Here is a 115,343-nt window from a genome sequence, read left to right on the forward strand (position 1 = left end):
GCAGAAAGGAAGGATGATTTTGAAAAGAAACCCTCAGGCAGGCGAGGCCAAAGCCGCCAAAATGACGATTAGCGCGCTGACCGCTCTCTTGCTGCTGACCCCAGCGGCTATGGCCGGGGCAGAGGAGGCCGGATCGGTGGACACTGCGATCAGCAGCACAGCATCGCCCGCTGGAAATCGCGGGCTGCAGCAAGCGGCAGGAGAATTGACGGCAAATGCCTCTTCTCAGCCCTCCAAGGCCGACCCCTCCAAAGTCAAATTTACCAAAGACCAGGCGGTAGCCAAGCTGAGAGAGCTGTTCCCCATTTTAAGTGAAGCGACCGTTTCCAGTTATGAATTGGGAGTAACCAATCAATATCCGCCTCCCGTTGATCAAATGGTTTGGAATATTCAGTGGAACTATCAGATCAACAATTCTTATTACGGGTTCAACAGCCGGGTAGATGCGGTAACCGGGGATCTTATTGATACAGCCCTATACATTCCAAATATGAACAGCAATGAGGCTTATTATCCCCCTAAATTAACGGAAGAGCAGGCCTTGGATAAAGCGCGCGTTTTCCTGCAGAAAGCGGTGACTGTCCCGTCCGGTGTGGAGTGGGAAGTAGACGATAATGACGCTTACAGTTTGGCGAATCCCAGTTTGTTTGGACCTGTTGAATATACGTTCAGCTTTCGGCAGAAGAAAGGCGGCATCAAGTCCAATTTCGCCAACTACTACATAACCGTTACCGGGGATGGCACCGTCATTCGTTTCTCCCGCCCTCTTGATCCCATCGATTTGCCGAATACAAAGGTGACCATCACTCAAGCCGAAGCCGATCAGCAGTTTGCCGATCAGCTCGATCTGGAACTGGCTTACGTCCCTCAATACAAGGAGGGGCTGCCTGAGCGTTATCTCCTGGCCTGGCAGCCAGTTGAAGCTGCTCTCTACGACATAGATGCCGCAACCGGGGCGCGAATTTCGAAATTAGGGAAAGAAGCCGGGGAAGACGCCAATGTCTTGACTGATGTCCCGGCCGGACAGAAGCTTTATACACCACGCTCAGAAGGGGAACGGCTGACGGATGAAGAAGCGGCGAAGCTGGTTGAACAGCGTATCGGAGTTCCGGCCAACCGCAGCTTAGCTTCTCGGCGTTTGAGCCAGTTTTATCCGGATCAGGACCGCCAGGTGTGGAACCTGAGCTGGAGAGGGAATGATTCGGGAACCCGAGGGCTCCCGCCCGAAACCAATGTAATGGTGGATGCCGACAGCGGTCAAATTCTTTCTTATACCCAGGAGGCTTATCGTTACAATGACGACCGGACATCAGCCGAAGCTGTCAAACCGGTTCCATATGAAACAGCCAAGCAGAAAGCCTTCTATTGGGTGAACCTGCTCTATCCGGATGCCAGCCAGCAATTAAAGCTTGCAGAAGCTGCCAAGGAGCCCCGGCAAGCCGGCGAATCCGGCTATGACTTTACTTTTGCAAGATACTACAAAGGAATCAAAGTGGTGGACGATAACGTTACGATGCATCTTGGCCCGGATGGAGACCTGGAGTCCTATTATGGCAGATCAAATCCGAAGGTATCCGGGCTGCCTACGGAGCCATCCGTTGATAAAAAGGCAGCGCTGAAAGTTTATTTGAATGAATATCAAACAGAACTCCATTATGCCTATTACGGCGGATACTATTCGATCCTCAACCAATATGAGGAGCCGGTGATCAGACTGGTCTATGGTGCCGTACCTAAGAGCGAGAATGAGCTTACCGTAGCTCTGGACGCACAGACGGGAAAATGGCTGACCAATAATCAGCTTGCAGGTCAGCTTGCACCGGGGCAGGAGCCTGCCGATATCAAAGGGCGGCCTGAGGAACAGGATTTGCAAACCTTAATCCGTTATCAGGTGCTTAAACCGGATGAAGAAGGTCTCATCCATCCTGAAGCTGAAATCACTGTCGGAGACTGGCTGGATATGATGGCGCGGGCAGCGACAACTTATATCAGCAGTTCCAATAACGGAGACGACGGCAAACCGAAGAGTACCGCCGGCGTATCACCGGAAGATGTTTATTATACTTCCGTTCAGTATGCCTCAAGCGCAGGCTGGATTGATGCCAAGTCGCAGATTGCGGTTCACGACAAGCTGACGCGCGATAAGCTGGCTGCTCTGCTTGCTGGAATTTTGCAATACAGCAAATTGACTGTCTATCTGAAGGAGAACGGCGAAGCCAACCAATTCACGGATGCAGCTGCTATCCAGAACAAAGGGGCGGTTACGCTGGCCGTGAAGCTGGGGCTGCTGAAGGGCACAGATGGACGGTTTGAACCCCAACACCTCGTAACCAAAGCCGAGGCAGCCCAGGTTATGATGAAGCTGGTTAAATTGCAGGGACACACCGACCAGAAGATTGTTCAATCTTATTAGAAGGCAGCAGCGGCAAACAGCCGTCCCGGATTATGGAGAGCAATGTCCATAACCGGGACGGCTTCTTTTATTCGCGTGAGGTACGGAAAGCCAGCTGCCACATAATCACGGCCAGCCAAAGAACAAGCAGCACGTTAATCAAGGATACGAACATCAACGAATAAGTGTAGGAGGGAGTTCCGGTCCGGCCTGTTGCTCCGTAGAGCACCGAGAACGTGTTGGCAAAGACTGTAAAGCTGAATCCCGCAGCCACTCCCAGCAGCCGTTTGTCTTTGAAATATAAATAGGCGCAGATCGCCAAAGCAACGGCAGGGAACAAATACCGTTCATGCATGCTGGTCGAGAACGTAAACACGCCGGCAATCTGGAACAATGCCGCTAGGAAGGCGGCCTCCCGGCTGCGAATCCGCGAGTAGATCAGCCACGAATAGGCCGTGGTCAGCACGATAAAGATCCATCCCCAGGTTTGGTAGCTGAAAAGGATGAATACCGAGCTGCTGTCCTTGTGATTGGCGCCGATCAGGCTAAAGAAATTGTCCGCATTGACAGAGGCGTAAGGATATTCGCCGATCGTACGTTGAAACAGCTTCACGATCCAAAGCGGGTCCTGGCCTGAAGAGAAAGGCAGAATGAGCAGAACGACCACCGCGGCTGCCGTTAGCATGCCGGCAGCTGCTTTCTTGACGCTGCGCAGGCGTACCCACTCAAAGAACAGCACCGGCGCAAAAATAATCCCCTGCGGCTTCATCATCACCGCCGCGGCAAACAAGGCGGCGGACCAGGTCAGCCGTCCTTCCGTAATCAGCAGCACAGCGAGGACGATCAGCAAGGTGAAGAAAGAGTCCACCTGCCCCCAAAAGGCCGAATCGACCAGTACAGCCGGGCAGGCTGCGTAAAAAGCCGCCAGAATGAAGCCCAGCCTTGTCGAAACATGCCGGGATGCCAGCCTGTAGATCAGATAACCGGTGATTACGTCGGCAAGCAGAGACGGCAGCTTGATCATCGTGTTAAAGAAGATCTCCATTCCCGGCAGCGAGGCCGCTCTCCCGATCAGATACAGAAAATAGATCAGCAGCGGCGGATAATCCGCCGATCCATGGACATAGAAACCGGAGAAATCCTGCGCGGCCGAAGTGGCCCAGCTCCGGAAATAATTCATGTCTCCGTTATGCCCCGTTGTCCAGGGCACAAGGGCAATCCGCAGCAGCAGCGCCGAGCCGAGCATCAGCCACAGCGTGCTGCGGCCTGAATGCCGGCGGTTGGCGGCTTCACCTTCACCGCTGTCCCAAGCAAGCAGGGCAGGCTGGGCGCTGCGCAGCCGCCGCCAGCCTATGCCAATCAGCACAGCGGCCAGCGCTGTGTAAGCAGCAAGGGCAATCGGCTCAGCCAGAGGGATCTGGGACATACGCCCGCCGCCCATGCTGCCCAATCCTCCTCCTTCGAATCCACGGCCGTCACCAGGCCGGAGCCTTCCTCCTGAACTTCCGCGGCTCTCCTGCCCGCCGTTTGTCTCGCCAAACCCGCTTGCTCCAAGGAAAGCCCGGCTGAATTCATCCGGGTTCCACCTGCTCGGTTCCGATCGGAAGCCTTCCGTACCGCCCGTCCCGTTCTGCTGCCAGCCGGAACGATGGAAACCGCCGTTTCCGTCCGCATGATGCGTAAAGGCGAATCCCGCCAAAGAGAATATACACAGCACCAACGACAGGATAAAGGTCCACTTCAGCGTGCTGGATAATTTTGATGTTTGAAGTGCTTCAGGCACATGCAACGCCTCATTTCAAGTAATAGGATGTGAAGGTTTGTTTGTGTCCATGCCGGTTACAAGCCTTTTGCATTATAGCGAATCTTCCTTAAAGGCACCTGAAAGGAACTTGAAATAAGTTAATCATCTTTTCTGAAAAATGATAAGAAACTGGGTATTAAACCAGCAGCACATCAAGTATAATCAGAATAATAAATGACATGATTCGACATTAGCTGGAATGTTCTATTTAACGAGAAAGGGTGAACACGGCTGAAAAAGTTAGCTTTTGCGGCAGTGCTGATCGTTCTGGTGGCTTTGCTGGACTCCTGCCGGCGTTCTGAATCCGTCCAGCCTGTTCCATCAACGTCTTCCCCGGCAAATCCCATAGATGTCTCTGTCCTCTCTGTGCTTCCTGAGCATGCCTATGGGAAGGACAGCGGCAAGGACAAGGAGCAGTCGGCTCTAACTGCCTTCATCCGCGGCAAGCTGCAAGGATCACACGGTATTTTCACCAATTTGATCGAGACCCAACAGGAAAGCGAATCCGCAACCGGGCACGAGGTGCTCAGTGAATCGGCGTCTTTGCTCCTGCGTTACGATGTATTGTCCGGAGACCCGCAGCGCTTTGAGCAGGACTGGCAGACGGCCAGGCAAACGTTCGATCTGGATACAGGCTTCAGCTACCGATACAGCCCGAAGCAGGATAAACGTTATCCTGTAAATGCGGCAGTAGACGATTTGCGGATGATCCGCAGCTTCTATGAAGCGGGCAAAAGGTTTGACCGCGAAGACTACACCCGTTTGGCAGACGATTACAGCCGGCGGTTTCTGAAGTATAACGTCCAGGACGGTTATATGGTTGATTTTTACAATGAACAGGCCGGTGAACGAAACAGCTTTATTACGTTATGCTACATTGACCTCAAGACGCTGGCATTGATGCCGGACGGCCCGGACAAGCAGAAACTGCTCAGCCAAATGACCGGGATCGTAACCGGGGGGTATATTTCCGACGATTTTCCATTTTATCACACCCGCTATGATTATAAAAAACAAGCCTATCTCACCGAATCCGTGAACACGGTCGAATCGCTGCTGACCATCCTTGCCCTCTCCGAAGTACATTTGGAGCGGCCGGCCAGCATTGCCTATATCAAAGAGAAGGTCAAAGCAGGCGAGCTGTACGGGAAATACAGCTTTAAGGGCCAGCCGTCCACGGATCTCCAGTCCACGGCTATTTATGCCTTGGCGGCCATGATCGGCTCTACGATCGGCGACCGCGAGCTTTATGAGGACAGCATAAACCGGATGCAGGCGTATCAGATTCCAGCCGGTCAAGGCGAGCTGGCAGGAGCCTTTGCGGATGCGGCCACCGGTCAAGCTTATTCCTTCGATAATCTGACAGCGCTGCTGGCCTACCAATATTAAATCTGCAAGGGGGAAATTCATCATGCTTAGCGGGCGCTCTATTTCAGGCGGGGTTCGTCAGGGCTATTTATGGATGCTTCGTACGATATCGCCTGCCGCATTTGGAGCAGCGGGAGTTTTGATGATCACGGTATTTGCCCTGTTTGTACCGCCTTATATCGGGATGGCCGATAACGGTGACTTTTTTCGGGTAGCGTACAGCAACGGCATTTATTTCAACCACCCTGACTATGACAGCCAGTATTTCGACTATTTCGTCAAGCAATACGGGATCTTTCAGTACTTCAATGAAAACGGGGCTACGATTAATTCCTCGCAATCTCTGTTTATTAAACTGGCTTTAATGTTAAACAAACTGGTATTCAGCAGCACGGTGTTTGATCTGCGGTTTCAGGCCGTCATTTATGCCGTATTGTATACGGCTGCCGTTTATCTGCTGATCGAGGGTTTAACCTGGGGGATTTCGCGCCGCAAAGGTTATCTGATCGCGCTGATTGCGCTGTTTATATTCGGGGATACGGGGTACACCGCGTATTTCAGTTCTTTTTACAGTGAAGCGATCGTGCTGATTATGGCGGTATTTCTGTTTGCTTCGTGGCTGCTGATGTACCGGAAAAGGTACAACGACTATGTTCTGCTTGCCATTTTTGTTATTAGCGCTGTTCTACTGACTACCTCGAAGCAGCAAAATGCCCCGGTGGGCATGATTGCCGCCGTCATGGGCGTCTCGCTACTGTTCCTGAGAAGCGGCCGGACTTTCCGGATTCTGACGGGCTGTTCGCTGGTGGTGTTTATGGGGGCGGGCGTTCTGACCTATACGATGATCTCCAAGGAGTTCGTCAATATCAACGCTTATCATGCGATGACGCGAGGGGTGCTGATGCAGTCGGTTGATCCGGAGAAGACGCTGCAGTCCTTCGGCATTGACGAACAGTATGCGCTGCTTAAGGACAGCATCTATTACGAGCCTTATTCGACCATTGATGTGAACTCGCCGATGCTGGAACGCGAATTTTACAGCAAATACGGCTTTGCATCCATATTGAAGTATTACGTTCTGCACCCGGGACGTTTGTGGGCGATTCTGGACGTTGCGGCCAAAGGGGCGTTTACGATCCGTCCGGAGGCGATGGGCAACTTCGAGCAGTCGACGGGGGCGGCCCCGGGAACACATACCCATTTCTTTTCGCTGTACAGCCTCCTCAAGGAACGGGTGCTGCCGAAGACGTTCGGTTTTATCGTCCTCTGGGGCATCGTGGTAATGGGCTTGTACCTGCCTGCTTTCGTTAAAGCGATGAAGGAGCGGAATTTCCGGCATATCCAGAAGCTGATTTTGGTTGTTTCTACGCTGATCATCGGGTTATCCGGCATTTTTGTTTCTATTATAGGTGCCGGTGATGCCGACCTGGCCAAACACGAATTTCTGTTTACGTTGTCCTTTGATCTGATTCTGCTGCTGCTTGTTGCCGATCTCATCGGCCGCAGCCTGTTTATCCACCCGGATCCAGCAGTTCGGAAGCCGAACTCTGAATCGGAAGTTCCTTCAGCGGCTCGCCCTGCTGCTTCCGCTTCCGCTGCAGCAGGACAGGAGGTGGCGCCATGAATAGAAATGGGAACTCCATCAAAGTTGTTCAGCTGCTGCTGCTAACGCTGCTTCTGCTGCCAAACGTTTGGCCGGAGTTCTCCGCTAAGGCGGAATCCGCGCCTGCAGCTGCGGCCTCATCTGCGGAGGCCGCAGCATCCGAAGTTCCCGCCGAGTCGCCTGTGCTGCTGGTTTACGACAGCCTTGGGGCAGGGACTCCTCAGCAGGGCGGCATCGCAGCTCTTGATCGGCTGATTGCGGCCTTTGGCGCGGCAGCCGAGCAGGTCAGCCTGGATGATTATAAAGCCGGTATGCTGCAGGGCTTTGGCAAAGTCATCCGGGTCGTCAACCTGGAGCCGGGGACTGCGGGGCTGGAGCAAGAAGGACAATCCGCTTTCCTTCAAGATCTGCAGAGCTATACGGGCGATGTCCTCCAAATAGGAGGCCAGCCCCCGGAGCCTGAGCGGAGCAGGCTGGGAATCAAGACGAACATAGCCCGCCAGCAGCCGGTTCATTTAACGGCGGCCGGCGGTTTGGATACAACATTTAATGTGAAGCAAATGATCTACATGACAGCAGGAACAGGAGAGACCTACGGTAGTCTGACGCTGGAAAGCGTCCAGGGGCATTTCCCTTACAGCCTTCAGTCCGGCCACTACACCTACGTGCCCTACTTTGAAGCCGGCAGCGGCAACATGCAGGTTATGGCGGGCGTGCTCAAACACTGGTTCCGTCAGGACAGGCCGGGCCGGGCTTATCTGCTTATTAAGGAAATTTACCCGTTCTCCGATCTAAGCCTTCTGGAGACTATGGCTGACAAGCTCTATCAAGCCGGGATTCCCTTTATCGCAAGCGTACGTCCGGTGTTCAGCCATACGGAGTATCCGGCGATGCAGCGCTATCTTGAGACCATCAAATACCTTCAGGCCCGGGGAGGAAGCATTCTTGTCCATGTACCTGAAGTGCTGGCGGGAGTTCAGTCCCGCAAGGATGAGCTCTATGCCGATATGGAGGGGTTCATTGATCTGTTGATCAACGCAGAAGTAGCCCCGCTCGGGGTCGGGGCTGAGCAGTACTGGGCCCATGACGGTGAATATACCGGGAAAGGGCTGTCCTTTTTCGATTCGTCGGTGCTGTTCCCGGACGTGAAAGCAGTGCCCAAAGAGCCGCTTCCCGTGCAGCGCTCCTTCCGATCGGCTTTGTTCAGCGTTACCATGGAGGACCTGCGGCAGAGCTACGGCGATAGCCCTGTTCAGGAGCTGCCGGTCAATACGGCGGTTACCTATGATTTTCCTGATCGTGCCGATGGTCTGACTGCCCTGCTGGAGGAGCTTAAGGCATCATGGGTCACTTTGGCCGATTATAAGGATTTGGACCATGAGGTCAAGACACAAAGCCATGTAGCGCAATCACGCAAAGGTGCGGTGATTCTGAACGGGGAAACACTGAATCCAAACTACAGCGGCAGCAAGGTCAGCCGGGACTACGAATATGTGCAGCATGCAAAGACAAGCTTCCGGAAGCTGTTTCAGGTGCAAAACACCTTTTTTATGGTCATCATCGCGTTCTCGCTGATCGTCTTCGGAGGTTTGCTGCTGGTTGGCCGTCGTTTGTACAGACGGAAGTTTTTGAAACGGGACTCTGAATCCAGTAGTGGATAGATAGGAGAAGATGCCATGGAATTATCCAATTATCTGATGCTCATTGCCGTCATTTGCATCTGGTCTCTGCTGCTTGTCAACGTCCTGCTTATTATTGCCGGGTATTTCTATTACATGAGGACTGAAAGAGAGGAGATTCCGCCGCTTCAAGGCAGGTTTCCGTTCGTCTCCATCATGGTTCCGGCTCATAATGAAGGCCGGGTAATCGGCAAGACGGTAGAATCGCTGCTCGCGCTTGATTATCCCCATGACTGCTATGAAATTATCGTCATCAATGACAATTCGTCCGACAACAGCGCGGAGCTGCTGGCCAGTATCCAGCAGAAGCATGCGGGACGCAACCTGATCGTGATCAACACCGATAAGATAACGGGCGGCAAAGGGAAGTCCAATGCCCTCAACATTGGATTCGGCCACAGCAAAGGCGAGCTGATCGCTATTTATGACGCTGACAATACGCCGGAGAAGACGGCGCTGCGGTACCTGGTAACGGAAATCGTCAACGATGCCTCGCTCGGCGCGGTTATCGGCAAATTCCGGACCCGCAACCGGGACGTCAACCTGCTGACCCGTTTCATCAATGTGGAGACTTTGTCTTTCCAATGGATGGCGCAGGCCGGACGATGGCAGCTGTTCAAGCTGTGCACGATTCCGGGCACCAATTTCATTATGCGACGCCATATTGTTGAAAGCATTGGGGGCTGGGACGTTAAAGCGATCGCCGAAGATACGGAGATCAGCTTCCGCATCTACATGATGGGCTACCGGATCAAATTTCAGCCGAAGGCGGTCACCTGGGAGCAGGAACCGCAGTCGCTTAAGGTCTGGTTTAAGCAGAGGACCCGGTGGGCCAAAGGCAATGTTTACGTCATCGTAAAGAATCTGCCGCTGCTCTTTAACCGCTCTGCCCGAACCGTACGGTTCGATATTTTATATTTCCTTTCGATTTATTTCCTGCTTGTCACTTCGCTGCTGACTTCGGATATTCTGCTTGTTCTGAATACGATTGGTTATGTGCATACGACGCTGGCCGGGCTCAGCACGTTTCTGTGGCTGCTGGCGATTGTGTTGTTTGTAGTAGGTACCTTTGTTACCTTAACGACGGAGAAAGGAGAAATGTCTCTCTCCAATGTCGGCATTATCATGTTGATGTACGTGACGTATTGCCAGCTGTGGATGCTGGTTGCGGCCAACGGGCTGTACAACTACTTCAAGGATCTGGTCTTCAAAAGAGAGGTCAAATGGTATAAGACGGAACGGTTCTAGCCGGCTTGCCTGGCAGGCGTCACTTGCGGATCGCAGCCGCTGCGGTTTGTAAGTTTGGTTTAGTCGGTAGGTCCAAATGAAGTTACGAAATTTCAACGAAGATTAGGAGCGTTTTCCATGAATAAAAAATGGCCCGCCCTGCTGCTTCTCCTAATGGTGATCAGTCTGGGTTATCCGTTTGGCAGCACCGGTTCTGCGGCTGCAGCCGAGAGCGAGCTGACCTATGTGACCAGCTTTGGTGCCGATGTTTCGCTTTCCGGGGAGAAGGTAACGAAGTCGATTTATTTTCAGATTCCGGATTACTGGAACGTAAGCAAAGCAACAATCAAACTGGACTACCGGGTATCGCAGATTCTGGAGAACCAGCGGTCCAGTATGACGTTGTCGGCTAACGGCACTGCGTTCTATTCCTTTCGCCCGGCAGCGGGAGAAGGGGAGCAGCAGCTCAGTGTACAGATTCCGGCCAGTTTGCTGAAAAAGGATTCCAATGAGCTTGAAATCACGGGTTATCTGCGCGAGGAAACTCGGAATGATGTTTGTACTGCGGAGGTTTCGCCCGACCAGTGGCTGAATATCTATGGAACCTCAAGCATCGCTGTCGCTCATGCCAACAAGGAAATGACGGCAGAGATCCGTGAATTTAACAAGCGGTTCACTGCTGTCGATAATGCAGGCGGGGGCCGAAGCGCCGTTGCCGTTCCTGAGGGAGCTGGAACCGCTGAGCTGACGGCAGCCTCTTATGCGCTTTCCGGGTATGCCGGCGGCAGCGAGCTTGGCCGTGCAGCGCTTCCGTTGATCCCTTATACGGCAGATCGTCTGCAGGGGAAATTCCTGGTGCTGCTGGTGTCGAGCTATGAGCATTTGCCTGCCGAGCTGAAAGCAGCGATCGGCGGCAGCGACTTGTCCGATTCAGCTGTCATCCAGCTGATCCACCCGGAGCATCAGCCGACGCTGGTGGTTACGTCCGCTAATGAGGAGCTGCTTATCAAAGCTGGCCGTATGGCGGCTAATCTGCCTTTGATGAGCCAGCTGGATACAGACAGAATCGTCGTTAATGCCGATACGGACGTAGACACACCCGTGGTTGACCTCAACCGGGCAGTGTCTCTGACCGAATCGGGAGATCAGCTGACAGGTCCGCGTCATCAGGAACAGACCTACTATATTCCCCTGCCGGCCAACCGGTCGGCTGCCGGTGCCGGCAAGGTCAGTATCAGCTTCCGGTATGCACAGAACCTGGATTTCGACCGTTCGCTGATGACCGTCTTGATCAATGGCAAGCCGATCGGCAGCAAAAAGCTGTCACGCGAGCTGGCTAACGGAGACAAGGCAGTGTTCCCGATTCCGGCCAATTTGGAAGTGGCGGGTAATTTCTCGCTCACGGTCGCTTTTGATCTGGAACTAGACGGCGCTTATTGTTCCGGCTTCCAGGACCAGACGCCATGGGCGTTTATTGCCCCGGATTCTGTCCTGCAGTTGAACAGCAAAGACCGCACGGACATGTTGTTTAACAACTATCCTTATCCGTTCCTGCGGGACGGAAGATTTAATCGGGTAGCCGTCGTATTGCCAAACAAGCCGGATACGGCAACGTACAGCACGATCGGCAACCTGTTCAGCCTGCTTGGCCAATATGCCGAGGGGAATCAGGGAGAGATCGCTTTTTATAAAGACGATGTAGACAAGAATCAGCTTAAAAACAGCAACCTGATCGTGATCGGCACCTATCAGGATAACCCAATGATTCAGCGTTACAATAAAGATTTGTATTTCCGCTACAACGGCAAAGGGACAGCCATCACCTCCAATGAAAAAATCCAGATTGCTGAAAGCTATGGCAAACGGATCGGTGTGATTCAGCTTGTTCCGTCTCCGTGGAACGACGCTAACGGAATGATGGTCTTAACAGGAGTCAGCTCTGTTTATTATGAAATGGCCTCGCGGCTGGCATCCAATGAAGCCGATAAATATAAGCTGTATGGCGATGGGGTGCTGACGGATATGGACGGCAACGTTCAGGCTTACCGTTTCAAGAAAGAGGCTGGAGGCTCTGAAGATTCGCTGGTACAGGATGTTCTGCAGCGCAAGGATGTTGTTGGCTTTATGGCTGCGGTCGTCATCGTGGCTTGTCTGGTTCTTGCCTCGCTGATTCTACTGCTCCGCAAGCACAGCCGTAGGAAGAGGAGCCGTCAGCATGCCCGCCAGCAAACCCGGTCGAGAAGAGGTGGCAAATAATGCGGCGCACCCGTAATCATAGTTTGGTCTCTGATCTGGCTTTTCTGTCCTTTATCGTGCTGTGCAATGTCTGCCTGATCTTTACGGCGGGAGACCCCAGCCAATATTTGAGCGATCTGATCTTGATGAATCTCTGCTTCTTCCTGGCGATCGTAACGTATTTTACTAACGTAACTGCCGGGCTGGTGCTGAACGTGGTATTTATTTTCGCTTACGGCATTTATATCACGATTCAAACGGTATCTCTATCGCAGACGATCGGTCTCAGCACGTATTTCTGGATCATTATGGCTCCGTTGCTTACGATTGTGGTCTGGCTGTTTGCTTCCTCCGTGCGCGAGCTCCAGGAGGAGAACGAGCTGCTGAAACGGCAGCAGGAATGGCTGGTAACCGTGGATGAAACCACCGATCTGAAGAATTCGCTTTCCTTCAATAAGGATGCTGCGGTGTTTGCCGGCTTGTCCACCCGCTATCAGATTCCGTTGTCTCTGCTGGTGATCAAAGTGAAATACTGGAATGAAATCCGCCGTTTTATTCCGGAAGAGCAGCTCACGGAGGCGATTTATGACGTATCCCAAATCAGCCAGTCCAGCATCCGTACCAATGATACCTTGTATCTCTTGGATAAAGAGGATGTGACCTGGGGGCTTCTGCTGTTCACCGATCTGGAGGGCACCCAAATTGTAGTCGAGCGGATCAAACAGCGGCTGCGGGAGTTCAACGAGCGGCAGTTTGCCGGCAAATACAAAGTGGAATTGAATCTGCGGATCGGGGCCGCCGAATATCATCCTGATACGGTTCGTACCCCGCTTGAATTTATTGCAAGAGCGAAGAAGCAGCTGGAATACGATGTTTAATCGAACATCAAATTAGAACATCAAGTAGTAGAACCTGCAGCAAACGCCGACATGCCCGTCGGCGTTTGCTTTTTTTGTTCGGTTTATCCCGCTGCGGTTTGGCAAAGACAAGGGACTTAGGAATATGCTTAAGGATAAGGAACTGGTACTGATGGAGCTCAAGATCGTCTTCTAAAGGCGCAGAGAATCTCTTTAAGGGTTATTCCTTTTCGCTTGCGGGGTAGACCTTAAATTGGAACTGTGAGGTTCCATAAGAAGTAAACCGAAGGGGAAGTGCCGCCCGGGTTCCGCGGGCTATACTGAGTTCACAAGCAAGGCATCACTGCAATGGACAAGTTGGACCCGAGAGGAGTCAGGCAAATTGATGTTGAGGAAGCTGCAGACCCTGGGAGCGGCGGGATTGCTTACAGTTGTTATGACAGCCGGAATCGCTTACGCAGCCCCACAAGCCGGCGATTCGCTGCAAAGCTGGTATCAGACGAGCTATAAGCAGGCCGTTCAGCGTATTGAGCTGAAACTGGTCAAGTCGTTCCCGGACAAGCTCGGCCAAGCGGCTATTCAAACCGTTAAGGCGGAGAAGGAAGCGGGAATCTCGCAAATTCGCGACTGGCAGCGCCAATGGCTGAGCGCGTTTAACAGCGAGTTTGACCAGCGGAGAGAGTCTTATAACCGTGAAATTGACGAAGCGCAAAGCGAGCTGCTTGGAAGCCAAGGTCAAGACGGCATCGTCAGACAACAATTTGCCGATTATACGGCTCAAGCCAAACAGCAGGCTGACGAGCAGCTGGAGCTTGAAGCCGGAGATCTATTAGATGGTCTGTTTAACCCGCAGGGGACGGCTGAAATTCTGCCAGATGAACATTAATCCAACCCAATTAGCCAAAATGAGAAGGTCACGTAAAACGGTCCTATCAACGCGTAAGCAAACTCAGCAGCGGTTGTTGATCGGAATTGTTTCTCTAAGCGCTTTGATTGCCGTAACTACGAGTTTGTCTTTTGCCGATATAGACCTGAAAGGCAAGGTCAAGGCTTGGGCCGATCAGACGGCAGGCAGCGCGATTTCGGATCTGGACCTGGCGATTCATTCCGAAACCGAGCAGCAGAAAGCACGTTTGGAGGAAGAATTGCGAGCAAAATTGGATGCCCAGGCGGCAGAGCTGCAAAGCTATACGGAGGCGCAGAAGCAGCAGCGCAGGGCCCAAATTAAAGCCTATGTGGACCAGCTCATCAGCAGTGCAGACTATTCCAGCGCTGACGATAAAGCGCAAATGGAAGCCAAACTGCAAACGATCGTGGACAGCGCTATTGAAGCTATAGATAACTTGAACGCAAGTTATGTGCCGCCGCAGCTGAGTTATGAACCGCCTGCAACACCTGCGCCTACAGCATCTCCTAAGCCGTCTGAAGTCCCTGTACCGTCGGAGGATTCTCAAGGGGGGGATTCCCAGCCGGCGCCGTCCGACCAGACGAACGCTCCATCTTCTCCTGAACCGTCAGCCACCCCAGAGCCAGTACCGTCGGAACAAGGAGAACCCTCTACTTCCCCTGAGCCGACACCAGCACCGTCTCCAGATCCATCCGGCCCAGCGGATCCAGCGGCATCTTCTGAACCTGCGCCGACACAGGCACCAGTCTCTACTCCAGTGCCTATCGCTGCGCCTGAGCCTACTCCGGAGCCATCCGGACAGGTGAATAATCCGGCAGGTTCTTCCGGTGAGCAGCCGGAACCAACGCCAGCACCGGCCAACCCGGTATCCGGACAATCCGCACCGGCCAGCCTTTAAGAGGCTGCTCGGCCGGAGTTGTTTTTACTAATCAACGAGAAGGGTGATCGACATGGAAAAAGCAGCAGCCGGCGTTCCCGGTACCGTAACCAGTCCAGAACAAATCAAGGCCCGCAGGAAATCGGAGGTTTGGGGATGGATCAGATTTGTTATCTATCTGGGCGTGGCTTACTTGCTCATCATGCATATGATCGGGTTGAGCCGGGTATCGGGGCACTCCATGCAGCCCACCTTGAATAACAGGGATATCCTGCTGATTAACAAACTGTCCATTTATACCGGTAGACCCCATTATGGGGATGTTGTGGTCATCCAGAGCCATAAATTATCTTATGAATTAATCAAAAGAGTCATCGGCGTTGAAGGAGATCGGATCGCCATTCAGGACGGGATAGTTTACAGGAACGGCCAGTCGCTTCCCGAGCTGTATACCGCAGGTGTGCCTGATGATATGCCGGAAGTGCTGGTTGGCAAGGATGAGGTATTCGTCATGGGGGATAACCGGACACCGGGGGAAAGCTTGGACAGCAGAAGCAGTGAGCTGGGGCTTGTAGAGAAGAAAGAAATCAAAGGCTACGCGCTGATGAAGCTGATTCCCTGGTCTGCCATCGCCAAACCGCTTAAGGGTCCGTTAGAATAAACCCGGGCAATTCAAAAAGGTCAGTCGGTTAGACAATCTGACCTTTTTTTGGAAATTATTTGAAATGCATAACGGGATCAAGATTAGAGCAGGATATTCCCCCGTTCTACTCACCGAGTTTAAACGCTGATGTCCTCCCGAAGTCCTTTATTATGGTAATATAAAGCCGCCTTGGTCCGATCGGGCAAGTCCAACTTGGATAAAATCTGACTGACGTGTTTCTTTACCGTGTAATCGGTAATGAACAGGCGCGAAGCGATCTCTTTGTTGGACAATCCTTCACTCAGCATCTGCAGCACCTCGGTTTCCTTAGGGGTCAGATGGCTGTCGTTCTTCTGGAATCCTTCCAACAGTTTGGCCTCAAGCAGCTCATAATCATAATATTTGCGCCCGCGGGCAACCATGCCAACGGCAAAGAGCAGTTCTTCCGGCTGGGCTTCCTTCGGGATTATGCCTTCTACGCCAAGCGTAATAGCCTGCTGGATCTCGGAGGGCTTCATGCTTGACGTCAAATAAATAAAATGGCAGTTTGCACCCTCGTCTTTCAGCTTCTCGATGACATCCAGTCCGTTTTGCTGATTAATCCGGTTATTCATGATGCAGATTTGAGGGTTCAACTTCTTGATCAGTTCAAGAGCTTCTGAACAGTCTGCAGCTTCACCACATACTTCAATATCCGGTTCTCCTTCCAGAATCGAGGTGATGCCTCTTCTTACCAGCTGATAAGGATCAACGACAATAACCTGTATGGGCATGATCAGGCCGAAACTCCTTTCCTCTTACAAATCTGTTGGAATCGTCAAGTAGCGAAATAGGTCCTATGTAAAAAGAACTACTAAAAGTATACCTCGATCTTCCAATTTTCTTCAATAATAGAAGTTGTCGTCTTATGTAGAATACGAAATAAATTAGGTTAAAATGAATGCAAAGCTTTTTGCGGAGCGTAAAAAGAGCAAGGAAAGAGAGTGGGAAAGCAATCAGTTTCTGTTCTTCCATCTGTTGGTAAAAGGGATGGGCTTCGACCTGATTTACCGCCGGAATAACCCCTTCGCCATTGCAGATTAAATCCATAAGCCGATCGTTATGGAAATTAGACACGCCAATCGCACGAACTTTCCCAACTGCAGCAATTCATTCATGGCTTTCCAGGAACCGTAAGCGGCTTCTTTTATGTAAATAGTTGTGCTTTCTCCACTAGCGGAATTGTTTTTAGCAGACTCCATAAAGATTTCCTTCCACCAATTGGCTGTTTCCGTTTATTATCTCCTATTCCAAAGGAGCGGGGCAAACAGAAGATCCAGAGGGGTGGTTTAGAGTTTCGTGCTGCCCAAAATCAAAAACAACCGATGCGGGAGGCATCGGCTGTTAGATTGCTGGTTTCATTCATACGGCGTAGAACCGCTTGTTGTAAAAATTTTAAGAAGGCGATTCCAAAATTATTCCAAATTGGCATGGTTGCCGTACATCCCCGTGCCGTTCAATCCTTTGAGCTGCATGATCCGCAGGATAACGGCATCGTAGAAGAGCAGCAGGGTTTGCTCAAACAAGGAGCCCATTGGCTGGAGTGTCAGGGTTCCTGCGCCTTGATCCTGCTCGCTCCGGTCCTTAACAGCCCCGGGAAGTTTAACGACCAGGTCGCTGATTGAACCGAGGGAAGAATCCGGATTAATCGTAACAGCAGCCACAGAAGCTTTAGCCGCTTTGGCTTTGCTTGCCATCAGGACCAGACTGGCGGTCTCGCCGGAGCCGGAGCCGATGATCAGCAGATCCCGCTCCGTAATTCCAGGCGTAACCGTCTCGCCTACCACATAAGCCGGAATGCCGGCATGCATAAGGCGCATGGCAAAGGCCCGGCCCATCAAGCCCGAGCGGCCAGCCCCGGCCAGAAACACCTGCTCTGAACGCATGACCGTCTCAGCCAGCTCCGTTATGGAGCTGTCAGCGATCAGCTGTGCCGACTGCTCCAGTTCGCTGGCGATCAGCCGGGCCAAATGAGAAGAGGCGTTCATGGTTACGCCTGCCTCACGAGCTTTTGAATTTCCGCTGCCGCTGCTTTCCGGTCGTCTGCGCCGGTGATTCCGCCGCCTACGATGACCAGATCCGGTCCGGCGCTGACTACCTCGGCAATCGTATCCAGCTTGATGCCGCCGGCGATAGCTGTTTTGGCTTGCTTCACTACGCCCTTGATCGTACGCAAGTCTTCAAACGAGTTCATTCCCGCAGCCTGGTGGTCATAACCGGAGTGTACGCAGATAAAATCAACACCAAGCGCGTCTACTTCTTTGGCACGTTCGGCCAGATTTTTGACATTGATCATGTCCACCAGAATCCGAGCGCCTTGCTTCTTCGCTTCCGCTACCGCACCGCTGATCGTCAAGTCGTCGGCTACGCCAAGGATCGTAACGATCCCGGCACCGGCTTCAGCCGCTTTCATGACCTCGTATCCGCCCGCATCCATCACCTTAAGGTCGGCAAGGACCGTCAGGTTGGGGAAAGCTTCTTTAACCGCCTTAACAGCGTGCAAACCTTCGTTGATAATAACGGGAGTTCCGATTTCAACGATATCAATATATTCAGCAACCTCGGCGACAACTTCCTTTGCGCCTGTAATATCCACCAGATCGAGTGCCAATTGAAGTTCCATGTATACATTCGCTCCTTTAATGCTAAGATTCTCCTGACCGATAGGGTCCCTGAGTCGAGACGCCTGCATACGGCTGGATAGGCTCTATTATTATCGATCCGCTTCTTTCGCGAAAGTAGGCACTTTGCCGTCAGGTAGTCACCTGCAGGTGACTAATGGCGGTTTATCAGGCCCTTGTGGGGAAATGAAATTGGGTCCCAAACCTAGTTCTGGCACATTAGTTTCCTTTTGATGCTAAGTGCTAGATGGAAAGTAAGTGTAAATGATATACTGATAGAAGGGAGGTGTCGAATTTGGCTAACGAGCTGAAGGAACGGATTAATCTCAAGGAGATTAACTGTGAGAAGGAATTAACCCTTGCCGTGATCGGCGGGAAATGGAAATTGATCATTTTGTGGCATCTCGGTCTGGAAGGCACCAAACGGTTTGGGGAGCTGAAGAAGCTGATTCCGAACATTACACAAAAAATGCTGACCAACCAGCTTCGTGAGCTGGAGGATGACAAGCTGATCAGCCGCAAGGTGTATCCGGAGGTCCCTCCGCGCGTCGAGTATTCCATGACGGAATACGGCACGAGCCTGATGCCGGTGCTGAGATCGATGTATGAGTGGGGCAAACACTACGGGGAAGCCGTAGTCTGGAACGGATCTGCAGAGGCGCCATCAGCCGGGGACTCGGCCCAGGAATCCATCTCGTCACCAGAGCCTGTGGCCGCTGCGGTTAGTGAATAAATGGAAATGCTCCAAAGACATACAAAGCCGCACGCCAATTGGCGTGCGGCTGTTTTTGATTTCATGTGGATCAGATCAGACCAGATCAGATCCGGCGAAACGTGTTAGCCGGCATCCCCGCTGTCTCCGCCGGCTTCCTCGCCGTACCACAGCTGGCGGAAGCTGTCGCTGGTCTCCAGCAGCTGCTCGGCCGTACCGGAGGCTTCAATCGTGCCGTTCTTCAGCACGATAATGCGGTCGGCATGAGCCAGCGCGGCTTTGCGGTGCGAGACGACGAGGCAGGTGGCCTCGCCGCGTTCGCGGAACAGCCGCTCCCAAAGCTTGCGCTCCGTCTCGACATCCAGCGCGCTGGATAGGTCGTCGAAGACGTACAGCTCAGCGTCGCGGACAAGCATGCGCGCGGCCGCGGTTCGCTGGGCCTGCCCGCCGGACAGCTTGACGCCGCGCGGTCCGACCAGGGTGTCGAGTCCGTGCTCCAGCCGGGCGACGTCTTCCTCAAGCACGGCGGCATGCAGCGCGCCGGCCAGGCTGCTCTGCTCGGGCGGAAGGCCGAGCAGGATGTTGTTGCGCAGCTTATCACTGTACAGCCGCGGAATTTGCGCCGTGTAGGCACTCTGCGGCGGCACAAAGAAGTCGGCCGGCTTCTCGACCCGCCGGCCGTTCCAGCGGATCTCCCCGCTGCTTGCCGGCAGCAGGCCGAGCAGGGCGCGGAGCAGCGTTGTTTTGCCGGAACCGATCATCCCTGTGATGACGGTGAAAGAACCGCGCTCCAGCTCCAGGTCAATGTCTTGAATGCCCCGGCCGGTCTCCGGATACCTATAACTCAGGCCCCTGGCCTCCAGCTTGTGGAGCGGCCCCAACTGAAGGCCGTTTGGCACCGAGGCTTCAGCCTTGCCCGGGACAAGCCCGTGTTTGGGCTCTACAGCCGCCGTTTGTGCAGTTTCGTTCTGCCGGCTGCTGCGTCCGCCCCAGTTGCGGCCCGGCTTGCCGATTCCGATATAAGCTGCGGCGCTGAGCAGGGAAGCGGGCGCCCCTTGAAGCATGTTTTTCAGTCGGCCAAAGCTGACTGTCATTTGTTTATAGTAGGTCATAAAGTTGCCCAGATTGGAGATCAGCTGGGTCACGAACGTCAAATAATAGACGAACAAAGACAAATCGCCGACACTGAAAGTCCCGCTGCGCATTTTGTAGCCGGCCAGCACCAGAATGACGCCGGTACCCAGGTTAACGGAGTTGGTGAAGACCGACGACAAGGCTTCGGTGATCAGCTTATCCTTCACCATCGTTTGGCGGCGGCGGTCGCTAAGCTCCACGAAACGGCGCACCACCCGGGATTCCGCTCCTGCAACCTGGATGGCCTGCACATTGGAGAACATCTCGCTGATCGAGCTGGTGACTCTTGCAGTGGCTTCGCGGCTGGCCGCACGGTATTTCTGAATGCGTGCTGTCGCGATTTGCGCGGCAGCTACGACAATCACCAGCGGCACGAAGACAAATAACGTCATCTGTGCGTCGATGGAAATCAGAATGTATCCGGCCACGATGGCGAAGCCGACAAGTCCAAGCGAGTCCACCGACCAGCTGATCGCTTCCTCCGTCTGGTCGATGTCATCACGGAAGTTGCTGATCGCTTCGCCTGGCGAGCAGGGGATCGCTCTTGCGCCAGGTTCGTTCAGCACATGGGCCAGCATGTTGCGCCGGACCAGCATGCTGGTCCGGAACCGGAAATGAACATCGGTCAGGAAGCCGCAGGCAATGACGCCCATCCGCCCCAATGCTGCGCCGATTAACAGGGCCGCCAGGGCCCAAACACCGTAGCCGAGATTCGTGTGGGCTTCCAGCTGGTCGAAATATTGCTTGGTAATGAGACCCGGAATCAGCAAAGACATATGGACCAGCGTCCAGGCCAGCAGATTGGCTAAATAGATAACCGGGTGCAGCGAAAGCAAACGGATGAAGAAATGCCTGGTTTTCATGCGAGCACCTCCTCAAGGCCGACAGCCAGCATTCGGCTGAAACGGGAATCCGCATCTTCAGCCAGTGCCTGGGGCGGGCCTTCCTCCAGAATCCGTCCATCTTCCAGAATCAGTATCTGATCCGCCCGCTGCACGGTGGACAGTCTGTGGGCGATAATGATGCAGGTTCTCTGATCGAGCAGCTTGGTAATGGCTGCCTCTATCCGGCTCTCCGTAAGCGGGTCAAGCCGGGAGGAGGCTTCGTCCAGAATGACAAGTCCCGGATCGGTCAGAAATACCCGGGCGAAGGCCAGCAGCTGCGCTTCCCCGGCGGACAGGCTGCCGCCCCCGGAAGCCAGCCGCGAATCCAGTCCTTCCGGCATGCCTCTGTACCAGTCGCGAAGGCCGACCTCTTCCAGGACGGCAATGATCCGGTCATCCGGGATTCGCTCATCGAATAGAGTCAGGTTATCGCGTACTGTTCCTTCCAGAATTTCGATGTTCTGCGTCACCATCGCCACGCTGCTGCGCAGCTCATGCAGCTTGCACTGGCGAATGTCCAGACCGCCTAGCTCAATCGCTCCCTTCTGAGGGTCATAGAAGCGAAGAAGCAGCCGGGCGAGCGTTGTTTTGCCGCTGCCGGTACGCCCGAGCAGCCCCAGCGTTTGACCAGGCTCCAGCCGAACATTCAGCTGCCGGAGGGTCGGAGCGTCCTCCGGATCATAAGCAAAACTGAGATCGCGGATATTCAGGGAGAGGGGGCCTTTCGGCAGAGGAGCACCGGGCCCGTCTTGGATGGCCGATTCGGTTGCCAGCAGGTCTTGTACCCGGACAAGGCTGGCATCTGCCTTCTGCAAGTCCTCCAGCTGCGTCCGGATCTGTTCGATGGGTTTGGCAAGCAGCTCGGTATAGTAGAAGACCAGATAGATGCCGCCGATCGAAAGCTCGCCCCGCTTCCAGAGCAGCGCGCAGACGATAAAGGCGGCCGCATTGCCGAAGGCAAACACAAAGATGGTAGTGCCCCACATAAGGAAGAAACCAAAGAAGGCGCGGACACGGACCGGCAGCATCCGGCGGGCCAGTTCATAATAGCGGCCCATGACATAACCGGCTGCGCCGTTGGCGCGTGTATCCTCTGTGCCTTCCAGATGTTCGCCGATAAAGCCGTAGAACTCGGCGTTCAGCGCCCGCCACTTGGTCCAGACCGGCACGGCAAATTTGCGGATCCACTGGATCAGGAAGATCGCGCCGATAACAAAGGCGGTCATGACAACGCCGACCCAAAGATTTTCCCGGAACAACAGCACCAGGATGCCGAGCATCAGCATGGCGTTGCCCGCCATATGTATAATGAAACTCGAGAAGAAGTTAGCCAGCGAGTTGACATCTCCGTCTACCCTTTCAATCAGGGAACCGGAGGTTTGTCTTTTATGAAAAGACATATCGAGAGACAAGCAATGCTCCGCCAGATCGGCGCGCAGCTTGTTGGTCGTTTTCCACCCCAGATTTTCACTGAAATAGGCGGCGCAGACCGAAACGATCTGCTGGATGATCGAGAAGCCGATGAATAAGAAAGCTGCAACATACAGCGGCCTAAGGCTGCCCGTGCCTTGCGCGTTGTCAATGAAATACCGGATGATCTGCGGATTCACGAGCTGCAGCCCGATGGATGCAAATAATAAGACCGTGAGACTGATCATTAATTTGCGCTGCGGCAGGACATATCTGCCCAGAATCGTGCGGTATTTGCCCAGTTTGGGCCTTCGTGCCGTTTCTCCTGCTGTCAATTCCCCGGACATACTAAGAACACTCCTTTCCTTTCGCAATGGTAAATGTATCCTGTTCCTGGCGGAGAGTCAATGCCGAGATTGACTATAAATTCAGTCTGCAAGCCGTCTCCAAGCCCTTCCTATATCCTATATGGAAACGTATGTTCCTTCAAGGCGTAATGGGGATATTTTCTCCCGATCAGTTGAAAGGTTATGATAGATTTAGGGTGTAGTTCACCAAATAACTTCACACAGGATAGGAATACTGACGGAATGAACATAGCTTTGGATATGAAAACGGTCTTTACGCTTGTCGCCCTTGGTCATTTATGTACCCTGATTCTGATTTCCGCCTATCGAAGTAAATTCACGCAGGTTTCGGCTATTTACTGGTTCAGCCTCTCCAAGGGGCTTCAAGGGGCCGTATGGGGCTTGTCCGTCTTTCGGTTTGTCCTGCCGGACATGTTTGGGGTTGTGCTGCCCAATCTGATCTTGTTTGTCGCGGCTTGGCTGGAGATGGGGGCGGTGCTGAAAGCGATAGGCGGCATGAATCCGTTTATACGCCGGTTTATGCTCCTTCTTACAGCGGTCGGCCTGTCTGGCTATCTCCTTATCTTCTTCTGTTTCGATGCTGGGTGGCCGAGAATCAGTTTCTCCTCGCTCATGATTTTTTTGTTTGTCGCTTATCCGGTGTACAGGCTGGCAGGGGACAAGCAGGCCTCAGCGTTGAAAAAGACCTTGAGCGCCATGTACGCCACCCTTGGCGTCTTCCTGCTGATGCGGGCTGTGCTAGCGGTCAGCATGGCCGATCAGATGAGTTTGTTCTCCGGAGCCAACTGGTATCAGTTTGTTTCTTATTTCTTCATTTTCTTTATGATGCTGGTCGGAAATATTGGCTTTATTCTGCTTTCAAAGGAACAGGCCGACGAGAAGCTTCTGCAGCTGGCCAGTTATGATGATCTGACCGGGGCATTGAACTGCAGAACCTTCATAGAGAAGTCGCAGCGCTCCATCGAACAGCTTGCAAGGCGCGGGGAGCCGGTCTCTTTTATTTTGTTTGATATCGACCATTACAAGAGGATTAACGATACGCATGGCCATGACGTGGGGGATCGCGTCCTTCAGGAGATGGCAGGCGATGTTCAGCAGCTATTGGAAGGGCGCGGCTGGCTGGGCAGATATGGCGGGGACGAATTTGCCCTCCTGCTCCCTGGCCTTGGTGAACAGGAATCGGAAGCATTTGCCGAATGGTTAAGATCCCGGCTTGCCGAAAAGAGAGCTTCCGGAGCATTGATCCCTTATACGGTCAGCATGGGTATCGTTACGCTTACCGCTGCCAGGGATCTTGCCGTTTCGCAGCTCTATAAGCTCAGCGACCAGGCGCTTTATGCGGCTAAACGCCAGGGGCGCAACCGGCTGGAGCGAAACAGCTCGCCTTCTGATGAGCAGAGACAAAATTAAAGCCTGCCTCAAGGGTCGTCGAGGCAGGCTTCTTTAACCTGTTTGGATAAGCTATTTTGTTTGATCTTGCGATCTATACGATCTGTAAGCTGGCGCTGTGACCAAGGGCTTAACCGGCAGCCGGTGCAGCCTGTACGGCCGGTTCCGCTGCCGGATCATGATCGACCAGCGAATAACGCTCCCACGCCCGGCTGCGCCAGCGGAAATACATGATGACGGCCCGGGTCCATTCGTCGGCGGCAATGGCGAGCCAAATGCCCGCCAGTCCCAGATGCAGCTGGAAGACCAGCAGATAACCGAGCGGCAGCGACATGCAGACCATGGAGAGGAGACCCATGTAGACCGGGAATCTGGCGTCGCCTGCAGCCCGCAGGGAGTTGATGATGACGATGTTCACCGTTCGTCCGGTCTCCAGAATCAGACTCAGCAGCAGTACCTGGGAGCCGAGTCTGACAATTGCCAGATCATCCGTGAACAGATGGAATAAAGGAACGCGGAACGCAATAATGATCAAATCGACGATCACAGTCGCGGCAAGCGCCCATTTGACGCTCTTGAAGACCCGGGTGTACGCATCCTGCTGACGTTTTGATCCGACATAATGGCCTACCACAATCGCTGTTCCCATTCCGATGGCCATGCTGAACAGATAGATATAAGAAGAGATATTAACGGCATATTGACGGGTAGCCATCGCTTCTGCGCCGAGATAAGTGACGTATAGGGTGAAGATCAGCTGACAAATCTGATAAACAATGCTTTCGAAAGCCGACGGAATGCCGATTTTCAGAATTTTGGCAATGTACTGCTTCGACAGCTGCACATAATAGTTGAACCGAACCCGGACCTCCATAACCCGGTACATCAGCCAGAAGAAGACCAGCAGACAGACCAGGCGGCTGAATACGGTGGAAATCGCCGCACCCTGAACCCCCATGGCTGAGAATCCAAAATGCCCGTAGATCAGGACATAATTGCCTGCCACGTGAATGACGTTCATCAGCAGCGAAACGATCATAGTCTGTTTCGTGAAGCCGTGCGTCCGGATCGTAGCGGCCAGCGCATTGATCAGCGCCTGCAGGAAAATCCCTCCGCCTACAATCTGCATGTAGGATACGGCATAATCCAGAATAGGGCCATGAACGTTCAGCAGCTTCAGCATCATTTTGCCGGACAGCAGGAAGATCACGCTGAGCACAAGGCCGACGGCCAGGTTGATCGTAATGGCATTGCCTGTGACCCTGGCGGCTTCGCTTAATTTTTTGGAACCGAGATATTGCGCAACCACGATGGCCGCACCGTTGCCGATAACCTCCAGCACGAGAATCGCAATCGAAATGATCTGATTGGCAGCTCCAACGCCTGCGACCGCATGATCGGACACCGAGCTGATCATAAACGTGTCGACGCTGCCCATCAGCATAAACAGAAACAATTCCAGAAAGATGGGCCACGTTAAATGGAACATATGGAATTGTTTTTTACCGCCGGTTGACGAATTTTCCAAGGCCGTGCTTTCCAAGTTGTCACCTTCCAGACAAACCAAATTTAGATGAATCTATTCCCTCAAGTCATGAACGACAGCACTTCCCGACATATAAACAAACGTATATTAGCATAGTTCTCATGGAATTACAGCAACTAAAATGAAAAATAATGAAATTCTCTAAAATTTTCAGGAACTTGTCCAGTGCCAGGATTTCTCTTCAGAACAAAGAACCCGCAGATCAGCCAGATCCAAGCCCCTTTCTAAGCGGAATCGCTGAAAAAGGGTTCTCGACCTGTTGACGCGGGTTTCGTATTATTGTAGGGATGAACCGCCGGAAGACGGTTATTTGCTAAACAGCTGCTCGGCGTCATCCAGCGCCATATCCTGCCCAATGGCTGAATAGTCCAGCCATTTCTGGCCGTCGAGGATATAAACGTGGTTGTTCTTGACGGCTTTCAGATTCTTCCACAGCGGGTTGGATTCCAGCGCATCGAAATTGGCTTTAGCCGTGCTGCCGACACTAACGATCACGAAGATCGCATCAGCGTCAAAGTCCGGAAGCACTTCCTGCGAGATGGTCTCGTAGGCTTTGTCGATTTTCTCTACGCCGTTTGCCGGATTGAGCTTTAATTCTTCGAACATGATCGGACCCATAGGGTGGCCGACCCCCATGACGCGGAGTTCCTTCGCAGTGGAACGAATGGCCATGACTTTGGCGTCCGGGCCAAGTTTGGCATGAATCAGCCCGCTGACCTTCTCGGCTTTATCCGCATATTGCTGGATGAAGTTGGCAGCTTGCTGCTCGCGGCCGGCATGTTTGGCGATTTCGGTCAGCTGCTCCTGCCAGGTGCCTTCGGCTGTGTTGACGGTGAGGGTCGGGGCGATCTTTTCAAATTTGGAAATGTCCTGGCCGGAATAATTCTCATCAAGGAAAATCACGTCAGGCTTGGAAGCGAGAATCGCTTCCATGTCCGGGTCGCTGACCGTGCCGTATTTGGCGGCTCCCTGCAGCAGGTCCTTCACATGCGGGAGAAAATCCTTCACATCGCCCCCGATAACAGAGCCGACAGGCGTCAAGCCGATCGCCAGCAGATCGTTGGTGATGTGGATCGAAATCGAAGCGATTCTTGCATCCGGATTGCTCTGCAGAATTTCGTCTGCTTTGGAAGACTCCTGCGAGCTTCCGGAAACGTTCGAAGCAGAGGATGAAGCGGTATCCGCCGAGTTGGACGCGGAAGCCGGCTCCGAGGAAGCGGCATTGCCGCTGCCAGTGTTTGAAGCGTTTTGTCCGTTGGTAGCGTTGCTGCCGCATGCGGACAGCACCAGGACCAGCGTAAGTATCAACAATGGGGTTAATCCTTTTAATTTATGCACACAAATTCCCTCCAGCATTCAATTCCTCATTCAGGATTTATTATTTGCTTCTCATCAGCAGCGTAAAAAACAAAGGTGCCCCTATGACGGCCACCACGACGCCTGCCGGAACGGCATTGGGGGCAAAGATCGACCTGCCGACCGTATCGGCGGCCAGCAGAATCAGCATGCCGGTCAAGGCCGACAAGGGCAGGGAATGCCGGTGCATCGGCCCGGCCAGTTTTCGGGCGATATGCGGCGCCAGCAGCCCGATGAAGCCTATGCCGCCGGCCATGGATACGCTGGCGCAGGACAGGGCAACGGCAGCGGCCAGCAGAATCAGCCGGCTCTGCGTCACCTTGCCGCCAATGCTGACGGCGGTATCGTCGCCTAAAGTGAACAAGTCCAGCATTTTGGACCTTGAGTAGACGTAAGGGAGGAGCAGGGCAATCCATGGCAGCAGGGCCAGCACATGGATCCAGTCCCGGCCCCAGACGCTGCCGGCCAGCCAGGCTGCGGCGAAAGCGTAGGTATCGGGGTCAAGCCGGAGCGCCAGAAATAGGGTTACGGCGCTGAAGCCGGCTTCTATGGCGATGCCGACCAGAATCAGCCGGATCGGGACAAGCCCTTTGTGCCGGTCATAAGCCAGCCCGACAACCATCAGCGCAATCAGCAGTCCCCCGCAGAAGGTGAAGAGCGGAATGATCAGGGCGGAAGGCCCTTCAAGTGTCCGGAAGAAGGACACAAAGATCATCAGCCCGAAGCCTGCTCCCGCGTGCAGTCCGAGAATGCCCGGATCGGCCAGCGCGTTGCGGGACACGCCCTGAAGGACGGCACCTGCCACGCCCAGCCCTGCGCCGGCCAGCAGGGTAACGAGGATTCGGGGAAGCCGGTAGGTGAAGAGAACCAGTTGATCCTGCGGAGAACCATAGCCTAGCAGGGTCAAACCCAGCTGCCGGGGCGACAGCCGGATGGTTCCTGTGTTTACGCTGATAACGAATACCACGATGACGGCCAGCAGCAGGAGCAGACCAAACCGCTTGGCCCTTGTTCCCCGGTTCCCGGTTGAAGGAAGCAGCATCACAGCGACCTCCCTTCCTTGCGGGCTAAATATAGAAAAAACGGAACGCCAACGAGCGCAACCATGGCTCCAATGGCGAATTCACGCGGCGGGCTCACCATTCTGGAGGCGATGTCCGCCAGTTCCAGCAGCGTACCGCCGAGCAGTGCGGACATAGGGATGATCAGCCGATAGTCGACGCTGACCAGCCTTCTGGCCACATGCGGCGCTACCAGCCCGACAAATCCCACCGCCCCGGCAACAGAGACGGAGCTTCCTGCCAGCAGGACGGCAGCCGTCATGGCCAGAACGCGGATACGTCCGGCGCGCACTCCCAGGTTAACCGCCGATTCATCGCCAAGCGAAAGGAAGGTAATAGACCTGCCCATCGAGACGGACCAGGCCAGCGTAACGATGACAATGGGAGCCAGCAGCTTGAGATGGGACCATCTGACGCCTGCTACCCCGCCGGCGTACCAGAAAGCAAGATCCTGACTCAGTCCGTAATAGATAGCCACCCCGGTGCTGAAGGAATGAAGCAGAGCGGCCGCAACAGCACCGGCAATGGTCAGCTTCAGGGAAGACAATCCTCCCGGGGTAGCCGAACCCAGCATAACGATGAACAGGGTGGCTAGAGCGGCCCCGGTGAAGGACAGCAGGATCAGGTTGAAATAGGACAAGCCGGGCAGAAAAGCAAACGCCAGCGCTACCACAAAAGCGGCCCCGGCGTTTACGCCGAGAATGCCGGTATCCGCAAGCGGATTCCGTGTGACTCCCTGCATCAAGGCTCCGGCAGCGCCAAAGGCCATGCCGGTCACAGCCGCACCAAGGGCCCTTGGCAGGCGGAGGTTCCGGATAATCTGATGCGCTTCATCATCGGCATCAAAGCGGAAGATGGCGGCCCAGACCTCTGGAAGGGGAATGCTTTTGGCTCCATATGACACGGCAAGCAGAATAGCAAGCAGCAGCCCGGCGGCAGCCGCGGGCAGCCATAATGCGCGCCTTAAGTTTTTACTGGAACGGCTAAAGGGTCGGGACATCGCATGTTCTCCAATTAATATTGATAATCATTATCAATGAATAATTATAAGGGTCCCAGAACTCCCGTACATGACATTATCCAAGGTAGAAAGCATGGACAAATCCAAGATGGGAGAGGAGCCCATAGCGATTTATAGCCGGATCGACCTAAATGTCCATCCTATGGCTCAAGACCTCCGGGCATTTGATTATCGTTTTGAGGATTCTTATATCACGACTAGATTTGCCGAGGTTGCTTTTGAGAGTCAGTTCACGACTCCATCTGGAACAAGCAGCCGATAAGCCTGCTCCAGCTGCCAAGTAACGGCGTAAGGCGCATAGGGCTTCCATTTCGGCCAGGAAATAAAATGGACCCGGCCTGCCCGTACAGCGGGATGGGCCATCCATGCGGCATGTTCGCGGCACAGCCGCTCCATGCGGGTTTGTTCTTCGGCGTTGGAGACGGCGATCAGCAGGTAATCCGCTTCATAAAAGCCGATTTCGTGCTCGGACAGGGCAGTCCAGTTGAAATGGGTCCCGGGCAGGTAAGGTTCCGTCTGCCGGGCAATTCGCTCCGGCGGGGCAAGCTGCAGCGAGCGGTAGAAGACATGGCCGATATTCCGCATGCCGTACATACGGAGTCCGGTTGTCCGTACGACGCAGATGGCAACCGAAGCTTGACCGATGCGGCGTTTCAGCGCCTTTCGAAGCTCCTCGGACCTCTGCTCATGACGTTCGATCCACTGCCTGGCTTCGTCTTCGCGTCCGGTAAGGCCGGCAATGACAGACAAATGAGTATATAGATCCTGGGTGGCCCAGGGAATTGAAATGACGGGCGCAAGATCATTGACATGCTCCATCGCTTGAGCTCGTACATTGTCTTTGCATAGAATCAGGTCCGGTTTAAGTTCTGTAAAAATCCTCCGCCGCACCTCCCACGGATCGGTAGCATGCTCCGGCAAGTCGAGTTCCATCGTCTCCAGCGGGAGCCCGGGATAAGTTTGCGCTGCGAGCGGACGCAGTCCCAGCGTATGCAAATGATCCGTGTAAGGCGCGGAGAGGGACACGATGCGGAAATCCTTCTTTTTCAAATAAAGGGTTGGTGCCAGTCCGGTTGTCCTTTTGAATCTGCGGCTGAAATAGAACTCGTCCTCATATCCGATTTCGTAAGCGACTTCACGTACGGATTTATCCTTCTGCAGCAGCAGCTCTTTGGCTTTGTTCATCCGCAGGCGGGTCAGGTATTCGACCGGGGTTAAATCCATCGTCTGTTTGAACAGCCGGGCGTAATAAGACGGGTGCAGCTGCACCAGCTCGGCCAGCTTGTCGACTCGGATATCCTGAGCGTAATGCTGCTGCATGAAGAGAATCGAAGACTTCAGTTTGTCCAGCGTGTCCTCCATGTCTGATTCGGCTTCATTCTCTATGGACAGCAGAAAGTCAAGCAGGCTGTACAGCTGCTGCTGAGCCAGAAAGCGGCTCCGTCCAGCCGGACCGGCAGCGGGCATATCCTTGCCCGGCCTCATGGCGTCAAACAGCCGTTTAAAGCGTTTCTTGCTGACAGGATGCTGACGGACACCGGGAAAATCCAGCACCCGCTCGTAGGAACGGTAGGACCGTGAGCTTTCGGCCAGCCGGTAAAGATCGAAGGTTATCCAATAATACTCCGCTTTCTGCCCGATTGCCGAAGGGGAATTCAGAGCAACCCGGCTGCCGGGAACAAATACATATAAAGTTTCCTCCGCAAGCGGAAGCTGCTCGCCGTCCTCGGCCAGGCAGGTCTGCCCCGGTGAGGAGGCATATAGAATCGTATGATGAGCCAGCGGCTCGGACGAAGCCAACCAGGGCGGTATATCGTTACTGGAGCGGACCTCCGCGATTTCGATCAAGGTATGCTGCAGGAAATCGTGTTCGGGTAGGGAAGTGTTCATGGTCTATTCGCTCCTTTAATTCCTGAAGAAACCCATTTTGCTCATCTTCCTCCTTATGGGGATTGGAGCGTAATCACCCCTATCTTACAACAGAAGAATAGTTAAGGGAATTCAGCGTCCTTCGGGATCGGAATGCGATCGGCGAAAGTGGGTAATTCCGCACATATTTTTCATAGAATCACCCCTATTTATGGAATTGTTTCCGAATTATGATCTCCATGCAGCACTAATTCATCCAAAAAGGGGGGAGCATACGCGATTTTGTGATACCGCTTACACAAAAGTCAGAAAGGAACAAAACGTCCAGGAAACCGAGGTAATCACAACAGGGATGTCAAGTATTCATTCTAATCTTTCTTAATGAAGGGAGAATGTCATTCGTGAAAAGCCAGAGACGTTTCTTCGCTTGGATATGCCTTGTAACGATGATCGCAGGAACGTTCTTCACCTCTTTTGGAGGGACTCAGCCCGTACAAGCAGCGGGTGGACCCAATTTAGCGGCGGGCAAACCGGCTTCGGAATCCGGGCATGCCGATGTGTATGCGGCGTCCAACATCACGGACGGGAACGCAGGGACTTATTGGGAAAGCTCTAATAATGCCTTCCCGCAATGGGCCCAGGTAGACCTCGGAAGTGCGGCCGCGGTGGATCAGGTTGTGCTGAAGCTGCCTTCCGGATGGGAAAGCCGCACGCAAACCCTGTCCGTACAAGGAAGCACAAACGGAACCAGCTTCTCGAATCTGAAGGCATCGGCGGGTTATACGTTTAATCCGAATGCCGGCAATACCGTAACCATTGATTTCCCTGCAGCCAGCGTCCGTTACGTGCGGATTCTCGTGACCGCCAACACAGGCTGGCCGGCCGGACAGCTCTCTGAGCTGGAGGTTTACGGGACTACTTCTACTCCGTCCGAGCCTTTGGCCATTCCGGGCAAGATTGAAGCGGAGAACTACAGCGCGATGAGCGGCATCCAAACCGAACCGACATCTGACACCGGCGGCGGCCTTAATGTAGGCTGGATCCATGTAGGCGACTGGATGGACTACAGCGTGAACGTGCAAAGCGCGGGTGCTTATACCGTAGAATACCGGGTAGCCAGCAATTCGGGCAGCGGTGAAATTCAGCTCCAGTCCGGCGGGACGACCTTGGCCACTACCGCTGTGCCCAACACCGGCGGCTGGCAGAGCTGGCAGACTGTTACCGCTAACGTAACGCTTAATGCGGGACCGCAGACACTTCGCGTTTATGCCAGCGGATTCGATTTTAATATCAACTGGATCAACCTTAAGCAGGGCAGCACAGCGGATAACCAGGCTCCTTCGGCTCCGTCCAACCTGGCTTTCACGCAGCCTTTGCCAGGCACAATCAGCCTCACCTGGAACGCATCCACCGATAATGTAGGCGTCACCGGATACGATATCTACGTGAACAATCAGCTTCGCGGCAGCGTAAACGGATCGACCGTCACTTTTTCCGATACGCAGCCGGCCAGCTTGACGGTAACCTATTACGTAATCGCCAAGGATGCCGCAGGCAACGCATCCGCCCCAAGCAACTCCGTGACACGGAGCGGTTCGAGCGGGGACGGCGGAACGAACCTTGCGATCGGCAAAGCGATTTCGGCTTCATCTTCCACCTTTACTTTTGTAGCAGCCAATGCCAACGATAACGATGTGAATACCTATTGGGAAGGCAGCGGGCATCCAAGCACGCTTACTGTAGATCTTGGCGCCAACGCCAACGTCACGTCGGTTGTGCTCAAGCTGAATCCGGCCAGCGAATGGGCTTCCCGTACGCAGACGATTCAGGTGCTGGGACACGATCAAAACTCGGCGACCTTCACCAATTTGGTCTCCGCTGCTTCCTATACGTTTAATCCCGCTTCGCAAAATACGGTAACGATTCCCGTAAATGCAACTGCGAGCAGCCTGCAGCTCCGGTTTACGGCCAACTCGGGAGCACCGGGCGGGCAAGTTGCCGAATTCCAGATCTTTGGCACACCGGCCCCTAACCCGGACTTGACGGTAACCGCTGCCTCCTGGTCTCCGGCTGCACCGATTGAGACGAACGCCATTACGCTTAACGCAACGGTCCGCAATATCGGCAGCGCCTCCTCTGCCGCAACGAATGTCAATTTCTATCTCGGGACTACTCTTGCCGGGACGGCTTCCGTCGGTGCGCTGGCACCAGGCGCCTCGGCTAATGTCTCCGCGAACATCGGCGCAAAAGATGCCGGCTCCTATATGGTGACCGCCAAGGTCGATGAAAGCAACAGTATCATTGAAACGAACGATTCGAACAACAGCTATACGAATCCTTCGCAGCTTGTCGTAGGCCAGGTGCAAAGCGCCGATCTGATCGGGACGACGTCCTGGACGCCCGGCAATCCAAGCGCGGGCAATACAGTCACCTTCACCGTGAATCTCAAGAATCAGGGGAATATCGCCTCGGCAAGCGGCGCCCATGCTATCACGGTAGTGCTGAAGAACGCTGCCGGAGCCACCCTGCAAACGTTTAACGGAACTTATAATGGAAGCTTGGCTGCAGGAGCGTCGGCGAACGTAACGGTTGGAACCTGGACGGCGGTTAACGGCAGCTACACCGTTACGACAACGATCGCGCCGGATGCCAACGAAGCAGCGGTCAAACAGGCGAATAACACCAGCACCTCCAGCCTGTATTCCGGCCGGGGCGCAAATATGCCGTTCACCATCCTGGAAGCGGAGTCCTCCTCGAACAACACCAATGGAACGAAGCTGGCTCCAAACTTTACACCGGGCGACTTTGCCGGTGAAGCCTCCGGCCGTTCGGCCGTCTATCTCGATGCCACCGGTGAATACGTGGAATTTACGCTGACTTCGCCGGCCAATGCGTTTGTGCTGCGGAACGCCGTTGCCGAAAATACCACCGGTACGGTAAGCATATATGCTAACGGGGTGGATAAAGGCAACTTTAAGGTGACCTCCAAGTTCTCTTACCTGTACGCCACGCCTTCAACGCTTGGGCGCCTGGGCTATGACAACTCCGGCTCCAAGGCTTACTGGCTGTACGAGGATTCGCAGCTGATGCTGGATCAGGTATATCCGGCCGGTACAAAAATCAAGATTCAAAAAGACGCAGGGGACGTTCCGTGGATTTATGTGGACATGATCGAGACGGAAAACGTTGCTCCTCCTGCTTCCAACCCGGACCCAAGCAAATATGTTCAGGTTTCGGCTTCCAAATCCATCGAGCAGGCGCTGAACGAGTTCCGTCAGGACACATCAAAGAAAGGTATCTTTATTCCTGCCGGGGAATGGACGATTTCGTCCAAAATTTTCCTGTACGGCCGCGCTACTGAAATTATCGGCGCAGGCCCATGGTACACCAAGCTGATGGCCCCGCAGGATCAGACGAATACGGACGTCGGGTTTAACATCAGCTCCGCCGCAAACGGTTCTACGATCAGGGATCTGTCCGCCTGGGGCAACTACATCTACCGGCAGGATGGACCGGGCAAGTTCATTGACGGCAACGGCATGCAGAACGTGACGATCGAGAATATCTGGGCCGAGCATTTCGTCTGTCTGTATTGGGGTGTGAACTCTTCCCACAATACATTCAAGAACAACCGGATCAAAAACATGTTTGCGGACGGCATCAACATGACCAACGGCTCGTCCTACAACGTCATCGACAACAACTATGCCCGCGCCACCGGCGACGACTCGTTTGCCCTGTTCAGCGCTATCGATGCGGGCGGCTCCTACAACGTAGGCAACAAGTATACCAACCTGACTGCCACCAACGTGAGACGTGCCGCGGCTTTTGCCGTTTACGGCGGCCAGGATAACCTGTTCCAGAACCTGTACGGCGCGGATACGCTGACTTATCCGGGCCTCACCGTCAGCAGCCTCAGCTTCGGATATAACACGCTGGGATTTGGCGCCATCGACACCGTCATCGACGGGGTTACTCTGGACCGGACCGGCGGCGACTTCTGGACCAGCGTTGGGGCCGACGACAAGATCAACGATTATCAGAACTTCGGGGCCATCTGGTTTTATGGCGGCGACAGGGACTTCAAGAATATCCTGGTGAAAAACGTCGACATTAACAACCCGGTATACTTCGGCCTGATGTTCCAGTCCAAAGCGCCGGAGAATCTGCCGATGCAGAATATCCGTCTGGAGAACATCACGATCAATAACCCGACCCGGTATGGCATCAAGCTGGTTGCCAAAGCCGAAGACGGGCAGGGGCCGGTGGTCGGCGGAGCCAGCTTCGCCAATGTCAAAGTCAATAACCCGGGCATTGCAGCTATTTATGGTGAAAGCAAATCCCCGAATTTCACCGTCAACCGGGTATCCGGGAATAACTGGTAAGCGAAGTCGCGGGAAGGCGCATTCTCAAGCACAACAAGGAAAACGAAGCTCATTCAAGCATAGAAAAACAAAGGACACCCTCGCGGGTGTCCTTTGTTCGTATCTTTTTGAGCAGCTTCTATACCTCAGGGTTCTGTTCAAAACGCCGGATGATTTCCAGCATCACCTGAACGGCTTTTTCCATATTGTCTACCGAGATGTATTCGAATTTACCGTGGTAGTTTTCGCCGCCGGTGAACACATTCGGGGTAGGCAGTCCCATATAGGACAGCTGGGAGCCGTCGGTGCCGCCGCGGATCGGCTTGACGATCGGCTTGATGCCCAGCGACTCCATTGCCTGGTAAGCGATGTCGACAATGCCTTTTACAGGCTCGATTTTATCCTTCATGTTGTAATACTGGTCATGCAGGTCAAGGATGATGCGCTCGGAGCCGTATTTGGCTTTAAGCTCGTCTACGACCTTCGTCAAATAAGCCTTTTTGTTCTCGAATTCCTGGCGGTCGAAATCGCGGATGATGTATTGGACCTTTGTCTGCTCCGTGTCGCCCGTGATGCTCAGCAGGTGATAGAAACCTTCGTAGCCTTCGGTGAACTCGGGAGCCTGCTTTGCCGGGAGCTTCTGCTGGAGCTCCATGGCGATTTTGATGGAGTTGACCATTTTATTTTTTGCCGTACCGGGATGCACATTGGTGCCCTTAATTGTAATTTTGGCGCCGGCAGCGTTAAAGCTTTCATATTCCAGCTCGCCGAGCGGACCACCGTCCATCGTATAGGCGTATTTCGCACCAAAGGCGGCTACGTCGAATTTGTGCGGCCCGCGGCCGATTTCTTCGTCCGGCGTAAAGGCTACGCGGATTTTGCCGCGTTTGATCTCCGGATGCTGGATCAGGTAATCCATCGCCGTCATGATTTCGGCCACGCCGGCTTTATTGTCCGCGCCGAGCAGGGTCGTGCCGTCCGTGGTGATCAGCGTGTGGCCTTTATAGCTTGGCAGCTCCGGGAAATCCTTGGCAGACAAAACGACGTTCAGCTCTTTGTTCAGAACGATGTCGCTGCCGTCAAAGTTCTCAACAATTTGCGGATTGACGCCGGCGCCCGTAAAATCAGTCGCCGTATCCACATGCGCCAGGAATCCGATGACCGGGACCTCCTTGTCCGTGTTGGCCGGCAGGGTGGCCATGACGTAGCCGTTGTCGTCCATTGTCACTTCCGTCATCCCGATCGCTTTCAGCTCGTCCACCAGCTGGCGGGCCAGCGTCAGCTGCCCGGGCGTGGAGGGGCAGGTTTCGCTTTCATCATTGGATTGCGTATCGACTTTCACATAGGAAATAAATCGTTTCACCATTTCTTCTCTCAAAATCAGACAGCTCCCTTCGAAACTTCGAATATCTCTTATTATTGCGCTTATCGGGACAATTGGCAAAATTCAAAGCATATCTTTCAAAAGGAAATCAAAAATGGATTAGTTATTTCGTTTCATCCATATAATTCACTAAAAAATTGACACAAAGAACGAGAGTGAATATGATGAAAGACGAATAAGCTTTGGAGGTAACACAAAAATGCGCAAACTCCTGGTCAAGATTTCGTTAGCCTTGATAGTCGCCGTCATGGGGGTGGGAGGCTATTATCTTTATTCCATTTATCATTTTACGCAGCAGATTCAGCAGCCCTTCAAACAGGCTTCGGCAGACAGCAGCCAGAACGACGGCAGCAGCGGAGCTGCCGGTGAAGACAATGTGGCCAGCAGCTACAAACCTCCCGAATGGGAGGGGAAAGAGCGGGTTAATATTTTGGTTATGGGCGCCGATGGAAGGAACGATGAGTCCGGAAGATCGGATTCCATGATGGTGCTTTCCGTCGATCCCGTGAAGAAGCAGGGATATTTGATGTCCGTGCTCAGGGACACTTATACTGAGATTCCCGGTTACCGGTCCAGCCGGATTAATACGGCATTCAGCGTCGGCGGTCCCGAACTGCAGATGGAGACTACAAGCAAGCTGCTGGGCATTCCTATTCAATTTTACCTGTATACGAATTTCGACGGTTTTATGGAGCTGGTCGATCAACTCGGCGGGATTGATATCGACGTGGAGAAAGACATGAAATACGAAGATGGCGGAGACCACCATGTATATGACATTGATTTGAAGAAAGGTTATCAGCATTTAGATGGAAAATCTGCTCTGCAATACGTCCGGTTCCGTCATGACGCCACATCGGATTTCACGCGTACGGAACGTCAAAGAAAGTTCTTGAAGGCCGTTATGAATGAAGTACAATCAACTTCATCCTTGTTTAAAATGCCTTCGCTTCTTAATTCTATTGCGCCTTATATAAGAACTAATATGTCTACGGAGGATATGCTGAAGCTGGGAACGTTGGCTTTCAAGATTCCGTCCTCCAGGATTCAGGGCGAGCAGATTCCGCCGAACTCTTTGGTGAAAGCAGAAACGATTCAAGGAGCTTCCGTGCTTACGGTAGATAAAAAGAAGCTGCAGGCTTATGTCCAGGAGCTGTTTGAGGCCGATCTTTCGCAGACCTCAGAAAAAAACGCGGACAAGGCAGACAAAGCAGATAATTCGGGCAGCCAAGATGGCCGTTAGGGAAGCGGAAGGGATGACGCGGAAAAAGATTCGGAAGCATCCGAACACGCGTCCCGGTTTCGCTTGCCGGCGGGAGTTCGCTGCTTACTGGGGATAAACGGGTTTTCGGACCCGTTTTTTGATTTGTCTTTTTTTGGCTGATCAAGACGATTAACCGGGCCCGAAGATTGTATAATCCAGTATCATTCCTGGCGAATGTTGGGTAAAATATAGAAATGATTAAAGAGACAAGGGAGGCTGTTATGGGAGAGAACGCCATTATCCGCTTCGACCAGGTGACCAAGCAGTACGATCAGGACGAGCCCGTGCTGAAGGCTGTCAGCTTCGAGATAGAACGCGGCAAATTTTATACGCTGCTGGGCCCGTCCGGCTGCGGCAAAACGACGATCCTGCGTCTGATCGCAGGTTTTATTGAACCCTCGCAGGGCTCGATTTATTTGAACGATGTTAAAATCAACAAAGTTCCGCCGAACGAGCGGCAGGTCAACACGGTTTTTCAGGACTATGCTTTGTTTCCCCATTTGAATGTTTATGAGAACGTGGCTTTCGGGCTGCGCATCAAGAAGATGAAGAACGACGTCATTTCAGAGAAGGTCAGCGAAGCGCTGCGCCTGGTGAATCTGGAGGGCTACGAGAAACGCCAGATTACGGAAATGTCCGGCGGCCAGAGGCAGCGCGTCGCCATTGCCCGGGCGATCGTGAATGAACCCGAGGTTCTGCTGCTGGACGAGCCTTTGTCGGCACTTGACCTGAAGCTTAGAACCGAGATGCAGTACGTGCTGCGCGAACTGCAGCAGCGGCTGGGCATCACGTTTATTTTCGTTACGCACGACCAGGAGGAAGCGCTGGCCATGTCGGACGAAATTTTTGTCATGAACCAGGGCGTGATCCAGCAGAGCGGGACACCAAACGACATTTACGATGAGCCGATCAACCGGTTTGTCGCGGATTTCGTGGGCGAGTCCAATATCGTGCCTGCGGTGATGATCGAAGATAACCTGGTGGAATTCAACGGCCGGCGTTTCGAGTGCGTGGACCAAGGGCTGCGCCCGAATGAAAATGTAGAGATCGTGATTCGTCCGGAGGATTTGGAGATTACGTCGCTGGAACAAGGCAAGCTGCGCGTCAAGGTGGACACCCAGCTGTTCCGCGGAGTGCACTATGAGATCAGCTGTTATGACGAATCCGGCCAGGAGTGGCTGGTGCATTCCACCAAACGGGCGGAGCCGGGCAGTATGATCGGCCTCCAGTTCGAACCGGAAGCGATCCATGTCATGAGATTCGGAGAAACCGAAGAAGAGTTCGACAAACGCCTGGAATCCTATGAGGTATCCGGCCATGTCACGTAGCTCCCGCGGATTGTACCTCATCCCTTATTATTTGTGGATGGTGCTGTTTGTCGCCCTGCCCGTGGTTCTGGTTGCGTATTATTCGCTGTTTGACATTGAAGGGCATTTTACCTTGTCCAACTATGCGAGCTTTTTTACGCCCGTGTATATGCGAATGACGCTGAGTTCGTTCTGGTATGCGCTGCTCATTACGTTATTCTCGCTGCTGGTTGCTTACCCGGCGGCTTATGCGCTGACGCGGACCAAACACAAGCAGCTTTGGCTGCTGCTGATTATTTTGCCGACCTGGATCAATCTGCTGCTGAAGGCTTATGCCTTCATCGGCATTTTTGGCACGTATGGGCCGGTCAATTCGTTGTTTAAAGCCATAGGCCTTGGCGAACATCAGATTTTATTTAATGATTTCAGCTTTGTGTTTGTGTCGGTTTATATTTTTATCCCGTTTATGATCATGCCTATCTTTAACGCCCTGGAGGACATTAATCCGACGCTGATTGCGGCTTCCCGCGACCTGGGGGCGTCGAGCTTTGTCACGCTGCGGCGGGTGATTTTTCCGCTGACGTTGTCCGGTGTCCGTTCCGGCTGTATGGCCGTCTTTATTCCGGCTTTGTCCCTCTTTATGCTGACCCGGCTCATTGCGGGCAACAAGGTGATCACGCTGGGTACGGCCATTGAGCAGCACTTCCTAGTGACGCAGGATTGGGGGATGGGCTCGACGGTAGCCGTCTTCCTGATCCTGATCATGGCGGTGCTGATGCCGGTGCTCGGCGGGGGAAGAGAGGTGCGGAAATGACTGACAAGAACAGGCTCGGCAAGGTGTATCTGTTTATCGTGTTTGTGGTGCTGTACGCGCCGATCTTCTATCTGATGTATTACTCCTTCAACAGCGGCGGCAATATGCACGGCTTTGAGGGGTTTACGCTCGAATGGTACAGCGAGGTCTTTCATGATACCCGGCTGATCATCATCGTGATCAATACGCTGGTTATTGCGCTGTTGTCCTCTGCGATCGCAACGATCATCGGGATTGTGGGTGCTTTGGCTATTGACCGGATTCGCCGGAAACGGGTGAAAAATACGATCCTGTCGCTCAACAACGTGCTGATCGTCAGTCCAGACGTCATCATCGGCGCTTCGTTCCTGATTCTGTTTACGATCGCCGGGATCAGGCTGGGATTCGCCTCGGTGCTGCTGTCGCATATCGCCTTCAGCGTGCCGATTGCCGTGCTGATGATCCTGCCGCGTCTGCAGGAGATGAGCCCGACGCTGGTGGATGCCGCGCGTGATTTGGGCGCAAGCCGCCGCGACGTGCTGATGAAGGTCATTTTGCCGTTTATCAGCCCGGCGATTTTGTCCGGCTTTTTTATGGCGCTAACGTATTCCCTGGATGATTTTGCGGTGACGTTCTTCGTGACCGGCAGCGGGTACTCGACGTTATCCGTCGAAATTTATTCGCGGGCCCGGGCGGGCGTGTCTTTGTCGATCAACGCGCTCTCCACGCTGATCTTCCTGCTGACCGTGATCCTTGTTGTCGGCTACTATTTGGTGTCCAGGAGCAGCATGCGCAACCGCAAAAAAGAGCGTGCAGCTGAATTGGGGGTGCCTGAATGAAGCACTTGGTTCGTATATTTGCAGTCGTGCTGATTGTGGCATTCGGCTTGATGGCGCTTGCCGCCAAGCTTAATTCCAGTCAAGGGTACTCCGGCTCCAATACGCTTACGATTTATAACTGGGGCGATTATATCGACCCTGACCTGATTACGAGGTTTGAACAAGAAACCGGAATCACCGTCATATACCAAACGTTCGATTCCAACGAAGCTATGCTCACCAAAATTGAGCAGGGCGGAACTACGTTTGATATCGCGGTGCCCTCCGACTATGCGATCGACAAAATGAAGGAGGAGAATCTCCTTCTCCCGATCGACCACAGCAAAGTTCCGAATCTGTCCAAAATCGATCCGAGGTTCCTAAACCTTGACTTTGATCCGGACAATCAATATTCGGTGCCTTATTTCTGGGGGACGGTCGGCATTGTTTACAATCCCGAGCTGACCAAGGGCATCGCGTTCAACAGCTGGAACGACCTTTGGAATCCGGAGCTCAGGAACAACGTGCTGCTGACTGACGGGGCGCGTGAAATCATGGGCGTGTCCCTGAACAGTCTGGGTTATTCTCTGAACGATACCAACGAGGATCATCTTCAGGAAGCGCTGCGCAAACTGGAAAAGCTGTCTCCTAACGTCAAGGCGATCGTAGGCGACGAAATCAAAATGCTGCTTGCGAACGGCGAAGCCGCAGCGGGTGTCGTCTTCTCCGGCGATGCAGCGGAAATTATGGACGAGAACGACACGCTGGATTACGTGGTTCCGGAGGAAGGCTCCAACCTTTGGTTCGATAACATGGTTATTCCGAAGACAGCTAAGAACCTGGATGGCGCGCACAAGTTCATCAACTTCATGCTGGAGCCGGACGTAGCGGCGCAGAACGCCGAATATGTCGGCTATGCCACGCCGAATCAGGAAGCGCTGAAGCTGCTGCCCGAAGACATTTCCGGCGATACCCGGTTTTACCCTCCTTCCGAGGTGACAAGCCACCTGGAGGTTTACAAGAACCTGGGCAAACGGATGCTCGGCCATTATAACGAGCTGTTCCTGGAGTTTAAGATGCATAAAGGATAAAAGGGATTTGAAAAATGAATCGTATGGAAAACGGAACTTTTAAGCAGACTTTGCTGGCCGATTCATTTTTTCCCAGAAAGGAAGGATAGGGTGAAAGACAAGCTGGCCCGTCTCCGCATCGTCCGGTTCCTGATGGCTGCCTTTCAGACCAAAACCGTTCGGATACTGATCCCTGTCTTGATCTTTGGTTTGGTGGTCTGGGCCGGACAGCATGAATTAAAGAAAGTCCGGCTTGGGGTCATGGTGGCCGAGTTGAGGCGGATTCCGCCTGGAGCGCTGGCTGAAATTCTCATCCTGGCGCTTGTTTCGGTGGCGGTGATGTCGTGTTACGACTTTGTGATCCGGCGTCAGTTCCGCTTCCAGGTAAGCGCCGGAAGAACGTTTCGGTACTCCTGGATCTCCAACACTTTTAACAATCTGCTTGGCTTCGCCGGCTTGACCGGGGCGGGCGTAAGAACGCTGCTGTATAAGAAAAGCGGTGTGCCGATGGGGGCAATCACGGCCGGGGTTGTCTTTTTGTCACCGGTTGTGCTAAACGGACTTTCCGTCATGGCCTGGCTCGAAATCTTCGGCCTGTTTGAAGCCAAAGCGCTGCTGCACGAGCATAAATGGATCAACCTGGCTGTATGGGCTATCGCGCTTTACCTGCCCTTGTTTGTCGCCCTGCAGCGGACAAAGCTGTTTGCCAAGTGGTTCCATAAACAAGGCAAAGATTTATTCCCCTGGCGGACGATTCTGGAAGCTATCGGGGCTTCTTTTGTGGAATGGCTGTTTGCCGGGTTGACGTTCACCCTGATTGCCCATTACGTGCTGGGGGGCGTAACGTGGCGGGAAATGCTTGGTTTGTATACGGTCGCCGCGGTCGGCGGCATTTTGAGCATGGCGCCGGGAGGCGTTGGGGCTTTCGACCTGACCGTGCTGCTTGGCACGAAGCTGATGGGATTTCCGGCTGAACGGGCACTAGCGGTCATCGTGCTGTTCCGGTTCTTCTATTACATCATCCCTTTCTGCATCGGCCTGATTCTTTCGATCCTTGAGCTGGGCTTCCGGGGGCGGAGGTCCAGCCCAGAGGAGGAGGAACGGCAGCTGCTCGAGGTTCCGCTTACGTATTGGCAGAAGCTGTGGGGCTGGCCGGGACAGTTTCGGTTCCTGAGCGATCTCGGCGTATGGGCGCTGGGCAAACTGGTGCTGCTCAGCGGCCTGATCCTGCTGTTGTCTGCAGCAACGCCGGGGCTGCTGTATCGCATCCGAATGTCGCAGGAGATTTTGTCCATGCCGGTTATGCATCTGTCGCATCAGCTTTCCGTTATTGTCGGATTTGTGCTTGTGGTGCTCTCCCGCGGCATTTCGCTCCGGGTGCGGCAGGCTTACGTCTGGACCAGCATCATGCTGCTGGCCGGTGCGGTGTTTACGTTCACGAAAGCTTTTGATTATGAGGAAGCCGTCTTCCTGCTGCTGGTTGCGCTCATGCTCTGGATCTCCAGAGGGCGTTTCTACCGCAGCGGAGCTCCGATCATCCGCAGATCGGTTGTGCTGTGGCTGGTGATCTCCGTGGTCATTGCCTTTATTTATTACTGGCTTGGCAGCCATATTCATTACAGCTTCTTCAAGCATCTGCATTTGAAGGAGCCATTGATCGGCCGGATGCCGTCCCGGGCTTATGCGGTGAATACGCTGGTCGGACTCGTCGGCGCCTGGATTTTGCTGATTCTCATATTCTCGCTGCGGCCCAACAGCCTGCGGGTTAAAGGGGCGGCTCCTGAGGATTTGGACCGTCTGCGTAAATTTCTGCGGGATAACAAAGGGAATGCCTTGACCCATATGCTGTTCCTTGGTGACAAAAGCTTTTATTGGGCCCAGGAAGGCCGAGTGCTGCTTCCCTATTCCAAAGTGCGGGATAAACTGGTGGTGCTGGGGGATCCGCTTGGCAAAATAGAGCTGGTATCCGCCGCCATTGCGGAATTCCAGCATTATGCCGATCTTTACGGCTTGTCGGTCGTATTCTACCAGGTTACGCCGGCTTATCTGCCCCTTTATCATGATAACGGCTATCGGTTCTTTAAGCTCGGCGAGGAGGCGCTGATTCATGTGGATGATTTCTCGCTAGCCGGCCGAAGGAATGCGGATCTGCGCAGCGTCCGAAATCGCTTTGAACGGGAAGGCTATACTTTTGAGATCGCAGCTCCTCCATACGGGGACAAACTTCTGGACGAACTGAAAGGAGTTTCCGATGCCTGGCTGAAAGGCCGCCAGGAGAAAGGTTTCTCGCTTGGCTGGTTTGAGCCGGCTTATCTCCAGGAAGCGCCGCTGGCACTGCTGAAGAACCCGGAAGGCGCCATAGTTGCTTTCGCTTCGATCGCCCCTTCCTATGATGGGGGAGAGACGGTATCAATCGACTTGATGCGGCACCGCCCTGATCTACCGAACGGGACGATGGACAACCTGTTCATCCGGCTGCTGGAATGGTCTAAAGAGAACGGCTTCAAGGTCTTCAACCTGGGGAACGCGCCGCTATCCAGCGTTGGCCAGAAGGACCGGGCGCTGCGCGAGGAGCGGCTGGCCGGCCTGGTATTTCAGCATGGCGGCCACTGGTATGGCTTTAAGGGCCTTCGGAAATACAAGGAGAAATTTAATCCGCAATGGGAACCGCGGTATCTCGCTTACCCTGCTTCCACTTATTTGTCGGTGCTGACGCTGGATTTGGTGCGGCTGGTTTCGCGTAAAGTAAAACGAATATAATTGACTAGGAGTTTGATTGGCCTGATGGATTCAGGCAGAACCTCAACTAAGGAGAGAATGGATTTTGCAGGAAAAAGCGGGATATAAAACAATTGCACTTGATATTGCTGGGAGAATTGTCAGAGGGGAATTCCCTTTGAATAGCAAGATTTCAGGTCGCTCCTTATTAGCCAGCCACTATCATGTATCTCCTGAAACCATCCGTAAGGCCGTCGCTTTACTTAAAGATGAGAACATTGTATCCGTCTCTCAAGGCAAGGAGATTATTGTTCTTTCCGACCAGAAAGCTCTTGAATACACGATTCGCAATAACCACTTAAAGACTGCTCAATCGTTAAAGCGGGATTTGCAGCAGCTGCTTGAAGAGAAGAAACAAATGGACCGGAAATTTGAGGAGCTGGTGCATCAAATTATGGAGGCGTCAGACAGGCTCCAGAATTTGAAGCCTTACCAACCCGTTGAAATCAAAATTCAAGAGCATTCTCATGTCGTAGGGAAAACAATTGGCAACCTGCAGTTTTGGCAAAACACAGGGGCAACGATCATTGCCTTGCGCAGAGGCACCGAAATTACGATATCGCCAGGACCGCATGTGGTGCTCAGAGAAAATGACATCATTATAGCTGTCGGGGATGATAAAATGAACGAAAGAACGGAGGCTTTTATTAATAAAAAAGAGCCTACCCATTAAAGCAAGAAAAGCCAGATCCGAAGGGTCTGGTTTTTTTATAGGCAAGTATACCATTTATTTACATACAATTTATATATGTTATTGAGGTTGTCAGTTTAGTAGAGGTCTGTTATATTAATTGACATACACTTAGGGCTCACGCCAACTCTGAATGCAAGTGTAGGAGGGAGAGTGCCATGCTTAAATTCGAACATGTTACCAAACGGTATCCAAACGGACATATGGCTGTTAAAGACTTGAATTTTGAAATCGCTGCGGGTGAAATTCTGGTGCTGATTGGCCCAAGCGGATGTGGCAAAACAACAACGATGAAAATGATTAATCGGCTGATTGAACATACGTCCGGGAACATACTCATCCAGGGTAAAGACGTTAATCTCCAGAATCCTGATAAGCTCCGCAGAAATGTCGGGTATGTCATTCAGCAAGTGGGACTGTTTCCCCATTACACCATCGAAGATAATATTGGACTTATTCCTCAGCTGAAGGGCTGGGATAAGAAGCGGAAACATCAGAAAGTCCAGGATATGCTCCGCCTCGTAGGACTTGACCCCGAAATTTATGCCTCTAGATACCCCAAACAGTTGTCCGGCGGCCAGCAGCAGCGTGTAGGCGTTGCAAGAGCGTTAGCCGGTGAACCTGACATTATTTTAATGGATGAACCTTTCGGAGCCCTTGATCCGATCACTCGGGAACAACTGCAGGATGAGCTGCTTAGACTTCAGAAAGAAGTAAAGAAAACCATTGTTTTCGTTACCCATGATATGGATGAAGCTCTGAAGCTTGGCGATAAGATTGCAATCATGAAAGACGGGGAGCTGGTGCAATTAGATTCTCCTGAACGAATTTTAAGTCAGCCGGCGAATGTGTTTGTTGAAGATTTTATTGGGAAGAACAGAATTTTTCAAAACCCCGAATATATCCCTGTTCATTCCGTCATGCGGGATAATCCATCCCTTACCCTGCCGGACCGAAATCTGGGCAAAGCACTGACTTACATGAGGCAGAAAAAGATAGATACACTTCTTGTCTGCGATTCTAGCAATAAACTGATGGGCATAGCTTCAGCTTACGATGTAGTGGCCGGACTGGATCATCATGAAACCATCGGCGAAGTTACACATCCGCCGGCGATTGTCTTGGAAGAAACGGCAACCGCCAAAGAAGCGCTGCTGTTAATCGGCGAAGCTCCTTACGGCATCATTCCCGTTGTCGATCATGAAGGCATCATCAAGGGAGTTGTTACCCGAAGCAGCCTGCTTACCGCCTTTACTGCACAATGGTCTGACGGGCAGAAGGAGGCTGGGGCATGAATCAGAAGTCGCTCATGCAGCAAATCGCTCAGCAGCTTGACAGCAGATGGCAGGATTTATTATCTGCGCTGTTGATCCATATTGAACTCGTCTTTCTTTCTATGATTCTTGCGATTCTTGTCGGCATCTCCTTAGGCATCTGTATTACGCGCGTTCCCCGTCTGAGGGGCGTTACGCTGGGGACAGCCGGCATACTGCAGACGATTCCCAGTCTTGCGCTGTTAGGTTTTATGATTCCCCTCTTCGGGATTGGCATGAACACCGCAGTTGCCGCTCTGTTCCTCTACTCCTTGCTTCCGATCATCCGAAATACTTATACCGGAATCACCGATGTGGATAAGGCCGTTGTTGAGGCAGCACGGGGGATGGGCATGACGAGCCGGCAGATCCTGTTCCGCGTTCAATTGCCGCTTGCTATGAGTGTCATTATGGCAGGGGTGCGAACGGCTACGGTCATTAATATCGGCACAGCCACACTCGCCGCATTTATTGGGGCCGGAGGGCTTGGGGAATTTATTTTCCTCGGCATACAGAGAAATATCGAAGCGCTGACGCTGCTCGGTGCGGTCCCGGCTGCCTTGCTGGCTATCCTCATTGATTATTTATTGGGCTTGCTTGAGAAATTAACCACACCAAAAGGACTGAAAGTCTAATCATCCTTGATAGTCTTATCAATTCGAAATCGTTTGGAGGAATAACGATGAACCCTTTTTATAAAAAGTTATTTAGCTCCTCGGCCATTCTTATGTCTTTAATTCTGATTCTGGCTGCTTGTGGCAGCTCTAAAGATACGGCCGGTGCGAACAGCGGCAAAGAAATTACGATGGGTTCCAAGAATTTCACCGAAAACATACTGGTGGCCGAAATGATGGCTCAGCTGATCGAAGCCAAAACGGACATCAAGGTGAACCGGAAGCTGAACCTGGGAGGTTCCAACGTCGTCTGGACGGCTTTGAAGAATAACGAAATTCAGCTCTATCCCGATTACACGGGGACAGTAGTGGCCAACTACTACCAAGAGAAAACGGGGACGGCCGAGGAAACGCTGGACCGTGCAAAAGAACTGGTTAAACAGGATCATTTAGTGTTCCTTGACCCGCTTGGCTTTAACAACACGTATACTCTGGCTGTAACCAAGAGTACGGCCGAGAAATATAATCTGAAGACCTACTCCGATCTTGCCAAAGTATCCCCTGATTTGGTTCTGGGCGTAGAGTTTGAATTCCTGGATCGGGACGACGGTTATCCGGGTGTACAAAAGCTGTATAATATGAATTTCAAAACAGCAAAAGGGATGGACCACGGCATCATGTATCAAGCGATCAAAGGCGGAGAAACCGACGTAACGAATGCTTATTCTACGGATGCTCAAATTAAAGCCAATGACCTGGTCATTTTGGAGGATGATAAACAATTTTTCCCGCCTTATTATGCGGCCCCCATCATACGCCAGGACACGCTGGATCAATATCCGGAGATTGCCGATGTGCTGAAAACAATGAATGATTCCATTACGGAAGAAGATATGCAGGATTTGAACGGGAAAGTGGACATCGAGGGATTAAAGGAAGATCAAGTGGCCCATGATTTCCTTGTCGAGAAAGGCTTAATCGAATCCTGATTTGAAATACCGGCTTGAACTGAACTAGAATGATAGTTATGAAAAATTAAGGAGCTAAGCGATCTGTTCTCGCTTGGCTCTTTGGTTTTGCCGTCCAGGCAGTCGCCTTGCGTTACAGGCTCCGGGTTTGAGAATCGCTGATGGCGGTGCCAGGTAGTTTTCCAAACTGTGATTTAAATAGGACAGACGGTTGTCAAAGACTGTATATTGAAGTAGGCCGTTTAGATCCGAACCTTTAGAGTAAGCGACCTTCAATTGCGGACAACCCCCTTTGTATGCTATAAAAGAGATAGTTTGTGCCCGGACGGCTCGTCCGTCAAGGGCCCTAAAATGGCCGTAAAGGAGCTGCTGCAATCCCATGTCTACTGAAATGAACACGCAGGAAGTTATTAATCTGATCAAAACCAGCAAGAAAAAAACGCCGGTTAAAGTATATCTTAAAGGAAATCTGGATGCCGTATCGTTCGGGGAGAACGTAAAGACGTTTATCACCGGCGGCAGCGGCGTTGTATTTGGTGATTGGGCTGATATTCAAGGCGTGCTTGAAGCTAACAGCGCTAATATCGAAGATTATGTTGTGGAAAATGACCGCCGCAACTCCGCTATCCCGCTGCTTGATCTGAAAAACATCAACGCTCGCATCGAGCCGGGCGCTTACATCCGTGAAATGGTCAGCATTGGCGACAACGCCGTCATCATGATGGGCGCCGTAATCAACATCGGCGTATCTATCGGCGAAGGCACCATGATCGACATGGGTGCTGTCCTTGGCGGACGTGTACAAGTCGGCAAAATGTGCCATATCGGCGCCGGTACGGTGCTGGCAGGCGTTATCGAGCCGCCTTCCGCTCAACCAGTAGTTGTCGAAGACGACGTATTGATCGGCGCTAACGCCGTTGTGCTTGAAGGCGTACGCATCGGCGAAGGGGCTGTCGTTGCGGCCGGCGCTGTCGTGACTGAAAATGTGCCTCCGTTCACCGTAGTTGCGGGTACGCCAGCACGTGTGATCAAACAAGTGGATGACAAAACCAAATCCAAAACGGAAATTTTGGCCGAGCTCCGTACGCTGTAAGTGAACGGTGGAAGTTGAACCAGTTAAGTCTACAAACCGGCTAAATCTGAACTTGAAGATGCTTTATAATTAAACAAGCTTAGAAAGCTCGGCGTACACCGCCGGGCTTTCTGTCTACCTAAGACAAGGGGAGAATGTTATGAACCAATGGGTGAAGGACCGAGAGAAAATTTGGATCGGCATCCGCCGCGATCTGCACCAAATTCCGGAGCCGGGGTTTGAAGAATTTAAAACCCAGCGATATCTGCTGAATGTTCTGGCAGGGCTGCCGCAGGAACGGATGGAGATCCGGACGTGGAGAACCGGCATTCTGGTGAAAATCACTGGCACCGGTGCCGAACCGCGCCGCAAATTCGGCTACCGCGCTGATATGGACGGGCTGCCGATCGAAGAGGAGACGGGCTATGAATTCCGTTCGACGCACAAGGGTTATATGCACGCCTGCGGGCATGATCTGCACATGACGATCGGCCTGGGCATCGTCACTTATTTTGCGCAAAGCGAGCATTCGATCAGCGATGACCTTATCGTTATCTTCCAGCCTGCGGAAGAAGGGCCGGGCGGGGCGCTGCCGATGCTGGAGAGCGCGGAGCTGGCGGACTGGATGCCGGACCAGATCGTGGCGCTGCATGTCGCGCCGGAGTATCCGGTCGGCACAATTGCGACACGTCCGGGCATTTTGTTCGCCAATACCTCGGAGCTGTTCATCGACCTTGTCGGCACTGGCGGGCATGCAGCTTATCCGCATAAAGCCAATGACATGGTGGTAGCGGCCTGCCAGCTGGTCGGCCAGCTGCAGACAGTCGTTGCCCGCAACATCGATCCGCTGGATTCGGCCGTCATCACGGTCGGGAAGATTGACGGAGGCACAAAGCAGAACATCATCGCCGAGCGGGCGCGGCTGGAAGGCACGATCCGCACGTTGTCAGCGGAGTCGATGACGAAGATCAAATCGCGGATTGAGAACCTGGTCTCCGGCATCGAAACCGGCTTTGAATGCCGGGCTGAAATCGACTATGGCGCGAATTACCGCCAGGTCTACAATGAAGCGGAGCTGACCCGGGAGTTCATGGGATGGCTTGAGCAGCGGGAAGACGTTACGCTGTTTGAATGCACGGAAGCGATGACGGGCGAGGATTTTGGTTATTTCCTGGCGGAGATTCCGGGATTCATGTTCTGGCTGGGCGTAGATACGCCTTACGGGCTGCATCATGCGAAGCTGGAGCCGAAGGAAGAGGCCATCAGCCTGGCGGTTTCCACGGTAGCCGATTATCTGACCTGGAAGTCGGGCCAGCCTGTCTAAAAGGTGTGACTATAATCACCTTTTTATAGGGTGTCCTTTTTTACAATGGATTTGTTATTACAAATTTTAAATATTTAACGAATCCCATGGAAAGAAGGAACCCTCATGTTAAGTCAGCAGACGATAGAAATTATAAAATCGACCGTTCCGGTCTTGGAAGTTCACGGTCAAACCATTACCTCCGTTTTCTATAAAAGAATGTTCGAAGCTCATCCGGAGCTGCTCCATATATTCAACCAAGCCAATCAGCGGCAGGGCAAACAATCGACCGCGCTGGCCGGTGCCGTTTACGCGGCTGCCGCCAACATTGACCAGCTGGAGAACATTTTGCCGGTTGTGAAGCAGATCGCTCAGAAGCACCGCGCACTGCAGATCAAACCGGAGCATTACCCGATTGTCGGGGAAAATCTGCTGGCCGCAATCAAAGAAGTGCTCGGAGAGGCAGCGACGCCGGAGATTATGGAGGCATGGCGTCAGGCTTACGGCGTGATTGCCGATGTTTTTATCAGCATTGAAGCCGAGATGTACAAAGAAGCTGAAGAAGCCAAAGGGGGCTGGTCCGGCTACCGTGCTTTTGTGGTGGAGCGGAAAGTGAAGGAGAGCGAAGTCATTACTTCCTTTTATCTAAAACCGCAGGACGGCGGCGAAATCACTTCTTATCTCCCAGGCCAATACATCACCTTGCGCGTGCAGCCGGAAGGCTCGGCGTATACGCATATCCGTCACTACAGCTTGTCTGCCGCACCAGGCGGCAAGGTCTACCGGATCTCCGTCCGGCGCGAGGAGGCCGGGGAAGGGAAACCGGCGGGTGTTGTATCCAATTACCTTCATGATCAGGTGCTGGAAGGAAGCGTCGTTGACGTGAGTGCGCCAGCGGGTGTTTTTACGTTGGATCAGCAGCGGAATACTCCTGTCGTGCTGATCAGCGGAGGCGTAGGTTTGACGCCGATGGTGAGCATGCTGGAAACGCTGCTGAAAGAGCAGCCGCACCGCAAGGTGACATACATTCATGCTGCGGAAAACGGCAGTTACCATGCGATGAAGCTGTATATCGAAGAGCTTGAGGCGGAACACGAGCAAATGAGCTCCTATACCTGTTATAAAAATCCGCTGGAAGGGGACAGCTGTCATCAAACCGGGTACATCGACGAAACCTGGCTTCGGCAGATTGCCGATCCGGGCGCCGATTTTTATTTCTGTGGACCAGTTCCGTTCATGCGGACAGTTTACGCTGCCTTGAATCAAATGGGGGTTCCGGAAGACCGGATCCATTATGAGTTTTTTGGACCGGCGGCCCAGCTTCAGGAGGCCTGATGAATAGGATTTACAGATCGAAATAGAGCTTTCATCACGAATCCCCCTGGACAGAACGTTTTTCAAAAACGTTTGTTCAGGGAAATTTTTTTGCTTAGGAGAGAAATTAGCGACTTAAGAAACCACGGCTTAGAAAATCAACGAGTTAAGAAATATCTGTAGACCTTCTCCAGCTTCTCTGCCTGCCGGCCTTTCGGGCTCTCCATGCTGCCGAACTCAAACATTTTCACTTTTTTGATGCCTACAAAATTTAATAGAGCCCTTTTCATCAGGATTTTGGGGGCATTATTGAGGTAAATCAGCGGATAACCAGCCGGACCTTTCATGGTGGAGATGCAGACGGCGCTTTTGCCCTTCAGCAGTCCCTCCGGAAATGGGCCTTTCTTATCCCGGTAGGCGAAATTGGACGCAAACATTTGATCAATATAGCCGAGCAGCATGGCCGGAGGGCGGCCCCACCAGATCGGATAAATAAACACGAGCCGGTCCGCCCACGTAATCTGCTGCCTGTATATTTCAAGGGCCGGGTTCTGGTGCATATCCCTTCTGCGCTGCTTCTCGTTAAAAACTAGCACCGGATTAAACTCTTCGGCATACAAATCCAGCACCTGGACCTCGGCTGAATTTGGGTTCTCCTCGCAGCCTTGAAGCACCTTTTGCAGGAATGCGTAACAGAGACTATCGTGATTGGGATGCGCATAAATAATTAACGTTTTCATAGGTAAAGCGGCCACCTCCATTGTAATAGTTCCTTTGAACAAGAATTTCACTAGAAAAAGCCCACTCCCTAAGGAATGAGCTTCTACAGTACGCTACCCTTGCTCCAGCTTGCCTACGAAACCTTCCAAGCGGTCCAGCGCCCGCTCCAGCGCTTCTTGGGCATACGCATAAGAAATCCGGATATAACCTTCCCCATATTCGGAGAATGCACTGCCCGGCACCACGGCCACACCGGCTTCATCCAGCAGCCTGAGAGCGAAGTCCATGGACTTCAAACCAAACCTTTCTATCGACACAAAAAGATAAAAGGCCCCTTCCGGTTTCACAAGCGGAAGTCCCATCTGGGTCAAACGGTCGTAGACGTAATCGCGCCGTTCCCGGTAAGCCTCCCGCATCGGCAGCGCGTCGTCATAGCCGTTCGTCAGCGCCTCCAGCGCCGCGTATTGGCTGACCGAGCTGGCGCAGGTGACGTTGTACTGGTGCACCTTAATCATATGTTTCGTAATTTCCGCAGGCGCAAAAGTAAAGCCGATCCTCCAGCCCGTCATGGAGTGAGATTTGGATAACCCGTTAATGACGACGGTTTTCCCGCGCATGCCGTTTATGGCAGCGATGGAATGATGGCCGCCTTCATAGATCAACTCGCTATAAATCTCGTCGGAGATGACGAACATCTCTTTATCTCCCAGCAGAGCGGCGATGCCTTCCAGCTCTTCCCGGGTCAGCACCCGTCCAGTAGGGTTGGAGGGATAGCCGAGCACAACGATTTTGGTCCGTGGCGTGAGTTTGGCAGCGATCAAGTCGGCCGTCATTTTAAAGCCGGTGCTGCGTGTATCGACGTATACGGGAACTCCGCCCGACAAGCGGATGAGCGGTTCGTATCCCGGATAAATCGGTCCCTGAAGAATAACCTCGTCCCCCGGGTTCAGCAGCGTGCGCAGCGCGATATCCAGCGCTTCGCTGGCCCCGTTCGTTACGATCACCTCATCCGCGCCGTTGTAGGATAAGCCGTATTTGCGGCGGAGAAAATCGGCCGCCGCTTCGCGCAGCGCCGGAAGTCCGGCGTTTGGCGTATAGACGGTGCGCCCCTCGTCCAAAGCCTGTTTGGCCGCCTCAATAATGTGGGCGGGAGTCGGGAAATCCGGCTGCCCGATGGTCAGCGACAAGGCATCCGGATATTCCGCAACCTTGTTGGCGATCTGGCGGATGCCGCTGATTTGAATGTCTTGCACGTTAGCGTTGATTAAATGTTCCATAAGTCCCCCAGGCACCTGCCTTTGTCCGTAGTCAAAAAAATATCTATGACTAGTGTACAACAGGAGGGAGGAGATGGGTATAGGGAGGGGCATTAGGCCAAAAAAGAAAGCCCTTTAAGGGCTTTCTACGCGATCAACTCGTCAAGGTACTGCTCTCTCTTGAACCGCAAGACCGCTTGAACTTCGTATTGATTAAACGCGCTGAGAATATCCTCAGGGATTTTTTTATCCATATCGTTAATGAAAGTGAACAATTTGGAGTCGGGTTTTCTGCTCGGGTGTTATCTCAATGGCATGATCCAGATCCTTAAAAGAGATATTCTCCTTTACCCAACCCAGGTAAGAATCTTTCAATTGATCTTTAAGCTGCAACAGAATCCCCTCCAATCAAATCAAGTTTTAAATCAAAGTTTGAATTTGCGCTATAGATGGGTAAGGCTCTTCTACATGATTATAAACAAGAAAGTCTTTTAATGCCTGCGCTAAATTCTCTAAGTTTGAAAATGTTTTTCCGTCGATCGGATATGCCCAGCTTGTGCCATAGCCCTCACGATAACTATGCAGGTGCGGGCATTCAATCACTTCATCATCGGGATTTCTGTGCGGACTGCCTGAAATATCTAATCTTAACAATACTATTGATTTCTGATATCGGGTTTGGAAAGTACGCTTTTTCACATTGATCGTACCTTTTCGATTAACATCAATAAACAGACCTGGTCTATTCCCCGTCTGCCAAAGCCCACACCGATAAGCTGCCGCCATTTACCTTAAACTCGGCAAAGCCGTCTTCGCCGATTTCGATCTGCTCTTTGCGGTTGCCGGTCAGATCGGTCCAGATTTCTCCCGCCCGGCGATCGCCGACGGACATGCGTTTGCTGCCTTCCGCACCGTTCGCTATCAGCACGGCGCAGCCGGAGCCGGGCAGCTCAGGATCGCCCAAGCGGACCCAGCCGATGGTGTTCGGATGGTCGAAATAATCCTGCTGCTCGCCGTAGGCTTTGTTAGCCCGGGCATAGAGCAGGGGATCAAGAGCCTTTTTTTTGCCGGGAAGAGGATTCTCTCCTCCAATGCCGAAATAGTCGCCGTAGAAGACGACCGGATACCCGTCCTTGCGAAGCAAAATAAGCGCATAAGCACTCGGCTTAAACCAGTCCTGTACCCACGACTCCAGCGATTCGCTTGGCTGCGAATCGTGATTGTCCACGAAGGTCACGGCATTCATGGGATGGGAGGCTACCAGCGTATCCTCGAAGATCGTCCGCAGGTCGAAGTTTTTTCCTGAGGCGGAGGCTGCCTGCAGCTTGTAGTGCAGGGAGACGTCAAACAGGTCGATCTGATAATCGACATTGTCCAGGAATTGCCGGCAGTTGTTCAGATCCGGGTTCCAGAACTCTCCGACCATGTAGAAGGAGTCTCCCCGTTTCTCCTTCATGGCGACGGCAAATTCCCGGATGAAATTGTGGTTGATATGTTTAATGGCGTCCAGGCGCAGGCCGCCGCAGCCGGTTGTATCCAGCAGCCATTCGCCCCACTGGATCATCTCTTCGCGGACAACCGGGTGGTTATAGTCAATATTGGCGAACATCAGGTAATCGTAATTGCCGAATTCGTGTACGACGTTCTGATTCCAGTCTTTGTTCTCGCCAAGAATACGGAAGATGCCCTGGCGTTTTCGGCTCTGATCGAAATCCGTTCCGTTAAAATGCTCGAAATTCCAGGTAAAAGGGGAATACTTCCCTTTACGGCCCGGGAACGTGAATTTCGTCCAGCCCTCGATTTCAAAAGGCTCTGAGATCACTTCCGTCCGGTTGTCGGGGTTGACCTCGACGACCTTGAATTTTTCCGTCTCATCGGCTCCGGCCTTATGGTTCATGACCACATCGATATAAATCTCGATTCCGTGCTCTCGGCAGGTCTGAATGGCTGCGATCAGCTCGTCTTTGGTGCCGTATTTGGTGCTGACTCTTCCTTTCTGATCAAATTCACCCAGATCGTATAGGTCATAAACGGCATAACCGGTATCCTCCGGCGTTTGCGCTTTTGTCACCGGGGGAATCCAGACGGCATCAATGCCGGATTCCTTCAGCTGCGGAGCAAGCTGGGCCAGTTTGGCCCAATGCTTCCCGTCTGCGGGTAAATGCCACTCGAAAAATTGCATTATCGTATGATTTCGTTTCATGATTGAATGGCCTCCTTATCTGCATATATCAAAGTTACCCGGCTAGCCGGTCCTTCTAATCATGATGCTAAAGAACGGATTTTGGTCCGGACAGTTGAACATTTCCGTACGAACGATATAGTTATAATATGGACATACATGCCTTTATTTAACAGGACACGAGGTGACAGAAGGAACGGACTTGCTACTTAGAATCCGTTTAGACGACCAGATGACAGATACCGACAAGCCTCAGATGAAAATGTGTATGTGTTGCAAGCAGCTCAAGCCCGTTCAGGATTTCCGCAGACGGACAGGCCGGCGAGCGGGTGCCGGCTCACGCCGGGGACCCTGCAGGGACTGCCGGGAGCTCCAGCGGAGGCAACTTGCCGAGCCAAAGCGAGCCGGTCTGGACAACGCTATACTTCAAGAGACTGCCTCTCGGCTTATTCCGGGCGGGGGGAAGCAGCGAAACCAGACCCCTGACCGGACACAAGCTCAAGCCGAGGGAACACACACTTTAGACCGGACGAAACAACCTGAGGGAGCTAAATCAAGCGATAAACCAAAACCAAAACCAAAACAAAAGACAAAAACAAACCCAAAAACAAACCCAAATGCGGATGCGGCGCCAAAACCAAATCCGGAAGCGCCTTCCCAACCGCCCTCCAAACAGCGGCTTCTATCGGCAGACAAACCGGGAGCGGAAGCGGGGAAGGCAAGCCTTCACTCAGCCGGCGGACTGCAGGTGAAGGCAGGGCCGCCTCGCGCAGAACCGCCTCGCGGGCCGCGCTCCAAAACGCCGGGGCAGCTGACGGCTCCCGGGTTTCCTCAGGGGATGGCAGCGCCGGAGGACGCTCAGCAGCTCAAACCGATGCGGTCCGGTCTGGTCCGCATGCGCGGCAAAAGCGATAAAGGGCGGCGCTGGCAGCAGGAGATCGACCTGGAGCTGGCCAGGCTGCTGGTGCGGGAGAAAGCGGCGGTGATCGTGAACCGACATACCATCCGCCGGCTGTTTACGAACCGGGAATTCAAGACCTTTATCCTCGAACGTGACCGTTATACCTGTCATTTCTGCGGCGGCTATGGAGATACGATTGACCACCTGCTTCCCCGTGCCAAGGGAGGACATACCACGCCGCTGAACTGCGTATGCGCCTGCAACGCCTGCAATCAGAGCAAAGCCGACCGGGACGTGGATGATTTCCTGTCCTCGGTGGTTAAACAGCCGGAAGCGGCTTCCTCGATAGAACAGAAGAAGGAGTAGGCAATGAAGACTCATGCCTGCTCCTTCTTCTGTCTTCAAAGGGGTATGCTGATGTTCGAATTTGGCTATTTCCGCAGCTGTTTCGACAATAAATGTCAAGACTGGATTCCACGTGGAACATTTTGTCGAACCAAGTCGTTTGTCTGGCTGAATCCGCCTGCTTTAACCTTGGTTCTCAGGCAAATGCAGGCTCCAAATCCGCGTCAAAGGACCGTGTTTGCCGTATACGGGATCCATATCGGGAACAGGCACACGGCTGATCTCCTCCAAGGCATCCGGGCGGTCGCTTGGCTTGCCTGTTCGTGTATTGTATTCCACGCCGTTTGGGTAGGCGCCTGCAATCCGGAAATCGGGGCTGGCGCTGATTTTCTTGTGTCCGGTTCCTGCGGGCAGAACGATGACGTCCCCGGCTTGAAGCTCAAGCCGCTCGCCTTGTTCTCCGCCGATCTGCAGCTGGGCCGATCCGCTGATCACGCCAAGCACCTCATGAGCATTGCTGTGATAGTGGTGATAGTCAAATACGCCGTTCGTCCAACTGTTGCGCCAGTTATGTTTGTTAAACAGAGCTTCGGCTCCCTGCGGATTGCTTTCCAGCGCACCGGTGTAAATAAGAACCGGCAGATGCGGATGGTTCGGAATTACGCCGTCATCTTTGAAAATTAGTTTCTTCAGTTCAGCTTCAGGCATATCGGCCGCCTCCTGGGGATTAGGAATGAAATTAAAGGGAAACCTGCCAAACAACTCTGATTTTTTATAGATGCAATATAAGAACAAATAAACAGTTTGTAAACATTTTTAACGTTTTTGAGACCCGTTTCTTCTGGAATCGGACTATGATCAAGTTAAGAAAAAAGAGTCAAATAACGGTTTGAAATTTTGTCAGATGGTTATTGAATGATAAATAAAGTGCCCGGGTCAAAGGAAGAGAAGGGCGCGTAAGAGGGGTGCAGGAAATGTTAAAAAAATGGGGATCGTCGCTCATGCTGCTTGTGCTGATTGCTGCCGGATTGTCGTTTTTAATGCCTAAGGATGCTGTCGGCGAGGGAAACGCCACCGGCTCAATCGCTGCTGCAGCTGCACAAACGGAGCTGGCTTCCCGATCGACCACTTTTACCGCCTATATTCATACGCTTAACCAAGCAGATGGAACGGTAAGCTTGTCCGTAGACCCGATCGGCTGGTATCAGGGGGAAGCTGCCGACACGGTTTTCAAGCAGGAGGATCCGGAAGGTTATGCCGAGTTAGGGGGAGCGCCGGATGGCTATTACATAGTGAACCGTTCGGAGGATAACGTGGTTTATCCGGTAAGTCCCGATGCGGCGGTGCTGATGCAGCTTTATGACCGGGACGGTCATCCCGAGAATGCGGATATTCAGCCAAACGAAGCGATTACGCTGAGCAAATTTATCCAGGTATTCAACCAAGGCGGGCTGCTGGATCCAGCCATGTTCCCTTATCACATCACCGTTAAAGACGGTAAAGTCGTCAAAATTGTTCAGCAGTACACTCCTTAAGTTTTGAAATCAATAAGTTGAAGATGAACACGCGCAACAAGCGCAGAAAAAAAGCCGTTCCATTAAAGGAGCGGCTTTTATGCTGCGTTTATTTTTTGGAAGTGGTGTCGGATTCGGTATAACCAACCGGTTTGGCTACCCATTCGTCTGCTTCGGGTTCGATATCTACACCGTTCTCCATTTTCTTCTGTTCGGCCAGAGAATCGCCTTCTTTATTTGGTTTGTTGCGGATTTCCTCTTCATTAGGTTGACCCATGGTGAAACGCCTCCTTAAGACTTGATGTGGTCTACTTTGTTTATAGTTACCCGTTAGAGGAAATTACAAACATGTTTTTTTGGAAAAATCAGCCCTTCACCGCTCCGGCGGTCATGCCGTCGATGAAGTATTTCTGAAAGGCGATAAAGAGAAGGAAGATCGGCAGAATGGAGAAAAACGAACCGACAATCAACAGGTCGTAATTGTTGCCATACGGCGTCAGCAGGGTCTTGAGACCGATCGGCAGCGTGTATTTTCCTTCATTGCTGAGCACCATAAACGGCCACAGAAAGTTGTTCCAGCTGTTCATCCCGTTCAGAATCGCCATGGCTGCAAAAGACGGCTTCATGATCGGCAGGATCAGCCGGACGTAAATCCCGTATTCGGTTGCTCCGTCCACCCGGCCAGCGGCAATCAGCTCCTTTGGAAGCCCGCTTAAATACTGCCGGAAGAAAAAGATCGTCGCCGCGTTGGCAATGCTTGGCAAGACGATAGCGGAATAGCTGTTCATCAAGCCGATGTTGAAGATGAGCTTGTATAAGGGCAGCAGCAAGATTTCAAACGGAACCATCATGATCAGCAGCACGCAGATGAAGAGGAAGTTTTTGCCGCGGAAATCGTAAGCCGAGAAGCCGTAGGCAACCGTGGCGCTGATCAGCAGCGTCAGCACGACCTGAACCACGGTCAGCAGCAGCGAGTTGAAGAACCAGGTGAAATAAGCATGGTCTCCGGTGAATAGATAAACGAAGTTGTCCAAGCTCATAACATTCAAATCGAATCGCAGATTCAGCCCATACCGGATCAGCTCTTCACCCGGCTTGAAAGCGGAGATGGTGACGGCATAGAAAGGCACCAGGATAAAAAAGCAGAGGACGGTAAACAGGACAACCAGGCAGATACGGACGACCCTTTCTTTGCGTGTGACGCTCATAGGCTAATCCTCCTTCTTGAACAGGCCGGTGAACGCGAGCTGCGTCAGATTGATGATCATGGTGATCAGCAGCAGCACGATGCCGACCGCGGCGGCGTAACCGAGGTTGTTCTTCTCTATGCCTTGGCGGTACAGGTAACCGACGATAGTCAGGCCGATATTTTTCGGCGAGTTGTTGCCGTTCCAGAGCATCATGCTTTCAATAAACATGGCAAGTCCGGCATAAATGCTGATTGTCAGCACGTAGATGGTGACCGGCTTCAGCAGCGGCATCGTAATCCGGGTGAACTTCTGGAAGCTGGAGGCTCCGTCGATGGAGGCGGCTTCGTAATAGTCGTCTGGAATGCTTTTGAGGCCGGACAGAAAATAAAGCATGTTCACACCGGTCCACCTCCAGGTGGCAAGGGATAGCAAAGCTACAAAGCCAGTCGTTTGGCCTTTCAGAAATTTGACCGGCTCCACGCCGAACAGTCCAAGCACGCTGTTGATCAGCGAGCCCTCCATTTCCCCGAACATCAGCCGGAAGATCGTGCCCGCCACAACAACGGATGTTAAAGCCGGGAAAAAGAACGAGGATTTGAAGAATTCGCGTCCCCACATCAGCCGGTTGTTGATCAGCACCGCAAACAGCATCGGAAAAGGAATCAGGATGACCAGCGTAAGCACCATGTAGATGGCGCTGTTCACAACAGCCTTCAGGAACACGGTATCGGTCAGCAGCTTGCTGTAGTTGTCAAAGCGAGCGAAGCTCGAATCCTGCCCCAGCGTGATTTGCTGAAAGCTCATTTGAAAGGAGCTGAGCAGCGGGTAAACCCAGAAGATGGCGAACACCAGCACAAAAGGGAGGACGAATACGTAAGGGGCGACCTTTTGGGAATATAAAAATCGTTTAATCATCGCCAAGCAACTCCTTTTTAAATAAAGCCGCCCCGCAGAGGGGCAGCTCTCTCAGATTTCCAGGCGAAAGGCGAATGGGGCCTGATGGATTATTTTAATTCCTGCTCGATCTGCTTCTGGGCGTCGTCCAGCGCCTGCTGAATGTCTTTGCCGTCCTCGAAAATTTCGTTCAGCGTCACCGTATTCAGCACGTTGTTGATGGTAGGGGAGGCCGGAACCGATTTGATCAGCTTGATTTCGTCTTTGATTTCATTCAGCACATCAAACGGATTGTTGATGAAATATTTGACGAATTCATTATCGGGGTTGTGGGTTACGTCCTGCATGTTCCATACGTCCATGTTGACCGGATCGAAACCTAGCGTATTCCAGATTTCGATATTGGCATCCTCCGACAGCTTGGCGAAAGCCAGGAAGTCTTTGGCCAGCTGAATATCCTTGGCCGTTTTGGTTACGACTGTACCGGTTCCGCCGCCGCCAACCGATCTGGGCATGCCGGGTTCAATGACCGGAATCGGCGCGATGGCAATTTTGCCGGAGAGATCGGGCATGTAGTTCGTATAACGTGACATCATCCAGAGCGGCATGAAGGCGGTCGCATATTTACCGGAATTAAACTCGCCGTAGGCTTCCTCGGTATCCGGCTGGCCGCCGGCGATTGTGGAGATCACGTTATTGTCCTGGAGATCTTTAAGAATCGTTAAGGCTTTGGCCATTTCCGGTGAATTTACCTTCGGATTGCCTTGTTCATCCGTGAAGTCGGCGCCCTGCTGGGCCAGCAGCATTGATTCCTGCCAGGTGGCGCTTGTGTCGGCCGTTCCCATGGATTTGCCGGTCTTCTCATAGACCTGGATACCGGCTTTCTTGAAATCGTCCCAGGTTACGATTTGGGTGTAGTCGACACCGGCTTCCTGCAGGATTTCCGTATTGTAGAAAGCGACAGATGCGCCGACATGGGTCGGAATGCCGTAATTAACGCCGTCTTTGCTGTATAAGTCGACGCGGGATTTAACAAGCGTATCCCTGTATGGATCAATCACGTCGTTCAGAGGCTCAAGCTGAGGTGTGCCTTTCAGGAAGTCCGGGAATTTGCCCAGCTCGATATCTGCGATATCCGGAGCTCCGGTACCGGTCTGCAGGGCGATGGACAGCTTGTTGTGCATATCGTCATAAGGCATCACCGTGACGTTCAGCTTGATCTGGCGATCAGGGTTCGCCGCGTTCCATTTCTCCAGCATTTTCTCGAAATGTTTGCCGTGCAGCTCCACGAACGTCCAATAGGACAGTTCGGTTGCATTGTCTCCGGCGCCGCCGTCCAGGACGGATTGTTCGCCGCCGGCGCTGCCGGAGGATTTGCCGCAGCCGCTCATAAACAGCACAAGCGAAAGTGCAGCGAGCAGGATAAACCACTTGTTAACCTTCATGGTTGGACCTCCTTCCGATTGTGAACCACAGCATTCATACGGGCAGTCGGAATATTCCGAAATTCGGAAAATTTGAAGCAAACCGTAGCAGCAAGTTGCACGGGCGATTTGCACGGACAATTTAAAAAGGTTTAAAGGCGTTTATATATAGAGAGAGCTGAGATGGGCTGAAATGAATGGTGGCTGGAAAGCTCCGGGACGAACCCAGGACAATGGGGATGTCCTGGGCGGAACCGGAATGCGGATATACAGGCTGGGAAACAATCCGCTGTTCATGGATGAAACGGAGATATGAAGGTGGTTGGCATTCAGTGATAATAAACATTAGCTCTGTGTACGTTGTTGCCCGGTAGCCGCATGCAGCCGCGAGGTCAAGCTTTGGTTTTGGCCAGGCGAATCACGTTCCAGGAAGCTTTGGGAATCAGGGCTTGCACGTAGCCGTCCTGGAGAGAGGCGTCACCGCCGGAATGCGGTTTAACCCGTTCCTGATCAGCGGAGTTGACGGCTTTCAGGTCATCGGACTGAAGCACGATATGCTCGGCAACGCCGTAGCCCTCGAATCCTCGCACGTCACAGGTTAAGGCGAGACTATCCTCCAGATGCCGGTTCACGGCAAAGAGGGTTAACGTTTCGTTCTCTTCGTCATATACGACGGCACTGTCCAGGTAAGGCACATCGGTATAGTCTTTGGCATCATAGACTGGTGATTCGATGATCGGATTCAGGGACACGCCGCGGCCGAACCGGGAAGCGTGGAGATAAGGATAGTAGATGGTCTGCCGCCATACCCGTCCGCCTTCTTCGGTCATAATGGGAGCAATAACGTTGACGAGCTGGGCCAGGCAAGCCATTTTAACCCGGTCGGCGTGTTTCAGGAACGTAATCAGCATACTGCCGACGAGCAGCGCATCTTCGAAGTTGTAGATGTCCTCGAGCTGCGGAGGCGCAATGCCCCATGGGTCAATCCTGCTGTCGGCATCATTCGAGTGATACCAGACATTCCATTCATCGAAGCTGAGATACATCGTCTTCTTGCTGCGTTTCTTGGCTTTGATGTAATCGCAGGTGGCGATGACCGTGCGGATGAAATGATCCATATCCATAGTGCGGGCGAGATAGTTAGGCGTGTCGTTATCCCGGTTTCCGTAATATTGATGGAGGGATACGAAATCGGCCACTTCATACGTATAGTCCAGGGTAATGGCTTCCCATTCAGGGAAGGTCGGCATGGACGAACCGGAGCTTCCGCAGGATACCAGCTCGATATCCGGATCGACAAGGCGCATGGCCTTCGCTGTCTCGTAAGCGAGACGTCCATATTCTGCCGGTGTCTTCTGGCCGATCTGCCAAGGACCATCCATTTCGTTGCCGAGACACCAGGTTTTGATGCGGTGGGGCTGCTCGAAGCCGTGCTGTCTGCGCAGATCGCTCCACTGGCTGCCGCCCGGATGGTTGCAGTATTCGATCAGGTTGCGGGCTTCGTCTACTCCACGGGTTCCCAGGTTGACGGCCATCATGACCTCCGAACCGATTTCCTTGGCCCAAGCAGCAAATTCATTGGTGCCTACCCAATTGGGCTCGGTCGTTCTCCAGGCCAGCTCCAGCTTCCGCGGCCTTTGCTCTACAGGACCAACCCCATCTTCCCAATTATAGCCCGACACGAAGTTGCCTCCCGGATATCGAATGATCGGCACTCCGAGCTCCTGGATAAGCTGCTTGACGTCGTTTCGGAATCCGCGGCTGTCTGCTGTAGGATGCTCTTTCTCGTAAATGCCGCCGTATACAGCTCTGCCCAGGTGCTCGATAAAAGAACCGTAAATCCTTTTGTCGACTTCGGCAATTCGGAATGTTTTGTCTACAATGATCCTTGCTTGTTGAACACTATCGGCCATGCTGAAACCTTCCCCCTTTGATTTAGTTAAGTGCGAATTAATTAGAATAATTTAGTTTGAATCCGCTTACAGATATAAAATACCACAGGAGGTTCTGGAAGTAAACTATATAATATAAATCTTTTTAGGTTTATTTGAATTAAAATGGAGGAGGAAAGGACTCTGAGGGGCTGAACGCCGGTGAGCGGCGTTTTTTCTAGTATTTTCGGCTTATGTAGAGAAGTTATAGGTTTGTTATTTAAAGGAGTTTGGGATTGAAGGGCTGATTTGATTGCTTTATTTGCTGTTTGCTTTATAATTATATAAAACAAAAGCCGCGTTAATGCTGCAGAACGTTTAGGCTTGAGTATAAAATGGGCAACCAGCGGAAGAAGGTTAGCGATGATTTATATTAAAGACTTGATGAGTGGCCTTGATATTTTTAAAGCGCTCAGCTCGGAGATCCGGATTCAGATTCTGGAGCTTCTGGCTTCCAACCAGGCGCTGAATTTGAATGAAATCGCAAGCAGGCTCAACTTAAGCAACGGGGCAATCACGATGCACATCAAAAAGCTGGAGGACAGTGGACTGATTGAAATTAATACGTCCGTCGGCAAACATGGCATTCAGAAGATGTGTTATCTGAACAAAGATAAGCTGATGGTGGATCTGCGCAGCAAAGATACGGAGAACTTGTATGAAGTGGACATTCAGATCGGGCACTACAGCAATTATCAAGTGACGCCGACCTGCGGTCTGGCAACCAAAGACAGCATTATCGGCGATTTTGACGATCCGCGTTATTTTGCCGATCCGCAGCGGATTGATGCGGAGATTTTATGGCTCACCGAAGGTTTTGTAGAATATCGGATTCCTAATTATTTGAAATCCAATCAGACCTTTCGCGAGATCCAGTTCTGCCTGGAACTGGGCTCTGAAGCACCCGGATACGATAACAATTATCCTTCGGACATTTATTTTTATTTGAACGGAGTACAGCTTGGGTATTGGACCAGTCCCGGTGATTTCGGAGATACCCGCGGCACCTTCAATCCGGATTGGTGGCCGCCGCATTTGAATCAGTACGGGATGCTGAAGCTGATTCGCATCAACCGGGAGGGCAGCTTTATCGACGGCTGCCGGATTTCGGATGTGACGCTGGAGCAGATTGGCTTGGATTACAAAAGCGAGCTGACCTTCCGGCTGGGCGTCGCCGAAGAGGCAGTCAACAAACGCGGCATGACGATCTACGGCAAACATTTCGGCAACTACGGCCAGGATTTGATGGCCCGGGTTTTGTATGAGATGAAGACTGAGGCAAGAGAGGGATAAGCTGCAGTTAAATAAATCTAAGCCACATTAGCCTAAGCTGAATAATCAGGGTCCCACCAAAGCGAGTGTGGAATATATGCGCTTAATAGGCAGCATCAGAAAGAGGTCCCGCCGGGGAAGGCGGGACCTCTTAAGTTTGGCTTTCTAATGTTCCATATTGAGAAATTCCTTTGAAACCTAAGTTCGGGAATGACCGGTGTTTCGGTTAAAGGATCGTAAGGTACTAAGCTTCGTTTAATGCCCGCAGCAGGGTATGGCGGCTGCGGAGCTTGTGGGCTTCGCGGAGGCTTTCCGCAAACAGCTCGTCTTCGATGCCGAGCTCGTCAAGGCTGGACGGGCCGCCGGCCAGCTCCAGCAGCCGGCGGATCTCCGGCGCCGACGGCACAGCCGCGAGCCATTCGCGGACCTGGGCGCCGTGACAAAGCAGCTGCTCCGGCTCATCGCCGGGATACTGCGCCCGGTCCACGGCGTCATGGTAGAGCCGCGAAATTTCGGCGGAGGCTACGCCAACCTTGGCGCCGTGCAGCAGCGCTTTGCGTCCGCGCTTCAGGTAGCTCATCTCCCAATAATGGGAGAGATGGTGCTCGGCGCCCGAGGCGGGATGGGACTGGCCAAACAGCAGCATGGCCACTCCGGATTCGATCAGGGCGTTCATCAGCACGCGGATGCCTTCCTCCGTGCGGCGGCCAATCGCATCAGCGTGCATGACGCAGTCCTGCAGCGCAGCTTCCGTAATTTGCGCCGCCCGCTGGTTGTAAGGTTCATCAGCCGTCAGACTGGAGAATTTCCAGTCGAACAGGGAGGTGAACTTGCCCAGCATGTCGCCGAACCCGGCAGCAACCAGCTCCTGCGGAGCCCGGGTCAGGATATCCAGGTCGGCGAAAATGGCCTTTGGCGCGGCGGCCAAGACGGTTTGTTTGACGCCGCGGATCATGAGCGGCGCGCATTTGGAGGTAAAGCCGTCCACGGAAGGCGCCGTCGGCACGGACAGAAATGGGATGCCGGTTTTGCTGGCGGCAAACCGGACGATATCATGGATCGTGCCGGAGCCGACGGCAAGAAGGCAGTCGGTGGTTCCGGGCGTGACAGCCAGCAGCAGCTCAACGAGCGATTTTTCGTCAGCAATACAGTCTCCGGTTGCATCCGGTTGAATCAGACAGAGGGTGACCGCGCAGCCCAGACCTCCGAGTTCGGCTTCCACGGCGCGGCCTGCCGCTTCATAGGTGTTCCGGTCAGCTACGATAAGCGGGTGCCTGTAGCCGGCTTTCATCACGTACGGGGCCAGTTTGTTCAGTGAGCCTTTTTCCAGGGAAATGTAGTCTAAGGGGATATCATCGAGCAAATGAATCATCATACAAATTCCTCCTTGATAGGGAATCAGATTCGGGTCATCCAGCTTCGCTTCCATCCAACTTCGTTTCCATCCAACGGCGAGTAGGGCCGTTCTTTCTGCTGCTCTCTGAGTGCTAACTCACAGCTGTCAACCGACTCGAACTCATCTTGAACTTAACTTGAACTCAATTCTAACTCATCTTCAATTCACGAATGAATCCGCTTACAAAACAAATTGGAACAAGTTAAGGTGGTTTCATTGTAATCCCGGAAAGCGTTTAAAACAACACCTTGTTTGTTAAAAATATACATTTTACCTGTCCCCGACTAAATGAACCCGGAATTTGGAAGCATACAAAAAAGCCGGTTCCTACGCGGAACCAGCTTATTTCTTCTTTTATTTACACTTGGGAAACCAGGGTTTTTAGATAATCGCGGATTTGATCCGGCGTTTTGGCAAATTTGCTGTGCAGGTGGGCGATTTTCTCCCCGTTCTTGTAGACCAGCAGGCTGGGAATGCCGCGCACCTCATTCTCCTGGGCGATGTTCTCAAGCTGTTCGACATCCAGCGCATAAAACTGTTTATCCGGATTCTCTTCTATAATAGGGCCGATGAAACGGTCCAGGTTTTTGCAATCAGGACACCAGGTGGCATCGTATTTAATAACGGTATATCCGTCGTTGTTGATCAAATCACGGTATTGTTCTTCTGTGGCAACTCTATTCATTTCTCAGCAGCCTCCTTGAATTTTATTATTGAAGTTAGAGTGTGTATGCAAAATAGTTGTGCGAAATGTTTTTATCATTATAGCACTGCAAAATTAAATTTTGCAATAGATAAAAGTGCGGAAATTTAATTTATGGATATTTGGCGTGAAAAAGACAGGAATCTGCTTTTTTATTTAAAGCTAGTATATCCAATTCCGGCGCTTCAAGTCGAAACTTATCGAATAAAGCAATTGCAAATAACACAAAATGAAAGCAAATTTTAGAAAAATTCAAAAATTTATTTCATCTTGATATTTAAAAGGTGTAATATAGGGGTAGAGAGTTCGTTTCGGCTGTGTGGTTATTCATCTTTTCGTCAAAGTTTTGTGAAGGCAATCCCGGATAGGTGGATTGGTTTTCCAGGGAAGGCCCGTGGAGTAGGGGCTCTTTTTTATGGGTAAATTATGACGAGTGGGTGATCGGGAACATGCACTGGCTGATGGGATTCGAAACGGGGGTTATGCGGGGATTCTACTCTGCACGGGCCGTTCCTATCCGTTTCGAAGGCATCAGTATGCCCGAATTATGACGGACTGCAATTAAGCGTAAAGGAGGACGTTCCAAATGTCACAAACTTTGAATCAATCGGAAACACAAGGAACGCAAGAAACGGCGGCTGCAAGCACAAAGGATCTTGTGGATCAATTGCTCAAGCCTGAGGTACAGCAATCCCTAACTTCTCTTGTGGACAATTTGCCAAAGCTGACTGAAATGGTGAATACGCTGACTCAAGCTTATGATGTGATGCAAAGCCTGGCTACAGACAAAGTGTTTGTAGAGGATATCAAAGCCGGCTTCACCGGTGTGGTTGGTCCGGTTGTAGGCATGGCTAAGAATGCCGCTGCAACGGCGATTGAAGCGAATGACCGCGCGAAGAAAGACAATTCCACGGTTAGCGTATTTGGTCTTCTGAAGATGCTCAAGGACCCTAATATCCAAAAAGCCTTGAAATTTGCACAGGCTTACCTGGATGTTACGAACGAAAAGAAGAAATAAAAAGACCTAATCGGAAATAGCATAACGAACGGAGGATGGAAATGTCGAAGCAAATTTTGATTTTGGGCGGCGGATATGGTGGACTTCTGAGCGCGCTGACTGCGCGTGAATATCTGAGCGCCGAAGAAGCTACCATCACAGTCGTAAACAAATACCCTACGCACCAAATTATTACGGAGCTGCACCGTCTGGCTGCCGGCAACCTTGATGAGAAAGCTGTAGCTCTTCCGCTTGAGAAGCTGCTCGGCGGCAAACAGGTGAAGCTGGTTGTGGACACGGTTGAGAAAATTTCTCCGGATGAGAAGCAAGTGAAATTGACAAGCGGTGCTACCTATAAATATGACGCTCTTGTAATCGCTCTAGGCAGCGAAACAGCTTACTTCGGAATTCCAGGACTCAAAGAGAACAGCTTGACGCTGAAATCGGTGGACGAAGCTCACCGCATCTTTGAAACCGTCAAATCCCGTCTGGATGCTTACAAACAGTCTAAAAACAAAGCGGACGCTACATTTGTTGTCGGCGGCGGCGGTCTGACCGGCGTAGAGCTTGTCGGCGAATTTGCGGATGAGCTGCCGGAGCTTTGCCGTCAAAGAGGAATTGATTTCAATGAAATCAACCTTTATTGCGTCGAAGCTGGCCCTACGATCCTGGCCGGTTTCCCTGCAGACCTCGTTGAACGGGCTACTAAGAGCCTGGAAGCCCGCGGCGTGAAATTCGTTACCGGCGTTCCAATTACGGAGCTGAAGGACAACAAGGTATTCCTGAAAGACGGCAACTCTATCGATTCCAGCACGGTCATTTGGACCGGCGGCGTACAAGGCAACTCCCTTGTAGCGGACAGCGGCATTGAAGTCAATCGCGGACGGGCAACGGTAACGGAAACCCTGCAATCTACGTCCCACAAAGACATTTTCCTTGCCGGCGACAGCGCGGTAGTCTTTGCTCCAGGAGCAGAACGTCCTTACCCGCCAACTGCACAAATTGCTTGGCATATGGGTGAGACGGTTGGTTACAACCTGTCCGTATTCGTTAAAGGCGGCACGATGGAATCCTTCCATTATGTAAGCTCCGGTACACTCGGCAGCTTGGGCCGCAAAGACGGCATCGCAATGGTGGGCGGAAGCTCAACCAAGCTGAAAGGGATGCCGGCTTCCCTGATGAAAGAGGCAAGTAACATCCGTTACCTGGCCCGCATCAAAGGTTTGTCCGCTTTGGCGTACTAATCTCTAACGACAATATAGGTTTTATACGCAGAGCCGCCCTTCGGGGCGGCTTTTTTGTCGTGGTTTCAAGGTTCTGCGCTTGACGAAATGCCCATCTGCTATAATAAACTAACTTCATATAACGAGATCATCACGGTACAGGAGAACACAGCCATGGATCAAACCTTGAAAGGGAACGAAAGAAACGGCAGCAATCCGGACAGCGGACCATCCGGTTCGGGTTTGGAGCGCCGGAATGTAGGGATTTTTGCACATGTGGATGCCGGAAAAACAACGACCACCGAACATATCCTGTTTGAAAGCGGGCGTACGCGGTCGCTGGGCAGCGTAGATTCGGGCACAGCTGTTACTGATTGGCTCGACATTGAGAAGGAGCGCGGCATTTCGGTTCGGGCGGCAACCACCTCTTTCGTCTGGAAAGGGGTTCATATCAACCTTGTAGACACGCCTGGACACGTAGATTTCCTGTCTGAAGTGGAACGATCCCTTCGGGTGATGGACGGCGCGGTGCTGATCGTATCGGCGGCTGAAGGAGTACAGGCGCAGACTGAGCTGATTTGGGGCGCATTAAGGAAGCTGAAGATACCAACCCTTATTTATGTCAATAAAATGGACCGGACCGGCGTCAACGAGCAGGCGCTGCTCGCCGATATTTGCAAATATCTGTCGCCGGACGCGGTTCCTTTTCAGCTGCCCGTAGGGCAGGAGCAGTCTTTCACAGGGGCCGTGGACTTATGGGCCGCTTTGGAGGACGGTTTGGAGGATGGAACGAACACTGCCGTATCCGGAGAGACGTTGTCTGAAGCTGCGGGGCGCTTGAAGGCTGCAGGAATCGAGCTGCTGGAAAGCTTGGCGGAGCGGGATGAGGCGCTGCTGCAGCGTTACTTGGCTGGAGAAAAGGTGCCGGTGATGCAGTGGAGACAAGCTGCGGCGGACATGGCCTGTTCAGGCAGGCTGTTCCCGCTGTTCTACGGCGCCTCTGGCAAGGGCATTGGCGTGGAGGCGCTGATGGATGCTATCGTGGATTATTTGCCGGGACCGGGTGGGGACAAGGACAAGGAGCTTTCCGGCATTGTCTTCAAGATTGAACGCGACAAAACGATGGGCCGGATGGCTTATGTCCGGTTATATTCAGGTGCTATCCGTAATCGTGATCTGGTTCTTAACTATACGCAGCAGTTGGAGGAAAAGGTGACGCAGATTCGCAAGGTTGACGGGAATAAATCGGAAGACCTTGGTGTGCTGGAAGCGGGGGATATCGCCGCTGTATGCGGATTGGCCTCTGTCCGCATAGGGGATGTGCTGGGCAGCCCGGCCCATATTCCGGACGAAGCCAGGCTTGCCGTGCCTTTGCTGACCGTTCAGGCTCACTGGGCAAGCGAAGCGGACTATCCGCGGATGGTGCAAGCGCTGCAGGAGCTGTCGGATGAAGATCCGCTGCTGGATGTGCAGTGGATGCAGGACGAACGGGAGCTCCACGTTAAGGTTATGGGGCAGATCCAGCTGGAGATGCTGACAAGCCTCCTGCAGAGCCGGTACGGACTCCGGGCCGAATTCGGCAAACCATCTGTCATCTATAAGGAGACGCCGGTCCGAGCAGGCGAAGGTTACGTTGCTTATTTGATGCCGAAGCCTTGCTGGGCCATTCTGCGCTTTGCCATAGAGCCGGGACCGCCGGGAAGCGGGCTTCAATATGACGCGAAGGTACGGACCGAAGACCTTCTGCTGCAATATCAGAACGAGGTGCGGCGGCGTGTTCCCGAGGCTTTGTCACAGGGGTTGTACGGCTGGGAGGTCGTGGATCTGAAGGTGACGCTGATCGAAGGGCAGCACCACGTTTGGCATACACATCCGCTGGATTTTGCCGTAGCGACGCCGATGGGGATCATGGACGGGCTCGCGAATACCGGGACTAAACTGCTTGAGCCCATCTTGAACTTCCGGATTAACGTGCCGGAGGAGAATGCAGGGAGGGTGATGAATGACCTGGTCCAGATGCGGGGCGTGTTTGAAACGCCTGTCCTGCAGGGAGAGCGAATTACCCTTACGGGCAAGGTGCCGCTGGCTGAATCCATGGAATATGCTTCCCAGCTTGGTTCGCTGACCAAAGGGCGCGGGGCGATGGTTACTTTTTTTGCCGGTTATGAAGAATGTCCGGAAGGTTTTGTCGCAGAGCGGCAGCGCAGAGGCGTTAATCCGCTGGACCAGTCCAAATATATTCTCAGCGCCCGTAAAGCCTTGCAGGGTTAAGGTTTGCCGATCAACAATCCGGCCGGCAGCGGGACCTACTTGCGGCGCTGTTGTTGTTTGGCGATTTCTTCCGTTACAACAAAAGCCAAATCCTCATTGCCGAACATCGACAATACGCCAAGCAGCGTGTCATCTGCAATTTCGCCGGCTTCTTCCTTCGGCACGGTCAACTCTGACATCTGCTTCAGGACCGGATTGTCGCCTTGATCGGGGTAAGCCTGGACATAAACTTCGGCGGGATTCAGATCGTGGTTCACGCACCACTGGGCGAAGACAAGAATCATCATATGCTCGTCCTGGCGGTAGCTGTCGATGATGCGCTGCTCCCGTTCTTTGGCATCCATTTTGCTATCCATAGAGGTTACATTCCTTTCTGTAAGAACCTTTCCAATTTAACACCATTATATCGAAAAGGCCTGGAGGGTGACAAATGATCAAAAATGAAAAAATCAAAGCTTCGGAAGTCCGGCTTACCGGCTTGGACGGTGAGGATTTGGGGATTATGCCGACACTGGAGGCGCTGGCCCTGGCCAGGAAATACAAAGTCGATCTGGTGTGCGAATCGCTGATGAGCAGCCCGCCGCCCTGCCGGCTGGTTGGAGCCGGGAAAGCTCGCGAGGAACGGGACCAGGCCAAGAAAAAAGCCGGGCCGGCCAAATCCAAGGAACTCCGCTTTACCCCTGAAATTGAAGAGCATGATTACGACACGAAGAAACGCCAGGCCGAGAAATGGCTGCAGGCCGGTCATTCGGTGCTTCTGACTGTAAAGATATCCGGCAAACAGGGGGAGCAGGCCAAAGCCCTGCTTCAGCAGCTGCAAGCCGATTTGAAGACGGCCGGCCGTCCCCGCACGGGAATCCAGCTAAGCGGGAGACAGGCGCAGGTAGAGCTCGAATCCCTTACATAAAACGTAATATTTGGCTGTTTAATCGCGTAAATGGGGGATTTTTCGCTAAAACCTAAATATTTCGACCTATTCTGACGAAAAAACTCTAAAGAGGGAACTAGAGGAGAGGTCGGAGTGATGAGCATGATAAAGAGAATCCAACAAAGTATGATCACGCGTTTAATTGGTTTGGCTGCTGTATGCTTTATTCTCATTATCACGGGTATGGTCCTGGTATCCTATAACGAGCAAAAGAATTTGTACTACAGCCAGTTGAAAACAAATCTGGCCCTTATTCAGAAACCATTAGAGGATCAAGCTTCGACCCTGGAGCAATCCATTCTGAGATTGGGGGATAACACCAACCCTGACTTGACGCAGGTCTGGTTTAAGTCGACTCAGCAAATGATGGACATGTTCAGCGGCACCGGAGTGATCAAGAACACTTATTTGCTTCAGCCCAAGGAGAAAGAAGAGCAGCTCGACGGCAAGCCAAGCCGTAAAGTGCTGTTCGGCAATCAAGCTTTATACCAGTCCGGAATCACCTCGATGACGCCTTATGTCCTCCAAGATCAATATAAGAAAGCAATGGATACGGCAGAAGCACACGGGCAAGGCATGACTGAGGTTTATACGGATGATCTGGGCAAATGGATTAGTGTTATGGCTCCGATCAAGAATGAAAACGGCAAGGAGATTGCCGTATTAGTTATTGATTTTGACTACGGGGATATTCTGAACCAGCTGCGGGACAGTTTATGGAGAGCGATTTCTATCGGGATTGGCGCGGGTATCCTTGGCGTATTAATCCTTGCAGTGGTTATCTATCTGATGCTGAGACCGATTGGTGTGCTTACACGCCTCACCAGAAAAGTGGCTGCAGGCGACCTGACCGAGACGCTGACCATCAAACGCAAGGATGAACTCGGCAAGCTTGCCGAGCACTTTAGTACCATGATCGTAAATATCCGGGATATGATTGCCAAAATCACCTTGTCCTCCGAAGAGGTCTCCAAGACGGCAGAAGTCCTTAAAATGGGCTCCGAGCATACAACACAAGCCGCCCAGTCGATTTCCCACTCGATTTCCGAGGTGGCTGCAGGCTCTGAACGCCAGAAGCGGAGCACGGAAGAGAGCGGCCGGGGCCTGGAGGAAATGTCCGTCGGGATTCAGCGTATCGCAGAGTCCGCTTCCTCCGCAGCTGAATCCTCGAGCAGCGCGCTTCGCATCGCGGGACAGGGTGGAGAGAAGGTGGAGCATAATCTGGAGCAGATGAAGGCGATTCAGCTGGCGGTGGGCGAAGCGTCGGCAACGATTGGCAAGCTAGGAGCGCTGTCCGACCAGATCGGCGGCATTACGAATCTGATCGCTGAAATTGCCAAGCAGACCAATCTGCTGGCGCTGAATGCGGCTATTGAGGCGGCCAGGGCCGGGGAACACGGACGCGGGTTCTCGGTGGTAGCCGATTCGATCCGCAAGCTTGCCGAGCAGTCGCGGGACTCCAGCGCTGAGATTTATGACCTGGTACAGGTCATTCGTACGGAGACTCACCTGGCGATGCAGACCATGGAGAAGGGTTCAGCAGAGGTGGAGCAGATGTCCGGTATCGTAAACGGGGTTCATGAGGCGTTTGCAGACATCATCCATGCGGTAGAAGAGGTTACAAAACAGATTATGGAGGTTTCGGCTTCCTCGCAGCAAATGTCGGCAGGCTCGGAGGAAATTACCGCTTCTATAATGGAACTTGCGGAAATCTCCCAGCAAACGTCCGAATTTACACAAAATGTGGCGGCTGCGGCGGAAGAGCAGCAGGCCTCTATGGAGGAAATCTCCCATTCGGTGCAGTCGATGAGCGAAATGGCGCAGGAGCTGCGCCAGTCGGTAGAGAAATTCAAAGCTTAGTTGGATTCATATAACAGCAGTCTCTAAGGCATCCCATTACGCGAAAATGGGGTGCCTTTATTGTTTTTTATTCTCCAAACGGAAAAAAGGCAACGATCGGGCCCTTTTATTCCCCGATCCTGAGCGGCGGACGAAGTCGGGGGTTCGTCCGCTGTTTTTCCATCAAGCAATATGCATATTTTTGCTAAAAGCGGCAAATACCAACACCAAGAGGTGAGGGGCGTGTCATGGTTCAGGAACAAAAATAATAATGGAAAAGACGAACCGGATCAGGATCAAGAGCAGAAATGGCAGCAGGAGGAGGATCATAAGCTTGTTCAGGAACTGATTCAGGAATTGGTCCAAGAGCTGGCTCAGGATCAGGATCAAGATCAGGATAAAGCGAAGAAACAAGACCTGGGGCAGGCACAGATCTTTGATCTGGATCAGGACCTGGACGGGAGCCTGGATCAAGTCCAAAGCGGAAAGGGAACCCAGGGCCAAACTCGAAGCCAAACCCAAAGTGAGGATCAGCAGCGTAAACAGCTGATGAACCGGGAGGAGCTGGGGGAGGAGCAACTGGCGGAGAACGGGGGAGAAGACCAGCCAGGCCGGAATCAGAGGCGGCCTCAGGACTACAAAGAAGAAATGAGCCGGGAATTTGATGAACAAAGCGGTGAGCAGGAGGAGGACCCAAATCCGGGCAGCGAAGCGAATCACTCTCCAGCCGAATTCGCCGATCCAAACCAAAATCAAAACAAAAACGGCGGGGATGAAGAAGGTCAGGGAGAGAGCAAGGATCAAAAGATAGAAAGCAGCCAAGCCCGAGTCCAGGAAAAAAACCAAGGCCGAAGTGAAGGGAACAACGAAGGGCAAGAGCAAAGCCGGGAAATGGACCGTGAGCAAGAGAAAGGGCAGGAAGAGAGCCAGGATGAGAACCCAACCTCTGGTGGAGTACAAAACCATGCGAACGGGCCGGACAGCCAGGACAAGCCGTTTTCCGCTTCACCTTCCAAATCGGATGGCGGCGAAAGCTCAAGCCGTTCCAAGCCGGAATTCGATGACTCCGGCTCCAGTCAGAAGAGGGGGGACGGTAGCTCGTCCGGCGAACCGGAGGGCGAAGCTCCGCTGGGATCTGATCTGCAGGCTAATTTGGCACGATTGAAGACAAGCCTGGAGAACTGCTCGGATATCATCTACCGTCCTTTTAAGCTCTACTCCTCCGGTAAGGATGGGGTTCTGGTTTATCTGGACGGCATGTGCGATTCCCAGCAGGTCGAGGAAGCCGTATTAAGACCGCTGATGGAAGGCCCTGGCGGAGGAACGGGCCGGACAGTCCGATCCAGCCGAGCGGGGCAGACTGAACAGCCGGATCCATCGGATTCGTCGAATCGTTCGGATGATTCATCTAAGCCTAAGCCGGGTTTATCCGAAGATCATCCGTCCCGAGATCAGAAGGGAACCGAACTGCCTGAGGAATATCTGGTGACGGCCCTGCATACCTCCCGTGAGAATAAGTTCAAACCGATTCTTCAGAGCATTATGAAGGGCCAGACGGCCGTTCTGATGGATGGAGAATCAGAGGTGCTGATCATTGATTTGATCAAAATGGAGCAAAGATCCATTGGCGAACCCACTTCGGAGAAGGTAGTCCGCGGGCCGCGTGACGGATTTACCGAATCCCTGCGCACCAACACCTCATTAATCCGGCGTCGTATCGTCAGCCCCCGTTTGAAAGCGGAGTCGCTTTCGATCGGTACCTTTACTCGCACCAACATTGCGCTGATGTACATCGACGGCATTGCCAAGAACTCGCTGGTTGAGGAAGTCAAAGGGCGGATTAAGGATATTGATGTCGATGGACTGCTTTATTCCCAGGACATAGAGGAATACATCGAAGACAGCGTCTGGTCCCCGTTTCCGCAGATACAGAATACGGAACGGCCGGACGTCGCCGCAGCGAGCCTGCTGGAGGGAAAGGTCGTCATTATTGTGGACAACTCGCCGATTGTGCTTATTGCCCCGATGACCTATTGGGCCGGCTTGCAGGCGGCCGACGATTATACCGAAAGACCGATGTATGCTTCCCTTATAAGGTGGCTTCGGTATATTTTTGTTCATATTTCCTTGCTGTTGCCTTCCTTGTACGTGGCCTTGACAACCTTCCACCCGGAGGTCATTCCGGGTCCGCTGCTCATCAGTATTGCCTCGGCGCGTGAGGGCGTGCCTTTCCCGGCAATGATTGAAGCGCTGCTGATGGAGATTATTTTTGAGGGGCTTCGGGAAGCCGGCATTCGCCTGCCGCAACAAGTGGGGCCTGCCGTGAGTATCGCGGGAGCACTCGTTATCGGACAAGCCGTAGTTGATGCTGGAATCGTCTCCAGTTCGATGGTTATCATTGTATCGCTGACGGGGATCGCGTCGTTTGCTTTCCCGATGTACAACATCGGGACCTCGTTCCGCATGCTGAGGTTTCCGCTGCTGCTGATCTCCGGCTTCATCGGTTTCTACGGCGTCATGCTGTTCCTTATTCTGATGACAGTGCATCTGGTGTCGCTTCGGCCGTTTGGAATTCCGTATATGGCACCGGCATCACCGCTTGAATCCTCTAATTTACGGGACATCCTGATCCGCGCGCCAAAGTGGAAGATGAACAAACGTATGGGTACACTTACCGGCCGGAACCGGAAGCGTTCACCGGGGAAGTAGCTGCTTGAATTTTGAGAAAAAGTGAGGGAATGACAGCATGTGGAGAAAGATAACGCTTGTTTTGCTGTGCATGCTCCCGCTGACGGGATGCTGGGATCGCCTGGAGTTGAATGACCGGGCCATCCTCCTTGGATGGGGGATGGATTTGCTTGAAGACGGGCGTTACTTGGCGACGGCTAACATTGTCCTTCCCATGGCTGTCAAATCTCAGGAAGGAAGCGGGGGGAGCCCTGGGTTCATTACGGAAAGCGCGATCGGCAAGGATATTACCGATGCCGGTCAGAATATGCAGAAGAAGCTGTCTCGTGTCACCTTCTCCGGGCATCGCCGGAATATATTTATCGGCGAGAGTCTGGCTAAACACGGCATGGCCCATTTAATGGACGAATATACAAGAAGTCCGAATGTCCGGCCGCGCAGCAATATTTTTATAGTCAAGAATGGAACCGCGCAGGAGGCAATGGCCCTGTATTACAAGCTGGAGACCAACCCTTCAATAGCCGTACAGAAAATCCAGGAGAAGCTCGGAGCGCCAATCAGCCGTTCCCTGCTGGACTTCTTTATCCAAATCAACAAAAACAAATGCGGGGTCATACCTACTCTGGAGGTCGTGAACCCGGAGCGGGAAGTGCCCAAGAAAACGGAAAGCGATAGTCCGCCGCAGCCAACCCTGGAGATTGATGGGATTGCGATTATGGATGAAGATATCAAACTTGTGGGCTATTTGAATACTGATGATTTCTGGATACGGCTATGGATAGCAGATGAACTGAAGAAAAGAGACGTTACTAGAACCATCGAAGGCAAAGAAAATACGGTCAGTATACGTCTAAGCCATCTTCGCTCCAAAGTTACCCCGATCTTTCAGGACGGCACAGTCTCATTCAAAATCCGGCTTAAGGCCAGGGGAGAGATTCTGGAGAACAACACGCCTCTGGATGTTTCGAAAGATCAGGTGATTCGGAAGCTTGAGCAGGAATTCCGGACGCAACTCCAAGCGGATGTTATTCGGGTAATCAAAAGAGTTCAAACCGAATATGGAACGGATGTGTTTGATTTCGGGGACACGATAAGGATGTTCCATCCTTATAAATGGAAGAAGCTTGAACCCAATTGGGATCAGACCTTTAAGCAGGCAGAGGTAGACGTGAAATTGCACCTGGAGATTACGGGGACGGGACTGTATGAACAGTCCGTGATTCCTAAAAGGAGCAGAGAGAGTGAATGAAGATCAGCAACCAACAGCTCTTCTGGATGATTTTGATGCTGAATGTAGGGATCAATCTTCTGATCGCCATAAATCTTGTCATTCGGAGTGGTCATCAGGATGCCTGGCTTTCTTCCATGATATCGGGTTTGGTTGGTCTGGGTGCGGTTTATCTGGGTACGATTGTATCTTTAAGGCATCCTAACCAGACATTAGTTAAATTTAGTACGGTGATATTAGGCAAGTGGCTGGGGAAGCTGGTTGTTATCCCGTATATGGCTCAGTGGTTCATTGTTATTCCGTTGATTATGCGGGATCAATATCATTTTGTGCATACCAACGTTTTGTTCATGACCCCGGCCTGGATGATCATAGGCTCCTTGCTTTTGGTGATGATTTACACCGTTTTGCAAGGGGGGATAGAAATTATTGCACGCTGTACACAACTTTGGGCACCTATTTTGATTGTGATTATGATCCTCACCTTTGGGTTTACGCTGAACAACCTGGATTGGAGAGCTTTGTTTCCGGTTTATGGTCTGACGGGCATGGGGCCCATCCTTACCGGATCACTGGTTCCGGCCTCTTTGCTCGCGGAGTCGGTTAACATCATGATGCTTATTGCCTTTGTCGATAAACCGGACAAAAAAACTAAAAGAGCAGCCCTTTCCGGTTTGCTTATGTCTGCTTTCTTTATTACGATGGGGATTTTGTGGGTTTTGATGACCTTTGGCTGGCATATTGCCTCCAAGCTGAAATATCCATTTTTTGATATGGTAAAGCTTGTTTATCTAATGGAATTCATTCAAAATATGGATATTTTGATTATGGCTGTTTGGCTGGTCAGCATTTTTGTAAAGATGTCGATCTATTTATTCATTGCCGGCTATGGGCTAGCCCAATGGGTAGGGAAGGAGAAACGTTGGAAGCATTTTGTGATCGTCCCGGTACTGACCACTTCTGTTCTAAGCTTTCTCCTGATCAGAAGCAACCTCCCGAACGAGTTGATCATGAACCGATTATGGATCAGCATTTTTCTACCCCTGAACGGCTACGTGATTCCGCTGCTGCTGTTAATTGTATCGGCCATCCGGTTCAGGTCCGGGAAGCCGGGCAAGCAGTCGGGGGATCAGAAAGCAACAAGCGGTCAGGAGACAAACGAAGATCAAAATCAAACCTCTGCAGGCGGCCAGGACTTGCCAGCTGGTCAAGATCCTTCAAACCATCCGAATTCCTCGGGAGATCACCAGGATAAAGATCAGCAGCAATCGAAGGACGTGAGTCAGGAGGGAAACGGGCAGCAAACATCTGATGAACAGCAGTCTTTTGAGTCCGAAGAACAGAAGCAAGCCGGCAATGAGCAGCAGGCCGCCGGCGGGCAGCAAACCCATGAGCAGAGACCAGCAGCACAGGAGGGGAACCAGCGCGAAAGCGGTTCACAGCGTCAGGACTCCAATCAGGAAGAGAGTTAAGCAGGATGCAGTGTGGCAAGGGGGGCCCCGTTGTTGCCGTTTTGTCCGCAAAGGAAATGGACGCCTGGGCTGCCGGATGCATGTCCCGCGGGGGGACAAGGCATACTATGGCTGAACTTGATTCGTCCAGCATGGAGAAGAGAATTCTGGGCGCTTCCGCCCTTTTAGTTCAGGAGGAGAGCAAACCATGACCAAAGACAAACATCAGAAGCATGAACGTCAAATAGCCAGCAACAACGGCCAAAGCGATACTGCCGGCGGACGCGGCGAACGGAGAGCCGGAAGAAAAGCTCAGTTCAAGAACCACAGCCAGGATGGCAGCGGTATTCTGGACGAGTATCTGGACTCCCCGAAAGAGTAGGATACAGCGGCTGGCAGAGTTCATCGACGGTCAGCTTGAGCCCCCGGCAGCGGGGGCTTTTTTGTGGAAGGCTGAAGAACCGGGTAAGGATAGGTAGGGGGATTCACCTTATAACTGAAGGAGGTTGTATAAAGTGCAGAAGACAAAAATCATATGTACACTTGGCCCTGCTTGTGACGAACCGGATGTATTGAAGCAGATGATCCAGGCAGGCATGACGGTTGGACGTCTGAATATGGCACATGGCGAACTGGAGGATCACGCCAGAAGAATCGCAGGTGTACGCCGGGCGGCGGAGGAGCTGAACACGTTTGTCCCGCTGATGATGGATATTAAAGGTCCGGAAATCCGGATCGGCAAGCTGAAGGAAAGTACGGTTATGCTGGAGCCGGGTGCTGCGATTACGCTGACCACGGAAACGATAGAAGGGGATGCCGAGCGGGTCTCCGTCAATTATCCGGATATGCCAAAGGTGGTAAAGCCGGGCGATAGAGTGCTTATTAATGATGGGTTGATTGAGCTGCATATCGTCAAGGTGGACGGAACGGAAATGCGGGCCAAGGTGATCAGCGGAGGCCCATTGAAACCAACCAAAGGAGTTAACCTGCCAGGAGTAAGGACGACGCTGCCGGGTGTTACCGAGCGGGATGTTCGGCATATTCATTTTGGATTGGAGCAGGGCATTGAAATGATCGCGGCTTCCTTCGTCCGCCGGGGAGACGATATTCGCGAAATTCGAAAAATTCTGCAGGAGCACGGCGCTGCTCATGTTCAGATTATCTCTAAAATCGAAAATGGAGAAGGCATCGACAATCTCGATGATATTATTGAGGCTTCGGACGGCATAATGGTAGCCCGCGGCGATTTGGGGGTGGAGGTTCCGGTAGAGGATGTTCCGATGCTGCAGAAGGAAATGATTGAGAAGTGCAACTTTGCCGGCAAGCCAGTCATTGTCGCTACACACATGCTGGAATCGATGCAGGTGAATCCGCGTCCGACACGCGCCGAAGTCGGCGATGTATTCAACGCTGTCATGCAGGGCGCCGATGTCGTGATGCTGTCCGGCGAATCGGCGGCGGGCAAATATCCCGTCAAGGCCGTTCAGACGATGGCGACCGTTGCCAAGAAAGCGGAAAGCGTCCTGAACTATCAGGAACAATTCAACCGAAAAAGAATGCAGCATCCGTCCGATATTACCGAGGTCATCAGCCAAAGCGCCGTAAATGCCTCGCTTGAACTGAAGGCTGAAGCGATAATTGTATCGACCGAAAGCGGGTTTACGGCACGGATGGTCTCCAAATACCGGCCGGAGGCGCCGATTATTGCCGTTACGCCGCAGCGGCACGTGCTGCCGCAAATTTGCCTTCTTTCCGGGGTCATTCCGGTTCTGGGCGACAAAGTGGAGACAACGGATGACATGTTCGAATCAGCGATCCGCAATGCGCTGGCCACCGGTTATATTCATAAAGGAGATACAATCGTCCTTTCGGCTGGGCTGCCGGTCATGCAGGCCGGTACAACCAATCTGGTGAAGGTGCAGAAGATTTAGGAGATATGAATTTCATGCTTGGCATGGATCGGAATGTTTGCCTTTATCGGGGCAACGGTCATTCAGCTGATTGATTTTCAGTTTGCAAGCCTGTTTCGGGAAATAGATCCGGCAAGCAATTATCTGATGAGTTATTTTATTGCTGCTGCAGGCGCCGGGACTGCGGTCATGCTGTTATTGGGCCGGTTTAGTTCAGGCACGGCATACGGCTGGAAATTGGGAGGAGGATATGTACTCATCGGCCTATCTGCAGCCGGACTCACGTTTCTTAGGCAGGCGGCGATGCCGGTTCCGGTTGCTGTGCTGATGTGTGGGTTCCTTCTTGGTATCGGTAATGGGATGTTCTTGATCACTTTTAATTATGCCCTGCAAAAAGAAACCCCTGCCAGCATGACCGGACGCATATTTGGCATTCAAAATACCGTACTCAGCGCTGTGCTAATTGCGGCTCCGCTGTTGGGAGGAACGCTCGTGCAGACGCTGGGGGCCCGCCTTACTTTTACGGTTGCGGGGTGCTTTCTTTCTGCCGTTGGCCTGGCGGGTATCGGCTGGGGTCATCGGTTCTGGTCACGGTCTTCATCTGCCGCTTCGGCCGCGTCTCTTGTTAACCTCGAGGAAAGAGCATAAATGCAGTTCAACTGGTGAGCGGGACGCCGTGAGAAAAGGACGGAAAAGGAATAACAGGAGCAGGCAGCGCCCGCTCCTGTTATTCCTTTTATAATGAATTGTTGCTGCCTCTTTCGCCAATCGGCTATTTGTTGGTCCCGTGCCGTTTGGTCGGCAGTACGGCATTAGGAGTGCCTTGGCCCCTCTTTTTGTTCCGTTCCTGATTCTTCTGGTGCTGCCGCACTTTCTCCACAAACTCATGCGTGCTGTCCATGGCTGCCCCTCCTTCCCTGAATAAGAATCCCCATTTACTATGCCCTCTTAGCTGAAAAATCATGAACGAGCGTCACAAAGTCGAGCTTCTCTGGGTTAAGGAGGCCTGATCCGCGTTGATCTTGTCTTCAATGATCCACATAGATCCACATTGATCATGGCTCTTCATTGATCTTCATTGATCTTCATTTTTCTTCATTTTAGTCTCAGGATCATTCATGTTTCTTTCATTTGCCCTTCATGATTAATGAGAGCAATGATGTTAGAATCAAATTTAGATCAAGTCTAAATTCACGCGATGAGGTGTTCATAATATGGATCAAAGATTGACGACAAATCAAGGCGCGCCGGTGGGCGATAACCAGAATTCCAGAACGGCAGGCAGACGGGGACCGGCGCTGCTGGAAGATTATCATCTGCTGGAGAAGCTGGCGCATTTCGACCGGGAGCGTATTCCGGAACGTGTCGTTCATGCCCGCGGAGCCGGAGCACATGGAGTTTTTGTAACGGAAGCGGGGATGGGGGCTTATACACGAGCCCACTTCCTTCAGGAAGCTGGCCGCGAAACACCGGTGTTTGTCCGTTTCTCGACGGTCATCAATTCGGCGGGATCGCCGGAAACGGCCCGCGACCCGCGCGGATTTGCCGTGAAATTTTATACGGAGGAAGGCAACTATGATATCGTCGGCAACCATCTGCCTGTATTCTTTATCCGCGATGCGCTGAAGTTCCCGGATATGGTGCATTCACTGAAACCTTCCCCTGCTACGAATGTGCAGGAGCCTGGGCGGTATTGGGATTTCATGACGTTATCGCCGGAATCGACGCATATGCTGACCTGGCTGTTCTCGGATCATGGAACACCGGCGAACTACCGGGAGATGGACGGTTTTGGCGTTCACGCCTTCAAATGGGTGAACAGCGAAGGCAAAGTCACTTACGTGAAATATACATGGAAGTCGAAACAAGGAGTTCGGAATTTATCAGCGGAAGAAGTTGTGGAAGTGCAGGGTAAAGATTTCAACCATGCCACACGCGATTTGCATGAACATATCGCCGCAGGTGATTTCCCGCAGTGGGAGCTGCATGTGCAGCTGATGCCGGTGGAGGATCTGGATCTCTGGAGTTATGATCCGCTGGACCCGACCAAGGTATGGCCCGAGGAACATTACCCGCTAATGAAGGTGGGTACGATGACTTTGAACCGTAATCCGCAGAATTTCTTCGCCGAGGTTGAGCAGGCGGCATTCTCGCCAAGCGCGACCGTACCGGGGATCGAGCCGTCCGAAGACAAGCTGCTGCAGGGCCGCCTTTTCTCTTATCCGGATACGCAGCGCTATCGTTTGGGCGCTAATTATATGCAAATTCCGGTCAACTGCCCTTATGCGCCAGTGCGGAATCATCAGCGCGATGGACAGATGAATGTGAACCAGGACCCTTCGCCGATCAATTTCGAGCCAAATAGTTACACGGACAACGTGAAGGAGGATCCGGCTTACAGGGAAAGCGTCATGCCGCTCAGCGGGCAGGCCGGACGGGAGAGAATTGAGAAGACGGATGACTTCACACAAGCTGGAGAGCTGTACCGCAGCTACACGGATGTTGAGAAGGACCATCTCATCAGCAATATCGTAGACGACTTGAAGCAGACGAATGAGAAAATTCAGCTTCGGGCGATTTGCAACTTCTTCCGCGCAGACATGCAATACGGCATGCGGATTGCCCAAGCGCTGGGTGTTGACATCGGAGGGTTTATGCCTTCCAACATGCCGCATTAATCGGACAGAAGATGATAAGCAACCAAAAAAAGATCAGGCTGGAGGGGCGGCCTGATCTTTTTTGCTTCTGTGGGGAGAATGCGGGGAGAACTGCCGTTGCCGGGGAGCAACAGGCAAAGTGAAACGGGGAACTGCAGCGAGGAGCTCCTGGCTGTAGCCGAACGTGAACGATCCGAAACCCGGGTTGTTAATCAGCTTTTCTAATATTGTTAGATAAACTAACATATAAATGCCTGTATATGAAGTTATAGTAGCATACGAATCCAGGCAATTCATTTATTTTCTACAAAAGGAATCGACAAGGATTATTCGCTGCCGGCTTTAAAAGACGTAAACGTCCTTATTCCGCTTAGGTTGACGCCTCCTACAGCAGGGGAATAAGATAGATATAACTTTACCGGGGATCCGGGACAGGTTTTGATCTTATAATCTGACATATATATTACATAGGAGGCGATGGTTAGGATGACGGTAAAACGCAGGGTTACTTCAGAGGATTTATATGAATTGAAATGGGTTGCGGGGTTAAGCGTAAATCCTGTAACCGGAGAAGTGGTGTACGGGGTCAAGAAAGTCAATCAGGAGCGGACAGGTTACCTGACGCATTTCCGCAAGCTGGACAAGGAAGGCCGCGATCAGGTTTATACCTCCGGAGAAACGGATGGCGCTCCGGTCTGGTCGCCGGACGGAACCAAGCTCGCTTTTATCCGAAAATATAAGGATCATCCGCAAATCTGGGTGATGCCGCAGGCCGGGGGCGAAGCCGCCGTACTGACCCAAGCGCCTCACGGTGTGGAAGGTTTCGTCTGGTCGGCCGACAGCCGGTCCTTGTTCTTCAAACAGCCTGTGGGGGGACCGGAAGAGGTCAAAGCCGAAGACAAACCTAACCGGGTTGTCGTCAGCAAGCGGACCCAACCGAAATTCGACGGCAGCGGCGAATGGGACGGCCGTTACCGTCATCTGCACCGCATCGGCCTGGAGGATGGAGTGATCCGCCAGCTGACAGAGGGCAGCTTTGATGTCGGCAGCTTCGCCTGTTCCCCGGATGGGGGCAAGCTGGCTTTTACGGCCGTAATCCTTGACGATCCCCAGGCAGACCCAGATCTGGAACTGACGAATGATCTGTTTGAGTTAGCGGTGGAAGGCGGCTCGCCGCGCCGGTTAACGTCTTCGCAATATGATATTCATCAGGTTGTTTATTCACCGGATGGTCAGGAGCTTCTCTTCCTGGGCGACGATCTTTCCTACAGCAACGCTACACTGGTTCAGCTCTACCGGATGCCGGCCGCCGGCGGGAAAGTCGCCTGTGTAACCGCTGGGCTTGATCTGATGATTTCAGCGGCGGCAGTAAGCGATATGCGGGGCGGCGCCTTCTATAAACCTGTGTTCAGCCCTGACGGGAAACAGGTCTACACGCTTGTTACGACTAAAGGCAGTGTACACCTGTACAGCTTTGCCCTGGACGGCAGCCGTGCCCCGGAAGCTGTAACGCAAGGGGAACGCGATCTATTCGGGTTCGCGGCAGATCCGGCTTCGGGAACCTTTATTATTGCCGCCGCAGATGCTCTGCAGCCGGGAGATCTGTTCCGTCTCGACCCGGTGACGGGGGAGGAGACACGCCTTACGGAGCTGAACAAGGAACTGCTGTCCGGGCTGGAATTGAGCGAGCCGGAAAACTTCTGGTTTGAGGCCTCCGATGGCGAGCAGGTTCAGGGCTGGATCATGAAGCCGGCGGGCTTCGCGGAAGGCGGCAAATATCCGGCGGTACTGGAGATCCATGGCGGCCCACATGCCATGTACGCGCACACCTTTATGCATGAGTTCCAGCTGCTGGCCTCTCAAGGCTACGCGGTTGTTTACAGCAATCCTAGAGGCAGCCATGGCTATGGCCAGCTGTTTGTTGATGCCTGCCGGGGCGATTACGGCGGCCGTGATTATCAGGATCTGATGGAGCTTACGGATTATGCGACGCAGCAATATTCTTTTATAGATGAGAACCGCTGGGTCGTAACAGGGGGCAGCTACGGCGGATTTATGACCAACTGGATCGTGGGACACACGAACCGTTTCAAGGCCGCCGTCACGCAGCGTTCCATTTCCAACTGGATTTCCTTCTACGGCGTCAGCGATATCGGTTACTTCTTCACGGAAATGGAGATCGGCGGAGGCAATCCTTGGGAGCATACCGAAATGCTTTGGAAACATTCCCCGCTGGCTTATGTTCAGCAGGTCGAGACCCCGCTGCTTATTCTGCATGGCGAAGAGGATTTGCGTTGTCCAATCGAGCAGGGCGAGCAGCTCTTTACGGCGCTCAGACGCCTTGGCAAAACGGCAGAACTCGTCCGATTCCCGGGCGCCAGTCATGACTTGTCACGGACAGGCCGCCCTATTCTGCGGGTGGAGAGACTGAACCGGATTGCCGGATGGTTTAATCAATACCTGGAGAACGTATCAATATAAATAAAATGGAAAAGTAAAGTCCGCTTGGAGGAGATCAGTCTCAAGCGAAGTTCCTGATGAATGTGAAACTGCCGGGCGTCTTCCGGCAGCTTCTTTATTTTTGGAGCAGGGACAGCGTTTTCAAGCTTGAAAAGGCTCTTGCACACCATTGACTTTGCGGATGGTTGCTATATAATTTGTCAAAATAACGAGCAGAAACGAGGAATGGCGATGGAGACAAAACGCAGGCAGGAGCTGTACGAGGTCAGCGGCAGATTGGCGAAAGTAGCCCTTGGCCGGGAGAAAGCGGATCTGGTGGTTCAGAATGGCACCCTGGTCAATGTGTATTCCGGTGAACTGCTGGAGCACACCGATATCGCCGTTGCAGGCGGAAGGGTGGCTTTCGTCGGAAAGGCCGGGCATACGATCGGACCGGATACGAAGCTGGTAGACGCTGAGGGGCGCTTTCTGGTTCCGGGACTGATCGACGGACATATGCACGTCGAGAGCACGATGATGACGGTCACCGAATTTGCAAAGGCCGCGCTGGCCAAAGGCACGACGGCTGTATTCATGGACCCCCATGAAATCGCCAATGTATTCGGGAATGAAGGGGTAGCCTGGATGCATGAGGAGGGGCAGGGGGTTCCGCTGAAGGTATTTACCACCTATCCCTCCTGCGTGCCGGCTGCGGAAGGTCTGGAGGATGCCGGCGCCTCTCTGGAGGTGGAAGACATCGAAGCCGGGCTGCGCTGGGAAGGGGTTGCAGGACTGGGTGAGGTGATGAATTTCCCTGGCGTTGTTTATGATGACCCGAAGATGAAAGGCGAAATCGAGGCAACGATCAGGGCGGGCAAGACGGTTACCGGTCATTTTCCAAGTGACGATCAGCAGATGCTGCAGGCTTATATCGCTTCGGGGGTAACGTCCGACCACGAAACGGTTACCCGGGAACAGGGGCTCGCCCGCGTGCGGTTAGGCATGAATTTGATGATCCGCGAGGGCTCGGCCTGGCAGGACGTGAAGGAAGTGATCAAGGTGGTCACGGAGGATCATGCGCCTACAGGCAATATTACGCTGGTGACGGACGACGTCTATCCGCAGACCCTGGTCGATAAAGGACATATCAACCATGTCGTGCGCCGGGCCGTTGAGGAAGGGGTAGACCCGGTAACGGCCATTCAGATGGCTACGATTAATACGGCGAGATACTTTAATATGGAACGGGACCTCGGGGCCATCTCACCGGGAAAATGTGCGGACATCCTGCTCGTTGATGACTTGCAGCAAATGGTTCCTTCGCTTGTCATTGCCGATGGAGCCGTTGTTGCTCGGCAGGGGCGCATCGTCATTCCGTTCCCGTCTTATGTTTATCCGGAGAAAGCCCGGCAGTCGGTACAGCTGGCCCGGAAGCTGCGGCCGGAGGACTTTCGACTGCGCAGCAAACGGACAACTGCTGGAGCAGGGGCAGGAGCAGGCGGCACTTCGGTTGTAGGAACAACCCGGGTGAAGGTGATTCAAGTGATTGAGAACAGCGCCCGGACGGCCTCGGCGACAGCTGAGTTAACGGTGAAGGACGGTTACATCCAGCCGGACCCGCAGCAGGATGTCCTGCTGCTCGCCTGCATTGAACGGCACAAAGGCTCGGGTGATATTTCCCTTGCGTTCGCCAAAGGCTTCGGGTTGAAAGAAGGTGCCGTTGCTTCAACCGTAGCGCACGACAGTCATAACCTGCTCGTCATGGGCACAAATGAAGCGGACATGGTATTTGCCGCCTCCAAGCTGGCGGAATGCGGCGGCGGCATGATTGCCGTCAAGGACGGCAAAGTGCTGGGCCTGGTCGAAATGCCGGTAGCCGGACTGATGTCCGACAAACCGCTGGACCAGGTGGTGGAAGAGGTTCGTGGGCTTGAAGCGGGCTGGAAGGAGCTTGGCTGCACAATTCATGCTCCATTTATGACCTTCTCTCTGATCGCGCTGCCTGTTATTCCGGATCTGCGCATCTCGAACCGCGGCCTGGTCGATGTAACGACCTTCCGGCTTACGGACGTGGAGTTATAGAAGACAGAACAACAAAACCGCCGATCTTTCCTAATGTGGAAAGGCGGCGGTTATCTATATTGTTTCATATATAGTTAATATGTGATATGGCTTGCATTTAAGGTTTAGTGCGTTTGTTGTTCGAGTTGATCTTCTTCTTTGAATATCTTTCCGCAGAAAATGCCAATTACTATGAAGCTGACAGCCACCAAAGCAGACATAAGAATCATCATGTCGAATCTTCACTCCTTCTTTATCTTCTTCCTTATCAGTACGAACCTCATAATCGGTACATGTTCCATCATACTGGAATCCCGAATCCCCCGCATAGCCCGTTTGGGCTATAAAATTCCTTCAAAATTGAACGTTGTGAGGCAGATCACAAAACGAATCTGTCAATGAGCTTTGAGGCAAAAAAAGTTTGAAATCGCTTGTGGTTTTGCCTGATTTGTGTGCAATTTCGACGAAAGTTGTGATTATGGTCACAAATTTTATAAATTTCCGTTTTCTATTGTGACATTTATCACAATACCCCCTTTGAAGAACTGCCATGATAAGAACAGTGAGTTTTCCAAGCAAGAGAGGCAGCCTGCCTCCCATTCTTATCGTTCAAAGGAGAGTATGATCCATGGATCCGTTAGTGCTTGCACGCATCCAGTTTGCTGCGACGACCATCTTCCATTTCTTCTTCGTGCCGATGTCGATCGGGTTGGTGTTTATGATCGCGGTCATGGAGACGATGTATGTCGTCAAAGGCAAAGAAGTGTACAAAACAATGGCAAAGTTCTGGGGCAAGCTGTTCCTCATCAACTTTGCAGTCGGAGTCGTAACAGGCATCCTGCAGGAGTTCCAGTTTGGCATGAACTGGTCCGATTATTCCCGGTTCGTCGGAGACGTCTTTGGCGCACCGCTTGCGATTGAAGCGCTGGCCGCGTTTTTTCTGGAGTCGACCTTTATGGGAATTTGGATTTTCGGCTGGGACCGGTTGTCCAAGAAAGTCCACCTGCTCAGCATCTGGCTTGTCTGCCTGGGGACGACGTTGTCCGCGCTTTGGATTCTGGCGGCCAACTCGTTTATGCAGCATCCGGTAGGCTTTGAAGTCAACAACGGCCGCGCGGAGATGAATGACTTTTTCGCCCTGATCGCCAACGGGCAGCTGTGGGTGGAATTTCCACATACCGTCCTTGGTGCGCTGGCCACTGGCTCTTTCCTGATCTGCGGCATCAGCGCGTACAAAATGCTCAAGAAAAAAGATTATGCTTTCTTTAAAAGCTCTTTTAAAATCGCAGTCATCGTGGCTTTGTTGTCCTCTTTCCTGACCGCAATCTTCGGTCATCAGCAGGCCCAGTACCTGGTAGAGACCCAGCCGATGAAGATGGCAGCTTCCGAAGGCCTCTGGGGCAAAAGCGGCGATCCTGCCCCATGGACGGTCGTTGCGGCGATTGACCCGAAGACCAAAGAAAATAAATTCGAGATCAAAATTCCTTACCTGCTCAGCTTCCTTTCCTACAGCAAACTGAACGGGGAAGTCAAAGGCATGAACGAACTGCAGGCCGAGTATACGCAAAAATACGGCGAAGGCAACTACATCCCGCCGGTGCGCACGACCTTCTGGAGCTTCCGCATCATGGTGGCAGCAGGTTCGCTCATGATTTTGTTTGCTGCTTACGGCTTGTACCTGTGGATGCGCAAAAAAATGGACCGCCCGAACAAAGGTTACCTGCGTTTGATGCTGTTTGGCATTTCGCTGCCTTATATCGCGAATACTTCAGGCTGGATCATGACGGAATTCGGCCGCCAGCCTTGGACGGTATTCGGGCTGATGACCACCGCCGACTCCGTGTCGCCTAACGTGACCGCAGGCCAGCTGCTGTTCTCGATTATCGCCTTCTGCGCAATTTATACCGTGCTGGCCGTCGTGATGGTGTTCCTTTGGGTGAAAGTGATCAAACAAGGTCCATACGCCAAAGACCATTCCGACGACGAACATTCCACAGATCCATTCGGCAAGGAGGGGTATCATGCTGTCTCTTAATGAGCTTTGGTTTATTTTGGTGGCGGTGCTGTTCATCGGTTTCTTTTTCCTCGAGGGCTTTGATTTCGGGGTTGGCATGGCTACAGGCATTCTTGCCAAAAACGATACGGAACGCCGCGTGTTGATCAACGCGATCGGCCCGTTTTGGGACGGCAATGAAGTGTGGCTGCTGACGGCGGGCGGCGCCATATTCGCCGCTTTCCCGAACTGGTACGCCACGATGTTCAGCGGCTACTATACACCTCTAGTTGTGCTTCTGCTGGCGCTGATCGCCAGAGGGGTCGCTTTCGAATTCCGGGGCAAGGTGCAGGACGACCGCTGGAAAAAAACGTGGGACGTCTGCATTTTCATCGGCAGCCTGCTGCCTCCATTCCTGCTGGGCGTCGTCTTCGCCGGCTTTATGAAAGGCCTGCCGATCGACGGGCAAATGGAGATGAGAGCCGGACTGTTCGACATGGTGAACTGGTATACGCTGGTGGGCGGCATTACCGTTACGGTGCTTTGTTTTGTGCACGGCCTTCTGTTCACGGTACTCCGTACGGAGGGAGAACTCCAGAACAAAGCGCGCAAGCTGGCCAAACAAATGCTGTATCCGCTCGCGGCCCTGCTGGCCCTGACCGGCATTGCCACTTATTTTGCAACGGATATCTTTGAAGCGCATGGCGCCGTATTAAGCGTGTTGGCTTTGTTGGGACTGGCCGCTTTCCTGCTGGCCGGTTATTTCCTGAGCCGTGAACGGGACGGCTGGGCTTTCGGGATGACCGGCGCGGTTATCGCTTTGGCGATTGTCGGCGTGTTCGCTGGGCTGTTCCCGAATGTGATGATCAGTTCGATCGATACGGCTTTCAACCTGACGATTCATAATGCGGCCTCGGGCCATTATTCGCTGAAGGTCATGACGATCGTAGCTGTGTCGCTGCTGCCGTTCGTGCTCGGTTATCAGATCTGGAGTTATTTCGTCTTCCACAAACGGGTGCACGAGAAATCGCATCTGGAATATTAATCATTGAGACAGGAATGAACGGACATGGACAAAAACTTGCTGAAGTTAAAAGGAATTCGGACGGTTATGGCGTTCATGGCCGCGCTGACGTTCATTCATACCCTTGCCGTAATTATGCAGGCCAAGTGGCTGGCGGATGCCGTCACCGGCCTGTTTAACGGCGAATCCCTGCAGGAACAATACGGCAGCCTCGTATTGTTCCTGCTTGGTTTTACGGTCCGGCAGCTGACGAACCTGCTGCAGCAGCGGCTGGCCTACCGTTTTGCCGAGCGGACCGGGAGCGAGCTGCGCAAGGCGTTTGTTGGCAAGCTGTTTGGGCTGGGTCCCCGTTTTGCCTCCCGGGAGGGCACAGGCAAGCTGGTCACCCTGGTGCTGGACGGCATTTCCAAGTATAAAACCTATCTGGAGTTGTTCCTGCCGCGCATGCTGGCCACGGGAATGACACCTGTCCTGGTTTTGTTGTTCGTGTTTACACAGGATGTCATGTCGGGCCTGATTTTGATTATTACGATGCCGATTCTGATCGTCTTTATGATTCTGGTGGGGCTGGCCGCGCGTCGGCAGACGGAGCGGCAGATCGGCACGTACCGCGTATTGTCCAACCACTTTGTGGATTCGCTGCGCGGGCTGGAGACGCTGAAATATTTAGGCCGGAGCAAAGGCCATGTCCGCTCCATCGAGAAAGTCAGCGACTCCTACCGCTCAGCTACAATGAGAACGCTGCGGGTAGCTTTTATGTCCTCGTTCGCCCTGGATTTCTTCACGATGCTGTCAGTGGCGTCGGTGGCGGTGAGCCTGGGGCTCCGTCTGATTGACGGGCGCCTTACCCTGCTGCCAGCGCTGACGGTTCTGATCCTCGCGCCGGAATATTTTCTGCCGGTGCGTATGGTCGGCGCGGATTTTCATGCGACGATGGACGGCAAAGAAGCGGGTGAAACGATCCGCGCGATTATTGCCGGGACCGACGACCCCGAGACCGCTGGTTCACATAGGACTATGAAGGCTGGCCAAACCGGCGCGCCTTTGGCAGCTCAGCCCGGAAATGCCGTTGAACCGATGCCCGACCGAAACATGAAGAACCAAACCCCGGGACAGATTCTTTGGACCCCCTCAAGCGTTTTAAAAATGTCCGGCCTCACCGTAAGCCACGGGGAAGGCGACAAGGACTCCCTTGCCGGCATCACCGCTACCTTGCCGGGAACGGGCCGAATCGGCATTATCGGGGAGAGCGGGGCAGGCAAGTCCACCTTGATCGACGTAATCGGTGGTTTCCTGAAACCAAACGCCGGGACTTTTAGGATTGACGGGATGGAGATGGACAACTTGGCCGTGCCCGAATGGCGGAGTCTGATAACGTACATCCCGCAGCGGCCATTTCTGTTCAGCGGAACGCTCGCTGAGAACATCGCTTTTTACGCGCCGGACGCTTCGGAAGCGGACATCCGGCGGGCGGTTCAAGCGGCCGGGCTGGAAGAGCTGCTTCATAGCCTGCCGCAAGGATTGGCAACGCTGGTCGGCGGAGGGGGGCGTCCGCTGAGCGGCGGTCAGGAGCAGCGGGTCGCGCTGGCGAGGTCTTTTTTGTGCAGCCGTCCCGTGATGCTTCTGGACGAACCGACGGCTCACCTCGATATCGAAACCGAATATGAGCTGAAGGCAACGATGCTGCCTATGTTTGCAGGCAAGCTGGTGCTGCTGGCGACCCATCGCCTGCACTGGATGCGGGAGATGGACCGGATCCTGGTGCTGGAGCAGGGCAGGCTGGCGGAAATGGGTACCCATGAAGAGCTGATGGCCCGCAAGGGCGTTTATTACGGACTGGTAAATGCGGAAAGGGAGGCATTGGCATGAACGGGGAAACGTGGTTTAAACCTTTTTTTCGCGCCTATTTCTGGCGGTTTGCGCTGATCGTGCTGCTCGGCATCCTGACGCTGGCGTCGGCGGCCATGCTGATGTTCACCTCCGGCTTTCTGATTTCGAAGTCCGCGCTCAGACCGGAAAACATCCTGCTCGTTTATGTTCCGATCGTCGGCGTCCGCACCTTCGGGATTGCTCGGGCGGTGATTCATTACGTCGAGCGGCTGACCGGCCACGACGCTGTGCTGCGCATTTTGTCGAAAATGCGGGTCAAGCTGTATAAGCTGCTAGAACCTCAAGCTTTATTTATTCGTTCTCGTCAAAAAACGGGGGACATCCTTGGCGTATTGGCGGAGGATATCGAAAATTTGCAGAACGTGTATATCCGGACGATTTTTCCGGCGGCAGCCGCCGTGGTCATGTACGTTCTGGCCGTTGTTTTTGCCGGCCGCTTCAGTCTCGGCTTCGCAGCGCTGGCTGCGATTTATCTGTTGGTTCTGATCGCCGTGCTGCCTTATATCTCCTACCGGCTGACCCGGACGAAACACAAACAGCTAAAGGAACAGCGCAGCGGGCTTTACCAGAAGCTGACCGATGCGGTGATGGGCATCGGCGATTGGGTCATCAGCGGACGTGCCGCCGCTTTTGCGGACAGCTATGAAGAAGCCGAGACCCGCGTGACCCGGATCGAACGTTCTTTGCGCAGCTGGGCCCGGCTGCGGACGTTGATCGGCCAGCTCGCAGTCGGCCTGGCCGTAGTGATTACGCTGTATTGGTCCGGGCAGGAATACGCGAACGGCCGCATTAACGTTACGTTGATCGCCGCGTTTGTGCTGGTTATTTTTCCGCTGATGGATGCCTTTCTGCCGATTTCCGAAGCCGTGGAGCGGATTCCGCAATACCAGGACGCGGTAGCAAGATTAAACCGGATCACAGAGACCAGCGGCCTTAACCGAACAGCCGTCCGGCCTGCCTCTCCGTCCGCAGCATCCTCGGACCCGGACATGCCGCCGCCCGCTCAGGTTCACATTTCGCTCCAAAACGTCTCTTTCACCTATAGCGAAGGCGAACAACCCTCGGTTTCCCATGTGAACCTGGAGCTGCCGCAGGGCAAACGGATTGCCGTGATCGGCCGCAGCGGCGCGGGCAAATCAACGCTGCTTAAGCTGATCCTCGGAGCGCTTGAACCGAGTGCGGGAGAAGTCGCTCTAAATGGCATACCGGCAGCGGAGCTCGCGCCGCACATGCCCGATTATGCGGCGGTGCTCAACCAAAGCCCGCATTTGTTCGACACGACGGTGGGCAACAATATCCGGCTTGGCCAACTTTCGGCCACCGACGAGCAAATCGCCGCGGCCGCCGAGTCGGCCCGGCTGGGCGGGCTGATCTCCTCGCTGTCTGCAGGCCTCGATACGCCGATGCACGAAACCGGACAGCGGTTCTCCGGCGGGGAACGCCAGCGTGTCGCGCTGGCCCGCGTCTTGCTGCAGAACACGCCCGTCCTTATTTTGGATGAGCCGACCATTGGCCTTGATCCCAAGACGGAACGGGAGCTGATGGCGACCGTCCTGGAGGCGGCTAAAGGCAAAACGCTGATCTGGGTGACGCACCATCTCACCTTTGCCCGCCAGATGGATGAAATTATTTTTATGAATCAGGGAGGTATCGAAATGAGAGGCACCCACGATGAGTTGATGGCCAACCATGAACGATATCGCCATTTATACCGGCTGGACCGGCCGAAATGAAGGGCCGGCATCGCAGCATCCAAACGAGGCACCGGACTGATCTCCCGGTGCTACTTCGTGTTCACGGCATTACTTTGCCTTTCAGCCCGCCCTCCGCAATGGCGCGCAGGATTGCTATTTTGCCGGTAACCGCTACAATAGTATTTGTATCCAAAGAAATCCAAAGAATGTTAAAGAAATGTTGTGGTGAAGCCATGGTATCAATCAAAGATGTAGCGAAGCGGGCGAACGTCTCCATTTCGGCCGTGTCTAAGACGCTTAACGGCTATGCGGATGTGAGCGAAGCCACTAAACGGAAAGTGATGCAGGCCGCGCAGGAATTAAATTATTTTCCCAATATGCTGGCCAAAAACCTGAAGCGCAAGGTTACCAAAACGATTGCTCTTATCATCTCCAACTTCGAGCAGACCAACGGCAAGGACGGCGTCATGTTCCAGATCATGAACGGCGTATACGCGGCAGCGCAGCACTATCACTATGAAGTGGTCATTTATACGCGGAGCCTGTCGGAGCAGCAGGACAAGTCCTATTGGCAGTTTTGCAAGGAGAACAAAATCGCAGGCGTCGTGATGTCGGGTCTTCGGACGACGGACCCTTATTTCGATGAGCTGGTCAACAGCGAATTTCCATGTGTGGTGGTGGATGCCGAGATTGCAGGTCCTCATGCGGGATCGGTCATTACCGACAATGTGGGGGCGGCCAGACAGGCGGTGGAGTATCTGATCGGCAAAGGGCACCAGGAGATCGGCATGATTAACGGGCACAGCTTCGCCGCGGTCAGCGTGCAGCGCCTGCAAGGCTACCGGGAAGCGATCGAAGCAGCCGGTTTGCGTTTTAATCCGAACCGGGTGATCGAAGCGAACTTCAGCGAAGAGGACGCATATGGTGCGGCCGAGTCTTATCTGCGGGAGCACCCGGAGCTCACGGCTGTTTTTATTGCCAGCGACCTGATGGCGATCGGATTTATGAGCCGCTGCCGGGAGCTGAACGTCCGTATTCCCGAGGACCTTTCGATTATGGGATTTGACGATATCGTGCTGTCCAGCTATACGACGCCGAAGCTTTCAACGGTCAGACAGGATTTTTCGAAGATCGGCTATACCGCCTTTGAGCAGGTCGTCAAAATGCTGGAGAACCGCACGGCCGGGTATCATAAAATTCTTCCGTTCGAAATTATTGACAGGGAGACTGTAAAAGTGCAATAATAACCCCGAAAACGTTTTCGATTGTAACGCCTTTATTTTTTTACTGGAATCGAAATCGTTTTCGGGTCTTTTTTAATCCGTTTTGAAAACGATTTAGGTTACGCTTTCAAAATTAGATAAAGTTTGTCAGGAAAGGGAGTATACCATGCTTAGCTACAACGAGACCCGGTCAGACGAATTAAAGAATTGGGTGTTCTCCGAGGTGGAGTTCCAGCCACTGGCGCTGGGCAAAGCCGAAGCCGTCATGTCGCTCGGCAACGGGTACATGGGGCTTCGTTCGGCGGCGGCGGAGCCTTACATCGGGGAAGCCGAACCGTACTGTACATCGGATTTGTCCAGGTCGCCTTTGATCCAGCGTCCTGTAACCATCACGGCCAGCTTGTCGGTCATAAATATGGAGGAGTCGCCGCCCATCGTCTCCTGTTGGACCGCCTGACCCCGGCCGACGCCTATCCCGGCATCCGGGAGCTGCTGCTTGCGCTGCGCGAGGCCAGGCTTCCGGCCGTGATTGCTTCCGCGAAGCCGTCTATGCCGCCGCGTAGTGGCCGGATGTGCAAACGCTGCGGATGGTCTGGCGCTGGATCGAAACGCCTTATGTTGATACGGTCACGTGCCGGTTTGAAGGGGACAACGTATTTATCGACAAAATCAGAAACGTATCGTTCGGGGCCAAAACCTTTCCGAGGTTTGCCGGACGGCTGGTAACGGAATTGGGGACTCAGGGGACAGGTGCACAGGAGGATTGCCGATGAGCCAAAAGCGGAAATGGTGGAAAGAAGCGGTCGTTTAACAGGTGTATTGTCCCGGGCGGTCTTTCTTCCATCATTTTCCGGAAACATGAACCCTTTCTTCCTTTCTTAACGTACTAGGAATAGATCAAAATTTAGGGGGGGTTCTTATTGAAGAAAAAACGAAACGTGTATCTCGCCATCATTCTCGCTTTTACCTTCTTGATGCCAACCGGTGTCATGGCAGCCGAGGCGCCGCCAGCGAACACCGCACCGCAGGGACTGAAGGAAATCGCTGCCGCAAAGGCCGCGCTGCTCACCGGTACCTACGGAGCAACCAGCGTCCAGTACGCCATGGTGGACAACGGCAAGATCATCGCTTCCGGTGAGGCGGGGAAGAACGATGCCGCCGGGAACATCCCGCTGACCTCCGAAACGATGTACGGCATCGGCTCGACCAGTAAGATGTTTACAACTGCCGCTGTCATGAAACTGGTTGATCAAGGCAAAATCAACCTCGATTCGCCTTTGGTGAATTATATAGCGGAGTTTAAGATGAAGGACGAACGATATAAGCAAATCACGCCGCGCATGCTGCTTAATCATTCCTCTGGACTCGAGGGATCCAGCCTCGCTAATGCCTTTTTATTTAAGGATAACGATACTTACGCACATGATACGCTGCTGGACCAACTGGCCCAACAATCCCTGAAAGCGGACCCGGGGGCGTATTCGGTTTACAGCAACGACGGATTTACACTGGCGGAAATTTTGGTTGAGCGCGTCAGCGGCATGGATTTTACCGCCTATATCCATCAGGAATTCACCGGGCCGCTAGGCTTGAAACACACGCTGACCTCGCAGGACAATCTGGATGTCAGCAAAATGGCCGCGCTTTACGCGCCGGGAGTCCCGGAGCAACTGCCAAATGAGACCGTGAATGTTATTGGAACGGGCGGCATCTACTCGACCGCCGAGGACTTGGTGAAATTCGCCGGATTGTTTACGGGCGAAGCCAAAGACATTCTATCCCCACAAGCGGTGAACGCAATGGCGCAGCCGGAATATAAAAGGGGCCTATGGCCGCAGGACGCCGACAACAGCGTTGATTACGGGCTTGGCTGGGATAGCGTGAAGCTGTTTCCTTTCAGCGAGTACGGCATCAAGGCGTTGGCCAAAGGCGGGGACACAATGATGTACCATGCTGAGCTCGTTGTTTTGCCGGAACAGAACCTGGCCGCAGCCGTCCTCTCCTCCGGCGGTTCCAGCTCACTGAATGAGCTTCTCGCGAACGAGCTGTTGCTCCAAGTGCTACAGGACAAAGGCACGATTAAGGAACGGAAACCGGCCAAGAGCTTCGGCACACCGGAAAAAGCCGACATGCCGGAAGAACTGACAAAATACAGCGGATTCTATGGGGCGACGAATCAATTGATCCGCATCGACGTGGCTAATGGTGAAATCAACGTGACTTCCCCGTTCGCGCCCGGTCAATCCTTAGGACTTCCAAAGCTGATCTATACGAAGGACGGAACATTCGTCAGCGAAGACGGCACCTTGAAGGTCGCTTTCGTGAAGGAGAAGAACGGCCGCACCTATCTCTGGGAAAGACAATATGCCTCCGTTCCCGAGTTGGGACAACTGGCGGTAAATCTGTATTCTGCGGAGAAGCTGGAGGCGAACGCGATTACTCCAGACGTTGAAGCAGCCTGGAAGCAGCGCGACGGGAAATCCTATTTCCTGGTATCGGAGAAATACAGCTCATTGGCTTACTTTATGACGCTGCCCATTTACCAAATCACTCGCACCGACAGCTTGCCCGGCTACGTGATGGACAAACAAATTACGGGTCCCGATTCGTTGATGGGCAAACATGCGGTTCCCGTTACGGGCAGCCGCGATTCAGCGGAATTCCGTTTCTTTACCCAAGCCGGAAGCGAATATTTGGAGACCGCCGGGTCCCTATACTTGAACGGCGATCAAATCAAAGAGCTGTATCCCGGCAAGAAGTCCTCGGTGACCTTGCGTCCGACGGAGCAGGCACGCTGGTTCAGCGTTCCGGCCCAAGCGGCCGGAAAAACCATGACCGTCGAGTTGCCGGCCCAAGCGGCCTTTGCGGTCTACGATGCTGCCGGGACTTGCGTGAATTTCTCGGTGGTCAGCGGGAACAACCGAGTGGAGCTGCCAGAGAACGGAAAAATCGTGTTTATCGGCGATCCGGGTAAGACTTTCCGGATTTTCCTGAATTCATAAATAGTGCTCATATTTTATTTTAGCTCAAAAAATAGGGGAACCTCGCCACAAATCTGCGAGCGTTCCCCCTGTTTTTTACATGTCAAAAAGAAATTATGTAATGGAGGACAAGTAGGCGAGTAATGTTCCTCCGTTTCCATTGCCAAAAACAGAATGAAAGCTGTTCTCGAGCTTTGCAGCCAACGGCAAACAACCGCCAGCCGACAAAAAAGCTGTCCGGCCGCTTAACGGTGGGAACAGCTTTTTTGTATAATCGGCTCTATCAATCGAAATCCTTATTTCACGAGATTGCTGAGCACATCATCCATGATCTGACCGCCGGCGACGGCGCCTTTGTACATCCAGCCTCCGGAAGCGCTGATTTCATGCACATTGCCGTTCTTGACGGCTTTCAGGCCCTGCCAGATCGGGCTTTTGATCGTCTCGGAATCGGGGCCGTCGCTGTTCATCACAAAGATATGATCGGCATCCAGCTTGGACAGCTGCTCTACAGGCACCGGGTTCCAGTCCGCCTGGGCTGCCTTGGAAATATCCGTTACAAGGCTTGGCTCAGAGAAGCCAAGATCGTGATAAAGCACATTGCCGCTGGCTACGCTGTCTTTAACCGTATAAACGGCCTTCTGTGTAATCCACAGCACGGCTGCGGACTGTCCGCTTAGGCCGGCAGCTTCCAATGTGGATTTCGTGTCTGCGGCTTTCTGGTCGTAATCGGCAAGCACCTTTTCAGCTTCAGCTGACTTGCCCAGCAGATCGCCGATTGTAGTGAGCGATTTGCGCCAGTCGTTGCGCACGGCATCGCCCAATACATAAGTTGGGGCGATTGCGGAATACTGCTCGTACAGGCCTTTCTCAACCGCTGATTCAGAGTCGATAATGATCAGATCCGGATTGAAGCTTGCCACTTGCTCAGGCGGCAGATCGTAAGCGATGGTCGGCACGCCGGACAGAGAGGACTGGAGATAGTCCTGAATGCTTTTTCCGTCAGCAACGGACCATTGAGCAACCGGCTTCACACCAAGTGCAACCAGGTGGTCCTCCAGATAGGAAGCCAGCACCCTTTGCGGGTTAGCAGGAATTTTGACATCATGGCCCATTGCATCTTTAATCGTCCGTTCTGCTGCTTCGCTAGGCGCTGTGGAATCGCTTGGCTCCGTAGAAGCGGCAGCATTGCTTGTATTGCTGCTGCTTGCGCTGTTGTTCGCAGCGCTGCTGCCGCAGGCCGACAGCACGAGTGTCAGGATCAACAGGCTGAGCAGGACAAAACCGGTTCTGCCGGTCTTTTTCTTAAACACATTCAACATTCTCTAATCCCCCATAGTTTAGCAATATAGTTGTCTCATTGACTTAAATGATAATGATTATCACTATCGTTGTCAATTCAATTTTGAGAGGGACCGTGACCAAGCTGATGTGACCAAACCCAACTTATTTAAGCAATCCGGCTTCCCTTGCCTGCTCTTCAGTCAGAATAAATTCTTCAGTCGGCCAGGTATCATCTTCGTTGCCGATTCCGAACCACTGCATCACTTGCGGCCAAATGCCTTTATCCATCGCTTCGCTTTGCGTAATGATCACTTTCACTAGGATCTCCCCTTAACTGTTATTATTCCATTCAATGGCCTTTCTTTAAACCGGTTCTATTTCATGTTTACCCTTAATGGCGACATTGTATGCTCTGCCGGATCGGCATCAGAAAATAAAAAGCCTCTTTGCGCACATGGCAAAAAAAGCCTGCATTTCTGCTCCCGTCAATTCGGAGGGTGGGGCGGACGGCAGAACGTAAGGAGCTCGCGAATCAGCTCCTGCTCGGTTCTGTCATTCCATTCGCGAATCATGCGGGGAATCAGAAACAAATCGACAATAATCCAAACTGTCCAGGATCCACCAGCTCCCGGTGATGACCAAACCAAACTGAAGGAACAGGAAAAAGAATGAAGGGGGACAAACAGAGCACATGCCGCCTGTAAAAAAGAACTGCCCCTGCCATCGGCAGGAACAGTTCCATAGGTTCGCGTTATTCGTCCTATTAGAACGGTCTATTACTTGAAAGAATTCCAGAAAGCAACTTCGTCCAGCGTAAGACGGGAGCTTGGATGTCCGGCTTCCGCGGCTTTGCCGACCGCGATCAGAAGCGCAGGCTCATAAGTATTCGGAACCTCGAAAGCTTCCTTGAACTGCTCGGCGTTATAGCCGCCCATTGGAACGGTATCATATCCCATGGAACGGGCAATCAGCATCAGCTGCATCGAAATCAGCCCGGCATCAAAGGTGTTGATCCGGCGAAGAACCTCCTGCGGCAAGCTGCCGTACATTTTGACGGAATTTTCAATCATTTTATCGCGGATTTCTTCGCTCATAATGCCGAATTCAGCTGTGCGATGGTAAATTTCCGAAGCTTTGTCGTAAGATCTCATGTCTACAAGCACGGCAATAACGGCGGAAGCCTCGACCACCTGCTGCTGGTTGTAAGCGATAGGAAGCAGCTTCTCCTTCAGCTCCTGGTCATCAATAATCAGAAACCGCCAAGGCTGCATATTGGAAGACGAAGGGGCCGTAAGGGCCAGCTGCAGCATCTCCTGAAGCTCTTCCCGGGGAATTTTAACGCTCGAATCATAATGACGAACAGAACGTCTTTCTTTCAGAATGGTAGTCAGATTCTGTGTCTCCTGAAGTTGGTTGCTCATGGTCTCATCCTCCATTAATTTGTTCTCTATTTGTACAGCTTTGAATCAAATCCGCAATGGTGTAGTCTTTCAAGATGTCCAGCATACTGCTGTTGATTCTCCCGATAATCTCCGAGAAAGAACCCTTCAGATCGTCTTGGAACTCGCAATGACCTACCGTTTCCAGCATCGCACCCCAATGGAGATCTTTCCCCTCCAAAGCCAGATAAACCTCATCCAGAGTGATCTGCTCCGGAGACCGCTTCAGAAGATAACCGCCAACCCGGCCTTCGCGGGTCTCTAAAATACCGCCTAACGCCAGTTGGGATAAAATTCTGCGGATCAGCGTCGCTTCAGAACCAATCGATTTGGCAATGGCATGGCTGGGATAAGGTTCTTCACCAAGCCGGGATAATACAACAAGCGCCTGGAGGGCTAAACCAAACCATTTGAAATTGGGTGACTTGCATTGTTCAGCCTCAAACATCGTTGGTCTCCTCTCCCGTGCTTCTGTACGAAGTAAGTATATCTGCAATCTGTGAGATATGCAAGCACAGTTTATAGGGAAATTAAAGTACGTCTCCAGTGGGCATTTTCGCTGTATCTTGTTCTGGTTTTGTTCCTTCAGCAAAAAAGACCCCTGCAGACACAAGCAGGCTTGTGCGGCAGAGGCCTTCCGGGTGGAATCATTTATTCGGCCGCTGGAGGGGCCGGTGCAGGTTTGACTTCCTTCTGGACAACCTTTGGCGGCTTCCATTTGACGCTTCGGCGCAGGAACAGCGAGAAGAATAGTCCGCCGATAGCAATCCATGTCGCTACGATAAACGCATCATTGATTCCCTCTATGGAGGAATCGCGAACAGCCAGGCTGTATAAGGTCTGGGCAGCCGTTGCTTGTGCGGTTTCCTGAGGAAGTCCGCCCATAGCGGACAATGCTTGACCCAGCTCATTCAGGTTTTGTACGGCTGAAGGGTTATTTGAAGTCAGCGTATTGCTGAAATTCCCCATATGAACCGTTGAGCGAGTCGTCATAATCGTAACAAGCAGAGCCGTGCCGATGGAGCCGGCGATCTGCCGGACCGTATTGGACATGGCGGTTCCGTGGCTGCCGAGATGCCTTGGCAGCTGGTTTAAGCCTTCCGTCTGGACGGACATCATCAGCAGGGACATGCCGAAGCTTCGGATCGTATACAGCGTCATAATGGATCCGTAGCTTGTCTCCGCGGTCAGCTTGCTGAACTCATACGTGGTCACGGCCGTGATCATCAGGCCGATGACAGCCAGCGGTCTTGCGCCGATCCGGTCAAAGATACGGCCCGAAATCGGCGACATGATGCCCATCAGAATGGCGCCGGGCAGCAGCAGCAGCCCGGACTGCAGCGGCGTAAAGCTCCGGATATTCTGCAGGTAAAGCGGAAGCAGCAGCATGCCGCCGAACATGACCATGTTGACGGTTGCGCCGACCAGCGTTGAGATCGTAAAAATGTCATATTTGAACACCCGGAATTCGAGCATTGGTTTCTCCAAGCCGAGTTCTCGAATGACAAACAATAAAATAAACAGTCCGCCTATAATCAGGGACAGCACAACGGTGGTGCTTGTCCAGCCATCGCTGCCGGCGGAGCTGAAGCCATACAGCAGCGCACCAAACCCGATTGTGGAGAAGACGGTGCCAAGCGTGTCGAATTTGGGGGAGGACAGCTTGGATACGTTGCGCAGCCAGGCAAAAGCGAGCAGAATATCCAGAGCGGTCAGCGGGATGACCATGATAAACAAGATTCGCCACGTATAGTGCTCCACAATCCAGCCCGAAAGCGTAGGCCCAATCGCAGGAGCAAACATCATGGCAATGCCCATGGTGCCCATAGCGGCGCCCCTTTTCTCAGGCGGGAATACCGTCAGGAACACGTTCATGACAACTGGCATGATGATGCCGGCACCGCTGGCCTGAATGATCCGGCCGATCAGGATGATGCTGAAGGTTGGACTGACAGCGCAGATGATCGAGCCGATGCCGAACAGCAGCATGGAGCAGATAAACAGCATTCTCGTCCCGAAGGATTCGATCAGGAACGCCGTAATCGGAATCAGCACGCCGTTAACCAGCATATAGGCTGTGGACAGCCACTGCACCGTTGTCGCGGAGACATTAAAGTCGGTCATCAGGTGCGGGATCGCCACGTTCAGCAGCGTCTGGTTCAGGATGGAGATAAAAGCTCCAAGCATCAAAACCGACAGCGTTTTGCCCATTGAGATTTGTGCCATAAATGCCCCCTAAATGTGCACGCGGACGGAGGCATTCATTCCCGGAACGATTCCCAGCCCTTTGTATCCCTCAATCGTGATCACGACCGGAATAACCTGAGTGACTTTCGTATAGTTGGCATTGCTGTTGGAGGCCGGGAGCAGGGAGAAGGTGCCTGCCGTAGCCAAACCAATGGAGTTGATCCGACCGGTCAAGGTCGTCCCCGGAAAAGCGTCTACGTAGACATCGACGGTCTGTCCAATTTTGATGTCGCTGATTCGGGTCTCCTCAATATTAGCGTTGATCCAAAGGTTGTTAAAATCATAGGCCCGGCCCAGCACGGTTCCCGCTGACACCAAAGAACCTTCCGTCGCTGTGCTTTGCACGATGGTACCGGCCGCAGGCATAGTGACGTCTACTGTCGTTCCCCCGCCGGTTATGGAGCCGATTTTTTGCCCGGCAGTCAAATCTTTGCCGACCTGGCCCGTCCATTGCTTCAACTGCCCGGCGGCAGGAGACACCAAGTTAACTGCCTGGCCGGTTACCTGGGCATTATTGGTTTTTACATAACTGGTGGACTGGTTATAGTAATAAATTCCTGCGCCGGCACCAACCAATATAACGATAATGACGATTACATTGATTAATATGGCCTTCGAGCTCATGGCAATGTTTCATCTCCCTTACTGATTTCGGTATTTGTGGTTTGTGGAGAGTTTCTCCGAAAGCAGGGCCGCTTATCCGCTCGAAAGGATACTAATATTTATGAGCGGTTTGGACATCAATAATGAAAACAAGAAGGCTCAGCAATCAGCATCCAGACTATGCAGCAGGTTGAAATCAACCAGAAACCTGAAGAATAAGGAGAGACACTGATGAATGTATATGTAGTGTATGACAGCGACAGCGGCCATACGGAGATGCTGGCCAAAGCCATTGCGCAGGGGGCTCAGGAGGCGGGAGCCAAGGTGGCTCTGCATCATGTAAATGAGGCTTCCGTACATGATCTTGCGGATCAGGATGCCATTATTTGGGGCTGTCCGGGTCATTTCGGCACGATCAGCGACGGATTGAAGGAGTGGATAGACAAACTTGGATATCTATGGGCAACCGGCGGACTGGTGGACAAGGTCGGGGCAGTATTCTGCACGACGGCCACCGTGCATGGCGGCCTTGAGTCCACGCTGCTCAACCTGATTGTGCCCATGCTTCACCAGGGGATGATCATTACAGGGCTGCCGGGCACTATCCGGGAGAATGCGCTTTACGGTTCTTATTACGGGGTAGGCATTACCTGTCCGGTGGAAGAAACGCCAGAAGGCCCGCCTAGTGAACCAAGCGAGCAGGATTTAAGCCTTGGCCGCGCGCTCGGCTTGCGAGTAGCCGAGCTGGCCGCAACCTTGCTGCGGGGTAGGGAGCAGGGAGGGAGGTAGAACATGATTTACGGGTTCATCATCCTCGTTATATTGGGAATTCTATTTCTAATCATCTTTAATGTACGTAATTCCAGAAGGAATAGCGGAACCTCGGGGGCAGGTGAAGCAAGCGGCGGCATTGCTGGAGCTGATTCCCCGGCTGCCGGATCCGCCGATTCCCCGGCCGAAGAAGCCGCTTTAGCTCCGGAAGCGGTTGTGCCGGCAGAGCCCGGCTTGAATCCGGACTCCTTTGATCCGGCTTCACTGGATAACGCTGCAGCTGTAGGCGCAATTGAAGTTGATCATCCGCCGGTGACCTCGGCCGGCGCGGATTTAAAGGCAGCCCGCCAAGGCAGTCTGGACGCGCAGTATCGTGATGCGTTAAGAAGGTTCGCGGCAGAAGAAGGCGGAGAAGGGCGACAATCGGGGGACGATCCTTTAGTTCAGAACATCAAAAGCGCTGACGAAGCTTACCGGGATGCTCTTCGGGCCATGCGCCGCAAAGAGTAGGGGGATTTATAGGCAAATAAGTTTCTTGTAGCCTGGAAAAGGTTCAAATGAACAAACCCGCAGAGAATAGAACGTTCTCTGCGGGTTTCTATTTTTTAGATAAGGAAAGGTTGGCAAAACGTTATTGAGGCATCGTAATCTCCACGCTCCGCATATAATCGGACAGTTCTCCGACCTCCGCCTTTCCCCCGAACAACGCCGGAATGGATTCCAACGGAGCGGCCATCGTGCCTGCGATCTGATCGACAGGCGCTGCAAGTTTGACCGTTTGACCATTCACTTGGGCTTCGTCTGATCCCTTGGTGAGTACGGCCGTATCTTCGCCATATTTCAGCGTCAGAGTTTGGCTGGCCTGATCATAATCGAAGCTTGTACCGAGCAGTTCAGCGAACTTCTTCAAAGGAGCCATCAGCGTATCGCCGGTGGAAGGCGGGATAAACCCGAAGCTCCGTTCCTCGCCGTTAATCTTGAGATCCAGCGAGTAGACGGTTCCGTCATCCTTGTTGATCACTACATTTTCCGCCTGACGTTTCAGGTTGTGGATTTCCTGCTCCAGATTGTCTGCGGTAACCTGATGGGTGCCCTTTGCAATCTCGTCGACAATTAGAGAGTTGATTGCGCCCGAGTGGTGGGACATATCTTTGTAATTATCGAGTGTATACGTAATCTCTTTGTCTGTCTGGAATTCATGGATGCTGACATTGTCAAATGAACTGAGCTGCTCGTACATATAACGCTTCATCTCGAGCTGGTTGGCATAGCGCTGCGGGTTTGTAGTATACCAGACCTGCTGCCGCAAAATGGAGTAAGGCGGATAATAGAAATAAAAGGTCGTCTCCGGATGCTCCTTGACCAGCTGCAGCACGTTGTCGTTGAAGCTTTGTTTCACCGATTCCAGCGGATCTTCATTATCGCCGTAAGCCGATTCGTTATAGCGGGCAAACTCCCAGTTCTTGATGACCGGGTCGCGGCCGTATTTCACGCTCCGGTCCCAGTTGTTCAGCTTCTCCAGGGAGGGGTGCGTAGCCGCGCGCGCTTTGGAGTGCTTCAAGGCTTCGTATGCGCTCGTAATATTGGATTCGTTGAAAATATATTTGTAATCGTTCAGTATGTTGTTGTCATATAAATAATACGGAAAGTCTCCCTGGTCACTGACATGGTTACCGCGAAACGCAAAATAATCCAGTCCCCACAGCACCTGCTTAACTTGACCTGTGCCAAAAGCAACTTTGGCGGTTAAGTTCTGCTCTCTTGCCGTAGAGCCTTCAATGGACAGCTTGAGCACCGAGCCGTGAAGCTTCTCCCCTACTTCGGAGGGCAGGAAGTTCTCTGTCATCGAGCTGCCAAGCACGATCGTATCATAGTGATAATTTCGGGCCAGCCCCGGATTTTGGTAACGCTCCTGCCAGGAATATGTCGGCGTGTAGAAGGTAGCTTTCCGGTAGAACTGCAGCGGGTCAACAATGACTACAAAAGAGCCTACCAGAAGAGCAAACAGCAGAATAAATCCTAGAAACTGAACTAAAAACAGTTTGTGTTTCACTTTTTTGTATCTCACTTTGTAATCTCCTTACATACCGGTCCGGCCGGATTTTAGAAGCTGAAATAAAGGAACTCGCTGATTTTATTGAAATAAACGACAGAGAACACGAACAGGGCGGCTGCGAAGGCAGCGCTGAACCAGCCCGGCTTGAAGCGCTCCACCATCTGCATGGAGTTGCGGAACAGCAGCGCGACAAGAATGAAGACAGCCAGCCACAAAACAGTGGTTTTGTCGAGCGTAGAAAGGCCGATCCCGTTCAGGCCGATCATGCCCTTCAGCACCTTGATGGCGTCATCCCAGCTTGTAGCGCGGAAGAATACCCACGCGAAGTTAATAAACTGGAAAGTGATAAACCAGGCTAGCCATTTGGGCATCTGAATGCCGGTCTTCTGCCACATCCGGTGGATGAATTGGGCGAAGCCATGCAGAAATCCCCAGAAGACAAAGGTCCAGCCGGCTCCGTGCCACAAGCCGCCGATCAGCATGGTAAGCATCGAATTAATATGGGTGCGTGCAGTTCCTTTACGGCTGCCGCCAAGCGGAATATAGATGTAATCCCGCAGGAAGCGGCTCAGTGTCATATGCCAGCGGCGCCAGAAATCCTGGATGCTGACGGACTTATAAGGCGAATTAAAGTTGATAGGCAGCTTGATATTAAACAGCAGCGCGATCCCGATCGCCATATCGGAGTAACCGCTGAAATCATAGTACAGCTGGACCGTATAAGCCAGCGAAGTTGTCCAGGCCTGGACGAAGTTCAGCTGGGTCATGGTGTCGAAGCCGTTGGCAGCAATCGGCGAGAAGGAGTCGGCGATGACCACCTTCTTAAATAAGCCGACCGAGAAGAGAAACAAACCTTTGGCCGCGTTGCTGTAATCGAAACGCTTCCCGCGCAGGCGATCGAACTGGGGCATCATCTCTTTATGATGCAGAATTGGACCCGCAATTAAATGGGGATAGAAGGTCACAAACAAAACATAACTGACAATGTTGTATTCTTTGGCCGTACCGCGGTAGGCATCGACCAGATAAGCAATTTGGGTAAAGGTAAAAAAGCTGATCCCGAGCGGTAAAACGATATGCAGAAGCGGCATGTCCTGATTCAGCAGCGCATTGGCGTTCGTCAGGAAGAAATCCGCATACTTGTAATAGCCCAGCAGCAGGACATTGACGGTAATGGCAATGAACAGCGCTGTTCTCCGTGGTTTGTCACCGGGCTCCCCCAAATGGCTGATCGTCCGTCCCATCACATAGTTAAAGGCAATGGAACCAAGCAGCAGCGGCAGGTAACGAACATCCCACCAGCAGTAGAAAAACAGGGAGCTGAGCGCGAGCCACAATTTACTTGAGTGTTTTGCATAATTCCGTTTCAGAGAAGAAGCGATAGCATATTCACTGTCGTTAAGGGGTAATTTTCGAAAATGGTATTATATGGATGAAGAAAAGGGCAGACTTGCAGAATTTTAGAACAGCTCGTTTTTTAAGCGGCAGCCCGTTTTGAATGATGAGAAACGGCGAGCGCAGATGCAAGCAGAACAATGGCATTCAAATACTGGTGAGTTGTGACTTTCTGAATGCCCCGGACATGTGCGGCGTCTGCCGTCAAATAGGTTTTCAATCGGGAGTTGCAGCGTTCTACGCTGGTTCGTTCATTGTAAAGTTCCTTCCAACGCTTTGTATCCCGATGAGGGATGCTGTATCGCCGGAGATCATCCTTCGCATTTACTTTGACGACCATTCCATAGTTTGAAGACGAGCAGGCAGCCATGCCAAGCGGACAGTCGACTTTACCCGTGGCATGCGGGCAGCGAAATTTATGCATATCGCCGTCAACTCCCCAGTATGTCATCGCATAACCCATGGAACAGCACGGTGTTCCGTTCGAGGTCATGCCAGCAGGCGGTTCCTTCTCCCCCCGAAGATTAAGGGGAATGATGGCTTGTGCCTTGACGTTGCGGGCGGCCTCATAAACTTTCATTTGGTCGTAGCCCGCATCGAGTATGAAAAATCGTGTGCTCGTCCTGGACGCTGTTTTCTCGATCAGGCCCGGCGCCATTTCTCCATCATTGACATGCGCCGGCGTTACTTCCAAGGCGATCGGCAATTCACTTTTCGTATCGACCGCCAGATGAATTTTGTAACCAAACCATGTGATTTTATTGCCGAAGGAATCAATTTTTGCGCCCCAGTTCGCATTACCCGTTTGCTCGCTTTTGCGTTTGGGCTGCTTTTTCTCGTAAGCGCGGAGAGCGGCGCTGTCTATGGCGACGTTACTGCCTTCTATGATACCTTCCTGCTGACAGCGTGTGACCAAATCCTCAAAAAGCCGTTTTGCCAAGTCCTTTCTCGTCAGTTCTGAGAAAACTCGGCTTAATGTGGATATGGAAGGAGCTTCTCGATCCAGCGGAAGACCACACTGATAACGAAACCGGAGATCCGTATCCAAACGCTTATGCAACCCTGAAAAGGTACTTATTCCTTCAAGCGGCGCAGCCAAGAGTGCTCGTAGAATACCTTGTCTGCAGTATCCCTCAGCGCCTCGGGGTGAACGGCTTCTCAGTTCCTTGGCATACGGTCTCAGATCGAGAGAGCTGAAGAAGATCGGCAATCTCTCCTTGGGTTGAATTTTTAAAAGTTCTTCGAAGGAAAACAGACATTCTTGGAGAATATACAAAGTGACTTCCTCCATCCTTGAGGTTTTTGGGTTTGGTCACTTGAAAACTTCTCCAAGTTGGGGTGAAGTCCCTTTTTTATGTCCGAAAATCCTTACGGCTCAAGGCCTCAGATTACTGCAAAACGCTCACTTAAGAAAATAAGTCTGAACCTGTTAAGCACAAAATACACGATTACCGTAACTGGCATAAAAACAAAAATAAATTCGTACGAGTTGAAAAGCACAATCAAACCCCGCTTTCTGAGTTCTGTTCCTGAATCGACCCAAAGCAACCTTAATTATTGAGGAGAAACCTGAAGAAAATCGATATAAGAGCCGAATAATGGTTTACAAAATTATAAAGATTTTCTTAAAATAGACTCTTGTAAATTCTAGCGTAAACAGTGGACATCTTCAATCCATATAAAAAACCGCCTTACATAGAAGGCGGCCAAACAACAAACAACGCGGAAAAAGAGATTATGAAAAATAGATCAGGATAACTGTAATCAGGCATTCATCCGCCTTAATGAAGGACAAGCAGGATGAAAATCGGAGCGATACATAAGGTGATCAATCCGGATAAAATCATCGAGATGCTGGAGATCGTACCGGTAAATGAACTGAGTTCGAAAGCTTTGGAGGTGCCTGTTCCGTGGGCGCTGGTGCCCAGCAGCACTCCCCTCGCCACTTCGCTGTCGATCCTGAACAGCTTAACGATCACTGGGCCGATCATCGTACCGAGAATACCGGTTATAATGACAAAGACAGCTGTAATGTTAGGAACGCCGCCGATAACCTGGGAGACATTCATCGCTATAGGTGTAGTGACAGAACGCGGCACGAGGCTGTTAATCAGCGAGGTGTCCAAATGCATCCATTTCGCAAGAAAAGCCGATGAGATAATAGCGGCAATGGAGCCGCTCAAAACGCTGACCACAATCTCGACAGCATGTTTCTTAAGCACATGGAAATATTTATACAAAGGGATCGCAAAAGCAATTGTAGCCGGCTGGAGAAGATCCGTCAGCAGCTTGCCGCCCTGATTGTAGGTTGGATATGGAATTTTGGACAAAAGCAGGACACCTACAAGAATGATAGGAGTGACCAGCAGCGGGGAGAAATAAACCCGCGGTTTGCTTTTGTATACTTTTTTACATACCCAATAAACAGCGAGGGTAAACAGCAAACAAATTAATCCTAGAATCATGCCGATTTGTTCTCCTTTCTTTTTGTAATTCGTGATGCGACGATGCCAGAGCTGAGCATAACAATGACGGTACTAAAGATGACAACCAGCAGGATTTGCAGGCCGTCATTCTCCAGCATCGGGATATACTGCATAATGCCGACGGCGGAAGGGATAAAAAAGAGCAGCAGCTCGGCAAGCAGCCAGTTTGCTCCTCGTTCGATCCACTCCAGCTTAATAACTTTGGTCTTAAGCAGGATAAAGACAACAACTATGCCAAGAATACTGCCAGGTATTTTAAGATGGAGCAGGTCCGTCAATTTGTTCATTCCCATGGAGAACAGAAACAAAACGGCAACCTGAACAATCCCGATCAATAAGGCTTTCGTTTTGGTCATAACGGCTTCTACACCTTTCAATTCGATATCATGGATTTGTTTCATTTACTGAAATTTTACATCAGTATCTTTCATAGGTAAAATTCATATATAGAATGGTTAACATTCCGTTTAGTTATAGAAAGAGGGGGGAGAAAGGTGGATATCAGGCAGCTCCAATATCTGGTTGAGGTAGCCAGACTCCGCAGCTTTACCAAAGCGGCGGAAGCCTTATTCATTACTCAGCCAACGATCAGCAAGACGGTCCGGATGATGGAGGAGGAGCTCGGGATCGTGTTGTTTGCCAGACAAGGCCGCAGCGTCGAGTTGACGGATGCTGGGCGCATCATTGTCGAAAGAGCGCAGGAGATCTTGAATTCCTTTCAAAATCTGTCCGGAGAGCTGGATGATCTGCGCAATCTGAAGCGGGGCCATATTCGGATCGGTCTGCCGCCTATGGTTGGCTCCAGCTTTTTCCCAAAAGTCATGGGGCAGTTCCATCAGCGTTATCCGGACATTACGATCCGATTGTTTGAGGACGGCGCCAAAAAGGTAGAAATTGATGTGCAGGAGGGTTCGCTGGATTTGGGGGTTGTTGTGCTCCCAACGGTGTCGGAGGAGTTATTTGAAATTTTCCCGTTCGTGGAGGAAAAGCTGAATTTGATCGTCCCTTCGCTGCACCGGCTGGCGGAATGCGGGGAAGTGGGCCTCCGGGAGCTTCAGGATGAATTTTTTATTATGTTCCGTGAGGATTTTGCCCTGCATGACCGTATTATCAAGGAGTGCCAGGGAGCGGGATTTCAGCCCAAAATCATTTATGAAAGCTCCCAGTGGGATCTGATCAGCCAGATGGTAGCGGCAGGACTTGGGGTTGCTCTGCTGCCGGAGACGATCTGCCGGGAAATGGATCCGGAGCGCGTGGCCATTGTGCCGCTGGTCGACCCGGTGATCCCCTGGAATCTAGGGATCATTTGGAAGAAAGACCGGTATATGTCGTTTGCTGCCCGGGAGTGGATTCGGCTGGCCCGGAAGGGACTTCAGCAGGAGAAAGGCGATTAATGTATAATTTCGCCCGGTCAGGCAGAGATTATAATCTGACTATTGATGGCGAAAGGAGATACGATGATGAGACGCTGGACGCTTGCTGTAACCGCGCTGCTGGTCAGCATCGGTTTGACCTGTACGGAGGTTAAGGATGCGGCGGCACAGTCGCCGGACAGGACCTTTCATTTTGGCTTTAAACGCAGCCAGAACGGACAGCTTCCTTCTATTAATGAAGAAGGATTCAAGGATGTTATTGACCGGAATCATGCCGTTTTTCTAGGAGATACTAAGCAGAAGGAAATTTATCTGACCTTCGATAATGGCTATGAAAACGGCTATACGAAACCGATTCTGGATACGCTGAAGGCCAAACAGGTTCCGGCGATCTTCTTTGTAACGGGCCATTATGTGAAAGACCAGCCGGAGCTGGTCAAACGGATGGTGGCCGAAGGGCACCTGGTCGGCAACCATTCATGGAGCCATCCGGATATGTCGGCTATTTCGGACGGCCAGATCAAGACCGAGCTGGAGCGTGTGCGGGCGGCTGTGGCCAAACTGACGGGCATAGAGAAAATGGAGTTCGTCCGTCCGCCACGCGGTATTTTCAGTGACCGTGCGCTTAAGGCCTCGAATGCCGCCGGTTACCGCAGCATTTTCTGGTCGGCTGCTTATAAAGATTGGGACACCAATGATCAGCGCGGCGCCGAATACGCCTATCAGAAGGTCATGTCCCAGCTCCATCCGGGAGAAGTGCTTTTGCTGCATTCCGTTTCTAAGGACAACGCTGCTGCGCTGGGGAGAATCATTGATGATACCCGGAAGCAGGGTTATACCTTTAAGGCTTTGACCGAGCTGCCGAAACCTTGAATCTGAAGATAGGGGCCGAGGAACTGCCCAGTACCGGGCTGCAGGCCCGAATTCATGGCAGGCTTATCGGCCCGTTTTTTACGCCCCGTTCAGGGGCATTTTTTGTGTCCAAAATGGGTGGTAATAGTCCTAAAGGCTATTTCGAAAAGGGAATTCGTTCTATAAGCTGTAAGAAGATGGTTTCCTGCCCGCCTCGATCGGGGCCTTGCAGCAGGGTTGTCAAACGAATTATGATCAAGGTAAGAGAAAGCAGCTTCTGGGAGGGCGTCGGAATGAACAAGAGGCCGGAACACGGACAATGGGAACAGCTTTTTAGAAATGCGCCAGTCGGCATGGCTGTTGTGCAGCCCGTAGAAGGAGTCCTGCTGACGAGCAATAAAGCGTTTGGTCGGCTCTTTGGCTGCGGCAGCCAAGAGCTTGCCCAAATGCCATTCCATGAACTTGAAGGCATGGCTTTTCTGGATTTAATGGGTGTTTATGAAGAGATTAGAAAGAATCCGCTGACCGGGTTTATACACCAAGTTGAACTCAAGCTC

At 52.5% G+C, this 115,343-nt stretch carries 96 protein-coding genes and 1 pseudogene (1 of these 97 cut by a window edge); 57 read left to right on the forward strand and 40 right to left on the reverse strand.

Annotated elements, in window-relative coordinates; translation table 11 throughout:
- The first annotated feature begins 19 nt into the window (after positions 1 to 19).
- A complete protein-coding gene (locus tag AWM70_RS20220; protein WP_169823479.1) occupies positions 20 to 2,413 on the forward strand; it encodes a YcdB/YcdC domain-containing protein in 2,394 nt (797 codons plus the stop codon).
- Positions 2,414 to 2,480: 67 nt separating this feature from the next.
- On the opposite strand, the gene AWM70_RS20225 is transcribed toward AWM70_RS20220, so the two are convergent.
- Entirely contained in the window at positions 2,481 to 4,175 is a 1,695-nt protein-coding gene (locus AWM70_RS20225; protein ID WP_068699458.1) for a glycosyltransferase 87 family protein, read from the reverse strand.
- A 276-nt stretch (positions 4,176 to 4,451) separates the two neighbouring features.
- Between AWM70_RS20225 and AWM70_RS20230 the strand changes: the two genes are divergently transcribed.
- The 9 genes from AWM70_RS20230 to lepB all read left to right on the forward strand — a co-directional run bounded on the left by AWM70_RS20230 (position 4,452) and on the right by lepB (position 15,610).
- Complete coding sequence (locus AWM70_RS20230; protein ID WP_237167764.1) at positions 4,452 to 5,585, forward strand: hypothetical protein; 1,134 nt, start codon at positions 4,452 to 4,454, stop codon at positions 5,583 to 5,585.
- A 22-nt stretch (positions 5,586 to 5,607) separates the two neighbouring features.
- Complete coding sequence (gene wsfD, locus AWM70_RS20235) at positions 5,608 to 7,188, forward strand: glycan biosynthesis hexose transferase WsfD (RefSeq protein WP_068699462.1); 1,581 nt, start codon at positions 5,608 to 5,610, stop codon at positions 7,186 to 7,188.
- A complete protein-coding gene (locus AWM70_RS20240; RefSeq protein ID WP_068699466.1) occupies positions 7,185 to 8,828 on the forward strand; it encodes a DUF2334 domain-containing protein in 1,644 nt (547 codons plus the stop codon). Before wsfD ends, AWM70_RS20240 begins: the two co-directional genes overlap by 4 nt.
- Before the next feature lie 15 nt (positions 8,829 to 8,843).
- Complete coding sequence (locus AWM70_RS20245; RefSeq protein WP_068699468.1) at positions 8,844 to 10,094, forward strand: glycosyltransferase; 1,251 nt, start codon at positions 8,844 to 8,846, stop codon at positions 10,092 to 10,094.
- Between the two features lie 117 nt (positions 10,095 to 10,211).
- A complete protein-coding gene (locus AWM70_RS20250) occupies positions 10,212 to 12,329 on the forward strand; it encodes a cellulose biosynthesis cyclic di-GMP-binding regulatory protein BcsB (protein ID WP_068699469.1) in 2,118 nt (705 codons plus the stop codon).
- Positions 12,329 to 13,186 carry a diguanylate cyclase domain-containing protein gene (locus AWM70_RS20255; protein WP_068699471.1) on the forward strand — a complete coding sequence of 286 codons (858 nt, stop codon included), beginning with the start codon at positions 12,329 to 12,331 and terminating at the stop codon, positions 13,184 to 13,186. The genes AWM70_RS20250 and AWM70_RS20255 overlap by 1 nt, the downstream gene beginning before the upstream one ends.
- A 361-nt stretch (positions 13,187 to 13,547) precedes the next feature.
- Complete coding sequence (locus AWM70_RS20260) at positions 13,548 to 14,051, forward strand: hypothetical protein (protein WP_151208782.1); 504 nt, start codon at positions 13,548 to 13,550, stop codon at positions 14,049 to 14,051.
- Positions 14,041 to 14,970 (forward strand): AAA family ATPase, encoded by a 930-nt coding sequence (locus AWM70_RS20265; protein WP_169823480.1) that lies wholly within the window; start codon positions 14,041 to 14,043, stop codon positions 14,968 to 14,970. Before AWM70_RS20260 ends, AWM70_RS20265 begins: the two co-directional genes overlap by 11 nt.
- A 52-nt stretch (positions 14,971 to 15,022) precedes the next feature.
- Positions 15,023 to 15,610: a signal peptidase I gene (gene lepB, locus AWM70_RS20270; RefSeq protein WP_068699478.1), complete on the forward strand. Its 588-nt coding sequence runs from the start codon at positions 15,023 to 15,025 to the stop codon at positions 15,608 to 15,610.
- Between the two features lie 119 nt (positions 15,611 to 15,729).
- Here the strand turns inward: lepB and AWM70_RS20275 are convergent, their stop codons facing one another.
- From AWM70_RS20275 to hxlA, 4 genes and pseudogenes are all read right to left on the reverse strand, one after another.
- Positions 15,730 to 16,365, reverse strand: a complete 636-nt coding sequence (locus AWM70_RS20275) for a response regulator transcription factor (RefSeq protein ID WP_237167765.1) — start codon at positions 16,363 to 16,365, stop codon at positions 15,730 to 15,732.
- Positions 16,366 to 16,585: 220 nt separating this feature from the next.
- Positions 16,586 to 16,767 (reverse strand): annotated as a pseudogene (locus AWM70_RS23970) (aldo/keto reductase); the annotation flags it as partial.
- A gap of 279 nt (positions 16,768 to 17,046) precedes the next feature.
- Positions 17,047 to 17,619: a 6-phospho-3-hexuloisomerase gene (hxlB, locus tag AWM70_RS20280; protein WP_068699480.1), complete on the reverse strand. Its 573-nt coding sequence runs from the start codon at positions 17,617 to 17,619 to the stop codon at positions 17,047 to 17,049.
- Between the two features lie 2 nt (positions 17,620 to 17,621).
- Entirely contained in the window at positions 17,622 to 18,254 is a 633-nt protein-coding gene (hxlA, locus tag AWM70_RS20285; RefSeq protein ID WP_068699484.1) for a 3-hexulose-6-phosphate synthase, read from the reverse strand.
- Between the two features lie 293 nt (positions 18,255 to 18,547).
- On the opposite strand from hxlA, the gene AWM70_RS20290 reads away from it, so the two are divergent.
- Positions 18,548 to 18,985, forward strand: coding sequence for a winged helix-turn-helix transcriptional regulator (locus AWM70_RS20290; RefSeq protein WP_068699486.1), 438 nt, complete (start codon positions 18,548 to 18,550; stop codon positions 18,983 to 18,985).
- Between the two features lie 104 nt (positions 18,986 to 19,089).
- Here AWM70_RS20290 and AWM70_RS20295 read toward each other — a convergent pair whose 3' ends face one another.
- Positions 19,090 to 20,961 carry an ABC transporter ATP-binding protein gene (locus AWM70_RS20295; protein WP_068699488.1) on the reverse strand — a complete coding sequence of 624 codons (1,872 nt, stop codon included), beginning with the start codon at positions 20,959 to 20,961 and terminating at the stop codon, positions 19,090 to 19,092.
- Positions 20,958 to 22,739 (reverse strand): ABC transporter ATP-binding protein, encoded by a 1,782-nt coding sequence (locus tag AWM70_RS20300; protein WP_068699490.1) that lies wholly within the window; start codon positions 22,737 to 22,739, stop codon positions 20,958 to 20,960. The genes AWM70_RS20295 and AWM70_RS20300 overlap by 4 nt, the downstream gene beginning before the upstream one ends.
- Positions 22,740 to 22,982: 243 nt before the next feature.
- Here AWM70_RS20300 and AWM70_RS20305 point away from each other — a divergent pair, with 243 nt between their 5' ends.
- Positions 22,983 to 24,170, forward strand: coding sequence for a GGDEF domain-containing protein (locus tag AWM70_RS20305; RefSeq protein WP_068699492.1), 1,188 nt, complete (start codon positions 22,983 to 22,985; stop codon positions 24,168 to 24,170).
- A gap of 109 nt (positions 24,171 to 24,279) precedes the next feature.
- Here the strand turns inward: AWM70_RS20305 and AWM70_RS20310 are convergent, their stop codons facing one another.
- The 5 genes from AWM70_RS20310 to AWM70_RS20330 form a co-directional block, all read right to left on the reverse strand.
- Entirely contained in the window at positions 24,280 to 25,638 is a 1,359-nt protein-coding gene (locus tag AWM70_RS20310) for an MATE family efflux transporter (RefSeq protein ID WP_099093172.1), read from the reverse strand.
- Positions 25,639 to 26,001: 363 nt separating this feature from the next.
- The gene (locus tag AWM70_RS20315; RefSeq protein WP_237167766.1) at positions 26,002 to 27,033 is read right to left on the reverse strand and encodes an ABC transporter substrate-binding protein; all 1,032 of its coding nucleotides are present in this window, start codon (positions 27,031 to 27,033) and stop codon (positions 26,002 to 26,004) included.
- 40 nt (positions 27,034 to 27,073) lie between these two features.
- Positions 27,074 to 28,093: a FecCD family ABC transporter permease gene (locus AWM70_RS20320; RefSeq protein ID WP_068699498.1), complete on the reverse strand. Its 1,020-nt coding sequence runs from the start codon at positions 28,091 to 28,093 to the stop codon at positions 27,074 to 27,076.
- A complete protein-coding gene (locus AWM70_RS20325) occupies positions 28,093 to 29,112 on the reverse strand; it encodes a FecCD family ABC transporter permease (protein WP_083180453.1) in 1,020 nt (339 codons plus the stop codon). Before AWM70_RS20325 ends, AWM70_RS20320 begins: the two co-directional genes overlap by 1 nt.
- Positions 29,113 to 29,358: 246 nt before the next feature.
- The gene (locus AWM70_RS20330) at positions 29,359 to 31,023 is read right to left on the reverse strand and encodes a helix-turn-helix domain-containing protein (RefSeq protein WP_068699500.1); all 1,665 of its coding nucleotides are present in this window, start codon (positions 31,021 to 31,023) and stop codon (positions 29,359 to 29,361) included.
- A 371-nt stretch (positions 31,024 to 31,394) separates the two neighbouring features.
- Here AWM70_RS20330 and AWM70_RS20335 point away from each other — a divergent pair, with 371 nt between their 5' ends.
- Positions 31,395 to 35,387, forward strand: a complete 3,993-nt coding sequence (locus tag AWM70_RS20335; RefSeq protein WP_068699501.1) for a carbohydrate-binding protein — start codon at positions 31,395 to 31,397, stop codon at positions 35,385 to 35,387.
- Between the two features lie 118 nt (positions 35,388 to 35,505).
- On the opposite strand, the gene pepT is transcribed toward AWM70_RS20335, so the two are convergent.
- Positions 35,506 to 36,732 carry a peptidase T gene (pepT, locus tag AWM70_RS20340; RefSeq protein ID WP_418303190.1) on the reverse strand — a complete coding sequence of 409 codons (1,227 nt, stop codon included), beginning with the start codon at positions 36,730 to 36,732 and terminating at the stop codon, positions 35,506 to 35,508.
- Positions 36,733 to 36,949: 217 nt separating this feature from the next.
- Between pepT and AWM70_RS20345 the strand changes: the two genes are divergently transcribed.
- The 13 genes from AWM70_RS20345 (at position 36,950) to hmpA (ending at position 52,076) form a co-directional block, all read left to right on the forward strand.
- Positions 36,950 to 37,993: an LCP family protein gene (locus AWM70_RS20345; RefSeq protein WP_068699507.1), complete on the forward strand. Its 1,044-nt coding sequence runs from the start codon at positions 36,950 to 36,952 to the stop codon at positions 37,991 to 37,993.
- 242 nt (positions 37,994 to 38,235) lie between these two features.
- Positions 38,236 to 39,342, forward strand: coding sequence for an ABC transporter ATP-binding protein (locus AWM70_RS20350; protein WP_068699508.1), 1,107 nt, complete (start codon positions 38,236 to 38,238; stop codon positions 39,340 to 39,342).
- Positions 39,332 to 40,135, forward strand: a complete 804-nt coding sequence (locus AWM70_RS20355; protein WP_068699511.1) for an ABC transporter permease — start codon at positions 39,332 to 39,334, stop codon at positions 40,133 to 40,135. The genes AWM70_RS20350 and AWM70_RS20355 overlap by 11 nt, the downstream gene beginning before the upstream one ends.
- Positions 40,132 to 40,953, forward strand: a complete 822-nt coding sequence (locus AWM70_RS20360; protein ID WP_068699514.1) for an ABC transporter permease — start codon at positions 40,132 to 40,134, stop codon at positions 40,951 to 40,953. Before AWM70_RS20355 ends, AWM70_RS20360 begins: the two co-directional genes overlap by 4 nt.
- Positions 40,950 to 42,023: an ABC transporter substrate-binding protein gene (locus AWM70_RS20365; protein WP_068699516.1), complete on the forward strand. Its 1,074-nt coding sequence runs from the start codon at positions 40,950 to 40,952 to the stop codon at positions 42,021 to 42,023. Before AWM70_RS20360 ends, AWM70_RS20365 begins: the two co-directional genes overlap by 4 nt.
- A gap of 132 nt (positions 42,024 to 42,155) precedes the next feature.
- Positions 42,156 to 44,762: a bifunctional lysylphosphatidylglycerol flippase/synthetase MprF gene (gene mprF, locus AWM70_RS20370; protein WP_068700903.1), complete on the forward strand. Its 2,607-nt coding sequence runs from the start codon at positions 42,156 to 42,158 to the stop codon at positions 44,760 to 44,762.
- Between the two features lie 64 nt (positions 44,763 to 44,826).
- Positions 44,827 to 45,453: a GntR family transcriptional regulator gene (locus AWM70_RS20375; RefSeq protein ID WP_068699519.1), complete on the forward strand. Its 627-nt coding sequence runs from the start codon at positions 44,827 to 44,829 to the stop codon at positions 45,451 to 45,453.
- Positions 45,454 to 45,629: 176 nt separating this feature from the next.
- A complete protein-coding gene (locus tag AWM70_RS20380; protein ID WP_068699521.1) occupies positions 45,630 to 46,766 on the forward strand; it encodes an ABC transporter ATP-binding protein in 1,137 nt (378 codons plus the stop codon).
- Complete coding sequence (locus AWM70_RS20385) at positions 46,763 to 47,419, forward strand: ABC transporter permease (RefSeq protein ID WP_068699523.1); 657 nt, start codon at positions 46,763 to 46,765, stop codon at positions 47,417 to 47,419. The genes AWM70_RS20380 and AWM70_RS20385 overlap by 4 nt, the downstream gene beginning before the upstream one ends.
- A gap of 47 nt (positions 47,420 to 47,466) precedes the next feature.
- Entirely contained in the window at positions 47,467 to 48,387 is a 921-nt protein-coding gene (locus AWM70_RS20390) for a glycine betaine ABC transporter substrate-binding protein (protein WP_083180454.1), read from the forward strand.
- A 358-nt stretch (positions 48,388 to 48,745) separates the two neighbouring features.
- Positions 48,746 to 49,459 carry a 2,3,4,5-tetrahydropyridine-2,6-dicarboxylate N-acetyltransferase gene (dapD, locus tag AWM70_RS20395; protein WP_068699525.1) on the forward strand — a complete coding sequence of 238 codons (714 nt, stop codon included), beginning with the start codon at positions 48,746 to 48,748 and terminating at the stop codon, positions 49,457 to 49,459.
- A 139-nt stretch (positions 49,460 to 49,598) separates the two neighbouring features.
- Complete coding sequence (locus AWM70_RS20400; RefSeq protein ID WP_068699526.1) at positions 49,599 to 50,762, forward strand: N-acetyldiaminopimelate deacetylase; 1,164 nt, start codon at positions 49,599 to 49,601, stop codon at positions 50,760 to 50,762.
- Positions 50,763 to 50,867: 105 nt separating this feature from the next.
- Entirely contained in the window at positions 50,868 to 52,076 is a 1,209-nt protein-coding gene (gene hmpA / locus AWM70_RS20405) for an NO-inducible flavohemoprotein (protein ID WP_068699528.1), read from the forward strand.
- Positions 52,077 to 52,213: 137 nt separating this feature from the next.
- Here the strand turns inward: hmpA and AWM70_RS20410 are convergent, their stop codons facing one another.
- The 5 genes from AWM70_RS20410 to AWM70_RS20425 all read right to left on the reverse strand — a co-directional run bounded on the left by AWM70_RS20410 (position 52,214) and on the right by AWM70_RS20425 (position 56,234).
- Positions 52,214 to 52,795 carry an NAD(P)H-dependent oxidoreductase gene (locus AWM70_RS20410; protein ID WP_068700907.1) on the reverse strand — a complete coding sequence of 194 codons (582 nt, stop codon included), beginning with the start codon at positions 52,793 to 52,795 and terminating at the stop codon, positions 52,214 to 52,216.
- Positions 52,796 to 52,888: 93 nt separating this feature from the next.
- Positions 52,889 to 54,052, reverse strand: a complete 1,164-nt coding sequence (locus AWM70_RS20415) for an aminotransferase A (protein ID WP_068699530.1) — start codon at positions 54,050 to 54,052, stop codon at positions 52,889 to 52,891.
- Positions 54,053 to 54,177: 125 nt separating this feature from the next.
- Positions 54,178 to 54,285, reverse strand: coding sequence for a hypothetical protein (locus AWM70_RS23330; RefSeq protein WP_237167767.1), 108 nt, complete (start codon positions 54,283 to 54,285; stop codon positions 54,178 to 54,180).
- A gap of 166 nt (positions 54,286 to 54,451) precedes the next feature.
- The gene (locus AWM70_RS23335; protein ID WP_151208784.1) at positions 54,452 to 54,817 is read right to left on the reverse strand and encodes a DUF6978 family protein; all 366 of its coding nucleotides are present in this window, start codon (positions 54,815 to 54,817) and stop codon (positions 54,452 to 54,454) included.
- Complete coding sequence (locus AWM70_RS20425; RefSeq protein ID WP_068699534.1) at positions 54,774 to 56,234, reverse strand: alpha-amylase; 1,461 nt, start codon at positions 56,232 to 56,234, stop codon at positions 54,774 to 54,776. The genes AWM70_RS23335 and AWM70_RS20425 overlap by 44 nt, the downstream gene beginning before the upstream one ends.
- A 727-nt stretch (positions 56,235 to 56,961) precedes the next feature.
- Between AWM70_RS20425 and AWM70_RS23975 the strand changes: the two genes are divergently transcribed.
- Positions 56,962 to 57,480 (forward strand): HNH endonuclease, encoded by a 519-nt coding sequence (locus tag AWM70_RS23975; RefSeq protein ID WP_418303191.1) that lies wholly within the window; start codon positions 56,962 to 56,964, stop codon positions 57,478 to 57,480.
- A gap of 162 nt (positions 57,481 to 57,642) precedes the next feature.
- Here the strand turns inward: AWM70_RS23975 and AWM70_RS20435 are convergent, their stop codons facing one another.
- A complete protein-coding gene (locus AWM70_RS20435) occupies positions 57,643 to 58,167 on the reverse strand; it encodes a cupin domain-containing protein (RefSeq protein WP_068699536.1) in 525 nt (174 codons plus the stop codon).
- Between the two features lie 266 nt (positions 58,168 to 58,433).
- Between AWM70_RS20435 and AWM70_RS20440 the strand changes: the two genes are divergently transcribed.
- Positions 58,434 to 58,994, forward strand: a complete 561-nt coding sequence (locus AWM70_RS20440; RefSeq protein WP_068699538.1) for a hypothetical protein — start codon at positions 58,434 to 58,436, stop codon at positions 58,992 to 58,994.
- Between the two features lie 88 nt (positions 58,995 to 59,082).
- Here the strand turns inward: AWM70_RS20440 and AWM70_RS23560 are convergent, their stop codons facing one another.
- The 5 genes from AWM70_RS23560 to arfA all read right to left on the reverse strand — a co-directional run bounded on the left by AWM70_RS23560 (position 59,083) and on the right by arfA (position 64,394).
- Positions 59,083 to 59,250 (reverse strand): hypothetical protein, encoded by a 168-nt coding sequence (locus AWM70_RS23560; RefSeq protein WP_169823481.1) that lies wholly within the window; start codon positions 59,248 to 59,250, stop codon positions 59,083 to 59,085.
- Positions 59,251 to 59,338: 88 nt separating this feature from the next.
- On the reverse strand, positions 59,339 to 60,181 hold the full coding sequence (locus tag AWM70_RS20445; protein WP_068699540.1) for a carbohydrate ABC transporter permease: 843 nt from the start codon (positions 60,179 to 60,181) through the stop codon (positions 59,339 to 59,341).
- A 3-nt stretch (positions 60,182 to 60,184) separates the two neighbouring features.
- Entirely contained in the window at positions 60,185 to 61,078 is an 894-nt protein-coding gene (locus AWM70_RS20450) for a carbohydrate ABC transporter permease (RefSeq protein ID WP_068699542.1), read from the reverse strand.
- A gap of 89 nt (positions 61,079 to 61,167) precedes the next feature.
- Complete coding sequence (locus AWM70_RS20455; protein ID WP_068699544.1) at positions 61,168 to 62,502, reverse strand: ABC transporter substrate-binding protein; 1,335 nt, start codon at positions 62,500 to 62,502, stop codon at positions 61,168 to 61,170.
- 371 nt (positions 62,503 to 62,873) lie between these two features.
- Complete coding sequence (gene arfA, locus AWM70_RS20460) at positions 62,874 to 64,394, reverse strand: arabinosylfuranosidase ArfA (protein WP_068699546.1); 1,521 nt, start codon at positions 64,392 to 64,394, stop codon at positions 62,874 to 62,876.
- A gap of 381 nt (positions 64,395 to 64,775) precedes the next feature.
- Here arfA and AWM70_RS20465 point away from each other — a divergent pair, with 381 nt between their 5' ends.
- Complete coding sequence (locus AWM70_RS20465; protein ID WP_068699549.1) at positions 64,776 to 65,705, forward strand: ArsR/SmtB family transcription factor; 930 nt, start codon at positions 64,776 to 64,778, stop codon at positions 65,703 to 65,705.
- A gap of 223 nt (positions 65,706 to 65,928) precedes the next feature.
- On the opposite strand, the gene AWM70_RS20470 is transcribed toward AWM70_RS20465, so the two are convergent.
- Both AWM70_RS20470 and AWM70_RS20475 read right to left on the reverse strand, forming a co-directional pair.
- Positions 65,929 to 67,059 (reverse strand): sn-glycerol-1-phosphate dehydrogenase, encoded by a 1,131-nt coding sequence (locus AWM70_RS20470; protein WP_099093173.1) that lies wholly within the window; start codon positions 67,057 to 67,059, stop codon positions 65,929 to 65,931.
- A 379-nt stretch (positions 67,060 to 67,438) separates the two neighbouring features.
- Positions 67,439 to 67,765, reverse strand: coding sequence for a thioredoxin family protein (locus AWM70_RS20475; RefSeq protein ID WP_068699551.1), 327 nt, complete (start codon positions 67,763 to 67,765; stop codon positions 67,439 to 67,441).
- Between the two features lie 604 nt (positions 67,766 to 68,369).
- Between AWM70_RS20475 and AWM70_RS20480 the strand changes: the two genes are divergently transcribed.
- The 3 genes from AWM70_RS20480 (at position 68,370) to AWM70_RS20490 (ending at position 72,274) form a co-directional block, all read left to right on the forward strand.
- On the forward strand, positions 68,370 to 68,801 hold the full coding sequence (locus tag AWM70_RS20480) for a DUF1641 domain-containing protein (protein WP_068699553.1): 432 nt from the start codon (positions 68,370 to 68,372) through the stop codon (positions 68,799 to 68,801).
- 41 nt (positions 68,802 to 68,842) lie between these two features.
- Positions 68,843 to 70,024: an NAD(P)/FAD-dependent oxidoreductase gene (locus tag AWM70_RS20485; RefSeq protein WP_068699555.1), complete on the forward strand. Its 1,182-nt coding sequence runs from the start codon at positions 68,843 to 68,845 to the stop codon at positions 70,022 to 70,024.
- 153 nt (positions 70,025 to 70,177) lie between these two features.
- Positions 70,178 to 72,274 (forward strand): GTP-binding protein, encoded by a 2,097-nt coding sequence (locus AWM70_RS20490; RefSeq protein WP_083180455.1) that lies wholly within the window; start codon positions 70,178 to 70,180, stop codon positions 72,272 to 72,274.
- A gap of 35 nt (positions 72,275 to 72,309) precedes the next feature.
- Here AWM70_RS20490 and AWM70_RS20495 read toward each other — a convergent pair whose 3' ends face one another.
- Positions 72,310 to 72,618: a hypothetical protein gene (locus AWM70_RS20495; RefSeq protein ID WP_068700915.1), complete on the reverse strand. Its 309-nt coding sequence runs from the start codon at positions 72,616 to 72,618 to the stop codon at positions 72,310 to 72,312.
- A gap of 86 nt (positions 72,619 to 72,704) precedes the next feature.
- Between AWM70_RS20495 and infC the strand changes: the two genes are divergently transcribed.
- From infC to AWM70_RS20535, 9 genes are all read left to right on the forward strand, one after another.
- Positions 72,705 to 73,181, forward strand: coding sequence for a translation initiation factor IF-3 (gene infC / locus AWM70_RS20500; RefSeq protein ID WP_068699558.1), 477 nt, complete (start codon positions 72,705 to 72,707; stop codon positions 73,179 to 73,181).
- Between the two features lie 117 nt (positions 73,182 to 73,298).
- Complete coding sequence (locus tag AWM70_RS20505) at positions 73,299 to 75,062, forward strand: methyl-accepting chemotaxis protein (RefSeq protein WP_068699560.1); 1,764 nt, start codon at positions 73,299 to 73,301, stop codon at positions 75,060 to 75,062.
- Between the two features lie 222 nt (positions 75,063 to 75,284).
- Positions 75,285 to 77,750: a spore germination protein gene (locus tag AWM70_RS20510; RefSeq protein WP_237167768.1), complete on the forward strand. Its 2,466-nt coding sequence runs from the start codon at positions 75,285 to 75,287 to the stop codon at positions 77,748 to 77,750.
- Between the two features lie 37 nt (positions 77,751 to 77,787).
- The gene (locus AWM70_RS20515) at positions 77,788 to 78,978 is read left to right on the forward strand and encodes a Ger(x)C family spore germination protein (protein WP_068699563.1); all 1,191 of its coding nucleotides are present in this window, start codon (positions 77,788 to 77,790) and stop codon (positions 78,976 to 78,978) included.
- Entirely contained in the window at positions 78,975 to 80,429 is a 1,455-nt protein-coding gene (locus AWM70_RS20520; protein ID WP_068699565.1) for a GerAB/ArcD/ProY family transporter, read from the forward strand. The genes AWM70_RS20515 and AWM70_RS20520 overlap by 4 nt, the downstream gene beginning before the upstream one ends.
- 41 nt (positions 80,430 to 80,470) lie before the next feature.
- Positions 80,471 to 80,620: a hypothetical protein gene (locus AWM70_RS23565; protein WP_169823482.1), complete on the forward strand. Its 150-nt coding sequence runs from the start codon at positions 80,471 to 80,473 to the stop codon at positions 80,618 to 80,620.
- Positions 80,617 to 80,790, forward strand: coding sequence for a hypothetical protein (locus tag AWM70_RS23570; protein WP_169823380.1), 174 nt, complete (start codon positions 80,617 to 80,619; stop codon positions 80,788 to 80,790). Before AWM70_RS23565 ends, AWM70_RS23570 begins: the two co-directional genes overlap by 4 nt.
- A gap of 133 nt (positions 80,791 to 80,923) precedes the next feature.
- Complete coding sequence (gene pyk / locus AWM70_RS20530; protein ID WP_068699572.1) at positions 80,924 to 82,339, forward strand: pyruvate kinase; 1,416 nt, start codon at positions 80,924 to 80,926, stop codon at positions 82,337 to 82,339.
- Between the two features lie 18 nt (positions 82,340 to 82,357).
- Positions 82,358 to 82,966 carry an MFS transporter gene (locus AWM70_RS20535; protein WP_068699574.1) on the forward strand — a complete coding sequence of 203 codons (609 nt, stop codon included), beginning with the start codon at positions 82,358 to 82,360 and terminating at the stop codon, positions 82,964 to 82,966.
- Positions 82,967 to 83,090: 124 nt separating this feature from the next.
- Here the strand turns inward: AWM70_RS20535 and AWM70_RS23000 are convergent, their stop codons facing one another.
- Positions 83,091 to 83,219, reverse strand: a complete 129-nt coding sequence (locus tag AWM70_RS23000) for a DUF4023 family protein (RefSeq protein WP_083180456.1) — start codon at positions 83,217 to 83,219, stop codon at positions 83,091 to 83,093.
- A 313-nt stretch (positions 83,220 to 83,532) separates the two neighbouring features.
- Between AWM70_RS23000 and AWM70_RS20540 the strand changes: the two genes are divergently transcribed.
- From AWM70_RS20540 to cydC, 7 genes are all read left to right on the forward strand, one after another.
- On the forward strand, positions 83,533 to 84,996 hold the full coding sequence (locus AWM70_RS20540) for a catalase (protein ID WP_068699576.1): 1,464 nt from the start codon (positions 83,533 to 83,535) through the stop codon (positions 84,994 to 84,996).
- 465 nt (positions 84,997 to 85,461) lie between these two features.
- Positions 85,462 to 87,456, forward strand: coding sequence for a S9 family peptidase (locus AWM70_RS20545; RefSeq protein WP_068699578.1), 1,995 nt, complete (start codon positions 85,462 to 85,464; stop codon positions 87,454 to 87,456).
- Between the two features lie 210 nt (positions 87,457 to 87,666).
- Positions 87,667 to 89,496, forward strand: a complete 1,830-nt coding sequence (gene ade / locus AWM70_RS20550) for an adenine deaminase (RefSeq protein ID WP_068700917.1) — start codon at positions 87,667 to 87,669, stop codon at positions 89,494 to 89,496.
- 607 nt (positions 89,497 to 90,103) lie between these two features.
- Positions 90,104 to 91,510 carry a cytochrome ubiquinol oxidase subunit I gene (locus tag AWM70_RS20555; protein WP_068699580.1) on the forward strand — a complete coding sequence of 469 codons (1,407 nt, stop codon included), beginning with the start codon at positions 90,104 to 90,106 and terminating at the stop codon, positions 91,508 to 91,510.
- Positions 91,497 to 92,513 (forward strand): cytochrome d ubiquinol oxidase subunit II, encoded by a 1,017-nt coding sequence (gene cydB, locus AWM70_RS20560; RefSeq protein ID WP_068699582.1) that lies wholly within the window; start codon positions 91,497 to 91,499, stop codon positions 92,511 to 92,513. The genes AWM70_RS20555 and cydB overlap by 14 nt, the downstream gene beginning before the upstream one ends.
- Before the next feature lie 24 nt (positions 92,514 to 92,537).
- Positions 92,538 to 94,361: a thiol reductant ABC exporter subunit CydD gene (cydD, locus tag AWM70_RS20565; RefSeq protein WP_068699583.1), complete on the forward strand. Its 1,824-nt coding sequence runs from the start codon at positions 92,538 to 92,540 to the stop codon at positions 94,359 to 94,361.
- Positions 94,358 to 96,115, forward strand: coding sequence for a thiol reductant ABC exporter subunit CydC (gene cydC, locus AWM70_RS20570; protein ID WP_068699584.1), 1,758 nt, complete (start codon positions 94,358 to 94,360; stop codon positions 96,113 to 96,115). Before cydD ends, cydC begins: the two co-directional genes overlap by 4 nt.
- Positions 96,116 to 96,176: 61 nt before the next feature.
- Here the strand turns inward: cydC and AWM70_RS24145 are convergent, their stop codons facing one another.
- On the reverse strand, positions 96,177 to 96,311 hold the full coding sequence (locus AWM70_RS24145; RefSeq protein ID WP_257784534.1) for a hypothetical protein: 135 nt from the start codon (positions 96,309 to 96,311) through the stop codon (positions 96,177 to 96,179).
- Between AWM70_RS24145 and AWM70_RS20575 the strand changes: the two genes are divergently transcribed.
- From AWM70_RS20575 to AWM70_RS20590, 4 genes are all read left to right on the forward strand, one after another.
- Positions 96,310 to 97,320 (forward strand): LacI family DNA-binding transcriptional regulator, encoded by a 1,011-nt coding sequence (locus AWM70_RS20575; RefSeq protein ID WP_068699585.1) that lies wholly within the window; start codon positions 96,310 to 96,312, stop codon positions 97,318 to 97,320. The two genes, AWM70_RS24145 and AWM70_RS20575, sit on opposite strands and share 2 nt — an antisense overlap.
- A 145-nt stretch (positions 97,321 to 97,465) precedes the next feature.
- Positions 97,466 to 97,756, forward strand: a complete 291-nt coding sequence (locus AWM70_RS24235) for a hypothetical protein (RefSeq protein WP_068699587.1) — start codon at positions 97,466 to 97,468, stop codon at positions 97,754 to 97,756.
- A gap of 130 nt (positions 97,757 to 97,886) precedes the next feature.
- Positions 97,887 to 98,072, forward strand: coding sequence for a hypothetical protein (locus tag AWM70_RS23575; RefSeq protein ID WP_169823483.1), 186 nt, complete (start codon positions 97,887 to 97,889; stop codon positions 98,070 to 98,072).
- Positions 98,073 to 98,219: 147 nt separating this feature from the next.
- Complete coding sequence (locus tag AWM70_RS20590; protein WP_068699591.1) at positions 98,220 to 100,301, forward strand: serine hydrolase domain-containing protein; 2,082 nt, start codon at positions 98,220 to 98,222, stop codon at positions 100,299 to 100,301.
- 275 nt (positions 100,302 to 100,576) lie between these two features.
- Here AWM70_RS20590 and AWM70_RS20595 read toward each other — a convergent pair whose 3' ends face one another.
- The 6 genes from AWM70_RS20595 to AWM70_RS20615 form a co-directional block, all read right to left on the reverse strand.
- Positions 100,577 to 101,602 carry an ABC transporter substrate-binding protein gene (locus AWM70_RS20595; RefSeq protein ID WP_083180457.1) on the reverse strand — a complete coding sequence of 342 codons (1,026 nt, stop codon included), beginning with the start codon at positions 101,600 to 101,602 and terminating at the stop codon, positions 100,577 to 100,579.
- 124 nt (positions 101,603 to 101,726) lie between these two features.
- Entirely contained in the window at positions 101,727 to 101,882 is a 156-nt protein-coding gene (locus AWM70_RS23580) for a hypothetical protein (RefSeq protein WP_169823484.1), read from the reverse strand.
- 458 nt (positions 101,883 to 102,340) lie between these two features.
- On the reverse strand, positions 102,341 to 102,985 hold the full coding sequence (locus tag AWM70_RS20600; protein WP_068699593.1) for a nitroreductase family protein: 645 nt from the start codon (positions 102,983 to 102,985) through the stop codon (positions 102,341 to 102,343).
- Between the two features lie 4 nt (positions 102,986 to 102,989).
- Positions 102,990 to 103,451: an RrF2 family transcriptional regulator gene (locus AWM70_RS23175; protein ID WP_068699595.1), complete on the reverse strand. Its 462-nt coding sequence runs from the start codon at positions 103,449 to 103,451 to the stop codon at positions 102,990 to 102,992.
- Positions 103,452 to 103,654: 203 nt separating this feature from the next.
- A complete protein-coding gene (locus AWM70_RS20610) occupies positions 103,655 to 105,229 on the reverse strand; it encodes a DHA2 family efflux MFS transporter permease subunit (protein WP_083180459.1) in 1,575 nt (524 codons plus the stop codon).
- Between the two features lie 9 nt (positions 105,230 to 105,238).
- Positions 105,239 to 105,874 (reverse strand): HlyD family secretion protein, encoded by a 636-nt coding sequence (locus tag AWM70_RS20615; protein ID WP_068699597.1) that lies wholly within the window; start codon positions 105,872 to 105,874, stop codon positions 105,239 to 105,241.
- A gap of 210 nt (positions 105,875 to 106,084) precedes the next feature.
- Here AWM70_RS20615 and AWM70_RS20620 point away from each other — a divergent pair, with 210 nt between their 5' ends.
- A complete protein-coding gene (locus tag AWM70_RS20620) occupies positions 106,085 to 106,642 on the forward strand; it encodes an NAD(P)H-dependent oxidoreductase (RefSeq protein ID WP_068699599.1) in 558 nt (185 codons plus the stop codon).
- A gap of 3 nt (positions 106,643 to 106,645) precedes the next feature.
- Positions 106,646 to 107,134, forward strand: a complete 489-nt coding sequence (locus tag AWM70_RS20625) for a hypothetical protein (RefSeq protein ID WP_068699601.1) — start codon at positions 106,646 to 106,648, stop codon at positions 107,132 to 107,134.
- Between the two features lie 121 nt (positions 107,135 to 107,255).
- On the opposite strand, the gene AWM70_RS20630 is transcribed toward AWM70_RS20625, so the two are convergent.
- The 5 genes from AWM70_RS20630 to AWM70_RS20650 all read right to left on the reverse strand — a co-directional run bounded on the left by AWM70_RS20630 (position 107,256) and on the right by AWM70_RS20650 (position 112,917).
- Positions 107,256 to 108,692, reverse strand: coding sequence for a stalk domain-containing protein (locus tag AWM70_RS20630; RefSeq protein ID WP_068699603.1), 1,437 nt, complete (start codon positions 108,690 to 108,692; stop codon positions 107,256 to 107,258).
- A gap of 35 nt (positions 108,693 to 108,727) precedes the next feature.
- The gene (locus AWM70_RS20635; RefSeq protein ID WP_237167769.1) at positions 108,728 to 110,017 is read right to left on the reverse strand and encodes an MBOAT family O-acyltransferase; all 1,290 of its coding nucleotides are present in this window, start codon (positions 110,015 to 110,017) and stop codon (positions 108,728 to 108,730) included.
- Between the two features lie 140 nt (positions 110,018 to 110,157).
- The gene (locus AWM70_RS20640; protein WP_016311143.1) at positions 110,158 to 111,351 is read right to left on the reverse strand and encodes a transposase; all 1,194 of its coding nucleotides are present in this window, start codon (positions 111,349 to 111,351) and stop codon (positions 110,158 to 110,160) included.
- Positions 111,352 to 111,856: 505 nt separating this feature from the next.
- On the reverse strand, positions 111,857 to 112,540 hold the full coding sequence (locus tag AWM70_RS20645) for a CidB/LrgB family autolysis modulator (protein WP_068699604.1): 684 nt from the start codon (positions 112,538 to 112,540) through the stop codon (positions 111,857 to 111,859).
- Positions 112,537 to 112,917, reverse strand: a complete 381-nt coding sequence (locus AWM70_RS20650) for a CidA/LrgA family protein (RefSeq protein WP_068700920.1) — start codon at positions 112,915 to 112,917, stop codon at positions 112,537 to 112,539. Before AWM70_RS20650 ends, AWM70_RS20645 begins: the two co-directional genes overlap by 4 nt.
- A 138-nt stretch (positions 112,918 to 113,055) precedes the next feature.
- Here AWM70_RS20650 and cidR point away from each other — a divergent pair, with 138 nt between their 5' ends.
- From cidR to AWM70_RS20665, 3 genes are all read left to right on the forward strand, one after another.
- Positions 113,056 to 113,955 (forward strand): cidABC operon transcriptional activator CidR, encoded by a 900-nt coding sequence (cidR, locus tag AWM70_RS20655; protein WP_068699606.1) that lies wholly within the window; start codon positions 113,056 to 113,058, stop codon positions 113,953 to 113,955.
- 66 nt (positions 113,956 to 114,021) lie between these two features.
- Positions 114,022 to 114,807 (forward strand): delta-lactam-biosynthetic de-N-acetylase, encoded by a 786-nt coding sequence (gene pdaA, locus AWM70_RS20660; protein ID WP_418303225.1) that lies wholly within the window; start codon positions 114,022 to 114,024, stop codon positions 114,805 to 114,807.
- A 272-nt stretch (positions 114,808 to 115,079) separates the two neighbouring features.
- Positions 115,080 to 115,343 carry the 5' end (the start) of a PAS domain S-box protein gene (locus tag AWM70_RS20665; protein WP_068700922.1) on the forward strand. Its footprint extends 2,775 nt past the window's final position, so only the first 264 of its 3,039 coding nucleotides appear in the window; the start codon lies at positions 115,080 to 115,082; its stop codon lies off the right edge, out of view.

Source organism: Paenibacillus yonginensis (assembly GCF_001685395.1).
Classification (GTDB): domain Bacteria; phylum Bacillota; class Bacilli; order Paenibacillales; family Paenibacillaceae; genus Fontibacillus; species Fontibacillus yonginensis.

Bases quoted from the DNA above. Each gene is read 5' to 3' on its own strand.
- hxlA (WP_068699484.1), bottom strand. From the start codon at position 18,254: ATGGAACTTCAATTGGCACTCGATCTGGTGGATATTACAGGCGCAAAG.
- AWM70_RS20620 (WP_068699599.1), top strand. From the start codon at position 106,085: ATGAATGTATATGTAGTGTATGACAGCGACAGCGGCCATACGGAGATG.
- AWM70_RS24145 (WP_257784534.1), bottom strand. From the start codon at position 96,311: ATGGCTTCACCACAACATTTCTTTAACATTCTTTGGATTTCTTTGGAT.
- AWM70_RS20415 (WP_068699530.1), bottom strand. From the start codon at position 54,052: ATGGAACATTTAATCAACGCTAACGTGCAAGACATTCAAATCAGCGGC.
- AWM70_RS20380 (WP_068699521.1), top strand. From the start codon at position 45,630: ATGCTTAAATTCGAACATGTTACCAAACGGTATCCAAACGGACATATG.
- AWM70_RS20505 (WP_068699560.1), top strand. From the start codon at position 73,299: ATGAGCATGATAAAGAGAATCCAACAAAGTATGATCACGCGTTTAATT.
- AWM70_RS20345 (WP_068699507.1), top strand. From the start codon at position 36,950: ATGCGCAAACTCCTGGTCAAGATTTCGTTAGCCTTGATAGTCGCCGTC.
- AWM70_RS20305 (WP_068699492.1), top strand. From the start codon at position 22,983: ATGAACATAGCTTTGGATATGAAAACGGTCTTTACGCTTGTCGCCCTT.
- AWM70_RS20475 (WP_068699551.1), bottom strand. From the start codon at position 67,765: ATGAATAGAGTTGCCACAGAAGAACAATACCGTGATTTGATCAACAAC.
- AWM70_RS23000 (WP_083180456.1), bottom strand. From the start codon at position 83,219: ATGGACAGCACGCATGAGTTTGTGGAGAAAGTGCGGCAGCACCAGAAG.
- AWM70_RS20360 (WP_068699514.1), top strand. From the start codon at position 40,132: ATGACTGACAAGAACAGGCTCGGCAAGGTGTATCTGTTTATCGTGTTT.
- AWM70_RS20335 (WP_068699501.1), top strand. From the start codon at position 31,395: ATGTCATTCGTGAAAAGCCAGAGACGTTTCTTCGCTTGGATATGCCTT.
- AWM70_RS20350 (WP_068699508.1), top strand. From the start codon at position 38,236: ATGGGAGAGAACGCCATTATCCGCTTCGACCAGGTGACCAAGCAGTAC.
- wsfD (WP_068699462.1), top strand. From the start codon at position 5,608: ATGCTTAGCGGGCGCTCTATTTCAGGCGGGGTTCGTCAGGGCTATTTA.
- AWM70_RS20465 (WP_068699549.1), top strand. From the start codon at position 64,776: ATGATTTATATTAAAGACTTGATGAGTGGCCTTGATATTTTTAAAGCG.
- AWM70_RS20310 (WP_099093172.1), bottom strand. From the start codon at position 25,638: ATGTTCCATTTAACGTGGCCCATCTTTCTGGAATTGTTTCTGTTTATG.
- AWM70_RS20625 (WP_068699601.1), top strand. From the start codon at position 106,646: ATGATTTACGGGTTCATCATCCTCGTTATATTGGGAATTCTATTTCTA.
- cydB (WP_068699582.1), top strand. From the start codon at position 91,497: ATGCTGTCTCTTAATGAGCTTTGGTTTATTTTGGTGGCGGTGCTGTTC.
- AWM70_RS20555 (WP_068699580.1), top strand. From the start codon at position 90,104: ATGGATCCGTTAGTGCTTGCACGCATCCAGTTTGCTGCGACGACCATC.
- AWM70_RS20250 (WP_068699469.1), top strand. From the start codon at position 10,212: ATGAATAAAAAATGGCCCGCCCTGCTGCTTCTCCTAATGGTGATCAGT.
- dapD (WP_068699525.1), top strand. From the start codon at position 48,746: ATGTCTACTGAAATGAACACGCAGGAAGTTATTAATCTGATCAAAACC.
- AWM70_RS20365 (WP_068699516.1), top strand. From the start codon at position 40,950: ATGAAGCACTTGGTTCGTATATTTGCAGTCGTGCTGATTGTGGCATTC.
- AWM70_RS20435 (WP_068699536.1), bottom strand. From the start codon at position 58,167: ATGCCTGAAGCTGAACTGAAGAAACTAATTTTCAAAGATGACGGCGTA.
- AWM70_RS23560 (WP_169823481.1), bottom strand. From the start codon at position 59,250: ATGGGTCAACCTAATGAAGAGGAAATCCGCAACAAACCAAATAAAGAA.
- AWM70_RS20245 (WP_068699468.1), top strand. From the start codon at position 8,844: ATGGAATTATCCAATTATCTGATGCTCATTGCCGTCATTTGCATCTGG.
- infC (WP_068699558.1), top strand. From the start codon at position 72,705: ATGATCAAAAATGAAAAAATCAAAGCTTCGGAAGTCCGGCTTACCGGC.
- AWM70_RS20325 (WP_083180453.1), bottom strand. From the start codon at position 29,112: ATGTCCCGACCCTTTAGCCGTTCCAGTAAAAACTTAAGGCGCGCATTA.
- cydC (WP_068699584.1), top strand. From the start codon at position 94,358: ATGAACGGGGAAACGTGGTTTAAACCTTTTTTTCGCGCCTATTTCTGG.
- AWM70_RS23330 (WP_237167767.1), bottom strand. From the start codon at position 54,285: ATGGATAAAAAAATCCCTGAGGATATTCTCAGCGCGTTTAATCAATAC.
- AWM70_RS23570 (WP_169823380.1), top strand. From the start codon at position 80,617: ATGACCAAAGACAAACATCAGAAGCATGAACGTCAAATAGCCAGCAAC.
- AWM70_RS20495 (WP_068700915.1), bottom strand. From the start codon at position 72,618: ATGGATGCCAAAGAACGGGAGCAGCGCATCATCGACAGCTACCGCCAG.
- AWM70_RS20240 (WP_068699466.1), top strand. From the start codon at position 7,185: ATGAATAGAAATGGGAACTCCATCAAAGTTGTTCAGCTGCTGCTGCTA.
- AWM70_RS20440 (WP_068699538.1), top strand. From the start codon at position 58,434: ATGTTAAAAAAATGGGGATCGTCGCTCATGCTGCTTGTGCTGATTGCT.
- AWM70_RS20515 (WP_068699563.1), top strand. From the start codon at position 77,788: ATGTGGAGAAAGATAACGCTTGTTTTGCTGTGCATGCTCCCGCTGACG.
- AWM70_RS20470 (WP_099093173.1), bottom strand. From the start codon at position 67,059: ATGATGATTCATTTGCTCGATGATATCCCCTTAGACTACATTTCCCTG.
- AWM70_RS20330 (WP_068699500.1), bottom strand. From the start codon at position 31,023: ATGAACACTTCCCTACCCGAACACGATTTCCTGCAGCATACCTTGATC.
- hmpA (WP_068699528.1), top strand. From the start codon at position 50,868: ATGTTAAGTCAGCAGACGATAGAAATTATAAAATCGACCGTTCCGGTC.
- AWM70_RS20490 (WP_083180455.1), top strand. From the start codon at position 70,178: ATGGATCAAACCTTGAAAGGGAACGAAAGAAACGGCAGCAATCCGGAC.
- AWM70_RS20520 (WP_068699565.1), top strand. From the start codon at position 78,975: ATGAAGATCAGCAACCAACAGCTCTTCTGGATGATTTTGATGCTGAAT.
- AWM70_RS20485 (WP_068699555.1), top strand. From the start codon at position 68,843: ATGTCGAAGCAAATTTTGATTTTGGGCGGCGGATATGGTGGACTTCTG.
- AWM70_RS20320 (WP_068699498.1), bottom strand. From the start codon at position 28,093: ATGCTGCTTCCTTCAACCGGGAACCGGGGAACAAGGGCCAAGCGGTTT.
- AWM70_RS20455 (WP_068699544.1), bottom strand. From the start codon at position 62,502: ATGAAGGTTAACAAGTGGTTTATCCTGCTCGCTGCACTTTCGCTTGTG.
- AWM70_RS20295 (WP_068699488.1), bottom strand. From the start codon at position 20,961: ATGAAAACCAGGCATTTCTTCATCCGTTTGCTTTCGCTGCACCCGGTT.
- pepT (WP_418303190.1), bottom strand. From the start codon at position 36,732: ATGGTGAAACGATTTATTTCCTATGTGAAAGTCGATACGCAATCCAAT.
- cydD (WP_068699583.1), top strand. From the start codon at position 92,538: ATGGACAAAAACTTGCTGAAGTTAAAAGGAATTCGGACGGTTATGGCG.
- AWM70_RS20275 (WP_237167765.1), bottom strand. From the start codon at position 16,365: ATGCCCATACAGGTTATTGTCGTTGATCCTTATCAGCTGGTAAGAAGA.
- AWM70_RS20480 (WP_068699553.1), top strand. From the start codon at position 68,370: ATGTCACAAACTTTGAATCAATCGGAAACACAAGGAACGCAAGAAACG.
- AWM70_RS20400 (WP_068699526.1), top strand. From the start codon at position 49,599: ATGAACCAATGGGTGAAGGACCGAGAGAAAATTTGGATCGGCATCCGC.
- AWM70_RS20545 (WP_068699578.1), top strand. From the start codon at position 85,462: ATGACGGTAAAACGCAGGGTTACTTCAGAGGATTTATATGAATTGAAA.
- AWM70_RS20410 (WP_068700907.1), bottom strand. From the start codon at position 52,795: ATGAAAACGTTAATTATTTATGCGCATCCCAATCACGATAGTCTCTGT.
- AWM70_RS20255 (WP_068699471.1), top strand. From the start codon at position 12,329: ATGCGGCGCACCCGTAATCATAGTTTGGTCTCTGATCTGGCTTTTCTG.
- hxlB (WP_068699480.1), bottom strand. From the start codon at position 17,619: ATGAACGCCTCTTCTCATTTGGCCCGGCTGATCGCCAGCGAACTGGAG.
- AWM70_RS20650 (WP_068700920.1), bottom strand. From the start codon at position 112,917: ATGACCAAAACGAAAGCCTTATTGATCGGGATTGTTCAGGTTGCCGTT.
- pdaA (WP_418303225.1), top strand. From the start codon at position 114,022: ATGAGACGCTGGACGCTTGCTGTAACCGCGCTGCTGGTCAGCATCGGT.
- AWM70_RS20600 (WP_068699593.1), bottom strand. From the start codon at position 102,985: ATGAGCAACCAACTTCAGGAGACACAGAATCTGACTACCATTCTGAAA.
- AWM70_RS20450 (WP_068699542.1), bottom strand. From the start codon at position 61,078: ATGATTAAACGATTTTTATATTCCCAAAAGGTCGCCCCTTACGTATTC.
- AWM70_RS20265 (WP_169823480.1), top strand. From the start codon at position 14,041: ATGAACATTAATCCAACCCAATTAGCCAAAATGAGAAGGTCACGTAAA.
- AWM70_RS20445 (WP_068699540.1), bottom strand. From the start codon at position 60,181: ATGAGCGTCACACGCAAAGAAAGGGTCGTCCGTATCTGCCTGGTTGTC.
- AWM70_RS20540 (WP_068699576.1), top strand. From the start codon at position 83,533: ATGGATCAAAGATTGACGACAAATCAAGGCGCGCCGGTGGGCGATAAC.
- mprF (WP_068700903.1), top strand. From the start codon at position 42,156: ATGGCTGCCTTTCAGACCAAAACCGTTCGGATACTGATCCCTGTCTTG.
- AWM70_RS20575 (WP_068699585.1), top strand. From the start codon at position 96,310: ATGGTATCAATCAAAGATGTAGCGAAGCGGGCGAACGTCTCCATTTCG.
- AWM70_RS23335 (WP_151208784.1), bottom strand. From the start codon at position 54,817: ATGGCGGCAGCTTATCGGTGTGGGCTTTGGCAGACGGGGAATAGACCA.
- AWM70_RS23175 (WP_068699595.1), bottom strand. From the start codon at position 103,451: ATGTTTGAGGCTGAACAATGCAAGTCACCCAATTTCAAATGGTTTGGT.
- AWM70_RS20355 (WP_068699511.1), top strand. From the start codon at position 39,332: ATGTCACGTAGCTCCCGCGGATTGTACCTCATCCCTTATTATTTGTGG.
- ade (WP_068700917.1), top strand. From the start codon at position 87,667: ATGGAGACAAAACGCAGGCAGGAGCTGTACGAGGTCAGCGGCAGATTG.
- AWM70_RS20615 (WP_068699597.1), bottom strand. From the start codon at position 105,874: ATGAGCTCGAAGGCCATATTAATCAATGTAATCGTCATTATCGTTATA.
- AWM70_RS20610 (WP_083180459.1), bottom strand. From the start codon at position 105,229: ATGGCACAAATCTCAATGGGCAAAACGCTGTCGGTTTTGATGCTTGGA.
- AWM70_RS20390 (WP_083180454.1), top strand. From the start codon at position 47,467: ATGAACCCTTTTTATAAAAAGTTATTTAGCTCCTCGGCCATTCTTATG.
- AWM70_RS20645 (WP_068699604.1), bottom strand. From the start codon at position 112,540: ATGATTCTAGGATTAATTTGTTTGCTGTTTACCCTCGCTGTTTATTGG.
- AWM70_RS24235 (WP_068699587.1), top strand. From the start codon at position 97,466: ATGCTTAGCTACAACGAGACCCGGTCAGACGAATTAAAGAATTGGGTG.
- AWM70_RS20595 (WP_083180457.1), bottom strand. From the start codon at position 101,602: ATGTTGAATGTGTTTAAGAAAAAGACCGGCAGAACCGGTTTTGTCCTG.
- lepB (WP_068699478.1), top strand. From the start codon at position 15,023: ATGGAAAAAGCAGCAGCCGGCGTTCCCGGTACCGTAACCAGTCCAGAA.
- arfA (WP_068699546.1), bottom strand. From the start codon at position 64,394: ATGGCCGATAGTGTTCAACAAGCAAGGATCATTGTAGACAAAACATTC.
- AWM70_RS23575 (WP_169823483.1), top strand. From the start codon at position 97,887: ATGGTCTGGCGCTGGATCGAAACGCCTTATGTTGATACGGTCACGTGC.
- AWM70_RS20425 (WP_068699534.1), bottom strand. From the start codon at position 56,234: ATGAAACGAAATCATACGATAATGCAATTTTTCGAGTGGCATTTACCC.
- AWM70_RS20300 (WP_068699490.1), bottom strand. From the start codon at position 22,739: ATGTCCGGGGAATTGACAGCAGGAGAAACGGCACGAAGGCCCAAACTG.
- AWM70_RS20385 (WP_068699523.1), top strand. From the start codon at position 46,763: ATGAATCAGAAGTCGCTCATGCAGCAAATCGCTCAGCAGCTTGACAGC.